The 115343-nt window shown below is 52.4% G+C and carries 117 protein-coding genes (2 of these 117 running past the window's edge); 5 read left to right on the forward strand and 112 right to left on the reverse strand.

Annotated elements, in window-relative coordinates; translation table 11 throughout:
- The 5 genes from EVJ26_RS00305 to recU form a co-directional block, all read right to left on the reverse strand.
- Positions 1–219 carry the start of a ribonuclease H-like domain-containing protein gene (locus EVJ26_RS00305; RefSeq protein ID WP_131469597.1) on the reverse strand. 939 nt of this gene lie to the left of the window's left edge, so 219 of the gene's 1158 nt are visible here — the first part of the coding sequence; its start codon is at positions 217–219; its stop codon lies beyond the left edge, outside the window.
- A complete protein-coding gene (locus tag EVJ26_RS00310) occupies positions 216–2465 on the reverse strand; it encodes a DEAD/DEAH box helicase (protein WP_070327406.1) in 2250 nt (749 codons plus the stop codon). Before EVJ26_RS00310 ends, EVJ26_RS00305 begins: the two co-directional genes overlap by 4 nt.
- A gap of 18 nt (positions 2466–2483) precedes the next feature.
- Positions 2484–3044, reverse strand: a complete 561-nt coding sequence (locus EVJ26_RS00315) for a hypothetical protein (RefSeq protein ID WP_236634005.1) — start codon at positions 3042–3044, stop codon at positions 2484–2486.
- Between the two features lie 89 nt (positions 3045–3133).
- Entirely contained in the window at positions 3134–5719 is a 2586-nt protein-coding gene (locus tag EVJ26_RS00320; RefSeq protein ID WP_131469598.1) for a transglycosylase domain-containing protein, read from the reverse strand.
- Between the two features lie 20 nt (positions 5720–5739).
- A complete protein-coding gene (recU, locus tag EVJ26_RS00325; RefSeq protein ID WP_131469599.1) occupies positions 5740–6336 on the reverse strand; it encodes a Holliday junction resolvase RecU in 597 nt (198 codons plus the stop codon).
- Positions 6337–6687: 351 nt separating this feature from the next.
- On the opposite strand from recU, the gene EVJ26_RS00330 reads away from it, so the two are divergent.
- A complete protein-coding gene (locus EVJ26_RS00330; RefSeq protein WP_083273962.1) occupies positions 6688–7539 on the forward strand; it encodes a DUF3800 domain-containing protein in 852 nt (283 codons plus the stop codon).
- Between the two features lie 41 nt (positions 7540–7580).
- On the opposite strand, the gene EVJ26_RS00335 is transcribed toward EVJ26_RS00330, so the two are convergent.
- From EVJ26_RS00335 to bshB1, 15 genes are all read right to left on the reverse strand, one after another.
- Positions 7581–8813 carry an MFS transporter gene (locus tag EVJ26_RS00335; RefSeq protein WP_131469600.1) on the reverse strand — a complete coding sequence of 411 codons (1233 nt, stop codon included), beginning with the start codon at positions 8811–8813 and terminating at the stop codon, positions 7581–7583.
- Positions 8814–8964: 151 nt separating this feature from the next.
- Positions 8965–9624, reverse strand: coding sequence for an endonuclease III (gene nth, locus EVJ26_RS00340; RefSeq protein WP_131456097.1), 660 nt, complete (start codon positions 9622–9624; stop codon positions 8965–8967).
- Positions 9624–10211 (reverse strand): DnaD domain-containing protein, encoded by a 588-nt coding sequence (locus EVJ26_RS00345; protein ID WP_070327409.1) that lies wholly within the window; start codon positions 10209–10211, stop codon positions 9624–9626. The genes nth and EVJ26_RS00345 overlap by 1 nt, the downstream gene beginning before the upstream one ends.
- Positions 10212–10272: 61 nt before the next feature.
- Complete coding sequence (asnS, locus tag EVJ26_RS00350; RefSeq protein WP_131467743.1) at positions 10273–11574, reverse strand: asparagine--tRNA ligase; 1302 nt, start codon at positions 11572–11574, stop codon at positions 10273–10275.
- A gap of 20 nt (positions 11575–11594) precedes the next feature.
- On the reverse strand, positions 11595–12782 hold the full coding sequence (locus tag EVJ26_RS00355) for a pyridoxal phosphate-dependent aminotransferase (protein WP_131467745.1): 1188 nt from the start codon (positions 12780–12782) through the stop codon (positions 11595–11597).
- A 22-nt stretch (positions 12783–12804) separates the two neighbouring features.
- Positions 12805–13251, reverse strand: a complete 447-nt coding sequence (locus EVJ26_RS00360; protein ID WP_236635467.1) for a hypothetical protein — start codon at positions 13249–13251, stop codon at positions 12805–12807.
- Positions 13252–13280: 29 nt separating this feature from the next.
- A complete protein-coding gene (locus tag EVJ26_RS00365) occupies positions 13281–13466 on the reverse strand; it encodes a YpmA family protein (protein WP_016509977.1) in 186 nt (61 codons plus the stop codon).
- A 64-nt stretch (positions 13467–13530) separates the two neighbouring features.
- Positions 13531–16341, reverse strand: coding sequence for an ATP-dependent DNA helicase DinG (gene dinG / locus EVJ26_RS00370; protein ID WP_131456105.1), 2811 nt, complete (start codon positions 16339–16341; stop codon positions 13531–13533).
- A gap of 116 nt (positions 16342–16457) precedes the next feature.
- Positions 16458–16841: an aspartate 1-decarboxylase gene (gene panD, locus EVJ26_RS00375; protein ID WP_070327414.1), complete on the reverse strand. Its 384-nt coding sequence runs from the start codon at positions 16839–16841 to the stop codon at positions 16458–16460.
- A gap of 5 nt (positions 16842–16846) precedes the next feature.
- Positions 16847–17677 carry a pantoate--beta-alanine ligase gene (panC, locus tag EVJ26_RS00380; RefSeq protein ID WP_131456109.1) on the reverse strand — a complete coding sequence of 277 codons (831 nt, stop codon included), beginning with the start codon at positions 17675–17677 and terminating at the stop codon, positions 16847–16849.
- Positions 17674–18510 carry a 3-methyl-2-oxobutanoate hydroxymethyltransferase gene (gene panB / locus EVJ26_RS00385; RefSeq protein WP_070327416.1) on the reverse strand — a complete coding sequence of 279 codons (837 nt, stop codon included), beginning with the start codon at positions 18508–18510 and terminating at the stop codon, positions 17674–17676. The genes panC and panB overlap by 4 nt, the downstream gene beginning before the upstream one ends.
- A 214-nt stretch (positions 18511–18724) precedes the next feature.
- Positions 18725–19687, reverse strand: a complete 963-nt coding sequence (locus tag EVJ26_RS00390) for a biotin--[acetyl-CoA-carboxylase] ligase (protein ID WP_131456111.1) — start codon at positions 19685–19687, stop codon at positions 18725–18727.
- Entirely contained in the window at positions 19660–20799 is a 1140-nt protein-coding gene (locus EVJ26_RS00395; RefSeq protein ID WP_131469601.1) for a CCA tRNA nucleotidyltransferase, read from the reverse strand. The genes EVJ26_RS00390 and EVJ26_RS00395 overlap by 28 nt, the downstream gene beginning before the upstream one ends.
- Positions 20796–21917: an N-acetyl-alpha-D-glucosaminyl L-malate synthase BshA gene (gene bshA / locus EVJ26_RS00400; RefSeq protein WP_131456115.1), complete on the reverse strand. Its 1122-nt coding sequence runs from the start codon at positions 21915–21917 to the stop codon at positions 20796–20798. The genes EVJ26_RS00395 and bshA overlap by 4 nt, the downstream gene beginning before the upstream one ends.
- Positions 21914–22597 (reverse strand): bacillithiol biosynthesis deacetylase BshB1, encoded by a 684-nt coding sequence (bshB1, locus tag EVJ26_RS00405; protein WP_131456117.1) that lies wholly within the window; start codon positions 22595–22597, stop codon positions 21914–21916. The genes bshA and bshB1 overlap by 4 nt, the downstream gene beginning before the upstream one ends.
- Positions 22598–22710: 113 nt before the next feature.
- Here bshB1 and EVJ26_RS00410 point away from each other — a divergent pair, with 113 nt between their 5' ends.
- Positions 22711–23586 (forward strand): YitT family protein, encoded by an 876-nt coding sequence (locus tag EVJ26_RS00410; protein WP_016509982.1) that lies wholly within the window; start codon positions 22711–22713, stop codon positions 23584–23586.
- A 663-nt stretch (positions 23587–24249) separates the two neighbouring features.
- On the opposite strand, the gene EVJ26_RS00415 is transcribed toward EVJ26_RS00410, so the two are convergent.
- The 27 genes from EVJ26_RS00415 to prsW form a co-directional block, all read right to left on the reverse strand.
- Positions 24250–24714 (reverse strand): GreA/GreB family elongation factor, encoded by a 465-nt coding sequence (locus EVJ26_RS00415; protein WP_131467751.1) that lies wholly within the window; start codon positions 24712–24714, stop codon positions 24250–24252.
- A 50-nt stretch (positions 24715–24764) separates the two neighbouring features.
- Complete coding sequence (locus EVJ26_RS00420; protein WP_131456121.1) at positions 24765–25448, reverse strand: zinc metallopeptidase; 684 nt, start codon at positions 25446–25448, stop codon at positions 24765–24767.
- Between the two features lie 38 nt (positions 25449–25486).
- Positions 25487–26104 carry a DUF1405 domain-containing protein gene (locus EVJ26_RS00425; RefSeq protein WP_070327423.1) on the reverse strand — a complete coding sequence of 206 codons (618 nt, stop codon included), beginning with the start codon at positions 26102–26104 and terminating at the stop codon, positions 25487–25489.
- 88 nt (positions 26105–26192) lie between these two features.
- Positions 26193–26987, reverse strand: coding sequence for a menaquinol-cytochrome c reductase cytochrome b/c subunit (locus EVJ26_RS00430; RefSeq protein ID WP_070327424.1), 795 nt, complete (start codon positions 26985–26987; stop codon positions 26193–26195).
- 33 nt (positions 26988–27020) lie between these two features.
- Positions 27021–27692 carry a menaquinol-cytochrome c reductase cytochrome b subunit gene (qcrB, locus tag EVJ26_RS00435; protein ID WP_016509980.1) on the reverse strand — a complete coding sequence of 224 codons (672 nt, stop codon included), beginning with the start codon at positions 27690–27692 and terminating at the stop codon, positions 27021–27023.
- Between the two features lie 16 nt (positions 27693–27708).
- Positions 27709–28212 carry a QcrA and Rieske domain-containing protein gene (locus tag EVJ26_RS00440; RefSeq protein WP_131456123.1) on the reverse strand — a complete coding sequence of 168 codons (504 nt, stop codon included), beginning with the start codon at positions 28210–28212 and terminating at the stop codon, positions 27709–27711.
- Between the two features lie 110 nt (positions 28213–28322).
- A complete protein-coding gene (locus EVJ26_RS00445) occupies positions 28323–28763 on the reverse strand; it encodes a DUF2487 family protein (protein ID WP_236635468.1) in 441 nt (146 codons plus the stop codon).
- 166 nt (positions 28764–28929) lie between these two features.
- Positions 28930–29463: a ReoY family proteolytic degradation factor gene (locus EVJ26_RS00450; RefSeq protein ID WP_016509965.1), complete on the reverse strand. Its 534-nt coding sequence runs from the start codon at positions 29461–29463 to the stop codon at positions 28930–28932.
- Between the two features lie 24 nt (positions 29464–29487).
- Complete coding sequence (locus tag EVJ26_RS00455; RefSeq protein ID WP_131469602.1) at positions 29488–30759, reverse strand: tetratricopeptide repeat protein; 1272 nt, start codon at positions 30757–30759, stop codon at positions 29488–29490.
- Positions 30760–30794: 35 nt separating this feature from the next.
- Positions 30795–32045, reverse strand: a complete 1251-nt coding sequence (aroA, locus tag EVJ26_RS00460) for a 3-phosphoshikimate 1-carboxyvinyltransferase (protein WP_131456125.1) — start codon at positions 32043–32045, stop codon at positions 30795–30797.
- The gene (locus tag EVJ26_RS00465; RefSeq protein WP_131456128.1) at positions 32045–33094 is read right to left on the reverse strand and encodes a 3-dehydroquinate synthase; all 1050 of its coding nucleotides are present in this window, start codon (positions 33092–33094) and stop codon (positions 32045–32047) included. The genes aroA and EVJ26_RS00465 overlap by 1 nt, the downstream gene beginning before the upstream one ends.
- Positions 33088–34251, reverse strand: coding sequence for a chorismate synthase (aroC, locus tag EVJ26_RS00470; protein WP_131465238.1), 1164 nt, complete (start codon positions 34249–34251; stop codon positions 33088–33090). The genes EVJ26_RS00465 and aroC overlap by 7 nt, the downstream gene beginning before the upstream one ends.
- 10 nt (positions 34252–34261) lie before the next feature.
- Entirely contained in the window at positions 34262–35041 is a 780-nt protein-coding gene (locus EVJ26_RS00475; RefSeq protein ID WP_070327943.1) for a CheR family methyltransferase, read from the reverse strand.
- Between the two features lie 117 nt (positions 35042–35158).
- Positions 35159–35575, reverse strand: a complete 417-nt coding sequence (ndk, locus tag EVJ26_RS00480; protein WP_131456130.1) for a nucleoside-diphosphate kinase — start codon at positions 35573–35575, stop codon at positions 35159–35161.
- Between the two features lie 91 nt (positions 35576–35666).
- Positions 35667–36629, reverse strand: a complete 963-nt coding sequence (locus EVJ26_RS00485) for a polyprenyl synthetase family protein (RefSeq protein ID WP_131456132.1) — start codon at positions 36627–36629, stop codon at positions 35667–35669.
- A 3-nt stretch (positions 36630–36632) separates the two neighbouring features.
- Positions 36633–37334, reverse strand: a complete 702-nt coding sequence (locus EVJ26_RS00490) for a demethylmenaquinone methyltransferase (protein WP_131469603.1) — start codon at positions 37332–37334, stop codon at positions 36633–36635.
- 20 nt (positions 37335–37354) lie between these two features.
- A complete protein-coding gene (locus EVJ26_RS00495; protein WP_131456134.1) occupies positions 37355–37927 on the reverse strand; it encodes a heptaprenyl diphosphate synthase component 1 in 573 nt (190 codons plus the stop codon).
- A 127-nt stretch (positions 37928–38054) separates the two neighbouring features.
- Entirely contained in the window at positions 38055–38330 is a 276-nt protein-coding gene (locus EVJ26_RS00500; protein WP_198010937.1) for an HU family DNA-binding protein, read from the reverse strand.
- 107 nt (positions 38331–38437) lie between these two features.
- Positions 38438–39139, reverse strand: coding sequence for a hypothetical protein (locus EVJ26_RS00505; protein ID WP_201738317.1), 702 nt, complete (start codon positions 39137–39139; stop codon positions 38438–38440).
- A 12-nt stretch (positions 39140–39151) separates the two neighbouring features.
- A complete protein-coding gene (locus tag EVJ26_RS00510) occupies positions 39152–39352 on the reverse strand; it encodes a DUF2768 domain-containing protein (RefSeq protein WP_070327435.1) in 201 nt (66 codons plus the stop codon).
- 80 nt (positions 39353–39432) lie between these two features.
- Positions 39433–40476 (reverse strand): NAD(P)H-dependent glycerol-3-phosphate dehydrogenase, encoded by a 1044-nt coding sequence (locus tag EVJ26_RS00515; RefSeq protein WP_131456138.1) that lies wholly within the window; start codon positions 40474–40476, stop codon positions 39433–39435.
- Positions 40477–40493: 17 nt separating this feature from the next.
- Positions 40494–41804 (reverse strand): ribosome biogenesis GTPase Der, encoded by a 1311-nt coding sequence (gene der / locus EVJ26_RS00520; RefSeq protein WP_035386714.1) that lies wholly within the window; start codon positions 41802–41804, stop codon positions 40494–40496.
- A gap of 129 nt (positions 41805–41933) precedes the next feature.
- A complete protein-coding gene (gene rpsA / locus EVJ26_RS00525; RefSeq protein WP_070327437.1) occupies positions 41934–43082 on the reverse strand; it encodes a 30S ribosomal protein S1 in 1149 nt (382 codons plus the stop codon).
- A gap of 141 nt (positions 43083–43223) precedes the next feature.
- Positions 43224–43847 (reverse strand): lysophospholipid acyltransferase family protein, encoded by a 624-nt coding sequence (locus EVJ26_RS00530; protein ID WP_131456140.1) that lies wholly within the window; start codon positions 43845–43847, stop codon positions 43224–43226.
- Positions 43844–44521, reverse strand: coding sequence for a (d)CMP kinase (gene cmk, locus EVJ26_RS00535; RefSeq protein WP_070327439.1), 678 nt, complete (start codon positions 44519–44521; stop codon positions 43844–43846). Before cmk ends, EVJ26_RS00530 begins: the two co-directional genes overlap by 4 nt.
- A gap of 74 nt (positions 44522–44595) precedes the next feature.
- On the reverse strand, positions 44596–45261 hold the full coding sequence (locus EVJ26_RS00540) for a flagellar brake protein (protein ID WP_070327440.1): 666 nt from the start codon (positions 45259–45261) through the stop codon (positions 44596–44598).
- Between the two features lie 19 nt (positions 45262–45280).
- Positions 45281–45937, reverse strand: coding sequence for a glutamic-type intramembrane protease PrsW (prsW, locus tag EVJ26_RS00545; protein WP_131456142.1), 657 nt, complete (start codon positions 45935–45937; stop codon positions 45281–45283).
- Between the two features lie 108 nt (positions 45938–46045).
- On the opposite strand from prsW, the gene EVJ26_RS00550 reads away from it, so the two are divergent.
- Positions 46046–47017, forward strand: coding sequence for an asparaginase (locus EVJ26_RS00550; RefSeq protein ID WP_070327442.1), 972 nt, complete (start codon positions 46046–46048; stop codon positions 47015–47017).
- Between the two features lie 28 nt (positions 47018–47045).
- Positions 47046–48056 (forward strand): YpdA family putative bacillithiol disulfide reductase, encoded by a 1011-nt coding sequence (locus EVJ26_RS00555; protein ID WP_131469604.1) that lies wholly within the window; start codon positions 47046–47048, stop codon positions 48054–48056.
- A 76-nt stretch (positions 48057–48132) separates the two neighbouring features.
- Here the strand turns inward: EVJ26_RS00555 and EVJ26_RS00560 are convergent, their stop codons facing one another.
- The 6 genes from EVJ26_RS00560 to EVJ26_RS00590 all read right to left on the reverse strand — a co-directional run bounded on the left by EVJ26_RS00560 (position 48133) and on the right by EVJ26_RS00590 (position 54911).
- Positions 48133–49401 (reverse strand): Glu/Leu/Phe/Val family dehydrogenase, encoded by a 1269-nt coding sequence (locus EVJ26_RS00560; protein ID WP_131456144.1) that lies wholly within the window; start codon positions 49399–49401, stop codon positions 48133–48135.
- 147 nt (positions 49402–49548) lie between these two features.
- Entirely contained in the window at positions 49549–50466 is a 918-nt protein-coding gene (locus EVJ26_RS00565) for a D-alanine--D-alanine ligase (RefSeq protein ID WP_131456146.1), read from the reverse strand.
- Between the two features lie 96 nt (positions 50467–50562).
- Positions 50563–51144: an adaptor protein MecA gene (locus EVJ26_RS00570; protein ID WP_071399645.1), complete on the reverse strand. Its 582-nt coding sequence runs from the start codon at positions 51142–51144 to the stop codon at positions 50563–50565.
- Between the two features lie 60 nt (positions 51145–51204).
- The gene (locus EVJ26_RS00575; protein WP_131467753.1) at positions 51205–52062 is read right to left on the reverse strand and encodes a MerR family transcriptional regulator; all 858 of its coding nucleotides are present in this window, start codon (positions 52060–52062) and stop codon (positions 51205–51207) included.
- A gap of 415 nt (positions 52063–52477) precedes the next feature.
- On the reverse strand, positions 52478–53905 hold the full coding sequence (locus tag EVJ26_RS00585) for a RecQ family ATP-dependent DNA helicase (RefSeq protein WP_131456150.1): 1428 nt from the start codon (positions 53903–53905) through the stop codon (positions 52478–52480).
- Positions 53889–54911, reverse strand: coding sequence for a YpbB family protein (locus tag EVJ26_RS00590; protein WP_070327450.1), 1023 nt, complete (start codon positions 54909–54911; stop codon positions 53889–53891). Before EVJ26_RS00590 ends, EVJ26_RS00585 begins: the two co-directional genes overlap by 17 nt.
- A 144-nt stretch (positions 54912–55055) precedes the next feature.
- On the opposite strand from EVJ26_RS00590, the gene EVJ26_RS00595 reads away from it, so the two are divergent.
- On the forward strand, positions 55056–55304 hold the full coding sequence (locus tag EVJ26_RS00595) for a ferredoxin (RefSeq protein ID WP_016510114.1): 249 nt from the start codon (positions 55056–55058) through the stop codon (positions 55302–55304).
- 38 nt (positions 55305–55342) lie between these two features.
- Here EVJ26_RS00595 and EVJ26_RS00600 read toward each other — a convergent pair whose 3' ends face one another.
- From EVJ26_RS00600 to fliG, 59 genes are all read right to left on the reverse strand, one after another.
- Entirely contained in the window at positions 55343–56152 is an 810-nt protein-coding gene (locus tag EVJ26_RS00600) for a thermonuclease family protein (RefSeq protein WP_131469605.1), read from the reverse strand.
- 83 nt (positions 56153–56235) lie between these two features.
- Positions 56236–57195 (reverse strand): ABC transporter permease, encoded by a 960-nt coding sequence (locus tag EVJ26_RS00605; RefSeq protein ID WP_070327452.1) that lies wholly within the window; start codon positions 57193–57195, stop codon positions 56236–56238.
- Positions 57192–58256: an ABC transporter permease gene (locus EVJ26_RS00610; RefSeq protein WP_131456154.1), complete on the reverse strand. Its 1065-nt coding sequence runs from the start codon at positions 58254–58256 to the stop codon at positions 57192–57194. The genes EVJ26_RS00605 and EVJ26_RS00610 overlap by 4 nt, the downstream gene beginning before the upstream one ends.
- Positions 58253–59779 carry an ABC transporter ATP-binding protein gene (locus tag EVJ26_RS00615; RefSeq protein WP_131456156.1) on the reverse strand — a complete coding sequence of 509 codons (1527 nt, stop codon included), beginning with the start codon at positions 59777–59779 and terminating at the stop codon, positions 58253–58255. Before EVJ26_RS00615 ends, EVJ26_RS00610 begins: the two co-directional genes overlap by 4 nt.
- 61 nt (positions 59780–59840) lie before the next feature.
- On the reverse strand, positions 59841–60926 hold the full coding sequence (locus tag EVJ26_RS00620) for a BMP family lipoprotein (protein ID WP_131456329.1): 1086 nt from the start codon (positions 60924–60926) through the stop codon (positions 59841–59843).
- Positions 60927–61057: 131 nt separating this feature from the next.
- Positions 61058–61777 carry a GntR family transcriptional regulator gene (locus EVJ26_RS00625; RefSeq protein ID WP_016510124.1) on the reverse strand — a complete coding sequence of 240 codons (720 nt, stop codon included), beginning with the start codon at positions 61775–61777 and terminating at the stop codon, positions 61058–61060.
- Positions 61778–62181: 404 nt separating this feature from the next.
- Positions 62182–64371, reverse strand: coding sequence for an FtsK/SpoIIIE family DNA translocase (locus tag EVJ26_RS00630; protein ID WP_236635469.1), 2190 nt, complete (start codon positions 64369–64371; stop codon positions 62182–62184).
- A gap of 61 nt (positions 64372–64432) precedes the next feature.
- Positions 64433–66100: a ribonuclease J gene (locus tag EVJ26_RS00635; protein ID WP_070327456.1), complete on the reverse strand. Its 1668-nt coding sequence runs from the start codon at positions 66098–66100 to the stop codon at positions 64433–64435.
- A gap of 96 nt (positions 66101–66196) precedes the next feature.
- Positions 66197–66850, reverse strand: a complete 654-nt coding sequence (locus tag EVJ26_RS00640) for a M15 family metallopeptidase (RefSeq protein ID WP_131456158.1) — start codon at positions 66848–66850, stop codon at positions 66197–66199.
- A complete protein-coding gene (locus tag EVJ26_RS00645) occupies positions 66847–68100 on the reverse strand; it encodes a lipid II:glycine glycyltransferase FemX (RefSeq protein ID WP_070327458.1) in 1254 nt (417 codons plus the stop codon). The genes EVJ26_RS00640 and EVJ26_RS00645 overlap by 4 nt, the downstream gene beginning before the upstream one ends.
- A gap of 3 nt (positions 68101–68103) precedes the next feature.
- Positions 68104–69564, reverse strand: a complete 1461-nt coding sequence (locus tag EVJ26_RS00650; protein ID WP_236635470.1) for a UDP-N-acetylmuramoyl-L-alanyl-D-glutamate--2,6-diaminopimelate ligase — start codon at positions 69562–69564, stop codon at positions 68104–68106.
- Positions 69565–69648: 84 nt separating this feature from the next.
- Positions 69649–70866 carry a M16 family metallopeptidase gene (locus EVJ26_RS00655; protein ID WP_131456160.1) on the reverse strand — a complete coding sequence of 406 codons (1218 nt, stop codon included), beginning with the start codon at positions 70864–70866 and terminating at the stop codon, positions 69649–69651.
- A 50-nt stretch (positions 70867–70916) separates the two neighbouring features.
- A complete protein-coding gene (gene pnp, locus EVJ26_RS00660; RefSeq protein ID WP_131469606.1) occupies positions 70917–73133 on the reverse strand; it encodes a polyribonucleotide nucleotidyltransferase in 2217 nt (738 codons plus the stop codon).
- A gap of 132 nt (positions 73134–73265) precedes the next feature.
- Positions 73266–73535, reverse strand: a complete 270-nt coding sequence (rpsO, locus tag EVJ26_RS00665; RefSeq protein WP_015881433.1) for a 30S ribosomal protein S15 — start codon at positions 73533–73535, stop codon at positions 73266–73268.
- 124 nt (positions 73536–73659) lie between these two features.
- On the reverse strand, positions 73660–74586 hold the full coding sequence (locus EVJ26_RS00670; RefSeq protein ID WP_070327461.1) for a bifunctional riboflavin kinase/FAD synthetase: 927 nt from the start codon (positions 74584–74586) through the stop codon (positions 73660–73662).
- Positions 74587–74601: 15 nt separating this feature from the next.
- The gene (gene truB, locus EVJ26_RS00675) at positions 74602–75510 is read right to left on the reverse strand and encodes a tRNA pseudouridine(55) synthase TruB (protein WP_131456164.1); all 909 of its coding nucleotides are present in this window, start codon (positions 75508–75510) and stop codon (positions 74602–74604) included.
- Positions 75511–75561: 51 nt separating this feature from the next.
- Positions 75562–75906 (reverse strand): 30S ribosome-binding factor RbfA, encoded by a 345-nt coding sequence (rbfA, locus tag EVJ26_RS00680; protein WP_016508272.1) that lies wholly within the window; start codon positions 75904–75906, stop codon positions 75562–75564.
- Positions 75907–75924: 18 nt separating this feature from the next.
- Positions 75925–78144, reverse strand: coding sequence for a translation initiation factor IF-2 (gene infB / locus EVJ26_RS00685; RefSeq protein ID WP_131456166.1), 2220 nt, complete (start codon positions 78142–78144; stop codon positions 75925–75927).
- Positions 78145–78165: 21 nt separating this feature from the next.
- Complete coding sequence (locus tag EVJ26_RS00690) at positions 78166–78462, reverse strand: YlxQ family RNA-binding protein (protein WP_070327464.1); 297 nt, start codon at positions 78460–78462, stop codon at positions 78166–78168.
- Positions 78459–78737, reverse strand: coding sequence for an RNase P modulator RnpM (gene rnpM / locus EVJ26_RS00695; RefSeq protein WP_233589595.1), 279 nt, complete (start codon positions 78735–78737; stop codon positions 78459–78461). Before rnpM ends, EVJ26_RS00690 begins: the two co-directional genes overlap by 4 nt.
- Positions 78734–79900: a transcription termination factor NusA gene (nusA, locus tag EVJ26_RS00700; protein WP_070327466.1), complete on the reverse strand. Its 1167-nt coding sequence runs from the start codon at positions 79898–79900 to the stop codon at positions 78734–78736. Before nusA ends, rnpM begins: the two co-directional genes overlap by 4 nt.
- Positions 79901–79912: 12 nt before the next feature.
- Complete coding sequence (gene rimP / locus EVJ26_RS00705; protein WP_070327467.1) at positions 79913–80383, reverse strand: ribosome maturation factor RimP; 471 nt, start codon at positions 80381–80383, stop codon at positions 79913–79915.
- Between the two features lie 119 nt (positions 80384–80502).
- Complete coding sequence (locus EVJ26_RS00710) at positions 80503–84795, reverse strand: PolC-type DNA polymerase III (RefSeq protein ID WP_131467761.1); 4293 nt, start codon at positions 84793–84795, stop codon at positions 80503–80505.
- A 75-nt stretch (positions 84796–84870) separates the two neighbouring features.
- On the reverse strand, positions 84871–86571 hold the full coding sequence (locus EVJ26_RS00715) for a proline--tRNA ligase (RefSeq protein WP_131467763.1): 1701 nt from the start codon (positions 86569–86571) through the stop codon (positions 84871–84873).
- A 31-nt stretch (positions 86572–86602) separates the two neighbouring features.
- Entirely contained in the window at positions 86603–87853 is a 1251-nt protein-coding gene (gene rseP, locus EVJ26_RS00720; RefSeq protein ID WP_131456172.1) for an RIP metalloprotease RseP, read from the reverse strand.
- A gap of 16 nt (positions 87854–87869) precedes the next feature.
- Positions 87870–89015 carry a 1-deoxy-D-xylulose-5-phosphate reductoisomerase gene (gene dxr / locus EVJ26_RS00725; RefSeq protein ID WP_131456174.1) on the reverse strand — a complete coding sequence of 382 codons (1146 nt, stop codon included), beginning with the start codon at positions 89013–89015 and terminating at the stop codon, positions 87870–87872.
- A 13-nt stretch (positions 89016–89028) separates the two neighbouring features.
- Complete coding sequence (locus EVJ26_RS00730) at positions 89029–89826, reverse strand: phosphatidate cytidylyltransferase (protein ID WP_070327472.1); 798 nt, start codon at positions 89824–89826, stop codon at positions 89029–89031.
- A 1-nt stretch (position 89827) separates the two neighbouring features.
- Positions 89828–90565 carry an undecaprenyl pyrophosphate synthase gene (locus tag EVJ26_RS00735; RefSeq protein ID WP_070327473.1) on the reverse strand — a complete coding sequence of 246 codons (738 nt, stop codon included), beginning with the start codon at positions 90563–90565 and terminating at the stop codon, positions 89828–89830.
- 83 nt (positions 90566–90648) lie between these two features.
- Positions 90649–91209, reverse strand: coding sequence for a ribosome recycling factor (gene frr / locus EVJ26_RS00740; protein ID WP_035385902.1), 561 nt, complete (start codon positions 91207–91209; stop codon positions 90649–90651).
- On the reverse strand, positions 91206–91931 hold the full coding sequence (gene pyrH, locus EVJ26_RS00745) for a UMP kinase (RefSeq protein WP_071399619.1): 726 nt from the start codon (positions 91929–91931) through the stop codon (positions 91206–91208). Before pyrH ends, frr begins: the two co-directional genes overlap by 4 nt.
- Positions 91932–92040: 109 nt before the next feature.
- Complete coding sequence (gene tsf / locus EVJ26_RS00750) at positions 92041–92922, reverse strand: translation elongation factor Ts (protein ID WP_131456176.1); 882 nt, start codon at positions 92920–92922, stop codon at positions 92041–92043.
- Positions 92923–93042: 120 nt separating this feature from the next.
- Complete coding sequence (rpsB, locus tag EVJ26_RS00755; protein WP_021067146.1) at positions 93043–93783, reverse strand: 30S ribosomal protein S2; 741 nt, start codon at positions 93781–93783, stop codon at positions 93043–93045.
- A gap of 152 nt (positions 93784–93935) precedes the next feature.
- Positions 93936–94295 (reverse strand): hypothetical protein, encoded by a 360-nt coding sequence (locus tag EVJ26_RS00760; protein ID WP_131456178.1) that lies wholly within the window; start codon positions 94293–94295, stop codon positions 93936–93938.
- A 12-nt stretch (positions 94296–94307) separates the two neighbouring features.
- On the reverse strand, positions 94308–95078 hold the full coding sequence (locus tag EVJ26_RS00765; RefSeq protein ID WP_131456180.1) for a FliA/WhiG family RNA polymerase sigma factor: 771 nt from the start codon (positions 95076–95078) through the stop codon (positions 94308–94310).
- A gap of 13 nt (positions 95079–95091) precedes the next feature.
- The gene (locus EVJ26_RS00770; protein ID WP_131456182.1) at positions 95092–95577 is read right to left on the reverse strand and encodes a chemotaxis protein CheD; all 486 of its coding nucleotides are present in this window, start codon (positions 95575–95577) and stop codon (positions 95092–95094) included.
- The gene (locus EVJ26_RS00775) at positions 95570–96169 is read right to left on the reverse strand and encodes a chemotaxis protein CheC (RefSeq protein WP_070327478.1); all 600 of its coding nucleotides are present in this window, start codon (positions 96167–96169) and stop codon (positions 95570–95572) included. The genes EVJ26_RS00770 and EVJ26_RS00775 overlap by 8 nt, the downstream gene beginning before the upstream one ends.
- Positions 96159–96590 carry a chemotaxis protein CheW gene (locus EVJ26_RS00780; RefSeq protein WP_070327479.1) on the reverse strand — a complete coding sequence of 144 codons (432 nt, stop codon included), beginning with the start codon at positions 96588–96590 and terminating at the stop codon, positions 96159–96161. Before EVJ26_RS00780 ends, EVJ26_RS00775 begins: the two co-directional genes overlap by 11 nt.
- A gap of 12 nt (positions 96591–96602) precedes the next feature.
- A complete protein-coding gene (locus EVJ26_RS00785) occupies positions 96603–98585 on the reverse strand; it encodes a chemotaxis protein CheA (RefSeq protein ID WP_131456183.1) in 1983 nt (660 codons plus the stop codon).
- 19 nt (positions 98586–98604) lie between these two features.
- Positions 98605–99444: a MinD/ParA family protein gene (locus EVJ26_RS00790; RefSeq protein WP_070327481.1), complete on the reverse strand. Its 840-nt coding sequence runs from the start codon at positions 99442–99444 to the stop codon at positions 98605–98607.
- Positions 99423–100493 carry a flagellar biosynthesis protein FlhF gene (locus EVJ26_RS00795; RefSeq protein ID WP_131456185.1) on the reverse strand — a complete coding sequence of 357 codons (1071 nt, stop codon included), beginning with the start codon at positions 100491–100493 and terminating at the stop codon, positions 99423–99425. The genes EVJ26_RS00790 and EVJ26_RS00795 overlap by 22 nt, the downstream gene beginning before the upstream one ends.
- Position 100494: 1 nt before the next feature.
- Complete coding sequence (flhA, locus tag EVJ26_RS00800) at positions 100495–102513, reverse strand: flagellar biosynthesis protein FlhA (protein ID WP_255417540.1); 2019 nt, start codon at positions 102511–102513, stop codon at positions 100495–100497.
- A gap of 13 nt (positions 102514–102526) precedes the next feature.
- The gene (flhB, locus tag EVJ26_RS00805; protein ID WP_071399611.1) at positions 102527–103618 is read right to left on the reverse strand and encodes a flagellar biosynthesis protein FlhB; all 1092 of its coding nucleotides are present in this window, start codon (positions 103616–103618) and stop codon (positions 102527–102529) included.
- The gene (gene fliR, locus EVJ26_RS00810; protein ID WP_131456187.1) at positions 103615–104385 is read right to left on the reverse strand and encodes a flagellar biosynthetic protein FliR; all 771 of its coding nucleotides are present in this window, start codon (positions 104383–104385) and stop codon (positions 103615–103617) included. The genes flhB and fliR overlap by 4 nt, the downstream gene beginning before the upstream one ends.
- On the reverse strand, positions 104382–104654 hold the full coding sequence (fliQ, locus tag EVJ26_RS00815; RefSeq protein WP_035385907.1) for a flagellar biosynthesis protein FliQ: 273 nt from the start codon (positions 104652–104654) through the stop codon (positions 104382–104384). Before fliQ ends, fliR begins: the two co-directional genes overlap by 4 nt.
- An 11-nt stretch (positions 104655–104665) precedes the next feature.
- Positions 104666–105331, reverse strand: coding sequence for a flagellar type III secretion system pore protein FliP (fliP, locus tag EVJ26_RS00820; RefSeq protein ID WP_016508219.1), 666 nt, complete (start codon positions 105329–105331; stop codon positions 104666–104668).
- Positions 105328–105822, reverse strand: a complete 495-nt coding sequence (locus EVJ26_RS00825; protein ID WP_236634000.1) for a flagellar biosynthetic protein FliO — start codon at positions 105820–105822, stop codon at positions 105328–105330. The genes fliP and EVJ26_RS00825 overlap by 4 nt, the downstream gene beginning before the upstream one ends.
- A complete protein-coding gene (locus tag EVJ26_RS00830) occupies positions 105819–106184 on the reverse strand; it encodes a response regulator (RefSeq protein WP_035385909.1) in 366 nt (121 codons plus the stop codon). Before EVJ26_RS00830 ends, EVJ26_RS00825 begins: the two co-directional genes overlap by 4 nt.
- Positions 106185–106196: 12 nt before the next feature.
- Positions 106197–107306, reverse strand: a complete 1110-nt coding sequence (gene fliY / locus EVJ26_RS00835) for a flagellar motor switch phosphatase FliY (RefSeq protein WP_131469607.1) — start codon at positions 107304–107306, stop codon at positions 106197–106199.
- Positions 107303–108292: a flagellar motor switch protein FliM gene (gene fliM / locus EVJ26_RS00840; protein ID WP_070327489.1), complete on the reverse strand. Its 990-nt coding sequence runs from the start codon at positions 108290–108292 to the stop codon at positions 107303–107305. The genes fliY and fliM overlap by 4 nt, the downstream gene beginning before the upstream one ends.
- A gap of 9 nt (positions 108293–108301) precedes the next feature.
- On the reverse strand, positions 108302–108751 hold the full coding sequence (locus EVJ26_RS00845) for a flagellar basal body-associated FliL family protein (protein WP_131456191.1): 450 nt from the start codon (positions 108749–108751) through the stop codon (positions 108302–108304).
- On the reverse strand, positions 108744–108962 hold the full coding sequence (locus EVJ26_RS00850; protein WP_016508262.1) for a flagellar FlbD family protein: 219 nt from the start codon (positions 108960–108962) through the stop codon (positions 108744–108746). Before EVJ26_RS00850 ends, EVJ26_RS00845 begins: the two co-directional genes overlap by 8 nt.
- Positions 108962–109831, reverse strand: coding sequence for a flagellar basal body rod protein FlgG (flgG, locus tag EVJ26_RS00855; protein ID WP_131456193.1), 870 nt, complete (start codon positions 109829–109831; stop codon positions 108962–108964). Before flgG ends, EVJ26_RS00850 begins: the two co-directional genes overlap by 1 nt.
- A gap of 12 nt (positions 109832–109843) precedes the next feature.
- Positions 109844–110278, reverse strand: coding sequence for a flagellar hook capping FlgD N-terminal domain-containing protein (locus EVJ26_RS00860; RefSeq protein WP_070327492.1), 435 nt, complete (start codon positions 110276–110278; stop codon positions 109844–109846).
- The gene (locus tag EVJ26_RS00865) at positions 110250–111332 is read right to left on the reverse strand and encodes a flagellar hook-length control protein FliK (RefSeq protein WP_236633999.1); all 1083 of its coding nucleotides are present in this window, start codon (positions 111330–111332) and stop codon (positions 110250–110252) included. The genes EVJ26_RS00860 and EVJ26_RS00865 overlap by 29 nt, the downstream gene beginning before the upstream one ends.
- A 22-nt stretch (positions 111333–111354) precedes the next feature.
- The gene (locus EVJ26_RS00870; RefSeq protein ID WP_131456197.1) at positions 111355–111921 is read right to left on the reverse strand and encodes a MotE family protein; all 567 of its coding nucleotides are present in this window, start codon (positions 111919–111921) and stop codon (positions 111355–111357) included.
- A 4-nt stretch (positions 111922–111925) separates the two neighbouring features.
- A complete protein-coding gene (locus EVJ26_RS00875) occupies positions 111926–112360 on the reverse strand; it encodes a flagellar FliJ family protein (protein WP_016508248.1) in 435 nt (144 codons plus the stop codon).
- Complete coding sequence (gene fliI, locus EVJ26_RS00880; RefSeq protein ID WP_131456199.1) at positions 112357–113676, reverse strand: flagellar protein export ATPase FliI; 1320 nt, start codon at positions 113674–113676, stop codon at positions 112357–112359. The genes EVJ26_RS00875 and fliI overlap by 4 nt, the downstream gene beginning before the upstream one ends.
- On the reverse strand, positions 113663–114388 hold the full coding sequence (locus EVJ26_RS00885; protein ID WP_236633998.1) for a FliH/SctL family protein: 726 nt from the start codon (positions 114386–114388) through the stop codon (positions 113663–113665). The genes fliI and EVJ26_RS00885 overlap by 14 nt, the downstream gene beginning before the upstream one ends.
- Positions 114372–115343 carry the 3' portion of a flagellar motor switch protein FliG gene (gene fliG / locus EVJ26_RS00890; protein ID WP_083273965.1) on the reverse strand. It continues 36 nt past the right edge of the window, so 972 of the gene's 1008 nt are visible here — the last part of the coding sequence; its start codon lies off the right edge, out of view — the gene reads right to left on this strand; it ends in the stop codon at positions 114372–114374. The genes EVJ26_RS00885 and fliG overlap by 17 nt, the downstream gene beginning before the upstream one ends.

Raw genomic sequence — 115343 nt, forward strand, 5'->3', positions numbered from 1 at the left:
GTCTGCCGTCCCGAGGGCCCGTTTCGCCGCGTCGAACGTAAAGTCGTGATACGTCGCTTCAAGCGGGTAAATCTCTTTCAAGCGCACGCACCACTCGCTTTCAAACGTCAGGATCTCGCCACCTCGCGCAATCCACTTGGCTTGCTCCGCGTCATCTGGTGTGACCGTCGCTTGTTTCGGTTCATTTGTTTTGATGAGTCGTGATAGCTTCGCTTTCATATCGTTCCTTTCAATGCGGTCAACTGATTGACAACTTGGTCTTTAAAGTCACCGTAGCCGATCATCCCGACGCAACGTGGGCATCCGCTCACACACGGACAATCCTCGACCGTGCGGATTGCTGCGTCTAAAATTTCAGCGGCGTCTCGGAAGAGCGCTTCACTCAAGCCGATACCGCCCGGATAGCGGTCGTACAAGTAGACGGTCGGTTTATTCGTATGGGTCGCTTTCATTTGAATCGTCGTGAACAAGTCGAGCGTGTCGCACATCAAGTAGAGCGGGGCGAGCCGGCGCAACAAGTCGCTGACGGCCTCGAGCTGATCTTCCATATCGGCTTCCGAGTAAGCGAACCGGTCATCGAGCGTGAACCAAGTCGACGTCGTATGCAGCTCCCGTTCCGGCAAGTGGATCGGACCAGATCCGATATTCTCATGCGTCCCGAACTTGATCTTCTTGAACAGCGTCGCCATCGCGATGACCGACACTTCACCGAACGTCTTGGCACCGCTCGTCTTATTTTCTTCTAGCACCTTTAACTCCACGGCCAAGTTCGCGTCTGTGTAGTAATCGACATCGACGCGCCGCACGTACGCTTTCTTTTCTTCAAAATCGAGTTTCTCGACTTGATATTGCTCGGCCCCGTGCAAATAGATCGCCTCGTCGTGAAGCAGCGTCATCGCGCTGAACGTGTCCATCTCGCCGATGACTTGATGTTTCGCCGTCTGGTCGACGATGACGACGTTCTCTTGATCGCTCGTCCGCAGCGAGATATCGTGGGCCGGGAAGGCGTCCGTCATCCAATAGTATTTATTGGCGCGCTCATGCAATATTTGCGCGTCCGTCAAGAAATCAAGGATATCCTCGGTCTCGACCGTACCGAAGCGCTCCCCTTTTTGGAACGGGAGCTCGAAGGCGGCGCACTTCATATGATCGACTAAAATGATCAAGTTGTTCGGGTCAAGACGGGCCGCCTCAGGCGAACGCTCTAAAATCAGGTCTGGTTGCTCGACGACGAGTTGGTCGAGTGATGACGACGAGGCGACGAAGATGACGAGTGATTCCGACTGGCGACGGCCGGCTCTTCCTGCTTGCTGCCAGAGCGAGGCGACGGTGCCGGGATATCCGTTCAATACGCACGCCTCGAGTTGACCGATGTCAACACCGAGTTCGAGCGCGTTCGTCGAAACGACGGCTTTGATTTCACCGTTCCGGAGCCTGCGTTCAATCTCACGCCGCTCTGACGGAAGATAACCGCCCCGATAACCGACGATCGACTTCGGTCCGAGTTCACGTCTCGTCAATTCTTGCAAATACGTCAATAGCACCTCGACACGGACCCGTGACCGAGCGAAGACGATCGTTTGAATATCGGCCTCGACAAGTTTTGACGCGATCCGCTTCGTTTCGAGCGTGGCGCTCCGACGAATCCCGAGTGCTTCATTGACGACCGGAGGGTTATAGAAAATGAGGTGTTTCCTCCCTTGCGGGGCTCCATTATTGTTGACGAGCGTCACTTCTTCCTCGGTCAACAGCTCGGCCAGCTCGACCGGGTTCGCGATCGTCGCGGACGTCATGATCCATTTCGGATAACTTCCATAGTAGGCACAGATTCGTTTGAGCCGCCGAAAGACGTTGGCGACATGGCTCCCGAATACGCCGCGATACGTATGCAGTTCATCGACAACGATATATTCGAGGTTTTCAAACAACCGGATCCATTTCGTGTGATGCGGCAAGATCCCTGAGTGAAGCATATCCGGGTTCGTGATGACGATGTTGCCGGCGTCCCGCACTTTCGTCCGCGCTGCCGGCGACGTGTCCCCATCATACGTGAAGCATCGGAGGTCGCCTTCGAGCGCCTCGACCATCTCCATCAAATCGCTGTTCTGGTCTTGCGCGAGCGCTTTCGTCGGATACAGATAGAGGGCTCGTGCCGTCGGTTTCTCAATCATTCTAGACAGCACGGGCAAGTTATAGCAGAGCGTTTTACCAGAAGCTGTCGGCGTCACGATGACAGTCGAGTTCCCACGTGACGTCTGTTCGACCGCTTCGGCCTGATGCGTGTACAATTGCTCGATGCCGCGACTGTTTAACACCCGGACAAGATCGTCTGGGACGCTCGACGGGATCGCCGCGTATCTTGCAGGTTGTGCCTCGACCGTATGCCAGTGTGTGACATTGGCGGAAAAACTCGGGTCGGTCTTTAATGTCTTAATCATCTCTTCGACGGAACGTTTTTTCCGCATAGTGCTCACCAACTTATTTCATGATTTTGAAGGTGCAAGTCGCTCCACGATCGTCTTCACTTGACTGATTCGTTCGTCACGCAAGAGACGATGAACCGCAGGCAAGTGTAGCACCTCCATCGCTTTGAACGCCTCGGCGACATGCTCATTTTCTTCTTCAAGCCGCTCCATCGCATCCTTGTATAACAGGTGCGTCGAACGGCCGAACAAGACGATGGTATGTAACTTCGTGCATTTCGAATGGACTGCTTGCAAATGTTTCGTGTAACGTTGCACCGCTTTATGATAATCCTCGTGCGTCGTCAGCGCTTGGCGCTTACCGCGAAGAAGTTCTGGATAAAAAGATTCATCGCCGAGAAACATCGTCTCGACGCCGATCCGTTTCAAATAAGGATGGCCGATCGCCTCTGCCACGGCCGAATCATCGATCAATCGTCCGAACGGGATCGATTCTTCTAACAGAATGCGTCCCATCTTCAATCCATTGACGCCGTGAAGGGGTAGGCCAAGATCATCGTCTTGCAGTCGATCGATTACAAACAACACTTTCATCTTTCGCTTAAGAGAGAGTTGAACCATATGTCACCATCCTATTCGCTTTTTTTTCATTATAACAAACCACACAGAAAAACAGGGCGTTGATGTCGCCCTGTTTGAAGTAAGTCAATTTATTCGCGATTGTCATTTTCACGGTCTTGGTTTGATTCAGACGTGTCTGAGTTGGACTGTGATTCGAGCTCGGTCGAAGATTCTTCTTCAGCCGGAGGCGTCTCTTCTGTCGCCGGCTCTTCCGTCGTCTCTCCTTCACCGCCTTCATTGTTCCCATTTCCATTTTCGTTGTTACCATTACCGTTATTGTTGTCAGTCTCATTCGGTGGCGTTTCTTCAGCCGGCTCTTCTTCTGGAGGCGTCTCTTCCGTTGCCGGTTCTTCCTCTTCTTCAGCCGGTTCTTGACTGCGTTCGACCGTGTATTGCGTTTGGGCCGGACTCGACTGTTGCTCCCCTACGAGTTGGTTCGAAGCGGTCGCGACGATGGTGAACGTCGTCGTCCCGTTCCGGAGACCCGAAATAGCGATGCTCGTGTCTTCCGTCGTTCCGACGACACGTTCGCTTCCGTCCGGACGTTTCTCCGTCACGGTGAACGAGAGACCTTGATAACCGTCCGCTTCGACCGCTTGACGATTATATGACCACGTCAACGTCCCGCTGTCGGACGGAATGTCATAATTGATCGACGCGCCGGTCGGTGCCGGAAGATTTTTTGGTTCTAAGTCTTTTGGTTTCGTCCCTTTGACGTATAGTTCATTGCCGAGCGATAGCACCGAATCTGGTTGCTGGAAGCGATCCGGACTTCCCGTCGCCTTCGTCACTTCTTGCATCATATAGTCGAAGTAGTACTGGGCGTGGTTCGGTTTGCTCACTTTTTCATCAGCCCCGCTTACTCTTCCGGTCCAGACCGAGATCGCATAATCGGTCGTGTAACCCGTGAACCATTTGTCTTTCTCATCGTTCGTCGTCCCGGTCTTCCCGGCGACGTCGTATTGGAAGGGATCAGGCGCATACGTACCAGTTGGTGTGTTGACCACGTCACGGAGCATATCGGTCAACATATAGGCCGTGTAGTCTTCCATCGCCTGCTTCGCTTTGATCGGCGAGTTGATCGTCGATCCATCGTTGAACTCGATCTTTTGGATCAAGTGCGGCTTCGTGTACATCCCGTTCGCACCGAGCGCGGCATAGGCGGCCGCCATTTGCGTTGTATTCGCCTCGGCTGTACCGAGACTGTTCGACAACACCATCTCGTCACCTGAACGGGCCGGTTCGATGCCGACGTTCTCGACGAATGATTCGATCGCCTCAGGACCGAACTCGTCCTGTACTTCTTGGAAAGCACGGACGGCCGGCGTGTTCCCGGAAATCGTCAAGTAGTAGCGCATCGTGTTGGCGCCTCGATACCCTTCATAATAGTTTCTGATGTCAATGTCATCAAACTCCTTATCGATGAGAACCTTCCCGGTCGACCATTGGGCGTTCTCGATCCCTGGACCGTAATCGAAGAACGGCTTCGCCGTCGAACCGATTTGGCGTTTCTCCCGCGAGTAGTCGCGGTAGTTCTTATCGCCTTGTTCCGCCTGTTGGCTATCGATGACGGCGATGATCTCACCCGTCTTCGTGTTCAACACGGTCGCACCCATCCGGAGATCTTCCGGGAACTCACCGTTTGGAATGTTCACGTTATCTGTCTTAATATCTTTATTGAATTTCGCGTGCAGTTCTTTATTGATCGACGTATAAACTTTCAAACCAGTCCCGTAAATATCAGACTGCTCTAAGCCGTAGTCTTCTTCGAGTTCCGCTTGGACACGGGCGTAGATCGAACGGGTATACGATTCTTCTTCTGTCTGTGCACCCGGCGAGATAACGTCGGCAATCTCGACGTCGAGCGCCTCGTTATACTGTTGTTCTGTGATGTGACCGTCCCGCTTCATCGCTGAGAGCACTTGCTCTTGACGGTAACGCGTGAGTTCTTGGTCGCCAGCGATCGGATCATAAGCGCTCGGTCGTTGCGGGAGCCCCGCTAAGATAGCCGCTTCTTGATAGTTCACTTCTGACACCGGCTTATTGAAGTACGTCTTCGAGGCCGCTTGCACACCCCACGCCCCTGAACCGTAGTAGTTCTTGTTCAAGTACATCTCAAGAATCTGTTCTTTCGTGTACTCGCGCTCAAGTTTCACGGCGAGCCACTGCTCTTGCAATTTACGTTTTAATTTCTTGTCGGTCGACAAGAACGACTGTTTGACGAGCTGTTGCGTGATCGTCGAACCACCTTCAGACCCGAAACCGTCGGTCACGTTCGCGAGCACGGCACCGCCGATGCGGCGCACGTCGATTCCGTTATGCTCATAGAAGCGACGGTCCTCGATCGAGATGACCGCTTGCTGCATCACTTCTGAAATATCATCGATGGACACGTACTCACGGATTTGGCCGCTTTCTTCAAGCGGTTCGCCTTCAGCCGACAACAGCTGAATCGGGTACGTATCGACTAATTTCTCCTCATCGAGCGGCGGTGCCGTCGCAATCGCGTAGGCTGTATAAGCTCCCCCGACGACCACTCCGACGATCAACAACAATCCTAATATGAACAGGATGCGTCTCCACATCGGTTTCTTTGTTTGTTGCTTTGGTTTTTTCGTTTGTTGCTTTGGCTTTTTCGTCGTATCTTGTCGACGCGCCATCCGACTTCGTTCCATTCACGCTTCACTCCTTCTATTCAATCGAGCCACGCTTCAATCGCCGTCAAATAATCGATGGCTGGAAGGGCTCGTGTTGGAACTTCGATTGCCTCTTGTTCAATATATGCGAGTGGGATCGACTTCCGTCCCGTCTCTCGCTGCTCCCACCAGTGTAATAATTGCTCCGTTGATAACACATATTGCGTATTATAGCGGCTAAACCGGATGATGACAAAACAAATCCCTCCGTGACGCTCACACTCGCGCATGTGATTGATTTGATGATCATGAAAGTTTCCGAGCGGGAACGACGTTTTATTGTTCGTCTCTTTCGCTTCAAAATCAATGTATTTCCCGCGATAGACCCCATTATAGTCGGTCGTCGAGGCTTGCTTAAAATACGCCTCGGTCACTTTGGCCGCGCTCCGTTTCGGATAATCGACTTTGACGATTTGAAGCGGAGTCGGCTTTTTATGGATGACCGCTTTTCCGTGGAGCCGATAAAACTCGTTCGTATCGTTCAGAAGCGTCTCTAAATTCATGCCTCGATTCGCATACGTTGGCGGATTGGACTTTCTCGGCATCTCGGCCGCTCTCGGTTTCTTCCCGTTCGGATAATGGAACAATGTCGTCACCCCTAGTTTCTAGTTTAACAGGTTGATCCACTCGTTCCTTCCGTCTGAAGTCTGATTGTCGAGTTCTGTCGCTCGACTCCTCCGTGGATTTTCCGCAATCCATATCGTACCAAACTCCCGTATGTTAAACTAGTGTGTAGTACATTGTGTATTCAAATTGACACGACCTTGTTACGGTGTCACTGAATACTTTTCTACAATAAGTCCTCTACTTATTAACCGAAATGTGAACAGGCTAAACGCTGATTGACGAGACTTTAAAAAAGTAAGCGATCGAGAGCGTTTCGCGAGGACTGGAAATAAACTAGGCGGCTTGGAATCCACATCCCTAAGCCCTGTTGGAGGAGTAAGATGGAGACACAAAAGAAGTATGTCATGTTCGTCGATGAGACAGGTACACCAAAAGGCAACACCCAGTTCAACTTGACCGGGGTATTGATGGAATACAAGTATGCGATTGACGCTGATGAGGCTGGAATGCCGTGCGAATTGAAGCGACGCTTACAAGCGTTCAAACGAGATGTCTTCAAAACGGAAAATATCCCACTGCATTTAAAAGAAATTTTAAAGGCCGAGCATCCATATGGAAAAGACGATGGGATCACAATCGATATGCTCCGTGATTTTTGGAACAAACTCCCAGACTTCTTGCGCGATATCAATTGCACGATCGTCAGTGTCGAGGTCGATAAACAGAAGCTTCACGATTTCTACTCGACGCCGAAAGACCCTTATGTCGTCGCTTTCGCCCATTTAATGAAATCGTTTTATGCATTTTTGGAAGAGACGGAAGCTGTCAGCGCCCGTGTCGTCCTCGAGTCGCGCGACGATTATCAGAACCTGCTCATTCAAAAAGCATTTTTCGATATCTTCAACTCCGGGACGGTCCATCTCGACGTCGAGAAGAGCCGACAAAAAATCAAAGGGTTCATCTTCTCAGAGAAACAAAGCACGATCTATCAATCTGGTCTTGAAATCGCTGACCTCGTCTGCCTGCCGCTCTCGCGCGTGCGCCGCGGCGTGATCGAAGTGAAACCACGGTTCGTCCATTATGGGGATGAAAACCGAATCTTCAAAGCCATCAAGGACAAGATTTACATTCGTAAAGACAGTCCAGACCAAGATTTCCGCAACTGGGGCTTCAAAAAAGTCCCAATCACGAAAAAACGTCGCGAATGGAGCGACCATCCCTGGAACCATTAAAAATCGCCTCGTAGCCATCTACGAGGCGATTTTTATGTTGCTCAATCTTGCGGACGAAGCCCCGGTAATGTCTCACGCAGTCTTTTGAGCGCAATCAGTCCAGCCATGAACGGGAGCAGTGCCACAATCCCGATTGCCCAATCAATTGACAGCACGTCGGTCAATAAACCAGCCAACAACGCCCCAAACGCATAGCCACTGTCTCGCCAAAACCGATAGACGCCCATCGCTGACGCTCGCCAGCTCGGCTCGGCCACGTCACTGATTGAAGCTTGGAGCGTCGGATAAACCATCGCCGTCCCGATGCCAAGCAAAACGGCGGCAAACATCCAGAGCGAATAGTCGTTGACGAGCAGGATCAGCCAAAGCGATCCCGCCTGGACCCACATCCCTCCGACAATCAACCCTTTTCGTCCGATGCGGTCACTCAACCCACCTGTGAACAGTTGGACCAACCCCCATGCGGCCGGATAGATGGCGACTAGTAGACCAATCTCCGATAGATTCAGCCCTTTATAGGCGAAGTAGATCGGGAACAACCCCCACGCCATGCCGTCCTTTAGATTCGTTGAAAGTCCTGCCAGCGTCAGGCTCGAGAGCGAACGGTCTTGCCAAGTCGTCGTCAAGAACACGTCTTTGGCCGAGAGTTTCTGTCCCGTTCCCACACCTGTTGACTGCAAGTGCAACTGTTGTCGCGTATCTTTGACAAAGATTGATAACGTGAACCCGATGACGACGATCAAAATCCCCACGTAAAACGGTTCCGGCCGGTTGCCGTACGTACTGGCGATGAATCCTGAGACCGCGGCCATGGTAGCGACCCCGACATAACCGGCAAATTCGTTCAAGCCGACGGCAAGCCCTCGTTCCATCGGTTTAGCCAAATCAATCTTCATGTTGACTGTCATCGACCACGTCAAACCTTGATTGATCCCTAGTAACACGTTGGCGACGATGATCATCCACCAAGACGTCGCAAAGATGACGAGTAACGGGACGAACAAACCAAGTCCCCAACCAACTAATAAGACTTTCTTGCGACCGAACCGGTCTGCGATCGCCCCGGCAAAATAGTTGACGATTGCTTTTGAGAAACCAAAACTGATAATGAATGACAGCGCCGCGCTCGTCGACACTAATCCAAAATCTTCTTCCCCGATTACAGGCAGGATGGTCCGTTCAAGACCGACCATCGATCCGACGAAGAAGTTCGTTACGACGAGCATGATAAAGTTCATCCGATTTTCATGTATGCCGATTCGTGTTTGAGTCATTAAACGTGCCCCCCTTGCCTTTCAGTCGATCTGTAGAATTGAACGATTGTATCGTTTCGATGTTGACTAGATCGAGTATAGCAAAAAATACCCCCATACGTATAAAAAGCGTCTTCCCGATTCAAAAATCAGGAAGACGCTTGCGTCATCATTATCCAGTCGCTTGCTGCGACTTCATCCGCTTCTTGCCTTCGCGGCACATATGCAAGAGCGGACACGTCTCGCAGCCGGGCCGTTGTGCCTTGCAGTGATACCGTCCGAAAAAGATAAACTGGTGGTGGAGCTGTGACCAGTCTTCACGGGGAAACTTCTTCATGAGCGTGTCTTCGACTTGACGGACGTTGTCTTTCCAACGGCAGATGCCGAGCCGTTTGGACACACGCTCGACGTGGGTATCGACCGCGAACGCCGGTTCATGAAAGGCGACCGACAAGACGACGTTCGCCGTCTTGCGCCCGACTCCAGGCAGCGCCTCGAGTGATTCCCGGTCGTCCGGGACGATGCCTCCGTGCAGATCAAGAATTCGCATCGACAGCGCTTTGACGTTTTTGGCCTTGTTTCGAAACAGACCGATTCGTTTAATGAGCGACTCGATTTCCGCTACGTCAGCCGCAGCCATCGCCTCGACCGTCGGGAACGCCTCGAACAGTCCAGGCGTCACTTGGTTGACGAGCGCGTCCGTCGCCTGCGCGGACAGCGCCACGGCGACGACGAGTTCGAACGGGTTGCGGTGGGTCAGCTCACAATGGGCGTCCGGGAACATTTGCCGCATCGTCTCCGAGATTTCGTTCAATTGAGCTCTCGTCAACATCACTTTTTCCTCCGTTGATACTCGACCAAGTCTTCGAGTGACTCGACTTTATGGTCTTGCCAAACGCTCAAGATTTTATCCATGTACTTGAAGTTGCGGACGTTACGCAGTTTCGCCTCGCGGAGCGCGGCCAAAATGAGTTCTTCACTGAAACCGTCTTCGGTCAACCAGCCGACGATTTGCTCGATCTCAAACGGCGTGATCGTCCCGAACTCCCGCTCGAACGTATGGATGAGGTTCTCGTTTAGCGACTGCGTATTTTTTTCAGGGGCGCCGTCTTCTTCGAGTGCTTGGAAAAGAGGGAGCAGACTGTATCGCTCCACTTCCGCCGACGCATCGATGGCGACGAGCTCTTTTTGCAGCAGCCCGAGCAGAACAGAGCGTGCCTCGCTCTCGGGAACGTTCATCCGGTCGCCGAGCTCGCTCGGAAGCGGCATCTCGATGCCTTCTCCCGTCAACTCCAACAAGTGGACGACGAGACAAAACTCGACCGGGTTGAGATTGAGACGACGTGCATCGGTGAACAGCTTCCTCGGAACGACGACCGGACTTTGTTCAAACAGCTTGATCAGATTATGTGCATCCATGTCGCACATCCTTTCTAGACAAATCAATCGGGGAAGACAATTAGTCATCCCCGATTGGCGATTATGGGTGAATTCGGTTCAATAGACGTGGGAACGGAATCGCTTCACGGATGTGTTCGATTCCGCTGATCCAAGCGACGGTCCGTTCAAGACCGAGCCCGAAGCCCGAGTGTGGGACCGAGCCGTACTTACGCAACTCAAGATACCAGTCATACGCATCAGTCTCATCAAGTCCTTCTTTGGCGATCTCTTCTTTCAAGCGGACATAGTCGTCTTCACGCTGCGAGCCGCCGATGATCTCGCCGTAACCTTCAGGTGCGATCAAATCGGCACAAAGGACGAGTTCAGGGTTCTCTGGGTCGACTTTCATGTAGAACGGCTTGATTTCTTTCGGCCAATGGGTGATGAACACCGGCAAATCATGCGCGTTGGCGATCGCCGTCTCATGCGGCGCCCCAAAGTCATCCCCGTACTCGATGTCATCGAAGCCTTCTTCTTTCAAGAACGTGATCGCGTCCGTATAACGAATACGTGGGAACGGCGCTTGAACTTTTTCAAGCTTCTCCAAGTCGCGTCCGAGCAACTCAAGCTCGTTCCGGCAATGGTCAAGCGCTGACTTCGCGATGTATGACACATAACGCTCTTGCAGATCAAGACTCATATCATGGTCGAAGAATGCCATCTCCGGCTCGATCATCCAAAACTCGATCAAGTGACGACGTGTCTTCGATTTTTCAGCGCGGAACGTCGGACCGAACGAGAACACTTTGCCGAGCGCCATCGCTGCGGCTTCCATATATAACTGACCTGTTTGCGACAAGTAGGCCGGCTGACCGAAGTAGTCCGTCTCGAACAACTCGGTCGTCCCTTCCGGCGCGCTCGACGTGATGATCGGCGGATCGATCTTGACGAATCCTTCTTGGTTATAGAACTCGTATGTGGCCCGGATCAATTCGTTCCGGACTTTCATGATCGCGTGCTGGCGACGCGACCGGAGCCAGAGGTGACGGTTGTCCATCAAGAACTCCGTCCCGTGTTCTTTCGGTGTGATCGGATAGTCGATCGATTCCGAGATGATTTCCATCGCTGTCACTTCGAGTTCGAAGCCGAGCGGCGTCCGGCCGCCGTCCGATTTGACGTTCCCCGTCACCCAGACTGACGTCTCTTGCGTCACGCCTTTTGCGAGGGCGAACAGTTCTTCCGCGACTTCTGCTTTGACGACGACGGCTTGGGCGAACCCGCTCCCGTCCCGGAGTTGAAGGAAGGCGATTTTACCACTCGAACGTTTGTTGGCGATCCAGGCACCGACCCGGACCGATTGTCCTTCATAATCTTTAAATTGGCTAATTGAAATAGTTGTCATGTTCATATCCATCCTTTCGCTTATCGAGCGCTACTCTTGATAAAGTTTTCCACTCGATCGAGCGCTTCTAGTACTCGCTTCAATTCTGTTGCATAAGACAAGCGGACGTAATCGTCCTGCCCAAAGCCCGATCCCGGCACGAGCGCGACGAATGCTTCACCGAGCACTGCTTCGCACCATGCGTCGACCGAGTCGTAGCCGCTCATCGACGCGGCTTGTTTGGCGTTGGCGTATAAGTAGAATGCCCCTTGCGGTTTTAGGCACGTGATGCCTGGTATGTTGATCAATCGCTCATAGACGATTTCAAGGCGCTCTTCAAATGAGACCCGCATCATCTCGACGTCATCTTGCGAGCCGTTGTACGCCTCGACGGCCGCCGCTTGGGCGATCGACGTCGGATTCGACGTCGAGTGCGATGCGAGGTTCGTCATCGCTTCGATGATCGTCTTGTCTCCGATCGCGTACCCGATGCGCCACCCGGTCATCGCATGTGACTTCGAGACCCCGTTGATGATGATCGTCCGCTCACGCATGTCAGGAAGCGTGGCGATCGAGACGAACTTGCTATCGCCATAGATGAGCTTCTCATAGATCTCGTCACTGACGACGAGCAGGTCGTGGCGCTTGACGACTTCGGCGAGTGCGACCAACTCTGACTCCGTATAGATCATACCGGTCGGGTTGGACGGGCTGTTCAAGATGACCGCTTTCGTCCGGTCTGTGATGGCGGTTTCAAGTGACTCTGGCGTCAGCTTGAACGTCGTCGCCTCGGTCGTCTCCACATAGACCGGGACACCGTCGGCAAGTTTCACTTGTTCCGGATAACTCACCCAATACGGGACCGGGATGATGACTTCATCACCTTCGTCGAGAATCGCTTGGAACAAGGCGTATAACGCATGTTTCGCCCCTGAGGCGACCATGACCTCGTTACGCTCGAACGTGAGGTCGCTGTCGCGTTTCGTCTTCTCGATGATGGCATCTTTTAAAGCGACCGTTCCGCCTGAAGGCGTATACTTCGTATCGCCGTCACGTGCAGCCTTGCATGCGGCCTCAATAATTCGTTCAGGCGTATTGAAGTCCGGCTCACCGGCCCCGAGCCCGATCACGTCTTGTCCCGAGGCTTTCAGCGCTTTCGCTTTCGCCGTGATCGCGAGCGTCGTCGAAGGTGTTAACTGTTTTACACGTCTTGCCAATAGATGTTCCATCGATATCCTCCTCTAATCTCGTTCAGTTCGAATCCGCCAGTTGGACCCGTCTTACAAAGTCTCCGGTTTGAAGCGTGTAATAGGAATACGTATACGTCGCCCCTGATTTCGTCACGACTTCGATGAGCGCACGCTCATCGAACCCGTACTTACAACTGACGAGCATACCACCGGTCTCCTCGAGCGAATCGGCACAGACTTGATCTAAGTCGACCGACGCGATCTCACGTGTCTCGATCGGTTGCTTGCTGTCGACCGGCACGAACAGGACACGGTCCGTCTCCTCGAAGACGACGTACGGTTCCGTCCCGTTAAAGAGCTCAGCCCGTTCGATCCGGACCGTCGGCTGTTCGGCCTCAAGACGATTGCGCGCTTCCGCGATCATGTTTTGTTTTGTCCGTTCCGTATGACCGACCGTGAACCAATAAATCCCACTAAACACGATGACGACACCGATGAGTGCCGTCATAAGAGCAACCACTACTTTTTTCTTCCGCGTCATTCTGTCCGATAGATGGTGAACACCATCTCTTCTTTCTTCGGATCATTCACTTTTTTCTCTAATGCAAGACCGAACATCAAATCTTGGCTCTTCAGTGTACGATTCAATAGGTCGACGATTTTGTACACGTCTGCCGTCGGCTCGATCCGAACGGTCGCGAGCGTCTCAATATTCGAATTCATGTTTACTCCTCCTTCAAAACACTATACCCATCATTATAAAGCGATAATTTCACGCTGCCTAGCGTTATCTCTGATTTCCTAGAGTCGTCTCTTCTTTCTCATCTAAAAACAGTTCGAGCTCGGCCAGTGACGTCTCGAGCGATCCTTCGATCCGGTCGACGGCCGGGAGACTATTGAGAAACTGTTTCCCGTAACGCGTCGTCTCGACACGGCGGTCGAAGACGAAGATGGCGCCGTAATCCTCTTTCGAGCGAATGAGGCGACCGACGCCTTGTTTGAAGCGGATGACCGCTTGCGGAAGTGACAGTTCAAAAAACGACGACTTCCCGGTCGCTTCAATTTTTTCGGACCGCGCCTGAATGACCGGTTGGTCGGGCGGGGCGAACGGGAGACGCACGATGACGAGGCAGGTGAGCGCCTCTCCCGGGATATCGACCCCTTCCCAGAAGCTGGCCGTCCCGAACAAAATCGACTGATCGATTCGTTTGAACTGCTTCGTCAAACGGCTGCGCGAGCCGCCGCTGACGCCTTGGGCAAGCAACGTATACGCGTCGTCTAGCTGATGTCTCACCGCCTCGTGCGTCAAACGTAACAGCTCGTTCGACGTGAACAAGACGAGCATGCGTCCTTTCGTCACGTTGGCAATCCGGGCAATCGAAGCGGCGATTTGATCGACGAAATGCGGCAACGGCACTTCGTTGATCAACGGGATGTCTGACGGGACGAACAATTTCGCCTGTTTCTTGAAGTCAAACGGCGAAGCGAGGACGACTCGTCTCACGTCCTGCCCGTCGAGACCGAGCCTGCGCTCGATAAAGCCGAAGCGACCGGACACGGTCATCGTCGCCGACGTCAAAATCGTCGGTCGTTTCGCAAACAAGCGCTCATGGAGTAACGGTCCGATTTCGACCGGTTGCGTATAGACCGAGGTCAATTTGCGGTTGGCCAAGTTCAACTCGACCCAACTGACAGCGTCGTCGTCGCGGGTGAGCATCGTTTCATACAGCACGCTCTCAATCTCTCGCACGTCACCGATGAACGCCTTCAAGTCACCGATCACGGCGCGTTGCTTGAACGTCATATGCTCTTTATGCTCATCGAGAAGACGAAGCATCTGCCGGAGCGACATCCGAAGCGTCCGTAAACGGTTCTCAAGCCGCTTCGCCACTTCACGGATCGGTCGGAACACGTCACCTTCCCGTTCGAAGCGAACGGTTTGCCGTTGATCTTTTTTCTTGCCGAGCGACTGGAGCGCCGTCAACAGGTCGTCTAGTTCGACATCGACTTGGGCTAACGCCTGGTCGGTCTCTTTACTGAACGCTTCCGTCTCTTCGGACACGGACGTCAAGTCGGCAAGTTGCAGCAGCCGGGAATGGAACTTTCCGTCGGCCCCGTAGCCGAACCATTTGAATAAGCGATCGAACTGGATCGCGTCGAACGTGACGCCGAAATGATGCGAGGCGACCTCTTCGACTTGATGCGCCTCGTCCAAGATGAGCGGCGTGTCGGTCGGGAGAATCCCGGCCTGATGCTGCAGATCCGAGAAGAGCAACGCATGATTCGTGACGATGATATCCGCCTCTTTCGAACGCAGGACGGCCCGCGTGAAGAAGTCACGGCTATACCATGGGTCAAAGCGGCCGAAGTCCGTTGCCGCGTCGGCTTGAATGAGCCGTTTGAACGAAGCCGGCCCTTGTGTCGCCGCTCCAGGGAGTGACAACTCTTCCAAGTCCCCTGTCTCCGTCTCGGTCAACCAGACGAGCACCATCGCCTTGCACATCGCCGAGAGCATCCCGTCATTCGTCTCCTCGAGCACCATCTCAAACTTCCGGAGATCAATATAGTTGCGTCTTCCTTTCAGAAGCGTGAACTCGATTTCCGGGAAGATAGCTTTTAAGATCGGCAAGTCCCGGTTGAGCAGCTGTTCTTGTAATTGGATCGTATGCGTGCTGACGACGACCGGTCGTTTCGTCTCAAGGGCGTGATGCGCGCTCGGGATCAAGTAGGCTAACGTCTTGCCTGTGCCGGTCCCGGCCTCGATGAGAAGCGTCGCCTCATCGTCGAGCGCCTTATAGACGTGCCGCATCATCTCGAATTGACTTTGTCTCGGTTCGAATTGGTCGAACAGTGACGGAAGCGTCTCTTCGATCGTCCGATGAAGGAACGGTTCGAACGGTTCGCGCTCGACCGCCGGCTCAAACGAATCAGTCAGGCGACGGAGTGCGATTTTCCGGTGGATATCGTACGTCGTCTCGTCATCTGGCCGAATACCAATCTCGACGATGAGATCATCGAGCAACGGCTCGATGTTGCTCGTCCACGACTCGGACAGACGGCGCAACTGTTTTAGCGTCACGACCGGTAGCGTCCGCAGGCGATTGAGTTGTTGAATAAACAACTCCGCGGTCGCCTCGGCATCGCTGAGGGCGCGGTGCGCGTCCGTGTGCACCAAGCCGAACGTGTCGGCGAGCGACTCGAGCGCATGGCTTTCAAGTGTCGGATACAAGATGCGCGCGAGTTCGACCGTATCGATGGCCCGCCCTTGGAAAGGTAAATATCCTGCCAGTTCTAAACTCTCATTTAAAAAATTCAAATCAAACGAAACGTTGTGGGCAACGAACACTCGCCCATCTAACATCTTCCAAATATCAGGGATGACGTCTTCAAACGCCGGAGCGGACGCCACATCCTGATCTGTTATCGTCGTCAACTGCGTGATAAAAGGAGGGATTGGACGACTCGGTCGAATCAACGTACTGTAGCGCTCAATCACTTCACTACCTTGTACGACCACCGCCGCGAATTCAATCAGTTCATCGCCGGATTTGACGGAATGACCGGTCGTCTCTAAATCCACTATCACATAAGTGTCCATAACATCCATCCCATCTTCGGCACGCTCGTGCTTTCTGTCTCTTTCTGTCTGTCTCATCTTACCATAGAACGATGCACGAAAAAACGGGGTTGCCTCTAAGGGCATCCCCGCTCTGTTCATAGAATCGTATGTGCGATTTCTTCATATAACAGTTGATCGACTTCGTTGCGATCGTTCAACACCGCAACTTTCGGACGATGCGATCTCGCCTCTTCAGCCGTCATCTGACCGTAGGCCATGATGATGACGACATCGCCGACTTGGAAATGGCGGGCCGCCGCCCCGTTTAGGCAGATGACGCCTGAACCGCGCTCACCCTTGATGACGTATGTCTCAATGCGGGCGCCGTTATGGTTGTTCGTGATGTGGACGTGCTCATTTTCCATAATCCCGACCGCGTCCATCAAATCCTCATCAATCGTAATCGAGCCGACGTAGTGTAAATTCGCCTCGGTCACGGTCGCCTTGTGTAGCTTGGCGTGCATAAATGTTCGAATCATTTGATTCACCCTCTCTTCCAAATCGTATTATCAATCAAGCGGGCGCGTTCAAACTGCACCGCCACTGCAATCAACAGTTCTGTCGACGAGTCTGTCACGTGCGAAAGCGTCGGATAGTCGACCAGTTCGACATAGTCGATCGTACTGTTCGGGATTGCCGACAGCCGTTCGACGAGCCGTTCTTGTACCGACGTGATCGCGTCCCCTTCAGTCAACGCGTCACGCGCCTCGATGAGTGCTCGATTGATGTCGCTCGCGTCAATCCGTTCCGTTTCAGACAAGTAGACGTTACGCGACGACTTGGCGAGTCCCGAGTCCTCACGAATGATCGGACAGCGGATAATCTCGACCGGCACGAAATAGTCCCGAACGTATCCCTCGATCAGTGCGACTTGTTGGGCGTCCTTCAAGCCGAAGTAAGCACGCGTCGGCCGCACCAAGTTGAACAGTTTTGAGACGACCGTCAACACACCGTCAAAATGACCGGGCCGGCTGGCGCCGCATAAGACGTCGGCTCCGGTACGCACCGTCACGCGCGCCATATCGAGCGGATACATCGTCGCGGTATCCGGATAAAATAGTACGTCTACCCCCGCTTCTCGCGCCAACTGTTCGTCCCGTTCAAAATCTCTCGGATAACGATCAAGGTCTTCATTCGGCCCAAATTGGGTCGGATTAACGAAGATGCTCATGACGACGCGATCGTTTTCGCGTTTGGCCGCCTCGACGAGACTCAAGTGTCCTTCATGCAGGTAACCCATCGTCGGCACAAAGCCGACGGTCAACCCGTCGGACAGAGTTTCACGTAACGACATCGGATCGGTGACGATCCTCATGCTTTGCCACCGTACAACGTGTCGAGCAGCGTCTCATCCATCGTGAACGTGTGGCGTTCGAGCGGGAACGAGCCGTCTTTCGTCGCTTGAACGTAAGAGCCGATGGCACTCGTCGCGACCGCGTTCACATCGGCGTAAGCCTCGACGAATTTCGGGAGACGGTCGACCCCATACTTCAAGACGTCGTGATAGACGAGTACTTGGCCGTCGACGTCGGCACCGGCACCAATCCCGATGACCGGGATGTGAAGCGCTTCGGCGATTTTTTTGGCGAGTTGATGCGGCACGCACTCGAGGACGAGCATTTTGGCCCCGACCCGTTCGGCCTCGAGGCTGTCGTTGATCAGTTGCTCGGCATCCTCAAGTGACTTCCCTTGGACCTTATAGCCTTCGAGCACACCGACCGATTGTGGTGTGAGCCCGAGGTGGGCGACACAAGGCATGCCGACTTTCGTCAATCGTTCGATCGTCTCGAGCACTTCGCCCGCCCCTTCAAGTTTGATGGCGTCGGCATGTCCGTCTTGGAACAATGTCGCCGCCGCTTGAAGCGTTCGGTCGAAATCACCGTGATACGTCGCGAACGGCATATCGACGACGACGAACGTGTCCTTCGCCCCGCGGCGCACCGCTTTGGCATGGTGGACCATATCATGAATCGTCACCGGGATCGTCGAGTCGTAACCGAGCACGACCATTCCTAGTGAGTCTCCGACGAGGATGATGTCCACTCCCGCCGCTTCGGCCAGTTTCGCCGACGGATAATCGTAAGCGGTCAACATGACCAACTTCTCTTCTTGCTTCATCTTTTTCAATAATGAAGTCATCGTATGCATATGTTCTCCTCCTAAATGTGGAGACAGGAAAGGAAAAACGCCTTCTTACACGATTGGCAAGAAGGCGCACGAAAACAAACTCAAGGTTGAGTGTCCTTCTGTCCCTGTCAAAATGATCAAGGCAGACAATTAACTAAAACGACGGTCTGCAATTCCGGTACACTTCTTGCGATAGCGTCCGACACGTTCATTATAGACCACGAATACGTTTCCATCAATCATTCCAGACTGCGATTTCAGCGGAATAGATGGCTTCGATGGCACCATGACGCTCGAGCAGGAGCGCCCCCTGTTCTGAGATGCCGCGCATGATACCGCGTTTAGACTCCCCCGAGGCGGTCAACGTCACTTCTTCATTCAAATAAGCGGCGTGCTCTAGCCAGTTGTCGCGGACCGGGCCGAACCCGGATTCGAGCAACGCGTCATATTCGGTCTCGAGCTCGGCCAATAGATCGGCGAGCACTTCACTGCGTCGTAATGCGACGCCCGTCTCCAATTTGATCGACGTCGCCCGGTGAACCAGGTCAGTCGGGATCGACTCCGTATTGACGTTCAATCCGAAGCCGAGGATGACGGCTTGGATGCGGTCGCCTTCAGTTTGCATCTCGGTCAAAATCCCGCCGATCTTCTTCCCGTTCACGAGAAGGTCGTTCGGCCATTTGATAAATGCCGGGACGCCTTGTTGCCTTAGCGACCGGGCGAAGGCGCTCGCCGCCATGAGCGTCAGCTTCGACGCTTCCCGAATCGGCAGCGCCGGACGAAGGATGATACTAGCCGCGATATTGACGTGGCTCGGGTTGTGCCAACTGCGCCCGAGTTGGCCGCGCCCTGCCGTCTGTTCTTCGCTGATGACGAGCGTCCCTTCAAGCGCCCCTTTTTGGGCGAGTTCGTGGGCGATGCGCTGGGTCGTGTCGACTTGGTCGTAGGCGTAGACGTGTTGCCCGAACCGGCCGTGCCGGAACGAGACGAACGCCGGTTCATCGAGCCGGTCCGTCCGTCCGAACAGTTGATACCCTTTACGCGGGATCGTTTCGATGTCGTAACCGTCTTGTTTTAACGTCTCGATGTGTTTCCAAATGGCGGTACGTGAAATATTTAATTGGCGGGCCAATTCCTGTCCGCTCCACACCGCCCCGTCTTGGAGCAAGTTTAAGACCTTTCCTCTCGTTGAAGCCACATGACCGCCTCCTCTCGTAACGTTTGTTCCTCATTGGCTAACTCGCCGAGGACGACGCGCCGTTCGAGGTCGGCGAGCAAGTGCTTGATCCGTGCGCCGCTCGCCCCGACCTGTAGCGCATCGCGACCGTCGAACCGGAGCTCCCGCCGTGACTGGATCGGGAGCATACGTTTCAAGGCGTCGGACGATTCCGTGCTCCCGGTCATCCGCAAATACGTCTCGAGCGTCGCTTGATCCGTCTCATACACGGTGAACGTATCGAGCCCGGAGTCGAACAAGTTGGCCAATACGCCCGCTTCCCGCTTCAAGGCGTTCGAACGCTTCCATGGCGAGAGCCAACGGATGTCCCCGGCGTGATAGACGAATAGCGCCCAGCCTCCGACCGCGTTGATCGGTGCCCGCCTGTCGGCGATGACACGACGGACGAGCTGTTTGGACACGTCCGGTAAGTACTGATGGATGCCGAGCTCGACAAGGTCGGTCAGCGCCCTGCGGTAAGCAGGTCCCGTCATCAACTTCTCGAACTCGATGGCGATGCGTTCCATCGCGATGTCTTGCAATTTGTGGCCGAGCGTCCGCGCCGCGCTCCGCACATCATCAGCGAGCGTGAAGTCGAGCTGGGACATGAACCGAAACGCGCGCATGATCCGGAGCGCGTCTTCCCCGAACCGTTCGTACGGGCTCCCGACGGTCCGGATGATCTGCGCCTCGAGGTCGAGCCGGCCGCCGAACAAGTCGACGACGTTGCCGTCATGGAACGCCATCGCGTTCATCGTGAAGTCGCGGCGCAACATGTCCTCTTCGAGCGTGACGCCGAGCGAGACGTGGTCCGGGCGTCGCGAGTCCGAATACGTCCCTTCCGAACGGAACGTCGTCACCTCGAACGGATGATGGTCGAGGATGACCGTGACCGTCCCGTGATCGATTCCGGTCGGGACCGATTTCGGGAACAGTTTCATGACGTCTTCCGGCAACAACGACGTCGCGATATCGATGTCGTCGGGAAGCGTGCCGCGCACGTAGTCACGAACGGCACCGCCGACGATGTACGCCTCGCCCCCGTGGTCGTTGATTTTTTTTATGATTTGTTTTGCATATTCCCATTCTGTCATCGGCGCACCACCTGTTCGTATAGTCGTTCATATTGCGTGACGATGTCTTTAGACGCGAACTGTCTCGCTTTCACGAGACCGCCGGCACGCAGTTTCGCATGGAGCGCATCGTCGAGCAAGATCGCTTCGAGCGCGGTCGTGGCCGCTGTGACGTCGCCGCGCGCGACGACAAAACCGTCCGCTCCGTCCGTGATCACTTCCGGCAAGCCCCCGGCATCGCTGACGACCGATGGGACGCCTGTCGCTAACGCCTCTAGAGCGACGAGACCGAACGCCTCTTTATCCGACAACAGAAGATGGACGTCACTGATCGACAACAACGCCGCGACTTGTTCTTGTTTACCGGCGAAGATGACACTGTCTTCGAGCGCCATCTCGCTCACGAGTCGACGCATCGCCCCCATGAGCGGTCCGTCACCGACGAGGAGCAACTTCTTGCCCGGGACGCTCATCCGCTGGAACGCCTCGAGCACGAGGTCGATCCGCTTCACTTGCCGGAAGTTCGAGATATGGATGACGACGCGGTCGGCTGCTGACAAGCCGTAACGTTCACGGAGCGACGGCTCGGCTTGCGGCTGATAAACCGATTCGTCGATAAAGTTATGGATGACATCGATCTCAAGGTTGGCATCGATCCGCTCAAGCGTCTCGCGCTTCAAACTGTCGGACACGGCCGTGATCGCGTCCGACTGGCGTAAACCGTACAGGATCGCCGGTTTCAACTCTTCATCTTCCCCGAGCACCGTAATGTCGGTGCCGTGGAGCGTCGAGACGATCGGCGTCTTGCTCTCGGCCATCTCGCGCCCGAGCGCGGCACAAACCGCATGGGGCACCGCATAGTGCGCGTGGATGACGTCGAGGCCGAACGCACGGATGACGCTCGCGATCTTCGAGGCGAGCGTGATATCGTACGGCGGATAGCGGAACACCGAGTACTGGTTGATCTCGACTTGGTGGAACGTGATGTTCGGATGATACGCGTTCAACCGGAACGGGATGCTCGACGTGATGAAATGGACGTCGTGGCCCCGGTCGGCGAGTTTCATCCCGAGCTCGGTCGCGAGGATGCCTGAACCTCCGACCGACGGATAACAGAGTACTCCGATACGTAGCTTCATGCGAGCTCACCCGCCCGCGTGACGACGTACGGTTTGACGGTCATGAGCCCTTCGGCGTAGTCCGTGCCGATCAAGCTACCGAAGTGACGGTCGCGCGCGACGACGCGGTCGACGTACGCATCGGTCAACGGTGTGTCGACGCCGTCAACAGGTGTGAACTGACTCGCGTATGACGTCAACGCGTCCACTTTTTTATCGATCGTCGCCGTGATGTCGATGCAGACGTCCGGTCGCACGTGGGCGTTGATCATGTATTGATAGACGCTGTCCGGACGGTAAGCCGGGACGTCGGGCATATATTTGCGAATCCCGGCGTTGAACAGCGCCTCTTCGACGAGACGGGCGCACGCCCCGTGGTCGGGATGGCGGTCGACGCCGTACGGATAGAGCAGATGCGTCGGTCGTTCGGTCCGGATCAAGCGGACGAGCGCTTCAATTTGGTCGGCTGTCCCGAGCAGGCCACGGTCAGGGAAACCGAGATTGATGCGACGGACGCCGAGAATTCTATCGGCTGTTGCCGCTTCCTGTGCCCGCGTGACGACATCGCCGTTCGACGACAGTTCGGCCCGCGTCAAATCGACGTACAGGACTGGGATGTGATCACCCGTCCACTGGGCCGTCATGCCAGCGATGCCGATTTCGATATCGTCCGGATGGGCCCCGATTGCTACTATTTTCATAAAAAATCACCTCTTCTGTGAAAAGTATATCGGACTCACTGTCGAATGTCATATGTTCAGGGTAGGCAATCCACAGGTTTTTCGAGTACGCTTATGGATGGGAGGTGAACCACATGACGGTACAATTACCGATTCGGTTTCGCAATATATTCTTTATTCTCATCGGTTCATTCATTTTTGCGTTCGGCGTGTTTCATTTTAACGTCCAAAACAACTTGGCCGAAGGCGGTTTCACCGGGATCACGTTGATTCTGCGCGGCTTGTTCGGTTGGTCGCCATCGATCACGAACTTGGCACTCAATCTGCCGCTCTTCTTCGTCAGCTACAAGCTGCTCGGGCGGACGACGTTCATCTATACGCTCGTCGGGACGTTCAGCTTTTCGCTCTGGTATGGGCTGATCGCCAAGTACTCGAACCTCGTCATCGATTTGACCGATGACATGGTGCTCGCGAGTTTATTCGCCGGTCTGTTCATCGGCGTCGGTCTCGGCATCATTTTCAACAACGGCGGGACGACCGGGGGCATCGATATTATCGCTCGCCTCGTCCAACGTTACGTCGGTTGGTCGATCGGCAAGACGTTCCTCGTGTTCGACTTTTTCGTCATCGTCCTCAGTTTGACGTATCTCGACATCCGCGAGGCGATGTATACGCTCCTTGCCGTCTATATCGGCGCCCGCGTCATCGATTCGATGCAGGAAGGCACATATGCCGGTAAGGCCGCGATGATCATCAGCGACCACCGGACCGCCATCGCCGACGGCATCCACGCGACGATGAACCGCGGGACGACCCGCCTGCTCGCGAAAGGCGGCTATTCGAATAAAGAGCTCGAAGTGATTTACGTCGTCGTCGGACGCAACGAGGTCAACCGCCTCAAGACGATCGTCAAACAGATCGACCCGCACGCTTTCGTCACGTTCCATCACGTATACGAAGTCGGCGGCGAAGGATTCACGTTCGACGAGAATCGCGTTCCTTTGAAATAAATCACACCAAATTTGAAGCTAAGTTGTGTTTCTCTTCTCCTTATTGGACGAGATATAGTTCATCCATAGTTCTCCATATAGCGCACACCAATTGCTGCGCGGTAGGATAGTATGGTGGTCTACACATTTCAGAGGGAGGTTATATTTTGAAAAGACACGCTCGTTGTATGAAGTCGTATATTTCTAATATGATCTTTGGTAATCCAGTATGATGAAAAAAGCGATCTTTATCTCCTCACTATTTGTAATATTGGTCTTAGTGTTTACGACTTATGTATTTATGGATAGCTCGGTGATCTCCGTGACTGAGAAAGTAAAGGTTACTACGAAAGACCAGTCTGAGACAGAGCAATGGATCATACTCGCAAACGAGAAGAAAGTTTACATTGCTGACGTTAGTATATGGGCTTTACTGAACGAGGATGAAGAGTATATTATCTCTTACGAGTCTAAGAAAAACTCAGATAAGAAAATATTAACCTCAGTTGTTCCACGCGACTTCAATGGACAATTTTAGTTTTCAAAGACATGTTAAACTTGAAATAAGATTGAGTCATCACCTAATAGATTGATAAGAAAGAGGCCACCTAGAGCGACTTGTTTGCTCTAGGTGGCCTCTTCTCATTGGAAAAAACCGGCTCGTTCTGTCTCCACTTCGTTTTATCATCGTTCGATCCGTTTGATTTCAAAGTAAAGGGCACCGCCCGGCGAATCGATACTAGCCGTCTCCCCGACTCGTTTTCCGATCAAGCCGCTTCCGAGTGGGGACGAGACCGAGATCGTCCCGTTCGCCAAATCAGCCTCGAGCTCACCGACGATCCGATACGTCTCGTCCTCACCGTCCGGCAGTTCCCGGATCCATACCTCCACTCCGAAACCGACGCGATCCGTTGGCGCATCTTCCTCGATCATCGCGTCGGCAAGCACGCGCTCGAGTTCAACAATTTTCGCCTCGATGCGCTCCTGTTCCCGGATCGCCTCAAAGTACGTCACGTCTTCTCTAAAGTCACAAAATTTGCGCGCCGTCTTCACTCGTTCGAGCGCCTCGCTCCGACCGCTTCCGCGGAGCGACTCGAGCTGTTCGATGAGACGGAGACGGCCTGACTTCGTCAACTGTGGTTTTGCCATACAATTACCCTCCTCATACAAAAAAATCCCGTCAGTCGACGGGATCGATTCTATTCATCACGTGGCATAAAGACGATCAGTGCGAGACGGATCAGTTCGGCAACCGCGACAAGTGTCGCTGCGACATAAGTCCAAGCAGCCGCGTTCAACACTTTACGGGCACCTGACTCTTCCGTCGCCGTCACGATCCCGTGGCTCGTCAGTTCGGTCATGGCGCGTTTCGAGGCGTCAAATTCGACCGGGAGCGTGACGAGTTGGAACAAGACCGCCCCGAGCATCATGACGACACCGAGCTGGGCGAGTCCCATCGCACCTAAGAGGAAACCTCCTATGAGCAGCGGGAACGACAAGTTTGACGTGATGTTCACGACCGGCACGAGCCGATGGCGGACACGCATCATCTTATAGTCCGTCGCGTCTTGGACGACGTGGCCGATCTCATGGGCCGCGATCGCTGCCGACGAAATCGTTGATCCTTGATACACTTCGCGCGACAAGCGGACGACTTTATGTGTCGGGTCGTAATGGTCACTCATCAAACCGTCGACCATCTCGATGCGGACATCGTGTACACCGTTTTGTTTCATGATGAAGTCAGCGACTTGAGCGCCGGTGACACCGCTTTGAAGTGGTTGTTGTAAAAACTTTTTGTACGTACTTTTCACTCGCATCTGGGCCCATAACGGGATGAGCATGATCAGCGCGAGATAGAAAATATAGCCACCTAATGACATTTTCTATATCACCTCTGCGTATATTTGATATCTAGATTTTACATTCTTATGAACTTATTATCAAGCGAAGCGCGCAGGATGAGTCGGTATCCCACAAAAAAACATATTCCCGTCAACCAGAACGACCCGTAGCCGATCCACATAATATGCTCGGCGAGCGACGGATAACGCGGCCATTGTCCGAGTACGTAGTCGACGACGTCGTTATGGATGACCCAGATGAGCGTCAAGACGAACGACGACACGGTCCAACGCATGAACGGGGCGTATAGAAACGCCTGGACCGCCATCGCACCGTGAGACAGCATGAGCATGACGGCCATGAGCACGATGAACGTATCCGCGTCGTCTCCTAGCTTCATGAGGAACAAGACGTTCATGACGACGGCCCAGACCCCGTATTTGACGAGTGTGATGAAGGCGAGTGTCTCGATGAGCGGTGAGCTTTTCTTGAGCAGCCACAGCGCCAGGACGATTGTGAAAAATAGTGACGCCGTCGGGCTGTCCGGTACGAACGGCCAATAGATGAGCGGCGTGTCGCGAAGCTGCGGTTCATACCAGACGTATCCGTAAATCGTGCCGAGCAGATTGACGATGAAGAGGAATGTTAACACGGCTTTATGTTTTAGAAAGGGAAGCAACAGCGTATAGTTCATGAAATCATTCCGTCCTTTTTTTCTTTATTGTAGCTTGCGTGACCGATAAGTAAAAGAGTGTAGCCCATAGGGGACTACACTCGATTGCTTACTGGTTATTTTCGCCGCCTTCACCGTATGAGGCGAGGAACTCGGACATGGCTTGGAGGTCTTCATCCGAACCGTCCCACTGACCGGCCGGCATCGTGCCGACACCGTTGACCGCGATCTCCGCGATCTCTTCAGCCGTGTAGGCCGTTCCGATGAGTCCTGGAGCTGCCGCCCCGCCCTCGAGGTTTTGACCGTGGCAGTTCACACAAGACTGGGCTGCATAAATCTCATAGCCAGGTGCGGCTGTGTCGATTTCCGGACCTTCACCCGGTACGACTAAGATTCCTTGCTCATGAACTTGATCCCAATGCGTCGTTTGAACAGATTCCCACGTCAAGTACATGATCGAGAGAATCCCGAGCAGCATGAAGCTGATCGCGACCGGTCGTTTGGCCGGCCTGCGCTCGATTCCTTGGTCGAGCCACGGTGCGATCAAGAGCGCCGTGAACGCGACCCCAGGCAAGATGACCGTTCCAAGAAGGATCCAGTCCCCCGCCGCGAATTGATACTTGAGCAATTGATACAAGAACAAGAAATACCAGTCCGGTAACGGAATGTATGACGTGTTCGTTGGATCGGCGATGTTTTGGAGCGGTGCTGCCTCGACGATCGTCAAGGCGATGAATCCGATCAAGAAGACCGAACCGACCATCCACTCTTTAAGCAAGAAGTTCGGCCAGAACGCTTCTGTGCGTCCTGGATATTCAGAATAGTCTTTTGCAATATTTTGTTTCCGATTCCCGATTCCTACTCGAGAGTCGGTTACAAATTTCATCCCTTTACCGCGATGCATATCGTTTCTCCTCCTTTTTGTCTTCGAATCGGCTTATAGCGGTCCAGATATTCCTTGTTTACGAATCATCAGGAAGTGGGCTCCGAGGAGTCCGAACAAGGCCGCCGGTAAGAAGAAGACGTGAATGGCGAAGAAGTTCGTGAGCGTCCGTGCCCCGACGATCTCACCACCGGCGAGAAGGGTCTTGGCGATTCCACCAATGACAGGAACACTTTCGGCAATTTGAAGCGTAACTTTCGTTGCGAACAACGCTTTCATATCCCAAGGTAACAAGTAACCTGTAAGACCGAGCGCCAAGACGACGAAGAACAAGAGGACTCCGACGACCCAGTTGAGTTCGCGTGGTTTCTTATACGACCCGGTGAAGAACACGCGGAGCGTGTGTAAGAACAACATGACGATCGCGACCGATGCGCCCCAATGGTGCATCCCACGAACGATTTGTCCGTGTGCGATTTCGTTTTGTAAATAATACACCGATGCGTGGGCATTGATGATATCTGGAACGTAGTACATCGTCAAGAACATCCCTGACAGAATTTGAATCACGACCGTGAAAAATGTCAGACCGCCGAAGCAATAAACAAATGCTGAAAAGTGATGGGCAGGGTTGACGTGTTCCGGTACTTCATGGTCAGCGATGTCGCGCCATAACGGCGTGATGTCGACGCGTTCATCGACCCAATCATAAATTTTTTGTAACATCGACTATTTCCCCCTCTCACAACTGTGCGACTGGACTGCCTAAGTATAGGAAGCCGTCTTTTTCTTCTTTTTCATAGCGTGCCAGCGGTGATGTCGGAGGTGTACCCGGAATGTTCGTTCCGTCTTTTTCGTAACGTCCGAAGTGACACGGACAGAAAAATTCTGACGGTCTTGTCGGATCTCCACCATAAGCTACTTGACAGCCAAGATGCGTACAGATTGGAGAGAGTGCAACTACTTCACCGTTCTCGTCTTTGAACACCCATGCTGAAAGTGTTTCTTCAAATTCATACCAAGCGTCTTGCGTTTGTTTTTTAAAGTCGACACGTTGCGGCTCAGTCGTGATGTCGTCAAGACTCATGACCTTCACTTTGTCGCCCGCACCCGATTTTTTCAAGACCGGATCGATCGCAAAGTTGACCATCGGACTGATCAATGTTGCCGCCATAAAGCCACCTACACCAGTTAACGTATACGTTAAGAACTGACGGCGTGTGACTTTTGACCCATTTTGAGCCATTTCGTTCCCCCCTCATTCGTGTGCATAACCCCATAATTCTTTATGCATTCTTCACAAAAATTTCTCACTCACCAAAATAGTATATCAATAAAACCTCTACGTCAACCGCTTCATGTCGCCATCCAACGGCCCGAAAGCTCTGTAATGACTTGTGTCGCAAAATTTTGGACCATCGTGTGCGACTGCTCCCCCGACATGCCTTTCAAGGCAAGCGGCGGAACGAATATGACCGGTAACTCGAACGCTTTGAAGCGAACGTCTGAAGAGATGAACAACACGTGGGTAAACCCGGCCGTCGTTGCTTTTGTCATGACTGCGCGTGCAAGTTCATACCCGGCCTCGACATCGAGATAGCTAAGCGTCGGATTCAGCATCGTCCGTCCAGACAGCTGTCGTTCGGTTTCAAGCGCCACCGCTTGGACGACCTCGTAGCTTTCGGCTTTACGCACCATCTCCTCATCAAACGCCAGTTCGACGAGTGGGACGATGAGCGTATCGACGTATTGGCGTTCGGTCAGCGATTTCAACGCATCCATGCCATCGAACCTCATCTTCCTCCTCCTCTCTTTAGAAGACATACATCATCATGTCCATTGTAGCGTACCTACATTCGCTTCCTCTCGAAAGTTATGAACGAAATGTGAAATTATTGTGTATTCCTACGTCATTAATATACCAAAAAACAAGCGCTTCCCATAACGGAAGCGCTTGTTTTTTCTAAAATAATTTCGATGCTCTCACTTGATGAAGTTTGCTCGTCAAATTACGAAACAGCTTCTCGTCCCGGCGATCAAGCGCCTCGTCGATCTCGACGAGCAGACGCTCTTCCTCGAACTGGGCGACCGATGCTCGAATGACCGTCTGGGCCGAGTTCGTCACTTCGTCTTTAATCTCGGCGACAGGCTCAAACGGATTGAGCTCGACGATGTCGATCCAACTCTCATCAATCATCATCCCTTGAAAGTTTAGTTCGACATAAATCGTCCCGTCGTGGAGCCGAATGTCATGGTACGCCTTTTCCGGATTGACCGTGATGAGGTCACCTCGTCGGTAACGGAACGGTTCCCCTTCGAAGCCGTACGCCGTCATGACGAGGCTGCGCGGTGAAACCGAGGCGTTCGTCACGAAATGAACGTTCCCAAGTTTTTCAGGATGTCTAAGCCAATAATCAATGATCCATTTGGCCTCTCGCTTACGAAGCGTATGATGAGCGAGGAATCGCTTTAAAAAATTCTTTTTCCGCTCGACCATATGACCCCATCTCCTTTATATTGATTAATCGCGATCCGTCAACAAGTCGATCCGCTCTTCGAGAATTTGGCGGTCGATCATATCCACGGTGAGCGCAAGCGTTTGCTCGAGCACACGCTGCGCCTTGTCACGCTGTCCTTCTTCTACCAATAGTGTAGCCCATTCAGTCGAAAATGACACGTCCTCTTTATAAACTTGTTCGATCGAGGTGTATAGATTGACGGCCTGCTCATAGTCCTCGAGTTCATAGGCGGCTTTCGCCTTGTACCACGTCATGAGCGTCGACGTCGAGTGCTCCTCGAGCGCATCGATCGTCTCGAGTACGGCTTCCATGTCTCCCGCTTCGAACAAGATTGACAACAGCAGTTCGGTCGCTTGAAGCGATTCCGGGTTCAAGGCGAGCGCTTCGCGAAGTTCATTGACCGCTTCGTCTGTGCGGCCTTGCTTCAAGAACAGCTTCGCTTTGACGGTGCGCAGCTCATCGTTATAGTCGTCACGGTCGATCCCTTGATCGATCACTTCGAGCGCTTCATCGATGCGACCGAGTTCCTCGAGCGCTTCCGTATACGGCAAGTAAAGCGATGTAAAGTCAGGGTCCATCAAGCGGAGCTCTTCGAACTGTTTGATGGCGACCTCATCACGCCCGATACGGCGGGCCGTCATCGCATGTCCGAACACGGTGTTCAGATTGCGGTTCTCTGTCTTCTCGAATTCATCGAGCGCTTCTTCGAACGAGCCGATCATCGTCAGTGCTTCGGCGTAATCGGCTTGATAGTCGAGCTCTTCGGGCAATCGCAAGTGCGGTAAGCGCGCATAGAGCGGTACCGCCTGTTCAAACGAACCGATCGAGGCGTATAGTTCGGCCAGCCCATAGACGAGCAGCGGCTCGTCCGGATTCGCCTGTAACGCTTCCATCAATTTTTTGACCGCGACTTCGTCAAGTCCTTGTGATTGATACAAATCAGCTAACAAGACGAGACTTCTCATGTGCGCCTCTTTGTCGCTCGCATCGATCGTTTCAAGGACGGCAATCGCTTCTTCTTCCCGGTCGCTGTCGAGATACGCTTCAGCGAGCGACAGCGCCACGTGCGGGTTGCCCGCGTAGTCGACATACAGTGCTGCTAGTAAATTCACAGCCCGGTCGGCGAGGCCAAGTTCGAGATACAAGTCGGCAATCGCCAACCGATCTTCGTCCGAGCCTTCTGTCTCAAGCGCTTCAAGGTGCGCCAAGGCGTGCTCGGTCTCGCCTTTTTCGAGCATCTCGATTATATGGTTTAACACTGATTCGTCTAACATAATTAATTTCCTCCTACCACTTTCAGGTATTGCCGTTATTCTATCTCACGACCGAGCCGTTGTAAATCGTCACGAAAATGAGGGTAACTGATTTCAGAGGCTTCGATCCCGTCAATGATGACGGGTTCGTCGATCAGTAAAGCTGCCACTTGTAGCATCATCGATAGACGATGGTCCGAATGCGAGGACACATGACCAGCCTGAAGCCGGCTCGGGAAAACGCTGAACCCGTCTTCGGTCTCGCGGATATCGACACCGAGCGCCGCGAGCTCGCTCGCGACCGTCTTGATCCGATCGGTCTCTTTCACACGCAGTTCACCCGCATCCTTTACGACTGACGGGCTCGACGCCTGCGACGCGACGAGAGCGAAGAGCGGGAGTTCATCAATTTGTCGTGGGATGGCCTCGCCTTCGAGCGTCACCCCTTGAAGTTCGCTCGTCGTCACCGTCACATCTCCGACCGTCTCTTCCCCGAGTGGTCGCAGCCGAGTGATTTCGACGTTCGCCCCCATGCGCTCAAGTGTTCGTAAAAAGCCGATTCTCGTCTCGTTCAAACAGACGTCGGTCGTCGTCACACGGCTGTTTGGGACGATGGCGGCCCCAGCCCAGAAGAAAGCAGCCGACGACGGGTCGGCTGGCACGTCGACCGTCGCCCCGTCGAGGTGACTTGGCGATAGCCGGATCGTCCGCACGCCATCTTCGTTCGTGATCTCGACGCGTCCACCAAACAGTGGCAACATCCGTTCCGTATGGTCGCGTGACAGCATCGGTTCACGGACAATCGTCGTCCCGTCAGCGCGAAGACCGGCCAATAGGACAGCCGACTTCACTTGCGCGCTCGCGACCGGTAACGTGTAATCGATCCCGCTCAAGCGCCGACCCTTGATCCGAACAGGCGCGAATTCGCCGTCGATGTCGGCCCCCATCTGTCGAAGCGGTTCGGTGATGCGACGCATCGGCCGTTTCGAGAGCGAGTCGTCTCCGACGAGCGTGAACTCACCCGAGTACCCGGAGACGAGACCAGAGAGCAGGCGCATCGTCGTCCCCGAATTCCCGCAGTCAAGCGTGGCCGGAACGACTGACGCGACGCCTTCGATCCGGAGCCGCTCGTCGAGTTCTTCGACGCTTGCCCCGAGACTACGGACCGCATCGATCGTCGAACGGCAATCTGCCCCAAGGAGCGGATTCATGACGACCGTCTCCCCGCTCGCTATCGCACCGAATAAGATCGCGCGGTGCGTGATCGACTTATCACTCGGTACGCGAATCAATCCATTCAACCCCATCAGAACCACCCTTTCAACTGTATGTATGCTTCAGCAAGCCGCTCGGACGGCACCGCCTCAACGGTAGCCGCTTCACCGAGCAACACGAAACGGACTTGTCCATCCCGATTTTTCTTATCGAGCCCCATCACCGTCAAATACGTCTCGAACGGTTTCCATTCAACCGGGCTGACGCGGCGCGCCCGCATCCAAGCGGCGAGCTTACTGGCCCGATCCGTATCCCCTCCGACGAGAAAGGCGTATACCATGCCGTACAGCACCGCCTCCCCGTGCGACAGCCGATACCGTTCGACCGACTCTAAAGCGTGCCCGAACGTATGACCAAAATTGAGCCACGCCCGGACACCGTGTTCCCGTTCGTCTGCCTCGACGACGACACGTTTCACTTCAATCCCGCGCGCAAGCCACATTTCCCAGTCTAGCGCACCACCGGACAACGCCTGAAACAGTTCGTCCTCGAATGAAGCAGCGAGGACGTAACGTGACAAGTAAGCATGTTTAATCAACTCACCGAGCCCGCTCAAGACGTCACGATTGCTCAGCGTCTCGAGACGGGACACGTTATAATGCACACCGATCGGTTGATAAAACGCACCGATCGCATTTTTAGACAACGGGTGGTTGACGGCGACTTTGCCGCCGATCGCTGAATCATGGGCGAGCACCGTCGTCGGTACTTGGATGTAACGGACCCCTCTCATATACACACTCGCGAGAAAACCGGCCAAATCCCCAATCATGCCCCCGCCAAAAGCGACGACGAGCGTGTCGCGGTCACAACGTGCGGTCAACCCGTCTGTCACGAGTTTTTCAACGGTCTCGAGTGATTTCGAGCCGTCACCCGGCGTGACGACCGACCAAACGATCTGCGGATGGATGCCGGCTAGGCGTTGTTTGAACACCTTACCGTGTAGCGCATCCACCGTCCGGTCTGTAATGACCCATACCGTCGAGCAGGCCGTGAAATAATCCACGCGGTCCAACCAGGCGTCGCTGTGTTCAATCGACACGTCATAAGGGACTGATGCGTCAACATGAATCGTCACCACGACCGGATTTCCTCACGATACGACTCGACCCGCGACTGAATTCGTTTGACGGTGTCGTGTCCGAACGTCTCACACAACTCACGCGCGAGTTCGAACGCGACGACCGCCTCGACGACGAGTGACGCAGCCGGGACGGCACAAGCGTCACTTCGTTCGATTTGAGCGAGGAACGGCTGTTTCGTATCGATATCGACCGATTGCAGCGGTTTGTAGAGCGTCGGAATCGGCTTCATCACGGCACTGCAGACGATCGGCATCCCGGTCGTCATCCCTCCTTCAAAACCGCCTAAATGGTTGCTCAGTCTCGTATACCCGGACTCGTCATAGGCGATCGGGTCCATTACTTCCGATCCTGGACGATACGCCATGTCAAATCCATCGCCAAAGGCAACCCCTTTGATGGCGTTGACGCTCATGACGGCGCGGGCGATGGCCGCATCGAGCTTGCGATCATATTGAACGTAAGAACCTAACCCTGGGATGACGCCATGCACTTCGGTGCAGACGACGCCACCGAGCGAATCCCCGGCCGCTTTCGCTTCATCAATCAAACGCATCATCGCTTCACCGGACGTTTCGTCAGTCGTGCGTACAGGTGACGCTTCGATGACGGTCCGAAGTTCTTCGAGTGCTGCGTAGTGCTTCGGCGCGGACTCGATGCCGCCGATCACTTTCACATAGCTGACGAGCGACATGCCGACTGCGTCGAGCAACTGCTTGCTGAGCGCACCGACAGCGACGCGGGCCGCCGTCTCCCGGGCACTCGAACGTTCGAGCACGTCCCGAAGGTCTCGGTGGTCATACTTGAGACCGCCGACAAGGTCAGCATGTCCCGGACGAGGCCGCACGACCCGGCGCTTGATTTCAAACTCGTCGTCGACCGGCTCTGCCTGCATGACGTTCCGCCAATGCGCATGGTCTTTGTTTTCAATCCAAAACGAAACAGGGGCTCCGGTCGTCATCCCATGACGAACCCCAGCCCTCACCTCGATTTTGTCTGATTCAATTTGCATTCGGCGTCCACGGCCGTAGCCCGACTGACGTTTCGCCAACTCGCCGTTGATTGCCTCGACGTCGACGCTTAAGCCGGCCGGGACTCCTTCGATGATGACGGTCAATCCCGGTCCGTGTGACTCTCCCGCTGTCAAATAACGCATATGCGCCACCTCACTCCTCAAATTTTTCGTAGAAGAAACTTTGTTTCATCTTGTATCCGTAACGCTTCGGCTGGAAGATTTGTTCAGTCCCTCCGACGAAGAGGACCCCGCCCGGACGAAGCGAGCGGTGGAACGACTTGTACACTTTCTCTTTCGCCTCTTCCGTAAAGTAAATCAAAACGTTTCGACAGACGATCAAGTCAAAGTTACGTTCGTAGACGTCAGCGAGCAAGTTATGCTTTTTGAACGTCACGAGTTTTTTAATCTCGTCCGAGACAAAATAGTCGTCATCTCGACGGGTGAAATAACGATCTCGAAACTCAGGCGGCAAATCGACGAGCGCCCGTTCATGATACTTGCCTTGTTTCGCTTTTTCGATCACCAAGTCATCTAGGTCAGTTGCTGTGATCGTGAACTGGGCGGGTGACAAATGCTTCGACAATAACATCGCAAGTGAATACGGTTCTTCTCCCGTCGAACAAGCCGCGCTCCAGACCCGGAGTTTCCCTTGGCTTCTGCGAATGAGCTCAGGCAACACGTCCGTCTCGAGCTGTTGCCAGCGGACCGGGTTTCGATAAAACTCGCTGACGTTGATCGTCATCCGGTCTAAAAATTCGTCGTACAAACCTCGGTCTGACTCCATCGCTTTAAAATACTCGATAAATGTGGCGTAGCCCTTCTTCTCGCGGAGCGCGACCATTCGTCTTTTCATTTGTGCTTCTTTGTATAAATTCAAGTCGATTCCAGACTTTAAATAAAACTTTTTTACGAAGATCGCATAATCATTTATCACCAGTTCTAACCTCAATTCTTTCTCTTATCCTAGATCAGGTCGTGCCCGAACATACGAAAGCGCTTTAATGCAAATAGAAAAAGGGACAGGAGGCCCCCGTCCCTTTTATCGTCATCAAACGTGTGATGTTTCAGTGGCGAACCAGAGCGATAATTCTCTCTCGGCACTTTCCACGCTGTCTGAACCATGGATGACGTTTTGTGACATTGTCGAGGCCAGGTCGCCACGAATCGTTCCCGGTTGCGCATCGAGTGGGTTCGTCTTGCCAATCATCAACCGAGACACGGCGACGACGTTCTCGCCTTCCCACTCCATCGCGACGACCGGACCTGACGTCAAAAAGGCGACGAGCTCTCCAAAGAACGGTTTTTCCTTATGTTCCGCATAGTGTGATTCTGCAACCTCAACTGACGGCGTCAGCATTTCGAGACGGTTCAACGTGTACCCTTTTTGCTCAAAACGTGTGATGATTTCCCCAATCAAACCACGTTTCACCCCGTCAGGTTTTACCATTAAAAATGTCTTTTCCATACCCCTAGTCCCCCTAAATCAATGTGTGTACCATGTACTTTATCAGTTTACACGGTCACCTTCATTTTTGAAAGGGGTTACAAGGCGTGAATCACCATTTTCGCTTGCCGATATATTCGGCAATCTCAATCAACGACCGTTTGTCCTGAATGTCCGGCAGTGAATCGAGACGCTGAATCGCCCGGCTCACGTAACGATCGATCGTGCGTTGACTTCGCTCAAGCGTCCCGTTCCGTTGCACTTCGCGGACGAGCGTCCGGGTCATCTCATCGTTCGAGGCGTTCGTGACTTGCTGTAACCGCTCATAAAACACAGGATCTTCTGATGAATAGAAGAGCGGCAATGTTTTATGCCCATGCTTCAAATCCTCACCGACGGGCTTACCGAGTTGAAAACTCTTCGCCGTGAAGTCGAGCAAATCATCCGTCATCTGAAACGCCATCCCGATATCGTAGCCGAACAACCGAAGTTGTTTGACGACGTCAGGTGACGCCCCGGAGACGACGGCCCCGGCCGCGCAACTCGTCTCGATCAAGAGTGCCGTCTTCCGGGCGATCCGGTCCAAGTACCGCTTCGGGGATTGCGCCCAGTCATATTGGTCTTGAATTTGATTGATCTCGCCGATACAGATCAGTTCCATCGTCTCCGCCATGATTTGCATCACTTCCGGGGAATCGACTTCGGACACGAGCCGAATCGCTTCCCCGAACAACGTATTACCGGTATACATGGCGACGCTCTCGTTATAACGTTCCATCACGGTCGGTTTTCCGCGGCGCAGCGTCGCGTCATCGATCACATCATCGTGAACGAGCGACGCCATATGAATCAGCTCGAGGCTGGCCGCAACTTTCGTCAGACGAATATCATTCCCAGTCCCAAATCCGGCACTGAGCAATACGAACGCCGGACGGATCCGCTTCCCCCCGGCATCTAGCAATTGTTTCGATGCGGCTTCGATCACCGGATGTTCCGTGTGGACCCGCGTCGACAAAAACCGATCAATCTGTTCGATTTCTCGGTTCATGTGGCGATAAAGTCGCTTTAAAGACATCGTTCACCACTTCTTTCCTAGGTGCATGGCGCACGCACCACCGGAAAACGCCTTGACTTCGACTTGCTCGAACCCGGCTTCTTCAAACATGCGCTTTAACGTCAACCGGTCGGGGAACTGATCCGTCGATTCTTGCAGCCACTTGTATTGATCATACGACCCGGCAAACACTTTGCCGAATAGCGGCATGACTGAACCAAAGTAAAATTTATAGAGCCCGCTGAATAGTGGTGCCGTCGGTTGGCTCGTCTCGAGACAGACCACGGTCCCGCCCGGTTTTAAGACGCGGTGCATCTCCCGGAGGACCGTCATATAATCAGGTACGTTCCGAAGGCCAAATCCGATCGTCACATAGTCGAATGAATGATCTCCGAACGGCAACTCCATCGCGTTCCCGTGAATGAGTTCGATCATCGGATAATCAGCCACTTTCTCGTGTCCGACAGCAAGCATATTTTCAGAAAAATCGAGTCCTTTGACGACCCCGGTGTTTCCGGCCGCCTCGGCGAGTTGAATCGTCCAATCGGCCGTCCCGCAGCAAACGTCCAAACATTTCGCGCCCGGGAACACTTGCATGCGCCGCATTGTCGCTCTGCGCCACCATTTATGCAGACGGAAACTGATGATCGAGTTCATCGTATCGTAGCTTGGCGAGATCGTTTGAAATACTTCATATACTTTTTGCTCTTTCTCTTTCTGTTGCAACACGTAACACCCTTTCCGTTCTAAGCGACAGCATGCTCGAGTAGTGTCGATAGCTGTTCTCTTTTTTCTTGGCGCAGTTCTGTTGCCTTCTGTCCGATGATTTCTTTCCCGTACGATGTCAAATAAGATTGACCTAGCAGTTCGGAAAACGTTTTGATTAATCCGAAGTTCGCTTCCATCCACGTCACAACAGCGACGTCCGTCCCCAAGGCGAGTGTGCACTTCGCGCCATTCACAAGCTGCACGGTTCGACCGAAACGGTTGCTATAGTCCGCTGGAAACATCGCCAATATTTTATAAAATTGAGCCGAGGCGTAATCTCCGGCGAGCACTTTAAGTTGCCGTTCAAGGGACCCGTTCGGGCACTCCTTCACTTGATCGTGCAGCTCGAGTGCTTGATGGGCAAAATAAGTCGCAAGCACGAGCTGTCGATGTTGATGCGATTCGAGTTCAATCATGTCGATCATCCAACGAAGTAAAGGCATGTCGACTGCGGGTACAATCTCGTGTCTCGTCAAATACGGATGAGTCATACGTTGTTCGATTTGACGAGCAAGGTCGGTGACAACGCTTTCGTTTGTCAACTGTTCCATGCTATCCCCCCTCGTCCTCTTCGTTGTCATTCTGACATAGTATAGCACATTTTTGTCACATTCACGCCATGTGAACTTGCTTTCAACTACAAAAAAAGCCGCCTCTCGGCGACTTATGTATTGCTCATTATTTGACCGCATCTTTAAGCGCTTTACCTGCTTTGAAGGCAGGAACTTTGCTTGCAGGGATTTCGATATCTTCTTTCGTACGTGGGTTGCGACCTTTACGGGCAGCACGTTCACGAACTTCAAAAGTACCAAAACCGATCAATTGAATTTTCTCACCGCTTTGGAGTGCTTCAGTGATTGATTCAAACGTTGCTTCTACGATTTTCGTTGCGTCTTTTTTAGACACATCTGCTTTCTCGACAACTGCGTTGATCAATTCAGTTTTGTTCATCACGATTCACCTCCTCTCACAGAGAGTTTACGGGATTAATCATATCGTACAAACGTTGATATGACAACATTTTTTAAGCGAAAAGGTCAGAAGCGGACACCTTGCTCGACTCAATTGTTTAAAAACTCGACCTCACCTTGATCATTAATCGTATACCCTTGCGAATAAGCCGGGGCGAACGGTGCGTCATCGTAGAGCAAATAACGAATATCCTCTCCTACTTTCGGCTCTGCATCCGTATTCTCAAGCGCGGCTTCGATATCAGCCCGGTAATCGACGAACAATTGACCAGTCCCATCCACATAGATCGGCAACTCGTTTTCTGTGTATGGGCTCGGGATGAACGGTTCTTCGGAGACGAAAACGAGGTCGTAATCGATCGTAAACTGATTCTTGCCGAGCGATCCTTTGAACGGATATTTCCCTTCTTTGACTCGGAACGAGTTGATATTCGTCTGCAGTTGTTGGAGGCGCTCGGTCACCCGCAAGTCAATCAGTTTGACCGTCGGCTCTGTCTCGGCGTCGACAAGGACGTATAAGAACAAGCCGCCCCCTTCGAAGCTGTTTGCCGGCGGGTCTGCCAAATAACCAGGGACGAGGCGGCTAAACTCGATCGGGTAACGTTCCATCAGCGGCGTCTCGGCCGGCTTTGTTTTGATCGGTAAGACACCGGTCGTCTCTTTGAACGAGTCGACCGCCGTCTGGACCGATTGCAACTGGTCCTCATACGGCACGTTGTCGACTCGGTTTGTTTCCGGGAACATGCAGCCGGCGAGCAGCGTCGCCGCTGCCAAACTGACGACTAAAAACATTCGTTTCACGGTTTACCCTCCTGTCGGTCCAGAAGCGACCACATAAATCATAATGATCGTTCCGAATAGAAAAATCACGAATGCGACGACTCGAATGAGCACCGCAAACCAGCCTGAAAGTTTCGTGTGGCTGACTGCCACCATGAGCGCAGCGACGGCAAATGCCCCAATCCCCGCAAATGAAATCCACATCTTGATGAGTGACGGTGTCACGTCTATCCCCTCGACTTTCTCTATAAATCTTACTCCGTAATTTAGTGTAGCAAAAAAAACAAAGGAACTGAACGAAAACGTCAGTTCCTTTGTTCTTCATCGCCCTCAAAATGGAAAACTTCTTCCATTTCATGTTTTTGCGGGCGTCTCATCAACTTTTTCACTTCATCGTGCGGACTTTTTCCTTCGAACAGCACGTTGTAGAGCGCTTCCGTGATCGGCATGTCGACGCCGGCTTCGCGGGCAAGTGTATGCGCCGCTTCACAGGCACGCACACCTTCGACGACCATACCCATCTGATCGAGTACGTCTTCAAGCTTCTCTCCACGTCCGATGGCGTTACCAGCTCGCCAGTTTCGGCTGTGCTGTGACGTCGCGGTCACGATCAGATCACCGATCCCGGTCAAGCCCGAGAACGATGCCGGGTTGGCGCCGAGTTTGACACCGAGCCGGGCGATCTCGACGATGCCACGCGTCATGAGGGCAGCTTTCGCATTGTCGCCGTATCCGAGCCCGTCCGTCATCCCGGCGGCGAGGGCGATAATGTTTTTAAGCGCGCCCCCGTATTCCGCTCCGATGACGTCAGAGTTCAAATAGACTCGGAACTGATCGTTTGTGAGCAGTTCTTGAATCTCATCAGCGACAAATAAATCCTCACACGCGATCGTGATCGTCGTCGGTTTGCGGACGGCCACTTCCTCGGCGTGGGTCGGGCCCGTCAAAACACCGATGGCTCGACGTTTTGACGGATCGATCTCTTCAGCGATGATCTCAGACAACCGCTTATGCGTCTTCGGTTCGATCCCTTTTGCGGCATGAACGATCGTGACCGGTTCCGTGAGCAGATCGTTCACTTCACGGGAAACCGGACGAATCGCCGAGCTCGGGACGACGAGGAAAATAATCGAGCGACCGAGAACCGCCTCTTTCAAATCGGTCGTTGCCCGGATCGACGCCGGAAGCGGCACATCTTTCAAGTAAGTCGAATTCGTATGCGACGTGTTGATCTCATGGACGTGATCTTCCTCACGTCCGTAGAGCATGACGTCGTGTCCATTGTCAGCGAGGACGAGCGATAATGCCGTTCCCCAGCTTCCTGCACCAATGACAGCTACTTTTGCCATATGAGGCACCCCCATTACTAGTTTTTCTGACGAGCCACGATGTGAATCGGTGTACCAGTAAAGTCAAACGCGCGGCGAATCTGGTTATCTAGATAACGTTTGTACGAGAAGTGAAGCAACTCGGGATCGTTGACGAACAACACGAACGTCGGTGGCTCGATCGCCACTTGCGTCGCATAGTTGATCTTGAGTCGTTGTCCTTTGTCCGTTGGTGTCGGGTTCATCGCGACCGCGTCGACGATGACATCGTTCAACACGCTCGTCGAAATACGCTGACGGTGTGATTCGGCAACTTGATTGATGACAGGCAGAAGCGTCTGCAACCGTTTCGACGTGAGTGCCGATAAGAATACGATTGGCGCATAGTCGAGGAACAGGAATTCCTTGCGGATCTTCTCTTCCATCTTCTTCATCGTCTTGTCGTCTTTCTCGACAGCGTCCCATTTGTTGACGACGAGCACGATCGCTTTCCCTGCTTCGTGGGCAAGTCCTGCGACGCGTTTGTCTTGCTCGATGATGCCTTCTTCACCGTCGATGACGACAAGGACGACGTTCGAGCGTTCAATCGCCTTTTGGGCACGCATGACACTATAACGTTCTGTCGATTCATATACTTTGCCGCGCTTACGCATACCGGCCGTGTCGATGATGACGTACTCTTGACCGTCACGTGTGAACGGTGTATCGATCGCATCGCGCGTCGTTCCGGCGATCGCCGAGACGATGACACGCTCTTCACCGAGAATCGCGTTCGTCAAACTCGATTTCCCGACGTTCGGGCGACCGATGAGCGAGAACTGAATGACATCTTCGTTGTATTCGTAATCGTCTTTGTCCGGCGCGAGTTCGAGGACACGATCTAACAGATCGCCAAGACCGAGCCCGTGTGTTCCCGAGATCGGGAACGGGTCGCCAAACCCGAGCGAGTAGAACTCATACATGAGCTCACGCATCTCGAAGTTATCGACTTTGTTGACGGCTAGCACGATCGGCTTGTTCGAACGGAACAACAAGTTCGCGACTTCTTCATCCGCTGCCGTGATCCCTTCACGACCGTTTACCATGAAGACGATGACGTCCGCCTCATCGATTGCGAGTTCGGCTTGATGACGCATCTGAACGAGAAGCGGCTCATCGCCGACCTCGATCCCGCCTGTGTCGATCAAATGAAACTTTCGGTTCAACCACTCACCCGTACCGTAAATACGGTCGCGTGTAACTCCCGGTTTGTCATCGACGATCGATACGCGATCACCGATGATCCGGTTGAAAATCGTGGATTTCCCAATATTCGGGCGGCCTACGATGGCCACTGCTGGAATTCCCATATAAACACCTCTTTAACTTTCATTCAAAAAATTATCGTTCTTATTTGCAACTGTACAATTATAGCACAGTCGAATATTAGTGACTATACAAAAAGAAGCGGGAGTATGACTCCCGCTTGAAGGACCGTCTTATTTAGAATCGTCCGAGGCGTTTTCACCTGTCAGTTCAGATACAGAGAATCCGCCTTGATCGCTATATTCGTCAAGCAGCGACTGCTCTTCATCATCGCGTGAACCGTCTTCTGATTCGAGTGCACGCATCGACAATGAGATTTTCTTCTCATCGAGATGGACGTCGAGCACTTTCACTTTCACTTCTTGTCCTTCAGACAAGACTTCAGATGGCGTCGCGATGTGTCGGTTCGCAATCTGAGAAATATGGAGCAACCCTTCGACTTGCGGCGCGACTTCGACGAACGCACCAAACGTGACGATGCGTTTGACTTTCCCCGCGATCACGTCCCCAGGTTGAATCTTGCCTTCAACCGATTCCCACGGTCCCGGTTGCGTCTCTTTGATCGACAATTTCACTTTTTCATTGTCGAGGTCAAGACCAAGTACTTTCACTTTCACTTTGTCACCTTCTGTGACGACATCACTCGGTTTTTCAACACGACTATGAGCCATCTCAGAAATATGGACGAGACCGTCGACGCCGCCGATATCGACGAACGCACCAAAGTCAGTTAGACGTTGGACGGTTCCTTCGATAATTTGACCGACTTCGAGCGATTCAAGCGTTTCCGCCTTCTTCGCACTCATCTCTGCCTCTGCCACTGCTTTATGCGACAAGATGACGCGGTTTTTTTCACGATCCATCTCGACGACTTTAACTGTAATCGGCTTGTGCAAGTATGATGAGAAATCTTCGACGAAGTGGTTTTCTACGAGTGAAGCCGGGATAAAGCCGCGGATGCCGATATCGACGACAAGACCGCCTTTGACCTTATCTTTCACCATGACTTCAAATACTTCGCCCGATTCGAATTTTTCAACGATTTGATCCCAAGCTGCCTCGGCATCTACGTCTTTCTTCGATACGACAACCTCTTCATCCGTGACCTTTTTCACTTTGACACGGATTTCGTCGTTGACATGGAGTGATTCGTTTAAATCGTCTAAATGCATGCTTGATACTTCGCTGATTGGCAAAATCGCCTCGGTTTTGTAACCGATATCAATTAACGCTTGCTTGTCCTCGATTTTGACGACGATACCGGTCACGATTTGACCTCGATTAATTTCAAAATCAGGCATATCTTTCATTTCTTCGACCATTCCAACACTACCCCCTCACGATGAGTACAAAAAGGAGCGCCCTAAGGCGCTTAACACCTAGTATAAACTTCTTATAATTCGACAGATTTGTCAAGGTGTTATCAGGTTTGTTCCTCTCATTGCAACAGATTAAACCTGAAATTAGCGAACGTTCTGTGAATGGGTCATGTACAGTTCGGCGATTGTCGCCATGATCAAATCGGCGGCATCTTGGGCACTCGCTTTGTCCGCTTTCAGTTGCGAGAAGTCGACCGGTTTGCCGATGACGACCTTCAACTTCGAACGGAACTTGTATTTACCGATGATCGCGATCGGAAGGACGGCAGCGTTTGAACGGAGGGCGAAAAAACCGACACCAGCCTGCGCCTTACCGAGCGATCCGTCTTTCGAACGGGTCCCTTCCGGAAAGATCGAGATGACCTCGTCCTCTTTCAACTTCTGAAGAACAGTACGTAGCGCTTGACGGTCTCCTTCCCCGCGTGACACCGGGATTTGCCCGGAGCGTGTCAAAATCCGTTTTAAAACCGGGACATCGAACAGCTCTTTTTTTGCAAAAAAACGAATTGGCCGTTGCTTCGGCACGGCACTGGCCAACAAGACGGGGTCCCAGTTCGACTGGTGGTTCGAACAGACGATGATCGAGCCGTCCTCAGGTACATTCTCACGACCGACATACTCGACGCGGAAGCTGAGCAGACGCATGATTCGAACGACGCCGACCGTTAACCGATACATCCCGAACGGGCCGTTATTGAGCGGCTTCATCGTCCGACCACCTGTTCCATGAGCTGTTCAACAGCCGTGACGACACCATCGATCGACAAATGGGTCGTGTCGAGGAAGTGGGCGTCATCCGCTTGACGGAGTGGAGCGACGACGCGCTCCGAGTCCCGCTTATCACGCAAGGCGATCTCTTGTTTCAATTGTTCGAAATCGCTCGGAAGACCTTTTGACACGTTCTCCTCGTGGCGACGACGGGCACGTTCCTCGACGGTCGCGGTCATGAACACTTTCAAGTCTGCCTCAGGCAATACGTGCGTCCCGATGTCGCGGCCGTCCATGACGATGCCGCCGTCCCGAGCCAAGTCACGTTGTAAATCCATAAGTGCGTCCCGGACCTCAGGCTGCCTTGCGACGAAACTGACGTTGTTCGTCACTTCACTCGTCCGAATGACTTCGGTCACTTCCTCGTCGCCGTCAAACACGCGTTGCCCGCTCTCGCTCGGGACGAGACGTAACTCCATCTTGCCGATCATCTCAGCGAGGGCAGGGCCGTCTTCTAATCCGACGTGCTGCTCGAGCGCGCGATATGTGACAGCCCGGTAGATTGCCCCGGTATCGATGTACACGTAACCTAACTTTTTAGCGAGCGTTTTAGCGATCGTGCTCTTGCCGGCTCCTGCCGGCCCATCTAATGCGATTTGTAGCGGTTTAGTCATAAAAATTGGGTATCGGCTCATTCCGATACCCACCTCCTCTCGGTCGTTTGTTCCGAGAACATCATACCAGTTTTTTAACGTGAAGAAAATACGGAGCCGGTCCGTTTTCTGGCTTCGAGCTGGGCCCGGAAACAATAACGTAAAATCGTCTCCTGGTCACGAGGCGTCAAGTCCTCAAAACAAAGTGACAGCTCGTGCTTTACGGCCTGCTCTTGAACCCGGACGAGACGGCTCTTGACGCGGAACGTCTGGGGCGTTCCTCGCTCGTCCTCGATCCGGAATACGACGATGACCGACTCATCGACGTCGACCGGCGAACGGTTCGCCACGACACGCATCCCGCCGGCCGACACGTCAAGTGACGTCGTCTCGAATGACGGAAACGCTTCGCCGTCTGCCGCGAGCACCGTCACGTTGATCATCTCCGGCACGCGCAAGTACTCGCGACGTTGGACCCGCTTGATTTTTTTCTCATCCGGCAAGTTAAACGCATAGCGAAGCGTCAGCTGGGCGTCACTGATCCGTTTCGTGACGACTGAATCGAAAGCGTACAGTTGATCTTCGCCTTTGAAAAAGTACAATCGCATCGGTTCATCCTCATGCAAAAAAAACGTCTTTAACGTCGCAATCTCGCTCGGAGATTCGATCCAGACGACACCACCGTTAATGGCAGCGATTTTCGTCTTCCCTTCGTTTCTCCCTTCAACTTCAACTCGTAACTCTTGACCAACTTTTAACATGAACCCGTTCCCCTTTTATCTATTTGTATTGACGACGATTTGATCGATTTGCAGTGCGGACGAGCAAGAGCGCGACCATCCATAGAATGACGATATAGAGGACGGCCGGCATCTTATCCGTCGATTCAACGAGTAAGATATAGTCAAACATTCCGTGCAGCAACGTTGCCGACATGACAGCGGTGAACAGCCAAAACCGTTCATGCGCGGAGTGTTTGGCCCGACCGAGACAAAAGCCCATCGCCACGGCGAAGAGCGCATGGCCGCTCACCGGCAAGACAGCTCGCCAAATCGCAATCTCGAGCGAGTCATAAACCCACAAGTATAGAAAATTCTCCAACGTGGCAAAGCCGAGTGAACAGGCGACCGCATAGAGAATCCCGTCGTAGTAATCATCAAAAACTTTATGTATGTATATTGTATAATAGATCATGAACCATTTAAAAAATTCTTCTAATAGAGCGGTGGCGACGAACGCTTGCCAAAACGGGCCGACAAGGACCCCTTCTTCCACAAACGCATATTGGACGAACATGATCGGAAAGACAAGAATGGCACCGGCGACAAACGAACGAATCACATAGCCGAGCGGTTCCGCTTCCAACTCATGCCGTAAATAGAAGTAGGAAAGAAGGGCGAATCCTGGCGCAACCGCAGACAAGGCGATTGCTATCATGATGCATCTCTCCTTTCTATCGTTAAGCATACACTGAATAAGCCGAAAGAAAAAGTAGCTAACGCCTAGAAAATGGAAGAAAAGGACAAAAAAAGTTGGAGGTCGACTATGAATCATCTATTACTCATCCATACCGGCGGCACGATCGCGATGTCGCAGACCGGTTCGGGCCACGTCTCACCAAGTGAGGTCAATCCGATTGACGCGACGTTGCCGAAAGCGACCGACATCGCAAAAATTACGACGAAGCACTTCTCAAACATTCCGTCTCCTCATATGACGCCCGAGAAGATGCTCGAGCTCGCCCAGTTCATCGCGCAGCAGTTGACGCAAGACACGTACGACGGCGTCGTCATCACCCACGGGACTGACACGCTCGAGGAGACAGCGTACTTCCTGCAGATCACGCTCGGTGCCCCCGTGCCGATCGTCTTGACGGGAGCGATGCGCTCGTCGAACGAGATCGGATCGGACGGCGAGTTCAATCTTATAACGGCGCTCCGGGTCGCAAGGAGCGAAGCCGCACGGGGCAAAGGGGTGCTCGTCGTCTTCAACGGCGAGATCCACTCGGCGTTCAACGTCACGAAGACGCACACCTCTTCCGTCGACACGTTCAAATCGGTCCACTTCGGAAACGTCGGGATGGTGACGAAGGACCACGTCCTCATCTACAGCCAACCGACAACGAGACAGCCGAAGATGATTCCAGCGATCACGAAACGGGTCGCCGTGTTGAAAGTTGTCGCCGGCATGGAACCCGACTTGCTAGAAGCCGTGCTCGACCTCGGCTACGACGGGCTCGTCCTCGAAGTGCTCGGTCAAGGAAACGTTCCACCGTCAATCGTCCCGGCACTCGAACGACTCGTCGACCACATCCCGGTCGTCATCGTCAGCCGCTGTTTTAACGGTATCGTTCAAGACGTGTACGGATATGAGGGCGGCGGTAAACAACTGAAAGAGATGGGTATCATCTTCTCGAACGGTCTCAATTCGCAAAAAGCACGGCTCCGTCTTCTCGTCGAGCTCGAATCAGGCTCGTCGCAACCGGTCATGGAACACAGCTTCAGCTTCCAGCAGTGACTTGCCATCTCAGCCTTCGTTCCATACAATGAGGGATGAGGTGATTTCATTGGACAAACACGCGATCATTGTCGGTGCCGGCCCGTGCGGCCTGTCGGCGGCAATCGAATTAGAACGGGTCGGTATCTCGTGCACAATCATCGAACGAGGCAACATCGTCGATGCGATTTACCGCTATCCGACCCATCAGACGTTTTTCTCATCAGCCACTTTGCTTGAAATCGGGGACATCCCGTTCATCTGTAAAGACTTAAAACCACATCGCCAAGACGCGCTCGTCTATTATCGTGAAGTCGTGAGCCGGACCGGGCTTGTCGTCAAACCGTTCGAGACGGTCGAATCGGTCGACCGTCGTGCCGACAAATTCATCGTCCGGTCCCGTCACGACCGCCACGGCGTCACAGAACGCCTTGCCGACTTCGTCGTTCTCGCGACCGGGTATTACGGACGACCCCGCAAGTTAGACGTCCCGGGAGAAGAACTCCCGCACGTGACCCATTATTTCAAAGAAGCACATCCGTTTTATCGGCAACACGTCACCGTCATCGGCGGAAAGAACTCGGCGGTCGATGCGGCCATCGAACTCGAGAAAGCCGGGGCATACGTCACGGTGCTCTACCGCGGTGACGGCTATAGCCCATCGGTCAAACCGTGGGTACTACCCGCTTTCGACTCCCTCGTTCGTCATGAAAAAGTACGTCTTGAGCTCGAGGCCGAAATCATTCGCATCGAACAGGACCATGTCGTCTATCGACAACACGGCGAAGAGAAACGGGTCGCAACGGACCACGTCCTCGCCATGACCGGTTACTTGCCTGACCACGGGCTGTTATCGGCAGCCGGTGTGCTCGTCGACGACGAGACCGGCGTCCCGCAGTTTGACGAGGCGACGTATGAGACGAACGTCGATAACCTGTTCATCGCCGGCGTCGTCGCGGCCGGAAACGATGCCAACAAAATCTTCATCGAAAACGGCCGTTTCCACGGCCAAGCGATCGCCGAAGCGCTTCGGGAGCGCATCGGTGTGACATCGTCATAAACTTGTTCAACTAAAATGAGGAAGGACCCGCAGCCGGGTCCTTCCTCATTTTGCGATGTTCATCGGCAAGTCGCTATCATACCCAGCCACGGAAGCGCGAGGCCTCCGCCATTTTACGGACACCGACCATATAGGCAGCGAGACGCATGTCGACTTTCCGGGCTGATGACGTGTTGTATACCGTATTGAACGAATGGACGAGCACTTTTTCAAGCTTCGTTTCGACTTCTTCTTCCGTCCAATAGTAGCCTTGGTTGTTTTGGACCCATTCGAAGTAAGAGACTGTCACGCCGCCGCTTGAAGCGAGAACGTCAGGGACGAGCAAGATGCCGCGTTCTGTCAAAATACGCGTCGCTTCGTTCGTCGTCGGTCCGTTCGCCGCCTCGACGATGATCGACGCTTTGATGTTATCGGCGTTATCTTCAGTGATCTGGTTCTCGATTGCGGCCGGGACTAAAATATCACAGTCGAGCTCGAGCATCTCTTTGTTCGAAATCGTGTTCTTGAACAGTGTCGAGATCGTCCCGAACGAGTCGCGTCGATCGAGCAAGTATGGGATGTCGAGTCCGTTCTCATCATGGATCGCGCCATATGCGTCACTTACAGCGATGACTTTCGCTCCCACATCGTGCATGAACTTCGATAAGAAGCTGCCGGCGTTACCAAATCCTTGGACGACGACGCGCGCGCCTTTCAACTCGATCCCCCGGCGAAGCGCTGCCTCCCGGATCATGATGGCGACACCTTTTGCCGTCGCCGTCTCGCGACCGTGTGAACCACCGAGTACGAGCGGCTTACCGGTGATGAAGCCCGGTGAGTTGAATTCATCGATACGGCTGTACTCATCCATCATCCATGCCATGATCTGCGAGTTCGTAAACACATCAGGCGCCGGGATATCTTTGGTCGGACCTACGATTTGGCTGATCGCCCGGACGTAGCCGCGGCTCAACCGTTCGATTTCACGGAAACTCATCTCACGCGGATCGCAAACGATGCCCCCTTTACCGCCACCGTAAGGAAGATCGACGATCCCAGCCTTCAAGCTCATCCATATCGACAGCGCCTTGACTTCTACTTCCGTCACGCTCGGGTGGAAGCGAATCCCACCTTTCGTCGGGCCGACGGCATCGTTATGTTGCGCCCGATAGCCAGTGAAGATCTTCGTCGAACCGTCGTCCATGCGGACAGGGATACGCACGGTCAACATCCGAAGCGGCTCTTTCAACAGCTCGTACATCTCTTCTGGATAACCGAGTTTCTCGAGCGCCTCGTGGACAACTTCCTGTGTCGATTCAAGGATGTTTTTTCGTTTTTGATGACCTTTTTCTTGATCCGTAATCATGAAGGTTTCCTCCCCTAAATTGTCAATTCTCCCCCAAGAATCAACCTCGTATTCGTTTAAAAGTATAGCCGATAAGCAAGCATTTTGAAAGGGTTTTACAAAAATAATGAAAGCGTTTTCCAAAAAGCGGAGAAGGGGAATCCCTTCTTATTTCTCTAAGGCGAGCGCGATGAAACGCTCTAGCAATTCACCGTAAGAAATACCGGCGACGTTCGCACTGTCCGGGAACAGACTGAGCGGCGTCATCCCCGGGAGCGTGTTCGTCTCGAGGATGTAGGCCAATCCTTGCTCCGACACTAAGAAGTCAGAGCGTGAATAGCCGCTGCAGCCAAGGGCACGGTGCGCCTCAATCGCGGCCGCTTGCACTTCTTTCGTCAACGCCTCCGGCAATTCCGCCGGACAGACGTGAATTGACCCGCCTTCCGAATACTTAGACTCGTAGTCGTAAAATTCATTCTTCGGGATGATCTCGATGACCGGGAGGGCGTGCTCGTTCCCACGGTTGCCGAGCACCGGAACGGTCAGCTCACGACCTTTGATGTACTGTTCGACCAACACGGCCGTATCACATTGGAACGCCTTATCGATGCCCGCGCGTAGCATCGACTCGTCGGTCGCAATCGTCAGTCCGTTCGAAGATCCCTCTTGCGCCGGTTTGACGACACAAGGAAACTCGCCGCCCCATTCAGCCACTTTCAAATCGAGGTCATCCCCTGCTTGGACGAGGACGTCACGGGCGACACGAATACCTGAAGCGGCGAAAATGATTTTCGCGCGTGCCTTGTCCATCGCGAGAGCCGAAGCCAAGACGCCCGACCCTGTATAAGGGAGCTGCGCCATCTCGAGGAGCGACTGGACGCGACCGTCTTCTCCATACTTGCCGTGCAGGGCACTGACGACGACGTCTGCTTGAAGCGTCAATAACTCTTCAGCCCGATCCGGGTGAAAATCGATAGCCACGACTTCATGACCCCGTGTCTCTAACGCTTCGATCATACCTTTACCACTCGTAAGCGACACTTCACGCTCACCCGATACTCCACCATATAAAACAGCGACTTTCATTATATCTCTCCTTCAGCTAACTTCTCAAAAATTCAAGTTTTATCATACCATGTGTCAGCTGAAAACAATAGAAACAGAATAGTAAAAAAGCCGTACTTACGCGAACGTATCGTACAGCTGTTTCACTGCTTGTTCAGTTTGGATGGTCTTCCCGTACTCCATCATGAGATACGGGCTGACGGTCGTCGTTTTGCCATATTCAGACAGGATGGCGGCGAGCCGCTCCTCGACTTGCGGTTTGAGAACTTCCACAAAATGTAAGTAGTAGCGGCCGTCATAATGATAGAGTGCCCCACCTTGGTCGGTATCTTGCATATGCGGAAACGCGCGAATCGACGCATTGATCACGTCTTCAATATCGTCAAACTGATAAATCAAATGGTGGATCACATCGATCGTCAACCGAATCTCGACTTGTTCTTGATCCGACTCCGCGACGACCGCATCGACTTTTTGAACATCGATGACGAGTCCATCGCGTGGAAACATCGTCACATTCAAGTCGACAGCACCTTGCGGCATGAACCCATATTCGGCCTCGGCCGTTTCAAGCAATTCCCGCCATAGTTCTTGACCGCTCTCTCCGACAATCGTATCGATGGCGATCCCTCGAATCGATAAGTCGCTCGCAGTCAAGTATACCCTCAAATGTTCTTTTGTCTGTTTTTCAAATCTCAAACGAAAACCTCCAAAGAAAAATCATTCTACTTAATAAGCTACTCCCGTTTTGTCGACCTGTCAAATGGTTGACAACCACTCGTTCCAAGCGTCAGGCGTATCTCCTAGAAACGCTCCTTCAAATTGCGACGCTTGTTGACTGACGGCGTATCCACCCGCACCGATGACGAGGTCCGGGTGCTCCGCTTGAATGTAACGCATCGCTTCTTGAAGATTGGCAATGTGCTCAGTCAACGTACACGAAAAGATTAAACATTTCGCATCGATATCATGGAGCGCTGTGCTCAAATCCTCTTTCGGGAACCCCGATCCGAGGAAAATGACGTCAAAGCCGTATTGTCTTAAATAGAGCGTCACGAACAAAAGGCCAATTTCATGCATCTCACCTGGGGCACAGACGCAAATGATCCGGGGCAAAAATGGATTCATCGGCATTTGAAGAGACAGCGTCGACAAGCGGGCTCGGAAAAAGGACGTCGCAAAGTGTTCGTGCGCGATCGTGATCGTCCCATTTTCCCAGCGTGTGCCGATATCCATCAGCAAAGGGCTAATGATATCTTTCGTCACTTTTTCAAAACTGAACGTGTTGAAGGCACGATTAATCAAATCGTGCGCTTTCCGTTCATCAAATTTGAGCAGCGCGTCCATTAATCCATCCTTCAATTCTTCGTCGTAGAGACGAGCAGGCTTTGGCTTCGGTGCCTCATGAAGTTGCTGAATCGCTTGCGAGACGGTCAACCCTTCGCGTTGTTTTTCAACGACCCATTTGATTTTTTCGACGTCTTGGTCGGAATACAATCGGTGACCTGAATCGGTCCGGCTCGGCTCGATAAACTGATAACGACGCTCCCAAGCCCGAATCGTCGTCGGGTTCACACCGGTCAATGACGCGACCGTCTTGATGGAGTACTTCGGCATAGCAGCCCTCCTCTCCTACAGGTTCTTCCCTTTCAGTATAGACCCATCATTTCAGCTTTACCTGTTTTATTGTGCAAATCTGTGAGAAACAGGTGTGACTTTTCCAATTCAAGTAAACCTCGCGAACATGTTGAAACAAAATAAAAAAATACGGCGTCTCCACCGTATCATCAGAAAAATAATGTATGACGTCCTATATATAAAAATGCGAGGATAATCGCAAACATCGTCAAAGTCAGCATCATAGCCAGCGGTCGTTTCAACCAATTATCATTTAATTTTTCTTTCCGCTCGTGCTCTTGCCGTTCCGACCGAGACGGCAACGTGTCCACGACTTTTTCACGAAGAGAATCTGCTTGGTTTCGATGTCGCAACGTGTGCCCTCCTTTACCTTTTTTATCATTTTACTATGATATCAATCAAAGGAAAAGATGCGCGCCAACCGATGTTTCCAATCTGTCACATTTTTAGACACAACTTGAACCGACGGCGGGAATGAAATCTCACCACAGACGTCACAGCAATCGGCTTGTTTGACCGGTTGCTCCGAAAAGTAATTCAGCAAGTAATCGCGCCGGCACTTCTTGATGAGCGCGTAGTCAATCATTTGGCCGAGCTGGCGGTACCGGGCCCGCTTTCTCTCTTTTACCCAATCGACCGCATCGGCAAGCGTGCGTTCGGCGAGCATTTGGTTTAGCAAGCCCCATACCGGATCTTCCTCGTTCATCTTCAACAGCCGCGGTAATTGCGACAAGCTCGTTCCGTTGTCCCGTTCTAGATAAGCCACGCGGATGTCTTTATCTTTCGGGTACTGTTGATCGATTAAAAACTGTTGGATCCGTTCATCCCCTTCGGCATACAGTAAGACGGCAAACGCCGGTTCGCCGTCCCGGCCGGCCCGGCCGATTTCTTGCATGTACGCCTCGAGCGTCGCCGGCAGTTGGAAATGGATGACAGAGCGCACGTTATCTTTGTTGACGCCCATCCCGAACGCACTCGTACATACCATGATCGCAACTTCATCGCGTAAAAATTGCGATTGAACGAGGCGCCGATCCTCGGTCGACATCCCGCCATGATAAAACAAGGCGTCATCGAGTTGAAGCGCGAGCGCTTCAGCTTCCCGTCGTGTCGCCGTATAGATGACGGCCGGTGTCGGCATTTCTCGAACGAGTTCGATCAGTCGCGGCATCTTTTGTTCCGTCTCGAGCCGTTCGACGATGAGACGGATCTCAGGTCGATTGGCCGAATGGACGAACTGGGACGGCGAGAATAAAGCTAATTTCTCGATAATATCCCGTTTCACGTTTTCCGGGGCCGTCGCCGTGACGGCCATGCATTGCGGGCTTCCGAGTTGTTTACGGAGCTCCCCGAGCCGTGCGTATTCCGGCCTGAATTCGTGACCCCATTGCGAGATACAGTGCGCTTCATCGATGACGAGCATTTGAATCGGAGTCCTTGCGAGCGCCCGGGTCACGTGCGGCACAGCGAGCTGTTCGGGAGATAGGTATAAGAACCGATAGCGCTTCAAATGATTCAGTATGTCTTGCTTCTCTTCTAACGTCTCCATCGACGTCAGTCTCGCCACGCCACGCTCGCCGCGCTCCCGAATATGGAGCATTTGGTCTTCGATCAACGACAAGAGCGGTGAGACGATAATCGTCAAGCCTTCATTCTTTAAATACGACGGGAGTTGGAACGTCAATGATTTCCCGGCACCCGTCGGCATGATCGCCAACACGTCCTGCCCTTCGGCGACCGCTTCGATGACGTCACGCTGTCCGGGACGAAACGTCTCGTGACCGAACACACGCTTCAACGTTTTTTCATACAAATGTCTCACCTCGTTTCAATCTCGCGAACACTAACCGAATTTGGAAGTAACTGAGATTGTCGGTTTTCTCGAAGATCGGCTTTAGCGCCCAGCTGTCTTCTTCCCGTAACCGTTCGACTTCGGCAATCGCGTCGGCTGGCACGAATTGATCGAGCGGGAAGTCGTCCAAATACATCGCCATCTCGACGACGTGGTCTTCGATCGTGCTCGTGCGCAGGCGCCTGATCGATTGTACTTGCGCGAACGTGCGACCGGCCGAAAACAAATCGAACGATTCACGCGCCGATAACGTCATCCGCTCATCCGACAATCCGTGGGCAAACCCTAGTATTTTAGCATCTCGCGGCACAGTCCGTAACAGCGCGTTCCATCCGGCCAAGAAATAAAGCCGTGCCGTCCGAGCATCGACGTCAAGGAGCGTCGCGATCTGTTCATACGTGTATCCCGTCTCGAACGCCCCGGTGAAACGATAGACGACTGCCGTCGCATATGGATCACCGACCGTTTCAAGCGCTGTTTCGAGTTCTTGATGAAACGAGGCGATCAGTTCTTTCCACTCTCGTTCCGTTCGCACGATTTGCTTGACCCACCGCTCGGCCATCCGATCGGCTTGAACCGGATAAAACGTGCGCTCGTGTTCGAGTGACATGAACGTCTGGATAAATAAACTGAGACGTTTCCATGTCATCGTCGTATAGTCCCGGTACTCGCCACCGAGCCGGTCAAACAACTGGCTGACCGCGTCCGGACTAGCGAGCATACTTCCGGCTTCGGTTAACGTGAACGTCGCCCGATTGAGCCAGCCTCTTTTCTCAAACGAGACTAACAGCTTCTCATAATCATATTTCGTATAAGGGAACAGTCCGAAAATCGGTTCAAGGTCATAAAAAAAAGCATCTTGGAGCGTCGTCGCCGAACGTTTTCCGTTTAAAACGTGAAACAGGCTACGTTCGCTGCGCTCCCCTTTTAAGCGTTGAATCGATAGGAGCAACACTCCGTCGGCTAAATGAACCATCCTTCCACCCTCTCTCATTATCACTATCCCTCCAAAACGTTATTCGTTTCCTCATTGAAATATTAGGGTATGTAGACTACAATTACTCATAGTCAGTAGAAAGTCATTTCTATGCAGAGAGACGAAACGTTTGGAGGGTTACAAATGGCAAAATTTACTATCGTTGACAAAGATACATGTATCGCATGTGGTGCTTGTGGAGCAGCTGCTCCCGACATCTTCGACTATGATGACGAAGGTCTCGCCTTCAACTTGATGGACGACAACACAGGCACAGTCGAAGTACCTGACGAACTGTCGGAAGATTTGATGGACGCGTTCGAAGGATGTCCGACCGACTCAATCAAAGTCGCTGACGAATCGTTCGATGGCGACGCACTCAAATACGAATAAGAGAGACATGTGTGTCAAGTTGACACACATGTCTTTTTTTAACGGGCCGCTCTTCTAAACCCTGCCGCCTCGGCCTCTCCTTCCGTACAGAACATTTCCTCCGGGTTCGTGCGTTCATAGCTCGCACCGCCCGGCACGTGATAAATTTTCTCGCCGTCCCGATTAATGTTCCCTTTAATGTCACACGCTTCGCTCGGCTCCGATCGAGGTTTCGCAGGTCGCGCCGCTTCATGGTCGAAACCGTTGCCGGTCACGTAGTCCTCGATGCTCCAAATGCCGAGCAGCTCGCGCCGGGCCGCGCGTTCGACATCGCGGAACGCATCGATATGCTGGGTGTTCGGGGCGTAAACGTACGCGACGCGTGCGAGACCGCGACGCAGCAGCTCTTCATTGAGCATCGCATCATCATACCATACGTAAGCGAGCGTCCGCTGATAGCGGTCGTAGCGCCCGACGTCGTACTCGAGGACGATCGTCTCACCTTCCGGTAACCAACGCGCGACGAACGCCTTCGCGTCCTCACCGAACGGTTGGACCGGCAACGTCGGATGACTCGTCTCAGGCGTGTCGACGAGCAGGAGTCGAACCGACTCGGTCGCACCGCTCTCAAACTCGACTTTAAGCGTATCGCCATCGATGACGCGGTCTAACGTGACCGTCTCCGTCTTGCCGATCGGCGCTCGGACTTTTGTCCCGACGTCCGCTGCCGGGTAATCCGACTCGAGTTCGACGAGCGATTCCGGCGGCTCGATTTGCTCGGCGAACCAGTCATCGACCGAGCAACCGGCTAACGAAACGCTCAGCACGAGAACGATCAGTAGTTGCCACCATTGTTTCAATTGTCTCACCTCTACACCAGTATAACAAAAAAGGTTGTTTGACTTAAGCGTCAAACAACCTTGGCAAAACGAGACATATGTCCTTTCCCTCGTCAGCGCTTCCCTTTAATATACGGGATACCAACTGATCTCGGAGCGTCCGCTCGTCCGACGACACCTGCTAGGGCGAGGATCGTCAACGCGTACGGCGCGATCAAGAGCAATACTTGCGGTACGTTATTGATGACCGGCAAGTTACTGCCGATGATCGATAGCGCTTGGGCGAACCCGAAGAATAGACCAGCGCCCAGGGCACCGAGCGGGTTCCATTTTCCGAAGATCATCGCAGCAATGGCGAGGAAGCCTTGTCCGACGATCGTCGTCCCACTGAAGTTGGTCGTAACCGTGACGGCATAGACCGCACCAGCCAAACCACCGAACGCACCTGAGAGCATGACGCCCATGAAGCGCATCTTCGTGACGTTGATTCCCATCGTGTCCGCCGCCATCGGATGTTCACCGACTGAACGAAGACGAAGACCGAACGGCGTCTTAAAGATGACGAACCAGACGACGAACGCGAGGATGATCGCGATGAACGACGTGTATTGGACGTTGATGAAGAACATGCGGAGCACCGGGATGTCTGACAGAATCGGCACGTTCTCTTTGGCGATCCGATACTCGATGAAATCGGTCTGTCCTTTATTGTAAAGAACCCGAACGACGAAGATGGCGAGCCCGACGGCGAGCATGTTGATCGCGACACCGAGAACGGTTTGGTCAGCCCGCCAGAGGATGGCAGGAACGGCCAAGAACAGCGAGAACAGCGCGCCGACGACCATGGCGATCAACAGTGAGAGCCACGGGCTGAGCCCGCCAAATCCCATATCGGTCAGTGTGAGCGTGACGATGATCCCCGTCGCCGCACCGATGACCATGATGCCTTCTAGAGCGATGTTGACGACACCCGAACGTTCACTGAAAATGCCGCCGAGCGCCGCGATGATGAGTGGAGTCGCATAGGCTAACGCAACCGGAACGACGATGTAGAGTACTTCTAAGAAGCTCATTTTTTCTCCACTCCTTTCTTACGGTTTCCTTTAAGTTTTTCAATCACATAGTTTAAAGCATACCCTGACGCCACGAAGATGACGATGGCGGCAATGATGACTTTGACGAGTTCAGACGGGATGTTGGCCCCGAGTTGCATCGCAAGTCCGCCGATGTTGAGACCGGCGAACAAGATGGCTGCCAGGAAGACACCGACCGCCGTGTTCGCACCGAGCAGGGCGACAGCGATCCCGTCGAATCCGACGCCGGTGAACGACGCGCTGAGCGTCATTCCGTTGAACGTCCCGAGACCTTCCATCGCGCCGGCAAGTCCGGCGAACATTCCAGAGATGACGAACGAGAGAATGATGTTCCGGTTAACGCTCATCCCCGCATACTGCGAGGCGTGTTTGTTAAATCCGACGGCACGAAGCTCATACCCGAGCGTTGTCCGTTGCAAGATGTAGTAGTAGACGATCGCTGCGAGCACGGCGATGAGAATACCCCAGTGCAGACGCGAGAACGTCGTCAATTCTTGCAGCAACGGCGAGGCGAGCGAGGCCGAGTCTTTAATATCATCGGTCCGTTCGTTCGTCACACCGATGACGCCACGCAAAATCGCGTTCGTCGTGTAGAGGGCGATATAGTTCATCATGATTGACGTGATAACTTCATGGACGTGGAACTTGGCTTTCAAGAAACCAGGCACGAACGCCCATAGCGCTGCCGCGAACATGGCCGCGAGAAGCGCGAGCGGCAAGTGAATGAACATCGGTAAGTCAAAATTGATCCCGACATAAACCGCTGCCACCCACCCGATCAAGACTTGACCTTCGACACCGATGTTGAACAGTCCGGTCCGGAAAGCGAACGCGACGGCCAAACCTGAGAAAATGAGCGGTGCTGCCGCACGGAGCGTCTCACCGATCGCATACGGGCTGCCGACCATGCCGCTGAACAGTGATGAGAACCCTTGGACCGGGTTGTAACCACCGATGAGCATGACGATCGCACCGACAAGTAGTCCCATCAAGATCGACAAAAGCGGGATAAGAAGTCGATTAAATTGTAGCTTGTTCATACTGTTTCTTCCCCTCTCTTACCGCCGGCCATCAAGAAGCCAAGCTCTTGCTCGGTCGTTTCTTTCGGGTCGCGAATTCCGACGATCTTTCCTTCGTATAAAACGGCGATCCGGTCGGAGACGTGAAGGATTTCTTCAAGCTCGAACGAGATGAGCAGGACGGCGCGTCCTTTCTCCCGTTCTTTAATGAGTTGCTCGTGAATGAATTCGATGGCACCGACATCGAGCCCCCGCGTCGGTTGCGCGGCGATCAACAAGTCTGGTGACCGGTCGACCTCTCGGGCGATGATCGCTTTTTGTTGGTTACCGCCAGATAACGCGCGGGCCGGCACGTCGATTGATGGAGTTCGGACGTCAAACTTCTCAATCAACGCTTTCGCTTTCTCAGCGACGGCTTTATAGTTCATCAAGCCACGCTTTGAGAACGGCTCTTTATAGTACGTTTGGAGCACCATATTGTCACGGATCGAGTAGTCGAGGACGAGTCCGTGCTTGTGACGGTCTTGCGGGATGTGCCCGACACCGGACTCTGTCACTTTACGCGGCGTGAAGCCGGTCACGTCTTTCCCGTTCAATAAGATTTTACCTGCTTCAGGCTTTTTCAGACCTGAAAGCGCTTCAATTAATTCAGTCTGACCGTTCCCGTCAATCCCGGCGATACCGAGAATCTCCCCAGAACGAATTTGTAAATCCAAGCCTTCGACGACTTTCAGTCCGCGGCTGTCTTTGACGACGAGCTGTTGAACGTCGAGCACGACTTGCTGTGGATCTGCCTTGGAATATTCCGCATCAAAGTTTACTTCACGCCCGACCATCATCTCGGCTAAGCTATCTTCATTCACGGTCTCGTCGACTTCGACGGTACCGATATAGCGTCCGCGACGAATGACCGTACAACGGTCGGCGACTTGCATGATTTCTTTTAATTTATGCGTGATCAAGATGATCGATTTGCCTTCTTCAATGAGACGCTTCATGATTTGAATGAGTTCTTGGATTTCTTGCGGCGTCAAAACAGCGGTTGGCTCATCAAAAATCAAGATTTCAGCCCCGCGGTAGAGCGTTTTCAAAATTTCGACACGCTGTTGCATCCCGACCGAAATATCTTCGATTTTGGCATCAGGATCGATGCGAAGACCGTATTGCTCCGAGATGTCCATTACTTTTTTACGAGCCGTCGCCCGGTCGACTGTCAATCCACTTCTCGGTTCAGACCCGAGGATGATGTTCTCGGTCACCGTGAACTTCTCGACGAGCATGAAGTGTTGGTGTACCATGCCGATTCCAAGTTCGTTGGCGATGTTCGGATTTTCAATATTCACTTTCTCCCCGCGCACTCGAATCTCTCCACCTTCTGGTTGGTAGAGACCGAACAAGACGTTCATAAGCGTTGATTTCCCGGCACCGTTCTCGCCGAGCAGCGCATGAATCTCGCCTTTGCGAAGTTGGAGGGTGATGTTGTCGTTGGCTACGAACGTTCCGAACTCTTTGCGAATATTGAGCATTTCAATTACATATTCCAAGAAAGTCCACCCCTAACTTTAAGTAAAGGGAGACCGCATGGGTCCCCCCTAACTCAATGAATTATTTTACTGTCTTCATGAACTCTTCGAACTCAGCGTCAGTCGCTGGCGCCGTGAGTTCTCCGTCGATCAACTGTTGACGGTACTCTTCTACTTTGTCAAGAATCTCAGCAGATACATGCTTGTCAGATGTTTCAGCGATACCGACGCCGTCATCTTTCAAACCAAATTCGATGATCTCGCCACCTGGGAAGTTTCCATCCATCGTCTGTTTCGATACTTCGTAAGTCGCCGTATCAACACGTTTGACCATTGAAGTAAGGGTTACATCTTCAGGAAGTCCTTCTTCGTACTGGTCACGGTCAACTCCGATGACCCATACTTTTTCACCGTTCTTCTTACGGTTTTTCGCTTCTGTGAAGACACCGACACCCGTTCCGCCTGCTGCGTGATAGATGATGTCAGAGCCTGCTCCATACATACCTGAAGAGATTGCCGTTCCTTTTTCAGCTGAGTTGAAGTCTTCAGCGTACTTGACGTCAATTGTCGCGTCTGGGTTGACGGCCATGACACCCGCTTTATATCCGTTCTCGAACTTCTTGATCAAGTCTGACTCGACGCCGCCGATGAAGCCGACTTTGTCCGTTGTCGTTGTGAGACCTGCGACGACACCGACGAGGAACGAACCTTCTTGTTCTTTAAACGTGATTGACGCGACGTTCGGTGCGTCAACGACCATGTCGACGAGCGCAAAGTTGTTGTCCGGGAACTGCTCGGCCACTTTCTTGATGTCTTCACCCATCAAGAAACCGATACCGTAGATCAAGTTGAAGTTATCGCGTGCCAATTGCTGCAAGTTTGGCTGATAGTCCGCTTGTTTCGAAGATTGAAGATATTTGTAGCCTTCGTTTTCAGTCAAGTTGTTGTCCGCTCCGAACTTTTGAAGACCTTCCCAAGCTGATTGGTTGAACGATTTGTCGTCAACGCCGCCAGTATCGGTTACCATCGCGACTTTGAAGTCGCTGCCTTCGCCGCCTTCGCCGTTTGAAGTAGTACCCTCGTTGTCATCCCCACCGCATGCTGCGAGTACTGTTGAGAGCGTGAGACCTGCTGCTAAAGCTGAAAGAATCGTTTTTTTCTTGTTCATCATCGTCGTGTTTCCCCTTTCGGATCATAACAATTAAGGTTGTCATGTCATCAGTCGTCTTTACACCGGTATAAGAAAGCGCTTTCACGCCATTCCCCAAAAATAACCATTTCCGCCTTACAAGAACTTGCTTAGACGCGTTTGCGAACGACGTGGAAGTCGAAGCGGTCCGCTCGGAAAAAGTTTGCCGAATCGAGCAACGGTAAATCGCTCTCATCGTAATGCAGTTGTTTTAAAGCGAGTAACGGTTGGTCCGTTTGAAGTTGGGTCGAGATCTCTGAACTGACACTCGGTTCGATGTGCGTGATCGCGTATGCGACCCGACGTCCTACCTCTTTTTCAAGCGCATCGAATAACGACTTTCCTTCTGTCAATGCTTCAGGATTAGAAACGAGATGGGCTGGAATTTTATCCACGCAGTATACGACCGGTGTTTCATCTGCGTAACGAATCCGGACAATCCGATAAATCGGTGAGTTCGGTTCAATTTTCAGACGCTCAGCTTCTCTCTCTGTCGCTAACACTTTTTCGGCCACCAATACTTTTGTTCCTGGTGTCATCTTGGCGCGCATAATCATGTCCGTCACACTGAACAGTTCCTCGATCCCAGAAGTGAATGGGGGTTTTGAACTGATGAATGTCCCGACACCATGTTTCCGCACGACAAATTTCTCGTCTTCGAGAATGCGAAGCGCTTCTCGGAGCGTCGCTCGACTGACTCCTAGTTGCTTCGACAACTCGAATTCTGAAGGAAGTTTCTCTCCTTCACGATAGACACCATCGTCGATATCCTGCTTGATTTTCTCAATCACGCGAAGATAGAGCAAGCGATGATCGAGCTTGATCGACATGGGCCTCACCACCTTTACCTATTTCTTACCAGTGCTCAGACATCTGACGTATGAATGTCCTTGCCAATTCTAAGTATAGGGATTCCGCAAAAAGAACGCAATACTTTTTTGTTCGGAATCAAGGAAATGTTTTAAAGCCAAGGGATTATGTATACCACTTAGTCTATATTACCTGTTCTACGAGTTTTTGAAAAGAAATCGTAAAATGAAAACGGTATTAAAAAATGAAAGCGTTTCAACGTTTTCAGTAGTATGTCTCAATAGGTCATATAGTCCAGATGTGCTATATAACTTCTACTGTACATGTTTATCCGACGCGAGGTAACTGAATTGACGATACTTTTAAAAACAAACAAAAAACGAACTATTTCGAACGCATTCGTTCTTATAGTTCGTTTTTAGTATTATGCATCTTGTTGGTTAACGAGTACTTTCCGTGGCTTCGATCCTTCCGAAGGACCGACGTACCCTGCTTGTTCGAGCGAATCAATCAAGCGGGCCGCCCGGTTATAACCGATTCGGAATCTTCGTTGAATCATCGAAGTCGACGCCGTTTCTTGCGTCAAGATGAATTGGACGACTTCTTCGAACAACGAGTCGTCCGAGTCGATCGTCGTCACTTCTTCTTCTTTTGGCATCATCGCCTCGACGTACTGGGCCCGCTGCTGGGCGATGACATGGTTGACGACCGTCTCGACTTCCTGATCAGAGACGAACGCCCCTTGGACGCGTACCGGCTTGTTCATTCCGTTCGCGAGCATGAGCATATCACCTCGACCAAGTAGCTTCTCAGCTCCCCCGCCGTCGAGGATCGTTCTTGAATCGGTCGCTGACGAGACCGCGAACGCGATCCGGGACGGGATGTTCGCTTTAATGACACCCGTGATGACGTCGACGGATGGACGTTGCGTCGCCAGTACCATATGGATACCGGCCGCTCGCGCCATCTGGGCGAGCCGCATAATCGCGTCCTCGACATCGTTTGAGGCGACCATCATCAAGTCGGCCAACTCGTCCACGATGACGACGATGAACGGGAGCCGTTTAGCGTCTTCGTCCTCTGACTTGTCGACGAGGTCGTTGTAGCCCTCGATGTTACGGACACCGTAGCGGCTAAACAGCTCGTAGCGGCGCTCCATCTCGGCAACGACTTGCTTGAGCGCTTGAGCCGCTTTTTTCGGATCCGTCACGACCGGCGTCAATAAATGTGGGACGCCGTTATAGACGTTCAACTCGACCATCTTCGGGTCGATCATCATGAGGCGGACTTGATCTGGCCGCGTCCGCATCAAAATAGACACGATCATCCCATTGATACAGACCGACTTCCCGGAGCCGGTCGACCCTGCGACGAGTAGATGAGGCATCTTGTTCAACGCGATCGTGACCGTCTCACCGCTAATACTGCGACCGAGCGCGACGAGGAGCGGTGCCTCATCGCGTTTGACAGGCTCCGCTTCTAACACTTCACGCAGACAGACCGGCGCGACTTCTTGGTTCGGGACTTCGATGCCGATGGCCGCCTTCCCTGGGATCGGTGCTTCGATGCGAATGTCTTTGGCGGCAAGTGCGAGTGCGAGATCATCACTCAATGAAGTGATCCGGCTCACTTTGACGCCGATGTCCGGTTGCAGCTCGTACTTCGTGACAGTCGGACCGAGATGGATTTTGAGCACTTTCACCCCGACGCCGAACGACTTGAGCGTTTGGACGAGTTTCGTCGCGTTCGCCTTCAATCGTGCGTTCTCCCCTGACAAGTCGGTCACGACCGGTTCACTTAAAATCGTGAACTTCGGCAATTCGTATGTCGCAGACACGTCCTGAGCCGCTGTCATCATCATGTCCTCGGTCGGAAGATCTGATACGACCTCGCTCTTCACGGTCTCGTCAGACGCTTTCTGACGCTTCTCGGCGTCGACGGTCTCACTAAACCCGACAATCGGGATATCATGCATGACGATGGCGTCCGCCTCGGCCTCCACTTCTTGAGGCTTGGCTGTTGACTCGGACGCGCGTGCGTCGACCCGCTTCTTCTCAGTCGGTTTCGGTTTGGCGGGTGTACGTTCCCGGTCACGCCATTCTTGTTTAACCGCAACGAAACTTTCGAGCAACCGGTTCCCGATCGTCCGCCAAATCGCCGGAGACAGAAGCGAGATACCGACGACGAGGCTGCTGATGCCAAGGAAGATAATCCCGAAGTCCGATAGTAAGTATTGGTTCAATCCGTAGAGCGCCCCGTTCACCACTCCCCGTTCCGTTCCCCACACCATGTCCCCGAACAATAGGAAGGACACGAACAGCAAGAAGATGCCGGCTCGTTGGATCGGACGGAAATCGTTCAAGAATACGAGCAAGATGAATGCGACGATCAAATATGTGAGTGCACCCCAGCCCCCAAACAGCGTCGTCGCAAACGTCGCTGTCTGAGTCCCGACCCAGCCGAACTCGAACAGCGAAAAGATGAACGCGATCATCGACAAGATAAAGCCGGCCCAACCATATGTACGAAGTGGGATTGGCTGTTTCCGCTTACGATTCCTCGTCGTCGGTCGCGGCTTACGCTTCACCGGGGTCTTTCTCGTTTTTTGTGCCAACTTCTATTCCTCCTAAAAAAAGAGGCAAAAGTCAGATGACTTTTGCCTCGATCTCAATTCTTTAAATTTCCATGATGATCGGCAAGATCATCGGACGACGTTTCGTCTGTTCAAACAAGAAGACGCTGAGCCGCTCGCGGATATTTGATTTCAATTCGGTCCAATCACTTCCAGCTTCGAGACTCTTCTCAATCTGTTTCGTGACAATCCGGTTTGCTTCTGAGATCATCACTTCTGATTCGCGCATATAGACAAATCCACGCGAGATGAGTTCAGGGCCTGAAATCAACTTCTTCTGTTTACGGTTCAACGTGACGACACAGAGGACGACACCGTCTTGCGACAAGAGGCGACGGTCGCGGAGAACGATATTCCCGACGTCCCCGACACCGATTCCATCGATCAAGACGTTGCCGGCAGGAACTTTACGGCTCATCCGGGCTTTGCGGCCCGTGAACTCGACGACGTCACCTTTCTCGACGATAAAGATGTTACTTGAATTGATCCCGACCTGTTGGGCGAGTTTCGAGTGGGCCATCTGCATCCGGTACTCCCCGTGAATCGGGAGGAAGTATTTCGGCTTGACGAGGTTGAGCATGAGCTTGAGCTCTTCAGCCGAACCGTGACCGGATACGTGCACTTTACGCTGGTTATAGATGACGTTCGCACCAGAACGGAATAAGAGATCGATCGTTTTCGAGACCGATTTTTCGTTACCCGGAATTGGCGTCGCCGCGATCACCACGGTATCATTCAAGCGAATATTCACTTGTTTGTGGGCGTTACGCGCCATGCGCGTCAAAGCCGCCATCGGCTCACCTTGTGAACCGGTCGTCAAGATGACGACTTTATCGTCCGGCAAACGGTTCACTTGCGAGAGCTCGACGAGCGTCTTCGGCTTGAAACGAAGGTAGTTCAGACGTTGTGCGACTTCGACGATGTTGACCATGCTGCGTCCGACGACTGCGACTTTACGGTCGTTCGCCTCGGCTGCAGCAAATACTTGTTGCAAACGATGGACGTTCGAAGCGAACGACGCGACGATCACACGCCCCTCGGCTTGATAGATCACATCGTTTAATTCAGCACCGACTAACGATTCAGACCCTGTTTGGCCTGGTCGTTCCGCGTTTGTTGAATCTGACAATAAACAGAGCACACCGCGCTGACCGATGGCTGCTAACTTGTTAAAGTCAGACTGCTTCCCATCGACCGGCGTGTAGTCGAATTTAAAGTCGCCGGTATGAACGATCGCGCCTTGTGACGTTTGAATGCAGACACCGACACAGTCAGGGATTGAATGGTTGACGCGGAAGAAAGTGATGAAATGATCAGCGATAGTCAATTTCGTTTTAGCGTCAATCAATCTAAGGTCGACTTCTTTCAATAAGCCTGCCTCTTTTAACTTGAGCTCGATTAAACCGAGCGTCAATTTCGTCCCGTAGACCGGGACATGCTTCAAGTCACGGAGTACGTAGCTGAGTCCACCGATATGGTCTTCGTGACCATGGGTGATGAAAATAGCGCGTACCCGATCTTTGTTTTCTTTTAAATACGTAATGTCCGGGATGACGATATCAATCCCGAGCATCTCATCGCCTGGAAACATAAGGCCGGCATCGATGACGAAGATGTCGTCGTCTAGTTCCACGACGTACATGTTCTTCCCGATTTCGCCTACGCCACCAAGCGCAAAGACGCTAACGTTCTCTGTCTTCTTCTTTGACACTAACAAAAACCTCCTAGATGATTCATATTCTGTTTCGTCCACTTATCGCTACTGAATATTGTATCGGAAAAAACGCTTATATGCCACCATTTCCGTTCAATCGACTAGAGGTTTCATCACATCAGCGAGCGGCATCGTCGCTTTAGTGTCCGGCCGCTTGCCGGCTGCGAGCTGTCGAACCGATAAGCCGAAGTCCATCTGCAAGTGTGGATAGTCCGGAAAACTTCTCCAATCCCCACCCCATTCGAAGCCGAGTGCCTTTCCGAGTTCACCGAGTTCTTGCCAGTCGGGTTCCCCCGACTTATTGTGATCTGCGCTCAAATCGTAGTCGGCCCGGTTATCGTGGATGATGACAAAATCGACCGCGAGTCCATAGTTATGATAACTTTGTCCCGCCTTGGCGTTCGTCACGACTTGCCCTGGTTTTGAGCGTCCTTGCGCGTAGAGCGCATTCTGCTCATCGGCCGAACGATAGCCTGACGTCAAGCGGACCTCAAGCCCGAGACATGAATACGCCAGTCTTACGAACGATTCGCCACGATCTCGCACATGAGGATGCAAGTTGGCAAACGCCTTGTCACTACGGTCGACAATCGTTTGTTCCGAGCGCGGGCTCCGTTCGCACATCCCGGCTTCGAACGTCGGTTCATCGACCCAAGGCATTGGCCCGGGCCGCGAGAACGTATACGCCAAGAAGATCCCAATCAAAAACGCCGTCATCGCAAACGTCAAAACGCCTGACCATTTCATCTTCTTAACCGTTTACGGAGTCCTTTGACGAGCGGTAACCCTGTCTCGAGGGCAAAGTAGAGCGGCCGGTTCAAGACGAGGTCGAACTCGCCGACTTTCTCGATTTGATCGCTGCCCCAGCCCGATTTAAACGCATACAGGCCCGCATATTCATCGTCCGGCTCCGTGCTGCCCGATACACCACCGAAATCATAGCGCTCGGCACCGCTTGCCTTGGCAGATTGCATCATCGTCCATTGCATCAAGTGGTTCGGCATGAACTCCCGAAACTCGTTCGAGGAAGCACCGTATAAGTAATACGAGCGGCGGCCGGCGAGCGTCAACAAGCCGCCCGATAACACGAGACCGTCCGGATAGCTGGCATGAAGCTGTTCGAGTTCCGGCAAGGCCGCTTCAGCTTTCACGAGTTGATCGCGCGTCTGTTTCTGACGATTCGACAAACTGATCCGTTTTTTCTCGACCGTTTCTTTTTCCAAAGACCGTTCGATCTTGTCAAGGTCCCGTTTTGCCTTGTCGAGCGTCGCCATTTGTTGATCGAGCGCGAGTTTCGGTTCAAGTTTCGTCAAAAACAAACGAGCGTCATTCGGCTGCAGGCAATCGTACAAGTTCTCGAAGTAATCGAGCCCGCGAATGGCGAAGCCGTCACGCTCACCCGTGACTTTCATCAGTTCGGCGAACGTTTTCAAGCCGTCCCGACCGACTTCGGTACAGACAATCCCTTTACGCTCGGCAAGACGGACGTTATAGCGAAACTTATGATGGAACTTGGCGAAAATATCTTTCTCGCTCGGACGGAGGTCCGTCTCCATCGTGAAACGGGGTTGGGCATAGTCAAAGCCGCCGCCGTACCCTTTATGTGTAAAACCGAGGCTAGACATTTCCGTAAGTAAGCCCGGTACTTCGTCCCGGTCGATGTTCGGATCGATTTTGATGACGATCGCCTTTTTCAGTTTGGCGACGCGTTTCGCTTCCTCGGTCAAGGCACGCAATGATGCCACGTCATCGTAATCGACGACGAAACCGCGCGGTGCGTAACAAAGCGTGAACGGTAGCTTTGGCACTTGTTTGAATAAAAGAAGCGCCACTCCTGTCGTCTCACTATTTGTAGCGACGGCAATCCGCTCAGCGGACCAACCGTTTTGTTTTTTGACGTCTGCCCAACTCGAAAGTTGGAGCAAGTCGCCGCGGTCGTGTGCTTTGACGAAATCGTCATGCTCTGTCTCTGTCAAGGTAATCGGTTGTACTGCCATAAATCAAGATTCCTCCGTATTTAAAATTGTCGCCCGGACGATCGCTTCCTCATCGAGCGGGATTTTCTCGTTACCGATGATTTGGTACTTCTCATGTCCTTTACCCGCCAACACGACGATATTATCCGCTTTGGCTAGACGCGCGGCGTAAGACACCGCTTCTTCGCGGTCGCCGATTTCAACAAAGTTGTCATGGGTCATCCCGGCGGCAATGCCGCTCGTGATCGAATCATACGCCTCAAAACGTGGATCATCCGTCGTGATGATGACGGTACCGGCATATTTTGAGGCCATCTCGCCCATTGTCGGGCGTTTCGTCACATCGCGATTCCCGCCCGTCCCAATCAAGAAGACGATGTTCTCTTTAGGGACACCGACAAGCGACTTCAAGCATTGCTCAATCCCGTCCGGTGTATGGGCATAGTCCGCATAGACGTTATACCCAGGCACGTCGAGTCGTTGCATCCGTCCTTTGGCTGGATGAATCGACTCGAGTGCTTGGATGATCTCAGGTAAGCTGTACCCAGCCGCGAGCAGGCAACCCGTCGCGAGCAACAGGTTGTATACGTTGAAACGTCCGATGAACTGGACCGTCACCGGCAGACTCGCTCCCTGATAGTTGAGACGGAAACTCGTGTCTGACAGTGTCTGAACGATGTCTGACGCTGTCACGTCCGCCATTTCGTCGATGGCGTACGTGATGACACGAGCACCCGTCATCGTCTCGTAAAGCTTGCTGTACGGATCGTCCGCATTCAAGACAGCAACTTTGTCGCGCGACGCCATCTGTCCGAGTTGAGCGAACAGCAAACCTTTGGCCCGCGCATAGTTTTCAAACGTCCCGTGAAAATCGAGATGGTCGTGCGTCAAGTTCGTGAAACCGACGATGTCGAAGTCCGTTCCGATGACACGACCTAGTTCAAGTCCGTGTGATGACACTTCCATCATCACATCGGTCACCCCTTCACCGCGCATGCGAGCGAGTAGCTGCTGAAGCTCAGAACTTTGCGGCGTCGTGTTCTTGCTCGGGACGACCGTATCGTTAATCCGGACCTCGACCGTACCGATCAATCCGGTGCTATGTCCAAGCTTTGATAAAACGTCACGTAAAATCGTCGTCGTCGTCGTTTTTCCGTTCGTCCCCGTGATGCCGAACAGACGCATCTGTTCAGACGGATAGTTATAAAATGCCGACGCTAATAAGCCGACCGTACGCGAACTATCGCGCACGAGCAGGTTTGGGACGCTGATGTCGAGCGGACGCTCACTGACGACCGCGACCGCTCCTTTACTCACCGCTAAGTCCGCATAGTCGTGGCCGTCGACGGTGTAGCCTTTAATCGCGACAAACAGCGTTCCGGGTACGACTTCCCGTGAATCGGTCGTGACATGGGTCACGTTGATGCCTTCTATAGTTGGTTGATTAATCAATTGTATCTTGGTTACTAAATCCGTTAAGTTCAAGTCTTTCCCTTCTTTCACCTGTATCCTGTCCAATGTAAAGAATACCTCTTAATCAGTGTAGAGAACTTACAATCTGGTTTCAAGTCAGTCTTCGGACGGAAGAACATATGATTTTGCTGGGACGTGCCCAAGCAGCTCCCGAATCAAGGCGTTGACTTCATCGGTTTCGATGCGGTCGATTTTATTGAGCACTTCGTCCAAATCCTCGACTTCGTCAAGTAAGACGAGGTTACGCCCGTTCCGGTTCATTCGGGCGCTCGTACTTTCGTTGCCGAGGACGAGCGAACCTTTCAACTGGCGTTTGCCTTTAGCGACTTCTTCTTCGGTTAACCCCTGCGCCTTGAGCGCTTCAAGTTCACGCTCCATGATCGTCTCGACTTGAGTGAGCGTTTCCGGTGACGTCCCGATATAAATCGTGAACGTGCCATGGTCAACGAACGTCGTATAGTACGAATAAATCGAGTAAGCTAACCCTTGTTCTTCACGAATCGATTGAAACAGCCGTGACGACATCGTCGCACCGATCGCGTTGTTTGCCAGCGCGAGGTGTGGGAGCCGGTCGTTCGTTGCCGAAATCGCCTCAAAATTCCAACAGAGGTGCGCCTGCTCCGTCTCTTTATGCTTTTTCAACACATCACTGTATAGAACCGGAATTGTCGATTCTTTCGGTGATTCCCCTGATGGGAGTTCCGCAAACCTCGACGTGACCGCTTCGACCAGCTCGTCGGTCACATGACCGGCGATCGAGACGACGACACGGTTGCCTGTATACATCGATTCGACATACCGCAACAATTGATTGCGAGAGAAGCTGAGCACGCTCGCTTCCGTCCCGAGGATCGGCTTCGCTAATATGTCTTCACGGTAGACGGCATAGGCGAGCAACTCATGCACGAGGTCTTCCGGTGTGTCTTCGTACATTTTAATCTCTTCTAACACGACCCGCTTCTCTTTTTCAAGCTCAGTCTCATCAAAGACTGAATGGAACAACATGTCGGCCAGTGCGTCGAAGGCGATGACAGCATGTTCATCGAGCGTCTTGACGTAGTAGCATGTATGGTCTTTTGAAGTGAAGGCGTTCACACTGCCGCCAAGTTCATCAAAAAACGAAGCGATTTCTTTCGCCGTTTTTGTTGTTGTGCCTTTGAACAACATATGTTCGATCAAGTGGCTGATCCCGATCTCATTGTCTTCTTCGGTCCGTGTCCCGGCTTTGATGAATACACCGGTCGATGTACTGCGGACGTCTGCCATTGGTTCGACCACGATGCGGACGCCATTCTTTAAGGTAATCCATTCCATTTTATCACTCCTATGAAAAAGGCCATCGCACCAGACGATGGCCAAAATAATTAGTTTGTTGGTCTTGACGGACGACGGTCTCCGTCACGACGCGGAGGACGGCTGTCACGTGGCGGACGGCTCTCGCGTTGTGCTTTACGTTTCGCTTCATACGCTTCTCGCTCTTCCGGAGAAAGCCCTTCGACGATCAACGTTTTGTGCGAGGCGTTGACGCGACCTTTATCGTCAATTTCTGTGACTTTGACTTTGATCGTGTCACCGAGCTTGACGACGTCTTCCACGTTGGCGACGCGGTCGAGGCTGAACTCAGAGACGTGGACGAGCGCGTCTTTGCCTTTGAACAACTCGACGAACGCGCCGAACTTCTCGATCCGACGGACTGTCGCGTCGAACACTTCGCCGACTTCGACTTCACGGACGATGTCACCGATGAGTGCCATCGCCATATCGATGCCATCTTGATCGGTCGAGGCGATGAACACCGTACCATCTTGCTCGATATCAACCTTGACACCGGTTTGGTCGATGATGCTGTTGATCATCTTACCACCAGGCCCGATGACGTCGCGAATCTTATCTGGATTGATTTTCATCGTGACGATCTTCGGAGCATACTTCGACAACTGTGGACGCGATGAGTCAAGCGTTTCGAGCATATGGTTGAGAATGTGGAGGCGGCCTGAACGAGCTTGTTCGAGCGCTTCTTCTAAAATCTCACGCGTGATGCCGGCGATTTTAATGTCCATCTGCAACGCCGTGATCCCGTCTTTCGTTCCAGCGACTTTGAAGTCCATGTCGCCGAGATGGTCTTCGAGACCTTGAATGTCAGTGAGTACTGTATAGTGTTCGCCTTCCATGATGAGACCCATCGCGATTCCCGCGACCGGTGCCTTGATTGGAACTCCGGCGTCCATGAGGGCGAGTGTCGAGCCACAGATTGAAGCCTGTGAACTCGAACCGTTCGACTCGAGCACTTCTGAGACGAGACGGATCGTATACGGGAAGTCTGCTTCTTTCGGGATGACCGGAAGAAGCGCACGTTCACCGAGCGCACCGTGACCGATCTCGCGGCGACCTGGCGCGCGAACCGGACGAGCTTCACCGACCGAGAACGGCGGGAAGTTATAATGGTGCATGAAACGTTTGTTATCTTCTAGACCGATGCCGTCGATGATTTGAGCGTCACCGATGACACCGAGTGTCGCGATCGACATGACTTGCGTCTGCCCCCGTGTGAACAAACCGACACCGTGCGCACGCGGCAGCACGCCGACTTCTGACGCGAGTGGACGGATGACTTCCGGGCGACGGCCGTCTGGACGTACTTTATCGACCGTGATTAAACGGCGGACCTCGTCTTTGACGAACTTGTTCAAAATACCAGATACTTCTTTCAACTTGGCCGGCTCGTCAGCGAGACGCGCTTCGTACGACGCGACATACTTCGCGATGACTTCGTTAATTGCTTCGTCACGCGCATGTTTCTCTTCAACTTGGACGGCAGCGTTAATTTCTGGACGAGCCGCTTCAAGCTCTTGTGACAACGTGTCGTCAAATTTAGAGACCGTGTATTCAAACTTCGGTTTCCCGACCGCTTCGACGATTTCCGTTTGGAACGCGACAAGCTTTTTGATTTCTTCGTGACCGAACAAGATCGACTCGAGCATGACGTCTTCCGGCACTTCGTTCGCGCCTGCTTCGACCATGTTGATCGCAGTTGCCGTTCCGGCGACTTGAAGTTCAAGATCTGTCTTCTCGAGTTGTGCGACCGTCGGGTTGACGACGAACTGTCCGTCCACACGTCCGACCGTCGCTCCAGCGATCGGTCCGTCAAACGGGATGTCCGAGATCGACAAGGCGATCGACGTTCCGAGCATACCGGCCATCTCAGCCGAGCAGTCCGGATCGTTCGACATGACGTAAATCATGACTTGGATATCGTGACGGAATCCGTCTGGGAATAATGGACGGATTGGACGGTCGATGAGACGTGACGTTAAAATCGCATTCTCACCAGGACGACCTTCCCGACGAAGGAAACCTCCTGGGATTTTACCGACCGAGTATAATTTTTCTTCATAGTTGACCGTTAGCGGGAAGAAATCTAAATCCTTTGGTCCTTTTGAAGCTGTGACCGCGGCGAGCACGACCGTGTCTCCGTACCGGACGAGTGCAGAACCGTTCGCTTGCTTCGCGAGTTGACCTACTTCTACAGACAGCGGACGACCGCCCCATTCTGTAGAAAAAACTTGTTTCGTACCTAACATATACATTCTCCTCTCAAACCTTATCTAGTTTATTATGTAACTCATTCATATGTTTGTCTAATGATTTTCCTCCAAAAAAAGAAGAAACGGACTAGGAACGAGTGTCCCAGTCCGTCATTTGGTCCGTTCGGATTAACGACGGAGACCAAGGCGTTGAATCAATTCACGGTAACGTGTTACGTCCTTGTTACGAAGGTACGTGAGCAAGTTACGGCGACGTCCAACCATTTTCAAAAGACCGCGACGTGAGTGGTGGTCTTTCTTATGTGTGCGAAGATGATCGTTCAAAGTGTTGATTTGTTCAGTCAAAACAGCAACTTGAACTTCCGGTGAACCAGTGTCACCTTGTTTTGTCGCGTATTCCGCGATGATTTCGTTTTTACGTTCTTTTGAGAGTGCCATTGCCTCTCCACCTCCATTTAATAGAAAATTGCCGCGTTGCCGAGCCGTCGTTGGTGAATCGTCCAGCCAAGCGAAGCGGTGTACTTTGCGTACCAAACTAGAATACATGACCCCTGCTCCAAAGTCAAGATAGGATTGCCCGAGCCGCCGTCTCATCTCGTTTCAACTGCGCGATCAGCGAATCGAGTCCGTCGAACGCCCGTTCATCGCGCAAATAGTGAACCCATTCGATTTCGAGCAATTGTCCGTACAAGTCCTCCGAAAAATCAAATAAATGACTTTCAATTGAGACGTCTCCGGTGTCATAAAACGTCGGCCGTCGACCAACGTTCGTCATCGCATCAAACGTCCGGCCGTCTTCTAGGCGGACGCGGGTCGCATAAACGCCGAGCCGTGGCATGACATAAGACGCATCCATCACCATGTTCGCGGTCGGATAGCCAATCGTCCGCCCTCTGGCGTCACCATGGATGACTTCGCCACAGATGACGTAAGGCGCCCCTAACAGCTCACTCGCCAGGTCGACACTGCCTGCGCCAAGAAGTTTGCGGATCCGGGTCGAAGAGACTTTGTCACCGTCACTCGTCTGTTCGGCGACGACGGACGTTGTGAAGCGTCCTCGGGCGTGGTAGGGCATCGTCTCCATCGTCCCTTCCCCGAACTTCCCGTACGAATAGTCAAATCCGGCCGTCACGTGCACGGCGCCCGCGCCGATCAAATAATCGTCGACGAACTGTTGCGGCGACAGTGATGCCAACTGTTTTGTGAACGTCAAGACGAGACAACGTTCGACACCGAGCGCGGCGATTCGCTGTAATTTCCGTTTGAGTGGCGTGATGTAACGGACAGCATCCGCATTGTTCGACAGCACTTGTTTCGGGTGCGGATCGAACGTGACGACGGTCACGGGCACGTCAAGCTGCTCCGCGCGCTGTTTGGCGTGCTCGATCACAGCTTGATGTCCGATGTGAACGCCGTCGAAGAATCCGAGTACGATGACCGAAGGGACAAACTCTGGCGTCTCGGGATGTGTGAGATGTATCGTTTCCATACTTCAAATTCCCCCTTAGTCGATTGTCAACATGACCTCGACTGTTGCGTCTGTCGTTCCGTCAAGCCGTCTATAGAGGGCGAGCGGAATTCCTTCTTCATTATAGACAGTAAACAGTTCAAATTCGAGTGAGACGTCGTTTAAGCGCCCACCGTTCCGAATATACCGTTCCCGATTGGCCGGAATGGTGATGGCTGGCCAACGTTTGATCACGTCCTCGAGCGGGATGAGCCGTTCAGCGCGTGCTTCGACCGTCTCTAACGCCGTAAGCTCCGCGAGCGTCACGGCGTCCCTTTCATCGAACGTGCCTGACCGCGTCCGACGCAGATCGCTCATATGGGCCGGATAACCGAGTCCTTCCCCGATTTGGACGGCAAGTGTCCGAATAAACGTGCCTTTTCCGCACTCGACATCAATGCGAAACCGGCAGACGCCGTCCTCGAAGACAGGTTCGTTCGTCCGTTCTAACCGGTGAATCTCGACGATGCGGCGCGGCCGTTCAACCGTCTGTCCTTTGCGGGCGTATTCGTATAGCTTCTTCCCGTTCACTTTGACGGCCGAGAAGTACGGTGGCACCTGCTCGATGCTTCCGGTCAACGTGCCGAGAACGCGGTCGATAGCTTCACCCGTGAACGCATCCGGCGCGACATCAGTTTGCGCGACGACTTCGCCGTGTGCGTCTTCCGTCATCGTTGCCGTCCCGATCGTGACTTCGGCGACGTAGCGCTTGCCCTCATCGGTCAAAAACCGGGACAGCTTCGTCGCGCGGCCGAAACAGATCGGCAACACACCGGTCACTTCCGGATCGAGCGTGCCCGTATGGCCAACTTTTTTCGTTTGAAACAGTTTACGCAGCTTGAAGACGCAATCGTGGCTCGTCATCCCGCTGTCTTTATCTAGTATTAAAATCCCTGTCGGTTCCACGTTCATTCCTCCATATCAAAAAAGGGGAGACACGAGTCCCCCCTCAATTTATTAGTCTTTATTCAAATCACGGATCAACGAATCGATATGGCTACCATATGCGACCGAAGAATCGTATTCGAACGACAATTCCGGCGTCTTACGGAGACGGATCCGGCTGCCGATTTCACGGCGGATGAAGGCGCTCGCCTTATCAAGACCTGCCTGCGTCTCAGCCTTCACGTCGGCGTCGTCTCCGAGCACCGTGTAATAGGCCGTCGCTTGTTGCAAATCTCCTGTCACGTCTACGCTCGTGATGGTCGCGTTCTTTGTACGTGGGTCGTTGACTTCGCGTAAGAGGATATCGGTGATCTCTTTACGCATCTGTTCAGCAACACGTTGGGCACGAATATTCATACGTGTTCACTCCTCGCTTTATTTACGTTCGACTTCTTTCATGATGAACGCTTCGATGACGTCCTCCACTTTGATGTCGTCGAACTTCTCTACTTTAATCCCACACTCGTAGCCTGTCGCAACTTCTTTGACATCGTCTTTGAAGCGGCGGAGCGTATCGAGTTTACCTTCGTACACAACGATCCCGTTACGGATGATGCGTACCCCGGCATCACGTGAGATTTTACCTTCAGTGACGTAACAGCCGGCAATCGTACCGACTTTTGAAACTTTGAAGACGTCACGGACTTCGACTTGTCCTGTCACTTCTTCAACGAACTCAGGGTCAAGCATCCCTTTCATCGCGCTTTCGATTTCATCGATCGCATTGTAGATGATCCGGTGCAGACGCATTTCAACGTGTTCTTGTTCGGCCATTGATCGGGCGTTACCGTCCGGACGAACGTTGAATCCGATGATGATCGCGTTCGCTGCTGAAGCGAGGATGACATCACCTTCTGTGATCGCACCGACACCTTGGTGAACGATGTTGATCTTGACGCCTGCGACGTCGATTTTGCGGAGTGATCCAGCGAGCGCTTCAGCCGATCCTTGAACGTCTGCTTTGATGATGACGTTCAAGTCTTTGACTTCGCCTTCTTGAATCCGGCTGAACAAGTCTTCAAGACTGACTTTAGCCGATTCACGGCGCTGCGACTCGAGGTAACGTTGGTAACGTTTCTCTCCGATTGCACGTGCCTTTTTCTCGTCTTCGAAGACGATGAACTGGTCACCAGCTTGTGGGACATCGTTCAATCCTGTAATTTCGATTGGCGTCGATGGGCCAACTTCTTTCACACGACGACCGATATCGTTGACCATGGCCCGGACGCGTCCGAACGTGCTGCCGACGACGATCGAGTCACCGATACGAAGTGTCCCGTGTTGAACGAGAAGCGTGGCGACAGGACCGCGACCTTTATCGAGCTTCGCTTCGATGACCGAACCGCGAGCTGGCATTTCAGGCGTCGACTTGTACTCTTCGACTTCTGAAACGAGCAAGATCATCTCGAGCAACTCATCAATTCCCTCATCTTTCAAAGCAGAGATCGGTACGAAAATTGTTTCGCCGCCCCACTCTTCCGGTACGAGTCCGAATTCAGTCAACTCTTGTTTGACGCGGTCAGGGTTAGCCCCTTCTTTGTCCATTTTGTTGACGGCAACGATGATTGGGACGTTTGCCGCCTTCGCGTGAGAAATCGCTTCTTCTGTCTGTGGCATGACACCATCATCTGCTGCGACAACGATAATCGCGATATCCGTCACTTCAGCTCCACGGGCACGCATCGTCGTAAAGGCGGCGTGACCTGGTGTGTCGAGGAATGTGATTTTTTTACCGTTGATATCAACTTGGTACGCACCGATATGCTGCGTGATTCCACCAGCTTCGCCAGCGACGACTTTCGTGTTCCGGATCGAGTCGAGCAACGTCGTTTTACCATGGTCGACGTGACCCATGATCGTGACGACGGCAGGACGCTCAATGAGGTCGTACTCAGAGAAGTCGATTTCCACTTCTTCGAAGTCCGTCTCATCGATGATGACTTCTTTTTCGACTTCGAAACCGAATTCAGTCGCAAGCAATTCGATCGTCTCGTCATCGAGTGTTTGGTTGATCGTCGCCATGACGCCAAGACCCATCAATTTCATGATGATCTCGTTTGGCTTTTTATCCATCTTCGCCGCGAGATCCGATACGCTAAGGACATCCTCGTACTTGATGACGTTGCCCATTTCAGACTCTTGCGCTAAACGAGATGCTTTACGCTGGCTCGTTTTCGAATTTGGATCCGCTTCTAACGGGATTGCCGCTTTTGCAGGCTTCCCTTTAAATTTACCGCCGCGCTTTTTGTTGCGGTTATCGTTACGGTTGTTGCCGAAACGGTTGCCACCACGGTTGCCCGCTTGATTGCTCGGGGCGCTAGAAGTTTGTGGACGGGCTTTCGGTGCTTCTTTTTTCTCTGCTTCTTGTTTCGCAGCAGGCTTCGCTTCAGCCGGCTTCGACTCAGCAGGTTTTTCTTGCTTCTCAGCCGAACGATATTTCTCAGGGTTGAAGACACGGTCGAGTTGCTTGACCGACTCATCATCCAATACAGCCATGTGATTTTTCACTGACTTGTTCATCTTCTCGAGCTGAGTAATGACTTGTTTACTTGTTACATTCTGTTCTTTTGCAAATTCATAGACGCGTTTTCCCAAAGCATCCACCTCCGTTAATAGTTAAGAGAGAAGTTGCTTAAGCTTGTTCGCAAATCCGGATTCTGTCACAGACACGACGACTCGCATGTCTTTACCTAAAGCAGCTCCGATTGTATGTCGGTCGCTCACTTCGATTAATGGAACACCATACGATGTACATTTGTCGGTAATCCGTTTTCTCGTCGACGCTCCCGCGTCTCCGGCAAGAATGACGAGCTTGGCTCGGCCAGCCCGTACATCCTTCAAGACAAACTCTTCTCCCATCGTTACCTTCCTCGCACGTGAGGCGAGGCCTAACAATGATTCCCACTGACTCATGATTCGGCACCTGTGACAGCTTGTTCTAGCTGTTCATAAAGTGTCTCGCTCGTCTTTACTTTCAGATGATGATCAAGCGTTCGTTTTTTCTCTGCTAAACGAATCACATCGACATCTCTTGACAAATACGCGCCACGACCGTTCAGTTTGCCGGTCGTGTCGATGACGACGTCGCCTTCCGGCGTCCGTACGACACGAATCAAATCGTTCTTTGGTAACATCTCTTGAGTGATCACACATTTACGCAAAGGAAGTTTCTTTTGCTTCATGGTCATTCCTCTTCTTTTACCGCGGTTGGTTCGAGCGTCACATCAACCGAGTCAGTCTGTTCAACTTCATTGTGAACAATTTCTGGCGTTGATTCAACTTTTTCGGCATACGTATCGAACAAGTTCATGCTCTCTGCATCCGTCTCGCTCTTAATATCAATTTTCCAACCTGTCAACTTGGCGGCGAGACGCGCGTTTTGACCGCGCTTCCCGATCGCGAGCGACAATTGGTAGTCCGGCACGACGACTGTCGTCGACTTGTTCGGTTCATTGACATATACATCAACGACTTGAGCCGGGCTGAGTGCGTTTTTAACGAACTCTTTTGGATCGTTCGACCAACGGACGATGTCGATCTTCTCACCGTTCAATTCATCGACGATCGTCTGGACACGTTGCCCTTTTGGACCGACACATGCGCCGACTGGATCGACGATGTCTGAGTGGACCGCGATTTTCGAACGGTCTCCCGCTTCACGCGACACCGACATGACGTCGACCGTCCCGCTCGCGATTTCTGGAACTTCGAGTTCGAACAAACGACGAAGTAGGCCAGGATGCGTCCGCGACACTTGAATCGCCGCGCCAGAACCTTTCGTCGTCGAGTCAACTTTCGTCACGTATACTTTGATGCGTTCATGAATCTTATACGACTCGTTCGGCATCTGTTCATTCGGCGTCAACACCGCCTCGATGTTGTTCTCTAAACCGATGTACAAGTTGCGCGGGTCAAACCGCTCGACGATCCCTGTCATGATCTCGTCTTCTTTATCGACGAAGTGGTTGTAGATGCGTTCGCGCTCGGCTTCACGCATCTTTTGCGTGACGACTTGTTTGGCCGTCATCGCTGCGACACGACCGAAGTCGCTCGGTGTCACTTCTTCTTTATGGAAGTCCCCTAACTCAAAGTTCGGGTCGATCTCGTGCGCTTCTTCAAGCGAAAGCTGTTGGTCCGGATGCGTCAGGCGTTCAACGACTTCGAGAAGCGCGAACACGCGAATGTCACCTGTCACTTGGTCAAACTCAACTTTGACGTGCTCGTTCGGGTTGGCGACGTTTCGGCGATATGCCGAAATGAGCGCCTGTTCAAGCGCGTCGATGATGATTTCTTTCTCGATCCCTTTTTCTTGTGCAATCTGTTCGATTGTTGTGAGTAATTGTGGCCCCATCTTTACCTCTCCTTAACTAAACGTGACCGCTAGGCGGGCTTGTGCAATTTTATCAACCGGTAGCGATATCGCTTTTTTTCTAGTCTTGATGCGCGTTTCGACAACTGCGGTCTCGCCGTCGTACTCCGTCAAAATGCCCTCGAACTCTTTGGCACCTTCAATCGGGGCAAACGTTTTAATGTAGACGTTTTTCCCGATCGCCCGCTCAAAGTCAGTCGGCTTTTTAAGTGGTCGTTCGGCACCGGGACTCGAGACGTCAAGATAATAGGCTTGTTCGATTGGGTCGGTAGCGTTTAATTTCTCCGAGAGTTGCTCGTTGATGTTGACGCAATCATCTAAATCGACGCCCCCCGGTTTATCGATATAGACGCGCAAGAACCAGTCTGGCCCTTCTTTCACGAATTCAACATCGACCAATTCCATGTTCGCTTGCTCGACAATCGGCAACGCGATTGTTTCGACGACTTCTGTTATTTTGGACACTCTCATCCCTCCTTCTGGCTTTTACATACAAGAAAGGAGTAGGGTTCCCTACTCCTTTCCGTCGTAGTATCCAACATTGTTCGATACCAATATATCATATTTTCCCGCTTTTTCGCAACTTACACCCCAAAATCAAAGAACGAAAGTTGGTTCTCGTCAGGCAGGCCTTCGAGACATTTCATCGTATCGAGCGTCTCGATAATCGTCTTCGACAATTTCGCCCGTTTCCGGAGATCCTCTTTTGACAAGAACTGACCTTCGGCACGCGCCTCGACAATCGCTTTCGCCGCGTTCGTCCCGAGTCCATCGACAGCGTTGAACGGTGGAATGAGCGTGTTGCCTTCAATCAAGAACTCGGTCGCATTCGAACGATAAAGATCGATGTTTTGGAATTTCATGCCGCGTTCGAGCATCTCAAGCGCGAGTTCGAGCACGGTGTGAAGCCCTTTATCTTTCGCCGTGGCGTCGAAGCCTTTCTCCCGGATATCAGACATCGCCTTGCGGACGGCCTGAGACCCTTTGATCATCGCCGACAAATCAAAATCGCCGGCGCGGACCGTAAAGTATGTCGCGTAATACAGAATCGGGTGGTGCACTTTGAAGTAAGCGATCCGTACGGCCATGAGCACGTACGCGGTCGCGTGTGCTTTCGGGAACATGTATTTGATCTTCTTACAAGAAGAGATGTACCATTCCGGGACGCTGTTCTCCCGCATCTCTGACTCCATGTCGTCAGACAAACCTTTCCCTTTACGGACCGACTCCATGATCTTAAAGGCGAACGATGGCTCCAGTCCGGCGTAGATCAAGTAGACCATAATGTCGTCACGACACCCGATGACGTCTTTCAGTTCACACGTCCCGTTATAGATCAACTCGTTCGCATTCCCGATCCAAACGTCCGTCCCGTGAGACAGACCTGAAATTTGGACGAGCTCTGAGAACGTGGACGGTTTCGTCTCTTCAAGCATTTGCCGGACGAACTTCGTCCCAAACTCAGGAATACCGAGCGTCCCTGTTTTTGACTCGATTTGCTCCGGTGTGACACCGAGCACTTCCGGTGACGAAAAGATTTTCATGACGGTCGGATCATCCGTCGGGATCGTCAACGGGTCGATGCCTGATAAGTCTTGGAGCATCCGGATGACGGTCGGGTCATCGTGTCCGAGAATATCGAGCTTGAGCAAGTTGTCGTGAATCGAATGGAAGTCGAAGTGTGTCGTCTTCCATTCAGACGTTCGGTCGTCGGCCGGATACTGGATCGGCGAGATTTCGGCGATGTCCATATAGTCCGGGACGACGATAATCCCGCCTGGATGCTGCCCGGTCGTCCGCTTGACACCGGTGACACCCGAGACGAGACGATCGACTTCGGCGTTCCGGTAAATCTTATCGTTTTCGGTCGCATAGCCTTTCACATATCCGTACGCCGTCTTGTCGGCAATCGTCCCGATCGTCCCGGCACGATAGACGTACTCTTCTCCGAACAACACTTTCGTGTACGCGTGAGCGTGAGGCTGGTACTCACCTGAGAAGTTCAAATCGATATCCGGTACTTTGTCCCCTTTAAAGCCAAGGAACGTCTCGAACGGGATATCGTGTCCATCTTTCGTATACCACGTCCCACACTCCGGACATTGCTTGTCCGGAAGATCGTAACCGGAACCGATCGACCCGTCATTAAAGAAGTGAGAGTGTTGACACTTCGGACAGACATAATGCGGTGGTAGTGGATTGACCTCGGTGATCTCGGTCATCGTCGCGACGAGACTCGACCCGACCGATCCTCGTGAACCGACGAGGTAACCGTCGTCGAGTGACTTCTTGACGAGTTTATGTGAGATCAAATAAATGACGGCGAAGCCGTGGCCGATGATTGATTTCAGTTCCTTCTCGAGCCGGGCCTCGACGATCTCCGGAAGCTCGTCCCCGTAAATCGAGCGGGCCATGTCATAACTCATATTACGGACCTCGTCATCCGCCCCTTCGATTTTCGGCGTATACAGTTCATCCGGGATGATTTGAATCGCTTCAATCTGGTCGGCGATCGCGTTCGGATTCGTGATGACGATCTCCCGTGCGAGCTCGTCACCTAAAAAATTAAACTCTTCCATCATTTCTTTCGTCGTCCGGAAATGGGCATGGGGCAACTCTTTTCTCGTGTTAATGAAGTTGGCCCCGCCTTGCGTCCGGATCAGGATTTCGCGATACGACCGATCCGTCCGGTCCAAGTAATGGACGTTCCCGGTCGCACAGACCGGAAGTCCGGCTTGACCTGCCACGCGAATGATCCGTTTGATGATGTCACGAAGTTCAAGCTCGTTCGCGACGATCTCTTTATCGATCAGATGCATATAAAGTGCCGGCGGATGAATCTCGATGAAGTCATAAAATGCCATCATCTTCTCGAGCTCTTCGTCCGACTTGTTCAAGGCGGCGTCAAAGATCTCGCCGTTGTCGCACGCCGAGCCGATGAGCAGCCCTTCTCGGCGCTTCTCGATCTCTGAGCGCGGCATCCGAGCCATCCGGAACAAATAGTCGATGTGCGACAACGAGATCAACTCATACAAGTGGCGCAATCCTGGTTTTTTCGTCTTCGCGTAAACCGTCGCATGAAACGGACGGATCTTCGAGACGTCACTGCCGACTTTCGCGTTCAGTGACCGATGCGTCTGCATCTCGAACATCTGTTTCGCCAAATCGAGCAACTTCATGAGCAGGTACGCCGTCGCCTCGGCATCATAGATGGCCCGGTGATGCTGCGTCAATTCGATATCAAACCGTTTGGCGAGCGTGTTGAGACGGTGGTTTTTGAGCGTCGGTAAAATCGTCCGGGCCAGTTCAAGCGTATCGATGACCGGATAATCGTCCGGCTCATGTCCTCCGCTTCGGAGCGTCGCCTCGAGAAAGCCCATATCGAACGAGGCGTTATGAGCGACGAGAATCCCGTCCCCGCACCAGTCGACGAACTGTTTCGCGATCACTTCCGGGTCGGGCTGTCCGTGGACCATGTCATCCGTGATCCCGGTCAGTTCAATCGTCGTCGCCGAAAGTTGATGTTTCGGGTCGGCGAACGCTTCGAACCGGTCGATGATCTCACCGTCTTTAATCTTGACGCCGGCGAGTTCGATGATTTTGTTGTAGACGGCCGACAGACCGGTCGTCTCGACGTCGAACACGACGTACGTCGCCTCGTCGAGCGAGACGTCGGTCGGATGATACGCGACAGGCACGCCGTCATTGACGACGTTCGCCTCAACACCGTACAAGATTTTAATGTCGTTCTTTTTCCCGGCATAATATGCTTCCGGGAACGACTGCACACCGGCATGGTCGGTGATGGCGATGGCGCGATGACCCCACTTGGCGGCCCGGGCGACGAGCGCCGACACGTTCGTGACCGCATCCATCTGGCTCATCTGCGTATGGGCGTGCAGTTCGACGCGCTTCTCCCCGGCCCATTCGTCCCGCTTCGGTTCGACTTTCACTTCTTGGAGCTGCGACGCCATCATGCACAGTTCGCGCATGAAGCTATCGTCTTCGACTCGTCCGGCCGCTTGGATCCACATGCCTTTTTTGACGGCACTGAGCATACGGTCGTCATCATCGTCACGTGCGAACACTTTGACGATGAGCGAATCGGTATAATCGGTCATCTTGATCGTGAATAGCTTCTTCCCGCTCTTCAACTCTTTCCGTTCGGCTGAAAACACGAGTCCACGGATGGCGACACGGCGTTCTTCTTCGATAATCGTCTTGATCGGGACGATCTCGTCTTTGATCAAGGCGCCCATCCGCACTTCCGTGATCGGCTCATCGTTCGTCTCGGTCGCTTTGGCGAACTGGGCCGCGAGTGCGAGTTTCGCCTGTTCGATATCTTCTTGGACGACTTGTTCACGCAACGCCTGATTCGCTTCCGCGTCTTCTGAGAAACTGGCTTGGCACGGCTTTTTCATAAACCCGTAAGCACTGTAGAGCGCTTGAACTTCTTGGCACAGCTCTTTATCGACATAGCTCGCCTCAGGTGCGGAGCGGACGGGAATGAGCAACTTGTTTTGCTCGAAGCGCGGTTTGACAGTTGCGAAATAGCTTCGCATCGCCCCCGACACTTGACTGAGCTCACTGACGATGCGCGGCCAGTAGTCGATATAATCCTGCTCGCTTCCACCTGTCTCTGTCGTAAAACGAGCATACACTTCATCGGCAAACGTCGCGTACCGATTCTCGACCCGACTCATGAACAATTGATAAACCTCATATGGCAACACTTGGCGCATCTTAAAGTAAAACGTCCACGTCCGTCGCTGTTTATTGACGACAAGACGCGATAGTTCCGCTCCGTCGAACTGATCACTCTCTGTCGTGATCCCGAGATCCGTCAACAGTAATTGCATCTTTTGATTTGCTTCCACGGGTAAGTCGTCCCCCCCTTTATATGACAATGTCGAAAAATGAAGGTGACGGCAAGAAACCGTCACCTTCATCGATCAATGCGTCTCGTTGAGTTGCGCGACAATCACTTGCGGCAACTCCTCTACCGTCGTTTCAATCACTTCGCCCGTCGCACGGACTTTCACTTCGACGATGCCTTCGCCGGCTTTCTTCCCGACGTTGATACGAATCGGCAAGCCGATCAAGTCAGCGTCGGCAAATTTAACGCCGGCCCGTTCTTTGCGGTCGTCGTACAATACATCATACTTCGATGATAGTTCACCGTAAAGTCGATTCGAAAGTTCGAGTTGCGTCTCGTCTTTCGCGTTGATCGCAATCAAGTGCAGATCAAACGGTGCGACACTCTTCGGCCAAACGATACCGCGGTCGTCGTGATGCTGTTCGACGATTGCCGAAAGCGTCCGCGAGACACCGATGCCGTAACAACCCATGATGAGTGGTTCCGCCCGGCCTTCTTCGTTCAAGAACGTCGCGCCCATCGCCTCTGAGTAGCGCGTACCGAGTTTGAACACTTGACCGACCTCGATCCCACGTGCGAACCGGACTGGACCAGATTCGTCCGGTGCCAAGTCGCCTTCGACGACGAAGCGGAGGTCGTGATACGTCAAGTGCGACAAGTCGCGTTCTGCATTGACGTGCATGAAGTGCGTGTTCGCAACGTTGGCGCCACATACCGCATCGACTAAATATTTAACGGCGTAATCGGCGACGACTTTGACCGGTGCGTTGATCGGTCCGAGCGTCCCTGGTTCACAGCCGAACAATTCAATAATCTTCGACTCGTCTTCCATTTGGATATCGAGTCCGCCGAGGGCGTTCTTCACTTTGACATCGTTCGCTTCGTGATCGCCGCGAACGATCGCCATGACCGTCTCGCCGTCGACGTTGAACAACACCGACTTGATCGTCGTGTTCGTCTCCACGCCCAAGAATCGCGCCACGTCTTCGATCGTCTTATGATCTTTCGTATCGACTTGCTCGAGCTCGAGCACAACACCCGCTTGCATGTCGTAACGGTCAAGCGTTTCCGCCATCTCGATGTTCGCCGCGTATGACGACGAGTCCGTGTAGACGATCGTATCCTCACCGATTTCGGCGAGCGCCTGGAATTCGTGCGTGTCTTTCCCGCCAATCGCGCCTGAATCGGCCACGACCGGACGATACTTCAAACCGGTGCGGTCAAAGATGCGCGAATAAGCGTTGTACATATTGTCGTACTCTTCGTCCAAATCAGCCTGTGTGGCGTGGAACGAGTAGGCATCTTTCATCAAAAACTCACGTCCGCGTAATAATCCGAACCGCGGACGACGCTCATCGCGATACTTCGTCTGAATCTGGTACAAGTTGACCGGTAACTTCTTATACGAGTTCAACTCGTCACGGACGATCGACGTGATCAACTCTTCGTGGGTCGCTCCAAGTGCGAAACGGCGGTCATGACGGTCCGTCAAACGCATCAGTTCAGGTCCGTAGATGTCCCAACGTCCCGTCTCTTCCCATAGCTCCGCTGGTTGGATCGCCGGCATGAGCAGTTCTTGCGCCCCGGCCCGGTTCATCTCTTCACGGATGATCGTTTGAATATTTTGTAACACACGATGACCGAGTGGTAAATAAGAGTAGATCCCCGCTGCATTTTGTCGAATAAATCCACCGCGCACGAGAAGTTGATGGCTGACAGCTTCAGCGTCAGCAGGAACCTCTCTCAAAGTAGGCATAAGCAATCTCGATTGTTTCATAAATATCAACGTTTCCCTTCTCTAACACAGTCTATTTAAAAAATGATTGGATATCGTTCCAAGTGACGATGAGCATGAGCAGCATAAGCAGGGCAAATCCGATAAAGTGGACGAACCCTTCTTTTTTTGGATCGATCGGTCGACCACGCACTGCCTCGAACAACAAGAAGATGAGTCGTCCCCCGTCAAGCGCCGGAAGTGGCAACAAGTTGAAGATCGCCAAGTTGACGGATAACAGTGCCGTCCAGTTGAGCAACATGACGAAACCGCTCGCCGCCACTTCGTCGGTCATGCGGACAATCCCGACCGGACCTGCGAGTTGATCGACTCCGACTTGGCCGGTCACTAAATCACCGACCGCAGAGAAAATCAATGTCGACATCGTCCACGTCGTCTCAGCTCCTGTTGTGAACGCTTTTGTCGGTGATCGCTCGAGCGCATTTGTCACGCCAAGGATACCGACCGTCTCGCCATTTTGTTCGACTGCTTGAGGTGTGAGCGTTACCGTTTGTTCCTCACCCGCCCGAATATAGGTCACCTCGGTCGGTGTATCGGCACGATCGGCCAAGACCGTTCGAAGATCGAGCCAGTTATCAATCGTCTCACCCTCGATCGAGACGATTTCGTCTCCGGTGACGAGCCCGGCTTGATCAGCCGCCGAATCCGGTTGTACTGTCCCGATTTGTCCGTCGTCTGTCGGTGTGCCTTGCACGAGACCGACAATAACGAGCAAGACGAAGGCAAGGACGAAGTTCATGGCCGGACCGGCTGCGATCGCGAGCACCCGTTTCCAAACTGATTGCGCTCCGAACGTGCGGTCGTACGGTGCGATTTGAATCTCCATACCTTGATCGACGAGAAGCGTATCGCGCTCGAGTGTGTACACCCGCACTTCTTCGTCGACGAGCAATTGAATCTTCAATTCACGGATCGAATCGAACTTGTCGACCGTTCCGACGACGTGTACATCCGTCGCTTGGTCCGGTTGGAAATAGACGCGGTCGACTGTGCCCGCGCTCGTTAACCGGAGCCCGACTTGTTGACCGGCCTTCACTTCGATCGGCTCGAAATCCTCACCCGCCATCTTGACGTAACCACCGATCGGCAATAAGCGAATTGTATAGAGCGTCTCATTCTTTCTGAACGAAAAGATTTTCGGTCCAAACCCGATTGCAAATTCGTGACAGAGAATCCCTGCCCGTTTCGCCATGACGAGGTGTCCCCATTCATGAACTGAAATGAGCACCCCAAACATCAAAACGATGGCGATAAAAGTTTGCATGATCTATTCCCCACCTTCACTTTCGTTGCTGAATTTGTTCACGAACCGATTGATCGACTTGAAGGATCTGCTCAAGCGTCGGTTCTACAATGACTGTATGTGCATCCATCGCTTGCGCGACGATCGATTCAATCTCGACGAACGCAATCTTTCCGTTCAAGAACAAATCGACAGCCGTTTCGTTAGCCGCATTCAACACGGTCGGCATTGAACCTCCTTGACGACCTGCTTCATACGCTAGTCGAAGAGCCGGATAGCGATCGAAATCGGCTTCCGCAAAATGGAGCGTCCCGATTTCTCTCAAGTTTAACCGCTTGTTCCCTTCGATTTCAAGCCGTTTCGGGGTAGAGAGCGCATAGAGGATCGGTCCCCGCATATCGGGGTTTCCGAGTTGCGCCATGACTGCGGCGTCTTTAAACTCGACCATCGAGTGAATGATCGACTCCCGATGGAGCACCACTTCAATATCATTATAATCGATATCGAACAACCAGTGCGCTTCGATGACTTCGAGCCCTTTGTTGAACATCGTCGCCGAATCGATCGTGATTTTTGCACCCATCGACCAGTTCGGATGATTGAGCGCTTCTTCGACGGTCACGTTCGCTAATTCAGCGCGTGTCCGATCGCGGAAACTTCCGCCTGAGGCCGTCAAAATGATTTTTGAAACGTCCTCACGACGCTCTCCGTTCAGGCATTGGTAGATGGCCGAGTGTTCACTGTCGACCGGAAGCAAACTGACGCCGTGCTCTTTGACGGCGGCCATGACGAGATGTCCGGCTGTGACGAGCGTTTCTTTGTTCGCCAAGGCGATATCTTTACCGGCTTTAATAGCGGCAAGCGTCGGCTCTAAGCCGACTGCCCCGACGACGGCCGTCACGACCACATTGGCCCGCTCAGCGGTCGCACATTCGATCAACCCTTCGAGTCCGATAAAAAAGAGTGGTTCGTATGTAAGGCGTGGCTTGAGCTGTTCGAGTACCTCGATCGTTTTGGCTGATACGTATTTCGGGCGAAGGCGGTTGATCCATTCCTCGGCTACCTCGACGTTCGTTCCGAACGCGTACGCCTCAAGTTCAAACAAGTCGGGGTGCTGCTCGATCACATCGCACGTCTGTACGCCGATCGAACCAGTCGCCCCGATTAAGCTGATTCGCTTCATCTTGACACTCCTTTTACAACAAATTGAAAATCCAAATGACGGTGAATACCGCGATCATACTATCAAATCGGTCTAAAATGCCACCATGTCCCGGTAATAGATGTCCAGAATCTTTTACGCCAAACTGACGTTTGTACGCTGATTGTACCAAATCACCGAGCTGGCCGACGACAGAAACGACAACCGCTAAGACGAGCACTTCGACGAGCGGTAGGACCGGTTCAATCAAGACATAGACGACACCGACGACGACAGCTGAAACAATACCGCCGACAGCTCCTTCGATCGTCTTGTTCGGACTGATCGAGGGCCATAGTTTCGTCTTGCCGATCGCTTTCCCCGTGAAATACGCACCCGAATCGGTCGCCCAAATGATAAATAAGACGAGCAATACTTTCGCCAGCCCGTCTTCAGACAGACGGACGAGGGCAAAGCTTGAAAACCCGATGACGAGATAAACAGCCGAGACGAAATAAAAACTCGCATCTTCATATGTGAAACGGTTTTTCGTGACGACCGTCCAAAAGAGAAGCAGCATTAACCCGAGCACCATCCATTGACTCGTCGAAATCGGAAGTTCACTCGTCAACAACTGCCGTTCTAAGAGCATCATGACGAACGGGAACGCTACGAGCAACGATGTCACGAGGAACGGGAACGCTGTCAGCTTATGCTCACGCATCATCGTAAACTCGCTCAAACCGATCAAAGCGAGCACGCCCATCAAGATGACGAACGGGCTGCCGCCAAGGGCGATCAAGCTGACAAAGATGGCGCCGGCCCAAAGTCCGGTAATAATTCGTGTTTTCATATTACACTCCACCAAACCGACGCGTACGTGTATTGTACGCTTCGATTGCTTCGACGAAGTGCTCACGTTTGAACTCGGGCCACAATACGTCTGTGAAGTGGAGTTCGGCATACGCCCCTTGCCAGAGCAGGAAGTTCGATAACCGTTGTTCACCGCTCGTCCGAATGATCAAATCGACATCTTGCATATTCGTCATGAGCCGCTCTCCGATCATCGACTCGTCGATCTCATCTGGATTGATGTGTCCGGCCGACACGTCGCGCGCAATGTCACGCATCGCTTGGATGAGTTCGTCACGGCCGCCATAGTTCAACGCGAAGACGAGGTCTAACCCCGTGTTTGTCGCGGTACGCGTCCGCGCTTCCTCGACCGCCTCGCGTGTTCCGCGCGGCAGTTTCGACACGTCACCGGCAACGAGCACTCTGACGTTTTGTTCGTCGAGTTCTTTTAAGTCGGTCTCTAAAAATTGCTTCGGCAACTTCATCAAAAAATTGACTTCTTCTTCTGGACGCGTCCAGTTTTCGGTCGAGAACGCGTAAAGCGTCAGCGACTTGATGCCGAGCTCTTGAGCCGTCCGGACTGATTCACGGACCGATTTCATCCCTTCCCGGTGACCCATGATGCGCGGGAGCCCGCGTTTCTTCGCCCAACGGCCGTTTCCGTCCATGATGATGGCGACATGTTCGGGGATGCTCAATTCCGCCTCAGTCTTCGTTTTAGGATTCACCCATTTAAACATAGTCTATCCTCCTGATTGTATGAAAGAGGGACCCTTTCAGTAAAAGGGTCCCCACACAGCTTTTTGGTATACCACTTCCGTGATTATACTTCCATGATCTCTTTTTCTTTGACCGCTGCAGACTCATCAATCTTTTTGATGTAAGAATCCGTTAACGTTTGAACGTCGTCCGCGTAACCACGGAGGTCGTCTTCTGTCAAATCTCCATCTTTTTCAAGCTTCTTCAAGTTCTCGTTCGCGTCACGACGAACGTTACGAACCGCAACTTTCGCTTCTTCCGCATACTTCTTCGTGATTTTAACGAGTTCTTTCCGGCGCTCTTCCGTCAAGGCAGGGATTGCTAAACGGATGACTGTCCCGTCCGAAGATGGCGACAGACCGAGATCCGCTCTTTGAATCGCTTTCTCGACTTCCGTTACGAGCGACTTGTCCCAAGGTTGGATCAACAAAAGACGAGCTTCTGGCGTGTTGATGTTCGCTACTTGGTTGAGCGGTGTTGGCACACCGTAGTAGTCGACTTGGACCGGGTCCAAAATCGATGCACTGGCGCGTCCGGTGCGGAGCGTCCCAAAATCACGTTTTAATGATGTATGGGCTTTAACCATCTTTTCTTCAGCCGTTTTCATAACTTCGTTTGCACTCATGAATTGATTCCTCCCACTACCGTCCCGATATGTTCCCCGAGAACGACACGTTTGATATTTCCTTCTTCAAGCAATGAGAATACAATCAGCGGAATATGGTTGTCCATGCATAGTGACGTCGCTGTCGAGTCCATGACTTGGAGACCGTCTTTTAAGACGTCCAAGTATGTGAGTGACTCGTATTTGACCGCATCCGGGACAAGTTTCGGGTCTGCCGAGTAGACGCCGTCGACGTTGTTTTTCCCCATTAAGATGACATCAGCTTCGATCTCGGCTGCCCGGAGCGCTGCTGTCGTATCTGTCGAGAAGTATGGGTTACCCGTCCCTGCTGCAAAGATGACGACCCGGCCTTTTTCAAGGTGGCGCATCGCCCGGCGGCGGATATACGGTTCAGCAACTTGACGCATTTCGATTGATGTTTGGACGCGGGTTTGGACACCGTGTGTTTCGAGGCTGTCTTGAAGTGCAAGCGAGTTAAGTACAGTTGCGAGCATGCCCATGTAATCGGCATTGGCCCGGTCCATACCGAGTTCGCTTCCCGTCTTTCCGCGCCAGATGTTTCCGGCACCTACGACGACCGCTACTTCGACGCCCATGGCGACTAACTCTTTAATCTGTCCAGAAATCGAGTTGACGATTGCCGGATCGATTCCGTATCCTTGATCTCCTGCGAGCGCTTCTCCACTCAATTTTAACACAATTCTCTTATATTTCGGTTCCATACTTTGCCTCCTCATGCTTGAAAAAAGGGAACACGCTCCCTTAACGAACTAACTCAAGGTTATACAGACGTGTTCCCAATTTTAATTGCATCATCATATATGACGCAGATTATTTTTTAAGTTGGTTCATTACTTCTTCAGCAAAGTTTTCTTCGCGTTTTTCCATACCTTCTCCAACTTCGAAACGTACGAACGAGTTGATACGGCCGCCTTTAGACTCTACGTATTTTCCAACTTTGAAGTCAGCGTCTTTGACGAACGTTTGGTCGACGAGGCAGATTTCTTCGAAGTACTTGTTCATGCGTCCCGCGATCATCTTCTCGACGATGTTAGCAGGTTTGCCTTCGTTGATCGCTTGTTCAGTCAAGACTTTCTTCTCGCGCTCTGCTTCTTCAGCCGAAACTTCGTCACGTGTCGCGTAAAGTGGGTTAGCTGCTGCTACGTGCATCGCTACGTCTTTCGCTACTGACTCATCTGTCGTGCCGTCGATGACGACGACCGAACCGATGCGTCCGCCCATGTGAAGGTAAGTGCCGAATACAGCGTCGTCCGCTTTTTCAAGAACAGCGATGCGACGGAGCGAGATTTTCTCTCCGATTGTCGATGCTTCTTCTTGAATGTGTGTTTCGAGTGTTTTACCAGCCACGAATTCAGAAGCGTGAGCTGCTTCGACTGTCGTCGCGCCTGAAGCGAGAACCGCTTTCGCCACGTCGCTGACGAGTGTTTGGAACTTCTCGTTTTTAGAAACGAAGTCCGTCTCTGAGTTGACTTCGACGAGAGCAGCTTTGTTGCCTTCAACCGCTACTGCTGTCAAGCCTTCAGCTGCGATACGATCGCCTTTAGCTGCTGCTTTAGCAATCCCTTTTTCACGTAGGAAGTCGATTGCCGCTTGCATGTCACCGTCTGTTTCCACGAGTGCTTTTTTGCAATCGAGCATACCTGCTCCTGTTTTTTCACGAAGTTCTTTTACCATTGCTGCTGTAACTGCCATCGGAAATTCCTCCTTGTAAAACTTACATTTTTTTAAAATAAAAGCACTAGGCTTCGAATAGACTATGTCCTAAAAAAAGGTGATAAAAGGCTTTCCCTTTATCACCTGTTGTCTAACTGATTACTCAGCTTCTGTAGCTTCAGCTTCTGGAGCTACAGCTTCTTCAGCAACTTCTTCTTCGCCTTGCTTCGCTTCGATGATCGCATCAGCCATCTTAGAAGTGAGCAATTTAACCGCACGAATTGCATCGTCGTTCGCTGGGATAACGTAGTCGATTTCATCTGGGTCACAGTTTGTATCGACAATCGCAACGATTGGGATGTTCAATTTGTGAGCTTCTGCAATCGCGATCCGCTCTTTGCGTGGGTCAACGATGAAGAGAGCGTCAGGAACGCCTGGCATATCTTTGATTCCGCCGAGGAACTTCTCAAGACGTGTCATTTCTTTTTTCAAGATGATGACTTCTTTTTTAGGAAGTACTTCGAACGTGCCGTCAGCTTCCATTTTCTCAAGTTGCTTCAAGCGGTTAATACGCTTTTTGATTGTTGAGAAGTTTGTGAGTGTTCCACCCAACCAACGCTCATTGATGAAGTACATACCTGAACGGAGTGCTTCTTCTTTGATTGTATCTTGAGCTTGTTTTTTCGTACCTACGAAGAGGACGTTTCCGCCTTCTGCCGCGAGTTCACGAACGAAGTTGTAAGCTTCGTCTACTTTTTTAACCGTCTTTTGAAGGTCGATGATGTAGATTCCGTTACGCTCCGTGAAGATGTATTTCGCCATTTTTGGGTTCCAACGACGTGTCTGGTGACCGAAGTGTACACCAGCTTCGAGCAATTGCTTCATTGAGATTACTGCCATGATAAATTTCCTCCTTGTGGTTTAAAAAAGTCCTCCGCCTCGTTCATCGTTGTACTCCGACCTTTCGGCACCGAGGAATACCATCCCGAGACGTGTGTGATGTGTTTAACACCGAAAATTACTATAGCATAAGTCTTCAAATCCGGCAACTCTCACTTTTGTCGAAGTTTCGCATAAAGCGCCACTTCGCCTTCCCCTTTTCCGAGGAGACGTGCCGTGTCGCGGACTGAATGACGGAGCAACACCTCTTCGACGCTCGGGTTAACCGCACCGTCTTCAGACGTTTCAGTTTCTATCTCGGCGATTTCAGTCGAGGTCGGTTTTGGCGATTCGGCCGCATCGTTTTTCACAACATCGCCCATCGATTCCATGAATGACAAGAGCAACGCCTCTGTCTCGCGTTTCTCGCTTTCGAGCCGATTGACGCGTTCGTTCAATGTTTGGATCTGCCGGAACCCGATCAACAGACCATAGGCAATCACGATCCCCGCGATCAGCAACACAAAAGTCATCCCTTCACCTCCTCACGATGTCTTTTCTTCTAGATACGAGCGGCCTAGTGCCTGTTTGAGTGTCTTTAACGCTTTCGAATGAATCTGTGAGATGCGGGAAGTCGATAATTCTAACACTTCCCCAATCTCCGTCAACGTCAACTCGTCAAAATAAAATAGCGAGACGACAAGACGTTCTTTTTCAGACAGTTGATCGATCTCGGTCGTCAGCACGTCGACTAACTCGCGTTGCAACAACGTGTCTTCCGGTTTTTCCGAATCGGGGTCAAAATACGTGACCGACATGACTTTCCCTTCTTCTTGGAGCGTCACCGCCTCGTCAATCGACAACATGTTCGCGAAATACCCTTCCGCCATCGCCTTTTCGATATCAGCGATCGGAAGCGCGCACGCGTCGGCCAATTCTTCTTTCGTCGGGGCACGGTGCAGCTTTTGCTCGAGTTGTTCGGCGACATGGTCAATCTTCTTCACGCGCTCCCGTACCGAGCGCGGCAGCCAATCGATTTTTCGAAGTCCGTCGATAATCGCGCCCCGAATCCGAAACGCCGCATACGTATCGAATTTATTATTATGTTCCGGATCATATTTCATGAGGGCATCGTACAATCCCATGTAACCCAAACTTTTCAATTCGTCGCGTTCGACGCTCTTTGGGAGCGTCACGATCATTCGTTGCACGTGATAATGGATCAGAAATTCATAATGTGATAATAATTCATTTGCCGTATCCATATCGCGGTCAGTATTCCAACGATCCCACAACTGGGTAAGCTGAGTCGTCATGTCGATCCCCCCCTTATAGTTCTTTTGTTCCGATACTCACTGTCCGAATCGATAAGACGCATGTTGCCACGTCAAATTCAATCGTTCGTCCGTTATGCCCACCACAATCCTCGGCGATTAGCGGGATGTGATGTGCTTTTAAAGCGACGCGGATTGCTTCGGCATTTCGTTCCCCGATGCGCATCGCCGCGTTCTCATATTTGAATTGAAACATTTGAGCCCCACCGGCCATCTTGGCTTGCAGACGTCCTGCCCCGGCCCGTTTGAGCGACTCGACGAGCGCGTCAATTGCCGTATCCGCATATTTCCCGACTTCGATCGTCTGGTGTTTCCTTGCGATCGCCGAATCTGGAAGCATGACGTGCGCCATCGCCGCCACTTGCAGCCGGGCATCATACAAGATGACACCGACGCATGAGCCGAGTCCCGCCGTGCGGAGCCGGTTCGGTGCTGTCGTTTGCTTCCACTCGGCAATCCCGATTTTAAGAACTTCAGCCATGGCCAAGCAACCTTCGTTGAATCCGATCTAGCGAGCCGTGCGTCGGTAAGAAGAGCACATGCCCGGCACTCACCTTCTCGTCAATCATGAACGTCGTGTCGATATAGAGCGCGGCATCTTCTTCCGGTTGAACGGACGTGACGACAAATTCGACGATCGATCCGGCCATATCAATCGCGGTCGCCGGCACTTGAATCATGATCGGCGTATTGAGCCAGTCGCCTAACGCTCGCGCGTAGGCCCCGCTCATAATGTTACCGATCTCTTCCCACGCCGATTGACCGAGCTCGTTGTTCGATTGGAACGTGAACGGTGAGCCGATCAGCGAAGCCACCATACTCTCCGCATCATCCACCGGGAACATGATCAGGATCATGCCACTGATCTCGCCTCCAAGCTCTAACAGGACAGAGGCCACATGGCGCTCCGGACCGCCGACGCGGTCCGGTAAATACGTGATCGGTTCCATTTCGGCAGACGATACCGTGATGTTGACCGGCTTGGCGAGCAGTGTCGAGAGCGCGGTCGCCGCATGACCAGACCCGATATTCCCGAGTTCTTTTAACAAATCTTGTTCAAATTCACTCAGCATGTTGGTCCTCGAACAACGCGTTCGCATCGAGAAGCGAGAACAGCTTGTCCTCACCTTTGGCAATCGCCGTCAAGTGTGCCGAGTGCATCTCGTGGCTCGAATCCGGAATCGGTTCGATCCGGACTTCATCGCTCTCGACGACTTCGTTGGCACGATCGACGATAAAACCAGCATCGCCTTGATTCAAAGAAGCGATCAAAATCCGTGTCTCGTCTGTCGGTGCGATTTCTTCATAACCGAGGCGAAGCCTGAGGTCGATGACCGGCGTGACCACACCACGGAGGTTGATGACGCCCTTCACGTGTGCTGGTGCGTTCGGCACCCGGGTGACAGGTTGTAACCGTTCAATCGAACGGACTGATTGGACATCGATTCCGTACGTGTTCGATGCGAGTGAAAACACTACCCATTTTTGTTCCATCTTTCTTCCTCCTTAAAAGAGATCGTTGCTGTCTACGATGAGAGCGACCCGTCCATCTCCGAGAATCGTTGCCCCCGAAATAGCCGGAATACCTTCGAGATACGTCCCGAGCGGCTTCATGACAATCTCTTGTTGACCAATCAAGTCGTTCACGACGACTCCGACGAGTTTATTTCCTTTACGCACGACGACGACCGGGAACTGTGATTTTGTTTCCGAATCGATTCCGAAAATTTCTTTTAAATAAACGAGCGGGACGAGTTGTCCGCGGAAATCGAAGACACGTTCACGATGGGCCGTCAGGATGTTGGCTTCATCGAGCAATGTCGTCTCGAGAATCGATGACAATGGGATGGCATACGTCTCATCGCCCGCTTGGACGAGCATCGCCGAGATGATTGATAACGTGAGCGGTAGGCTGACTTGGAACTTGGTCCCTTGTCCGACCACTGTCTCGAGCGTGACCACACCACCGAGTGACTCGATTTTATTTTTGACGACGTCGAGTCCGACGCCACGACCTGACAAGTCTGTGACAACGTCTGCCGTTGAGAAGCCCGGTGCAAAGATGAGCATCGCGAGCTCGTTGTCCGTCATCGCCGCCGCTTCTTCAGTCGTGATGACACCACGTTCGAGCGCTTTCGACCGGACTTTATCGACATTGATTCCCGCTCCATCATCTTCGATCTCGATGAAGACACGGTTACCGCCATGGTAAGCACGGAGGGCGAGTCGCCCTTGTTGCGGTTTGCCGGCTTGGACGCGTTTGTCAGGAAGCTCGATGCCATGATCGATCGCGTTGCGAATCAAGTGGACGAGCGGATCGCCGATCTCATCGATTACGGTCCGGTCGAGTTCCGTGTCAGCTCCTGAGATATCGAGTTGAACTTTTTTATGAATGTCTTTCGCGACCGAGCGGACCATCCGTGGGAACCGGTTGAACACTTGCTCGATTGGCATCATCCGTAACGTCAACACGAGTGATTGCAGTTCGTTCGTGCCCCGTTTGATTTTCTCGACCGTCTCGTTTAGTTCAGGCTGTCCAACCTCGTCGGCAAGGCGTTCGAGTCGGCCGCGGTCGATGATGAATTCTTCAAACAAGTTCATGAGACGATCGATCCGTTCTAAATTGACACGAATCGTCTTCGCTTGAGCGACAGCTTGTTCTTTCGGTTCTTCTGCTTCTTGCGCTTTCGGTTTTATTTCTTGCACCGCTACCGTTTCTGCACTCACAGCAATTTCCGGCTCGCTCTCGCTCTCGCTCACGCCCGTAAATACCGAGACGTGGACTGTTTCAACTTCCGACACTTGCGAGACGGCGTGTTCGATGACTGCAGCCGTCTCTTGTGACAAGAACAAGACGTCAAACGACAAGTCGAACTGTTCTTGCTCAATCGCTTCCGTCTCCGGATGGGTCCGAACGACTTCACCGAGCTCTTGGAGACGATCAAACACCATGTAAGCCCGGGCTGCTTTTAAGACGACGGCATCCGATAACTTCACATGGAGTTGGAACGCCTCAAAACCGGTCTGTTTCGCTTGTTCGATGACCGAATCCGCATACAAGTCGACAGTAAACACCGACGATTCTTCCGCCGCAGCGACCGTTTGTTCTTTACTCCCGATAAACGACTGGAATGCCGAAACCGTCGCTTTGACGTCGACGTTCGTGCCGGTTCCACCCGTCTCGATGTCGGCAATCATCGCTTCAATTTGTTCCATTGCGGTAAACATCGTATCAAGCAACAATTGGTTGCTCTCTTTTTTGCCTGACCGGACAAGGTCAAGGGCGCTCTCCATTTCGTGTGTCAAGTTGGCCACGCTTTCGTACCCCATCGTCGCCGACATCCCTTTGAGCGTATGGGCCGAACGGAAAATCTCTTGAACCGCTTCAGCGCTAGCCGTCTGCTCAAATTTCATCAACTGTGTGTTGACCGATTGGATATGCTCTTGCGACTCGTCCAAAAACAACCCTAAGTATTCGTTCACGTCCATCTATATTGCCTCCCTGTCGTTAGACTCGCTTCCACTGTTGCCGCAAATTCCCAATCAACCGATCCATGAAGTGCCGTGGCTTCGGTGGTGTACCGGTAAGCGTTGTCAAAATACGCTCAAGCCGCCAGCTAATATCACTCTTTCGGTCAAATTGGTAAAACGGGACTTGGGCGATGACCGCTTTCCTTACAGAAGCGTCATCTGGTAAAAAACCAAGGAACCGAATCGGTTTATTCAAAAACTGTCGGCATGCGACTTCCATACGTTCGTAACACTGGAGCGCTTCTTCCCCCGACTGCGCCCGATTGACAATGACCCCGATCGGTAAATCCGGACTTTGACGATGCACGAGTTTCGTGTACGCGTAACCATCCATCAGCGATGTCGGTTCTGGGGTCAGGATGAGAAACATCTCGTCACATCCTTCAATGAATCGTAACGATGTGTCCGTTGCTCCTGCTCCCATGTCAAACAGTACGTAATCATAAGTCGTCAGCACTTCAAGTTCACGCATTAAAAACTGCATGTCTGCTTCTGAGAATTGAACTAATGTGTCAAGTCCACTTCCCCCATGTAATATATCGACACCGTGCACGTCTTTCTGAACCGAAGACGCAAGCGGAGTCCGAGTTTTCACAGAATCGACCATCGTTTTAGACTGCGCCGCATTCAAAAGAATGTGCACGTTCGCCATCCCGATGTCGAGATCGACGATCAAGACACGCTTTCCGAGTTCGACGAGCCCGATTGCGGTATTCACGCAGACGTTCGTCTTGCCGACGCCGCCTTTTCCGCTCGCGAACGCGATTGTCGTTGGCGCGACATCCGTCTTCGCTCTTAAACGCCTTGCTTGGTCCATCGTGTCCACCCTTCCTTCTCAAGCATCTTTTGCGTCAAGATGTCTGGGTCGCCGGCGACCATATCGTCCGGCACTTCCTGGCCGTCTGTCAGCCAAGCGACGGGGAGTCCGCTCTCGCGCACCATCCGATACATCGCGTGGATATCACTCGTCTCATCCGATTTCGTGAAGATGAGCGACCGGAGCGGCAATTTTTCAAACTGTCGGTAAATCAAATCCATGTCTTTCATCTTCGACGTCAGACTGAGCACGAGTGACAAGCTCGTCTCCGAGAAGTCGTGATGGTTATGAAACTGTTCGACGTACGCCTCATCGCGGAAATTGCGTCCGGCCGTATCGATCAAGACGATATCTTTTCTTGCAAACAGTTGTTTCGCCCGTTTAAAGTCGTCAAAGTCATAGGCGACCTCGACGGGGATATTTAAAATCTCGGCGTATGTCTTCAGCTGTTCGATCGCTGCGATCCGGTACGTGTCGGTCGTAATCAAACCGACCGACATCCCTTGGTCGAGCTTATAGTGAGCGGCAAGCTTCGCGAGCGTCGTCGTCTTGCCGACACCGGTCGGACCGACGAGCATGATGTAGCGCAACGCATCCGGGACTGGTAAAAAGGAACTGCGGATCTGGTCATAGACGTATTGCTCGACGACCTCTAGCGATTTAGTCGTATAGTACAGTTCGTTGATTCTCTCTTCCCACGATTCATTCGTGAACGACTCAGACGCTAAGAGCGACTCGATATGGGTCAGCCCCGCCGGCAAACGCCTCTTTTCAGGAACAGGCGTCACCAGTTGTGGAGTGGGTGTAGGTGCAGGAACCGGCTTCGCCTTTGCTTGTTTCGGCTGCAGTTTCGGCTCGGTTCGAGGCTTGACCGTTAGCGGCGCTTTCTCGAGTGCGGCAATCACTTCAACTTCTTGTGAAGCGAACAACCCAAACCATCCTTTCTTGACTTGGCGAGAATTTAAGATGACAGCCTCGTCGCCGAGCTCTTGTTTCACTTTCGCCATCACTTCGGACATCGTCTTGCCTGTATATTTTTTAATTTGCATATTAAATCACCCCAATACTTTTCACTTCGAGCGAGCTGAGCAATTCGTTATACGCAAGGACCGGAACGTCAGGATAGTACCGTTCGAGCAGTTGTCTCACGAATATCCGAATCGTCGGCGAGCAAAGAATGACGGCCGAAGCCCCGTAGCGTTCAAACATCGACAGTTGTTCGCCAGAGCGCTCGATGATTTCGCGCGCTTGCTCCGGATCGAGCGCCAAATAGTTGCCGAACTCGGTTTTTTGGACAGCGTCTTGAATCAGTTGCTCGGTCTGCCCACCGAGTGTGACAACGTAGAGTGGACCGTCCGGCGGGCTGACTTGGTCAGTCAACTGACGGGCGAGTCCTTGACGACAGTATTCGCCTAATATATCAGCGTCTTTCGTCACTTTCCCATAATCGGCCATCGTCTCAAACAGGAGCGGCAAGTTGCGAATCGAGACGTGCTCTTTCAATAGATGACGAAGTACTTTTTGGATATCTCCGATTGAGAGCACGGATGGGGTCACATCTTCGACGAGCACCGGATGTGTCTCTTTCAAATGCTCGACGAGCTGTTTCGTCTCTTCCCGTCCGAGTAAGTCGGACGCATGTTTCTTGAGCGTCTCCGTTAAATGCGTGGCGACGACTGAAGGTGGGTCGACGACGGTGTAACCGCTCATCTCAGCCCGCGTCCGCGTCTCTTCATCGATCCAGAGAGCGGGCAATCCGAAAGCCGGTTCCGTCGTTTCGATCCCGTACACTTCAGGGTCTTCAATTCCAGGACTCATCGCCAAGTAGTGATCGAGTAATAACTCACCTTCTGCAACAACATTGCCTTTCACTTTGATCCGGTAAGCGTTCGGTGACAGTTGCAGGTGGTCACGAATCCGGACCGTCGGTAAGATGAACCCGAGTTCGAGTGCGAGTTGACGGCGGATCATGACGACACGGTCGAGCAGATCGCCGCCTTGCGATTCATCCGCGAGTGGGATCAGCCCGTAGCCGAACTCGAACTCGATCGCATCGATTTGCAGGAGCGAGACGACGGTCTCGGTCGGTGCCGCTGGTTCCTCATCCGGTAGCGGTTCAGCAATCGCTTGCTTCAGGCTGCGGCGCATCGAGTACGCCCCGAAGAATGTCGCACCCGCGATGAGCGTCGTCACCGGAAGTAAACTTGGTGACACGAAACCGAGCAAGAAGATGACCGTGCCCGCGATATAGAGCAACGTCGGATTTTGACCGAGCTGGTCGACCACGTCTTCCCCGAGATTGCCGTCCGAGACGGCACGGGTGACGATGATCCCGGTCGCCGTCGAAATGAGGAGGGCCGGAATCTGACTGACGAGCCCATCCCCGATTGTCATAAGCGAGAACGTCGTAAACGACTCACCGACAGGTAATCCCATTTGGACAACGCCGATGATGATACCGAAAATCAAGTTGATGACGACGATAATGATTCCGGCAATGGCGTCACCTTTTACGAATTTCGAGGCCCCGTCCATCGAACCATAAAAATCAGCCTCGCTTTGAATCTTTTTACGACGGATTTGGGCGTCTTTGTCATCGATCAACCCGGAGTTCAAATCGGCATCGATTGCCATTTGTTTCCCCGGCATCGCGTCGAGTGTGAATCGAGCCGAGACTTCAGATACCCGTTCGGCACCTTTCGTGATGACGACGAATTGGATGATGACGAGAATGAGGAATACGACAAATCCGACGAGAACGTTTCCGCCGATGACGAAGTTCCCGAACGTCGCAATGACTTCCCCACCATATCCGGTCGAGAGGATCGAACGGGTCGTTGACACGTTCAACCCTAGCCGGAACAGCGTGATGATCAGCAAGAGGGACGGAAAGACAGAGAAATCAAGCGCTTCCCGGGCGTTCATCGCCACGAGTAAAATCATGAGGGCGATCAATATATTTATAATGATAAGAAAATCTAGTAAGAACCCCGGTAACGGGATGACCAGCATGACGACGATCATAAGAACGCCAATCAATACTGCGAAATCTTTAGCTTTTACAGCCAACGCATACTCCTCCTCAAGACGGTTGTTTCAGTTGATAGACGAACGCCAGCACTTCGGCGATCGCCTGATAAAACGACTCGTCGACGACTTCTCCGATGTCTAGCTGCGCATAGAGCGCACGGGCCAGTGGTTTATTTTCCACGATCGGGATATCGTGCTCTTTTGCGACGTCACGAATATTGAAAGCGACTTGGTCGACCCCTTTGGCGACGACGAGCGGCGCAAAGTCTTTCGTATCGTCATAACGGATGACGACAGCGAAATGGGTCGGGTTAGTGATGACGACGTCCGCGTTCGGAATCTCTTGCATCATGCGCCGCATCGCCATCTCCCGTTGTTGTTGTTTGATTTTCGACTTGATGAGCGGGTCGCCTTCACTGTTCTTATACTCGTCTTTAATGTCTTGTTTCGACATGCGGATCGACTTTTCAAAGTCGAACCGTTGATAAAAGAAGTCGAGCAGTGCGAGCGCGAGCAACGCGACGCTGACCCAAAGCCCGAGTTCGATCGTGATTGCAGCGAGTGCGACGACCGATTCACGAACATGTTCGACGGCCATGCGTGACAATTCTTTTTGGTTTTGCCAAAGTATAGCGACCGCAGTCGTCAGGATAATCAATAATTTGAATAAGGACTTTAAAAATTCGACGACTGCTTTCATGCTGATGATGCGCTTGACCCCTTTGAGCGGGTCAATCCGCTCTAACTTTGGTTGAATCGCCTCTGTTGAGAACAGTGAACCGATTTGGAAATAGTTGATTAAAATACCGAACACGACCGCAACGATCAAGAACGGTGCTAAAATGATCCCGGCGCGAATGACCAAATCAATCATCATCCCGGACATGCCTTCTGATAAGTCGTACAGCAAATACGTTGGACCGAGCAGCTCTTTCGTCAGGCCAAACAACTGCTGACCGACATAAGGTCCGAGAAAAGATAACATGAGGAACATCGCGAACAAGGCGAACGCTCCGGTCAGATCGGCTGATTTCGCAACTTGTCCTTTTTTACGCGAGTCTTCTCGTTTTCGAGGTGTTGCTTTTTCCGTTTTTTCTCCTGCAAAAAACTGAAGATCGACCGATAAAGAGTATAGAGGCTTCATTGAGCGTCTCCTAACAACGTCATAAAATCACGTAATATTTCTTGCAACACCGGGATGAATTGGCTGATCCCATTCAACGTCAACCCCATCATCATGACCATCACGGAAAACCCGGCGATCAATTTGAACGAGAACCCGATGGCAAAAATGTTGAACTGCGGGGCCGATTTTGCTAAGAAGCCTAGCGCCAAGTCGACGAGAAGCAACGATGCCATGAGTGGGAACGCGAGTTGCAACGCGACCATCATCGTCATCGTGACGACCTTCACGGCCATCATGAGCGATGCTTCGCTAAAGTTGATCATCGGCTGACCAGGCGGATAAATTTGAAAGCTGTAATAGATACCGTCGATCAACAGTAAGTGCAAATTACTTGATAGCATGATGAACAGCGTAAAGATGTAATAAAATCGTCCGATCAACGGCGACTGTCCGCCAAACATCGGGTCATACGCTGACGCCATCGCCAGACCGAGCTGCAAATCGATGATTCCCCCGGCAATCTGTGGGGCAAAAAATAAGATGTTGATCAAAATGCCGAGCAGAAGTCCAATCAGCACTTCGTACAGCACTTGAACGATGAATGCTTGTCCGAGTTCAAGCGGCTCCGTTACCGTGAACATCGCATAATAAGCTAAAAAGGCGCTAAACGCGACACGGTGCATGACCGGAAGCTGCTTTGAAGAAAATAAAGGCACACTTACGAAAAATCCGGACAGACGAGCAAACGTCAATCCATATAAACTAATGAAATCGACCGCATTCATTTCGAGGCGACCTCGACCATCAGTTCAAAGATCATCCGCGTAAATCCTTCCATCTGTTGCAGCATCCACGGGGCGAAAACGACGAGCCCGATAAAGACCGCGACTAGCTTTGGAACGAACGATAATGTTTGTTCTTGAATTTGAGTCGTCGCCTGTAAAATCGAGATGACGAGTCCGACGACGAGGGCGATCAAAAGAAGTGGCATCGCAATCTTTAATAACGTCCATACACTCTCTGTCGCCAAATAGATGACCATTTCATGCGTCATAATCGTTCCTCCTACATACTTCTAAGCAATGATTCCACGATTAAGTGCCATCCATCCACTAATACAAACAACAACAATTTGAACGGCAGAGCGATCATGACCGGTGGAAGCATCATCATCCCCATCGACATGAGCACACTCGCCACGACCATATCAATGATCAAAAAAGGCAAGAAAATCATAAAGCCGATTTGAAACGCCGTCTTGAGCTCACTGATGGCGTAAGCTGGTACCATCGCGAGCAAAGGAACGTCTTCGACCGACTCCGGTTGCTCATAATTCCCGTATTTGATAAACAGTTGCAAATCTTCCTGTCGCGTATACTTTGCCATGAATCGTTTCATCGTGTTACCGGCTTCCTCGAACGCCTCATCTTGACTGATCTCGTCGTCCATATATGGAGACAACGCCTTGTCGTTTAAATCAGATAAGACCGGAGACATGACGAACAGCGTGATGAACAAGGCGAGTCCGATGATCAATTGGTTCGGCGGTGTCTGTTGTGTCCCTAAGGCTGGCCGAATGAACGACAGGACGACGACGACACGTGTAAAACAAGTCATCAAAATCAAGAATGACGGCGCCAGCGTGAGCAGTGTCAATACGACCAACAATTTAATCGAAGTCGACGTGCTGTCCGGCGTTTCTAAATTGATCAGTTGTTCAATCGTCGTCATTGCTTCTTCCTCACTTCTTCAATCTGTGACAGTTGTTGCTTGAACGTATCTAAGAACGTTGATGTATTCGAAGCGTTCAGTGAAGGTGCGTCATACGCTGCTTCATCGATCGATTCCGCGTCGATTCGATCAATCAATTGAATCGATTCACCGACACCGAGCACGTATACTTGCTCCCCTAGCTTGACGAGCTGCACCGAGCGGTCTTTCCCAAGCGGTACTCCGCCGAGATGTTTCATATGTTGCGCCGTCTTCACACCTTGCGTCCGTGCGTTTAACCAACGCATCAAGACGAGGAATCCTCCAATTACGACAACTAAACTCAAGACGACCTTGACCAACGTCCCGACCGTCGAGACGGTCGTAGGGACAGATTGATCTTTGGCTTCAGGCTGCTGTTGTTCGAACTGTTTATCCACGGTGGCGGCCTCGACCGTGGCCGGCATAGACAGCCCGACCACGAGCAGGAAAATCAACCACCACTTGTTCATTGCGCGACCGTTTTCGAAACTGCCTCGACGACACGTTCCGCGTTGAACGGTTTCACGATGAAGTCTTTCGCTCCCGCTTGGATCGCATCGATGACCATCGCCTGTTGTCCCATCGCCGAACACATGATGACTTTGGCGTTCGAATCGAACCCGCGAATTTCTTTCAATGCCGCCAGGCCGTCCATTTCTGGCATCGTGATGTCGAGAGTGACGAGATCTGGCGTGAGTTCACGGTATTTTGCGACCGCGTCAATACCGTTCTCTGCCTCGCCGACCACTTCAAACCCGTTCTTCGTTAAAATGTCTTTAATCATCATGCGCATGAACGCCGCATCATCTACCACCAAAATTTTTGCACTCATTATTCTTCCTCCTTAAACGATTCCAATCCGCTCATGCGGTTGGATGATTTCTGTTACACGTACCCCGAAGTTCTCTTCGATGACGACGACTTCGCCGCGGGCAATGCGTTGTTGGTTCACATAAATATCGACAGGTTCCCCCGCCAATTTATCAAGTTCAATGATCGATCCTTGCGACAGTTCGAGCACTTCTCGCACTGACCGTTTCGTCCGACCGAGTTCGACCGTCACGTTGAGCGGCACATCATACAGTAAACCTAGGTTTGCCGGCACCGAATCGTTTGACGTCGGGGCGTGGAGTGGCATGAACTCGGCTTGGCTAACCGCCACTTCCGGGGCTGACGTTTTTTCAGTGCGTGCCGGAGCAGGTGCCTGCGCTTTCGCTGGTGTGACCGCCGCTTGAACTTTCGGTTGCTCTTGTTTAGGCGCGGCCGGGGCTGACGTCGTAGCTGCGATCAGTTCGTTCACCAGTTGTTTCCCGAATTGAATCGGGGCAATTTGAACAATTTTTGAATCAATCAACGTACCGACTTTCAAATTGAACTCGATCAGTACCATCGTCTCCCAAAGCTCAAGCCGGTCAATGATCGTTTGATTTTTCGTCGCATCGAACACTTCGACGAGCGGCGGCGAAATATCAATCTTTTTAGAGAACACGGTCGAGAGCGATGTGGCCGCAGCCCCCATCATTTGGTTCATCGCTTCTTGAACGGCCGACAACCGAATCTCATCGAGCCCGTCCGGATCGACACCGATTCCGGTCCCGCCGAGCATCAAATCAGAAATGATGGCCGCATCTTCACGAGTCAAGACGAGGACGTTCTCCCCTTTCAACCCTTCGGTGTAACCGACCCGAAGCGCCACGTGAGGTGTCGGATAACGCTCTCTGAGCTCATCGATCGTCACTTCACTGACGACCGGGGTCGTGATTTCTACTTTTTGTTGCAGTAACGTCGACAGCGCCGTCGCGGAATTTCCGAACGAGATATTTCCAATCTCTCCAAGGGCGTCGCTTTCCATCGAGTCGAGATGTTCTTCGCTCTCGTCTAACGGTTTTGGCGAACTGTCGCTCGTTCCTCGTAATAACGCGTCAATTTCATCTTGTGACAACATCTCACTCATTGCTCTTCCTCCTTCACCCGGTGAAGCACTTGGACCGCCATCCGCTTCCCACTCACACCGACTTGCCCTCTGAACACTTTATTTTCCCCTACTAGGACGGATAGCGGGTCTTTCACTAGTTGATCGAGCGTCAAACAGTCACCGATTTCTAAATGCAACAAGTCACCGAACGTGATTGTCGTCTCCCCGAGTAGGGACACGACCTCTACCGTCGAATTCATCAATTGGGCTTTGAGCGGTTCTTGACTGTTCCCGCTCGCATTGCGGCGGTTCGCCTCCTGCATCCAATAATGACTCGATAGTTTCGATAGCACCGGCTCGATCGTCACGAACGGCAAGCAGACGTTAATCGTCCCGCTCACTTCTCCGATCGTGACCCCGATCGAAATGAGCACGACCGTCTCGTTTGGTGACACGAGTTGAAGGAACTGTGGGTTCACTTCAACGGCCGTCATTTCGGACTTGATCTCGGCAATCGACTCCCACGCTTCCCCGTAACCGGCAAAAGCTCGTTTATATAGCTGGGTCAAGATTCGCATCTCGATTTCAGTGAAGCTTTCGACTTTTTCAATCTCGACGCCAGGTCCCCCGAGCAGTCGATCCAACATCGCGTAAGAGATGTTCGGATTGACTTCGATGATGAACCGACCGTTAAGCGGGGGCGCCTCGATCAAGTTGATCATCGTCATACTCGGAATCGAATGAATGAACTCATCGTATGGAAGCTGTTCGACTGAATTGACCGTAAACTGGACATACGTCCGAAGTTGGGCCGAGAAAAATGTCGTCAGCATCCGTGTGAAATGTTCATGGATCCGGGTCAAGCTACGAATTTGATCTTTAGAGAAACGGACGGCCCGTTTAAAGTCATACTGCCGTACTTTTCGTTCTTCTTCTTGATTCAAAAAGGAATCGGCTTCGACATCTCCACTGCTTAGCGCTGATAACAGGGCATCAATTTCTTGTTGAGACAGTACTTCTCCCATGATGCCACCTCACTGTATAATTTTCTTCGTCATATAGACGCGCTGGACCTCACCTTTTTCCAGCAGTCCGTTTAATTGCGCTCGAAGGGATTGCTCGAACTTCTGCATATCTTCCTTCGTCGTGAGCTGTGCCTTCGTCATCCCGGCCAAATCGCCGAGAATGACGTTATGGACTTGGAACTTACGAAGTTCAAGATCTTCTTTCGTCTCAGGCGCATCGGTCACAATCGTGAATTGGACGTTGATGAACCGTTCGTCTTGAATATTCGTCGTCATATCCTCGGTCGTGAAGCTGCGCTCGGCGAGTTCTTCTGCCGTCACAGGTTTCGTTTTAGCCGTCACGTTGTCGCCGAATACATATTTATAAGTCATAAACCCAGCGCCCCCCATGACGAGCAGGACGACGAGCAGGATGAGCACCATTTTCATGGCGCCTCCTTTTGGTTTTTCTTCACTCATCTTCTTCACCTCTTGTGACTGTCGTTCCCATCAACCCGATCGAGCCGTAAAACGCCGTCGTCCGATCGATGATTTGATCTTTCGTCTCTGTGACGATATACGTCTTGCCGTTATACAAATGAATGATCGTGTCAGGTTCGGCCTTGACCGTCTCGATGAACAAGGCGTTCAAGACAAATTCCTCACCCCGCAATGTCGTGACGCGTATCATCAGCGTTTCAAGTTGACGAGTTCTTGTAAAATCTCGTCTGACGTTGTGATGATCCGTGTGTTCGCTTGGAATCCACGTTGCGCGATAATCATTTCGGTGAACTCTTCAGACAAGTCGACGTTCGACATCTCGAGGGCGCCTGAGACGAGTTCACCACGTCCGTTGTCACCTGAAGCACCAATCGTCGGATCTCCTGAGTTTTGCGATTGTAGGTAGTTATTTGCCCCAACTTTTGACAGCCCGGCGTTGTTCGGGAAGTTGGCGGTGACAATATATCCAGCAGTTTGTAAAGCGCCTGCCGCGTCGACGTAGCTGACTTGGCCGTCTTTTCCGATTGAAAGTGACCGAGCATCAGTCGGAACTTTGATTTTCCCGTAAGTTGCTGCACCTGGTGTGACATCAGGGATATTTCCAACAAGGTTAGGGGCTGCTAGATTCCCATTTGCTTTATCACCTGTCCCAAGCAAGTAAGTTCCGTCACCCGTTACCAAGTTTCCTTGGTTATCCGTGTAAAAGTTACCGGCGCGCGTATACTGCGCTTGTCCGTTGACCATCGTCACGAAGAATCCTTCACCGGAGATCCCGACGTCGAGCGCTCTCCCTGAGTTTTGCATCGCGCCTTGGTTATAGACGTTGTCGACGGTCGCCATCGTGCCCCCGAGTCCGATTTCTTTCGGGTTGATCCCGCCGGCCGTGTTGCCGTTCCCGCCTGCAGCACTACCGACTTGTTGGCTGACGAGGTCTTTGAACGTGACGCGGCCTTTTTTATACCCGAACGTGTTGACGTTGGCGATGTTGTTACCGACGACATCAAGCTTTGACTGGAAGTTCTTTAATCCACTGATTCCTGAGTACATTGCTCTTAACATGATGAATCCCCCTTATGCTTGTTTGATGGACGTAATATTGTAGACGCTTACCGAGCTACCGTCTTCGAGATCGGCCATGTACCCTGACTCATCCGTTCTTGAAATCGAGACGACACGTCCCGATCCTTTGATCGTCTCCGTTTCAGTCTCCGTTTTATGGTCGACCGTCTTGCCGATCATATTGCTGAACTCGGAAATTGAAGACATGTGGCGATCGACGAGTACTGAATCAAGTTGCTTTGAAATCGTCTGCATTTGTTCGAGTGATGAAAATTGAGCCATTTGTGAGATGAACTCACGATCTTCCATCGGTGACATCGGATCTTGGTTCGCGAGCTGGGCCATCAATAGCTTTAAGAACATGTCCTTATCGTATTGGTTCTTCGCTTTAGGCAGCGATTGATCGGGTAACGTATAATCATTCGTCTTCGGTTGGATGGTCGTCATCGTCGGGTTCCCCTTTCGGTTGTTCCTGTTGTTCTGGTTCAGGTTGGTCTGACTCGCTAAACGTCGATGATTTCGCTTCGAGCGCTTGTTGCGTCAAACTCACTTCGACCCGGATATGCTGCGACAACGGTTGGAGCGTCTGTTGCAGTTGTTGCATTTGTGACTGGAGCAACTGTTTCGCTTCTTGGTTGCTCGCGAACAGCTTGACGACGAGTTCACCGTTATGGCGCTCGAGTTTGACGACGAGTTCGCCTAGCTGTTCCGGGTATAGTCGAACGGTGAACACTTTCGATCCGTCGGCCCCGCTTCGGAACGGTGCTCTTTGAAGAGCAGCCTCGATCCGGGCTTGGAGGTTCTCCGGAAGCGACCCTTTAGACGCGTACATGACCGTTTCTGAGTCGATCTGTGGTCGTGACCACGTCATGCCTTTCGGCAACCAGTCGACGTTTTCTTTTCCAGCTTGTGGTAATACATTCGCCGGCGTTTCAGTTTGATAAGGGAGGGGAATATGTTTTGAAGTCTGGGTTAAACTCCCTTTAAATTGCGAAACGATTTGCTGGATAACTTGGACGTTCTCGTTTACGGTTGGCTGGTTTTGTTTTCCGGCCAACGCCTCGCGTTCCGTCTTTCCTAACATCATCGCGCCCGGTAAAATCGTTTGGGCGGCAGCTAACGTGGTTACGACGTCTGACGAGACCGTTTCCTCGATTGTTCCTGTGCCTGCACCTGCTTGGGCGATGATGCCGATATAGGCGTCCATGAACTTACGATAGGCGTCTTGTGGCAAAGACTTTAACCACTCTAAGCTATCGGGTTGTTGTAACCATTGTTCAAGCTGGCTCGACAAGTTCTCGAGCGGAAGGGCGCTATCTGTCAGAATTGCCGCGCTCGGTGCGAGTGTCGTCGGCGCAGCTTCCAACTCAGCCAACGCTTCCGTTGAGGCGCCAAGCATCGATGAAAGCAGGTCTAAAAACTGTCCGGTCGGGGTAGATCCTGTCTCCCCGCCTTTCGCTGTCGTTCCTTGGACCGCTTGAGCAAATAAGGCGATATTCATCATCTCTTCCTCCTTTCACGTTTCATTGGAGCAATTGCGTGACGACGGCAGCCTGTTGTGCATCCATCCGTCCCAATATGTCGGCCTGTTGTTTCGGCGACAGTTCTTTTAAGATCGTCGCCACTTGCGGGCTATCGAGTTCGTTCATGATCGCGGCCGCTTGTTTGGCGGACATTTCTTCATAGACGCGAGACACGTTCGACGTGTCTTCCTCCACTTCTGCTTCCGCAGTGGCTCCGAGTTCAGACACGAGTCGGTCCCGCTCTTTGATCAAGTCCGAGACTTCTTTTTGTCTCGCTTTCACTTCATTCGTCAATTCGACGTTTTCCGTGCGCAGTTTTTCAATCTCAGCGTTCGCGACTTTTAATCGATTCGTCGTGTCCGCGTCAATGCCGGTGACATTGACTTTTGTTTCAACTGTCTCATCTTTGTCTGCCTGTTCGCGCGTTTCTATGAACGGCACCGATAATAGCGGCCGGTCCATCGCATAGTTCATGACGACGATTCCGCCGACGAGTAAAAAGATTGCCGGGACGAGGACAAGAGCGACCAAGAGCTGTCTACCTCGCTTATTGTTCTCTTTTTCCATCAGCTTACTTCCCTTTCCCGTGATGAATCACTGCCAACTCATCGATAAAATGTTGTTCGGTGAGTTTCGAGACGGCCACTTCATTTTGGCTGACCTTCTCATGCAACGTTACATATTTTTTTTCTTCGACAACTTTTCCGAGCAAACGCTCTTGAGCCAAGTTGTAACGGTTCCGTGACTGTTGCACGACGAGTTGTTGCGTCTCAATTTGACGTTTCAACTGTTCCCTCGCCTTTTCACGATATTGGAACATGAGCAGATCAATCACACCAGATTGTTCATCTTGACTCTTCATGAGCGTCTCATACGTCACGACTAATCGATACAGCGTCTCCATCTCGGCTTCGAATCGCGCCTTATGACCTCTCATCTCTGTCGCCGATTCTTCTTTTGCATGCTCGGCAATCGGCATGATGCGTTCTAACAACAGCTTGTTCATGATTCACCTCTCGCAATTCCGACAAGACGATCGAGCGTCTGCTCGAGCGATGCCTCTTCTTCAATCGACTGTTTTAAAAATGTGAGCAGTCCCGGATATTCATCGATTGCTGTATCGATCGCAGGATTCGTGCCCTTTTTATAGGCTCCGATGTTAATCAAGTCTTCCGCGTCTAGATAAGTGGCGAGCCAACTCCGAAACGTCTGCGCGGCATCGCGATGTACAGGTGAAGCAATCTGGTTCATGACACGACTGATTGATTTTAGGACATGGACCGCCGGAAACTGCCCTCGGTTGGCGAGCGAACGGTCCATCACGAAGTGACCATCTAAAATCCCACGGACGGCATCTGCGATCGGTTCGTTCATATCGTCCCCGTCAACGAGGACGGTATAAAACGCCGTGATCGAACCGGTGACGGACGTCCCGCTCCGCTCTAGCAGTTGCGGCAGCATCGCGAACACGGAAGGCGTGTATCCTTTTGATGTCGGTGGTTCTCCGGTCGCTAGCCCGATCTCTCGTTGGGCCATCGCAAATCGGGTCACTGAGTCCATCATAAGGACGACCTCTTTGCCTTGGTCCCGGAAGTACTCGGCGATCGCCGTCGCCGTGTAAGCGCCTTTCAAACGCACGAGCGGGGGTTGATCGCTTGTCGCTACGATGACGACGGATCGAGCCATGCCTTCAGGGCCAAGTTCGTTTTCGATGAACTCTTTCACTTCTCGTCCCCGTTCGCCAATCAACGCGATCACGTTTATGTCTGCCGATGAGCGTTTAGCGATCATGCCAAGCAATGTCGACTTCCCGACGCCTGATCCCGCAAACAAACCGACACGTTGGCCTTTCCCGACCGTCAATAACCCGTCGATGATCCGGACCCCGGTCGACAAAACGTCTAAAATGCGTGGACGTTCTAACGGGTTCGGCGGTTTTCGAAGAACATCGTAGCGTTTGCCCGTCGGCATCGCTGCGCCCGATAAAGGGCGCCCGAGCCCGTCAAGGACTTGACCGATCAGTTCGAAGCCGACCGGTACTTGGAGCATGTGCCCCGTCCCTTTGACGATACAACCTGGGGCGATCTGTGTCGTTTCTCCGTAAGGCATGAGCAAGACGCGCTCTTCATTGAAGCCGACGACCTCGGTTTCAACCGTTTGGCCGGACGGTAACTCGATCAGGCAGCGCTCACCGATAAACGCACTCGGTCCGTTCGATTCGATCATCAGCCCGACGACGCGACAGACACGACCGACTTTACGCACATACTCATCTTCTGGAGAAGCGGTGATTGTGGCGACTACGCGGTCAATAAGCGCCATCGGATAGAACCTCCTCAATCTTGGAACGGATTCGTTCAAAACTGTACGATACGTCGAGCTCGTTGCCATGATGTGGCGTCTCGATCCGTACGCTCGTCTCTGTCAACGAGACATCAGCCCGATATTTCAACGGTGGCATCTGTTCGGATTGCCACGTCGACTCGAAACGTTGGATTGACGCAAGCCGCGTCGGGTGGACGAAGACGGTCAACGCTTCGGCATCGATTTGGCGAAGCAGTTGTTCGCGGATCATGTCGGCGAACAACGCCTCCTCGTTTCGGACGAGATCGGTCGTGACACGTGCACTGATCTCGACGGCCAAATCAACTAACTTCATTTCGGCATCTCGCCATTTCTGTTCGAACAAGTTCTCAAGTTCGGCGCTGACCATGTTCAGCCGGGCCGTCAGCTCATCGAACTCTGACTTCCCTTCTTGACGTCCTAGGTCAAAACCTGACCCGTACCCTTCCTGATAAGCGGCTTCAAGCGTTTGTTCTCGTAACAGTTCAAGCTCATGTTCGACTGTTTCACGGTGTAACTTGATCGCTTCTTCCTCCTGGCGGAGGGAGGCGTACCTCACTTCTAACTCTTGTTCATGATTACGTTCGACCACAACCTCTGAAACCGGTTCAAGGAATGGCCGCGAATCGATTCGTTGTGGTTCGAGCGGCATCGCTCGTTGACGTTTGATTACGTTAGACAACGATGTCATCTCCTCCACCACGGCTAATCACGATCTCTCCGACATCTTCTAGCCGGCGGATGATTCCGACGATGCGGCTTTGTGCTTCTTCGACGTCACGCAGTCTGACCGGTCCCATGAACTCCATATCTTCCTTGAACGTATCGACCATTCGTTGCGACATGTTTTTGAAGATGATCTGTTTGACCTCTTCGGAAGATACTTTGAGCGCGAGCAGAAGATCGTCGTTGGCGACTTCGCGAATAATCCGTTGAATCGCTCGTGAGTCGAGTGTGACGATATCTTCGAAGACGAACATCCGTTTTTTGATTTCTTCCGCGAGTTCCGGGTCTTCGATCTCGAGCGCGTCAAGAATCGTCCGCTCCGTCGTCCGATCGACACCGTTAAGCACTTCGACGACTGCCTCGATCCCGCCGGATTGCGCGTAATCTTGCATATCGGTTTGAGACAAGTTCTTTTCAAGAATCTGTTCGATTTCGTGAATGACGTCCGGATTGAGGCGATCCATCGTCGCGATTCGTTTCGCGACCTCCGACTGAATCTCTGGCGGAAGTTCCGACAAGATTTGCCCGGACTTGACCGGTTCAAGATGAGCCAAGATTAAGGCGATCGTCTGCGGATGCTCGTTTTGTATAAAGTTGAGCAACTGCTTCGGATCGGCTTTTCGGGCAAATTCAAACGGCCGGACTTGTAGCGTCGAAGTGAGACGATGAATCAACGCCATCGCCTTCTCTTCTCCGACCGCTTTTTCTAAAACCGTTTTCGCAAACCCGATGCCACCTTGGGTAATATAACTCTGTGCCATCGCCAGGTCATGAAATTCTCCTAAAATGGCTTCTTTTTGTTCAGACGACACTTTTCGGAGTGCCGATATTTGTAGCGTCAACTGCTCCATCTCTTCTTCAGACAGGTGTTTATATACACTCGCCGCCACTTCAGGTCCAAGCGAGATCATGAGCATGGC

It is taken from the genome of Exiguobacterium sp. SH3S1 (assembly GCF_004337105.1).
Taxonomy (GTDB): domain Bacteria; phylum Bacillota; class Bacilli; order Exiguobacteriales; family Exiguobacteriaceae; genus Exiguobacterium; species Exiguobacterium aurantiacum_A.

Coding starts and splice junctions, on each gene's coding strand:
- EVJ26_RS00310 (WP_070327406.1), bottom strand. CDS start 2,465: ATGCGGAAAAAACGTTCCGTCGAAGAGATGATTAAGACATTAAAGACC.
- EVJ26_RS00315 (WP_236634005.1), bottom strand. CDS start 3,044: ATGGTTCAACTCTCTCTTAAGCGAAAGATGAAAGTGTTGTTTGTAATC.
- EVJ26_RS00320 (WP_131469598.1), bottom strand. CDS start 5,719: ATGGAACGAAGTCGGATGGCGCGTCGACAAGATACGACGAAAAAGCCA.
- EVJ26_RS00330 (WP_083273962.1), top strand. CDS start 6,688: ATGGAGACACAAAAGAAGTATGTCATGTTCGTCGATGAGACAGGTACA.
- EVJ26_RS00335 (WP_131469600.1), bottom strand. CDS start 8,813: ATGACTCAAACACGAATCGGCATACATGAAAATCGGATGAACTTTATC.
- nth (WP_131456097.1), bottom strand. CDS start 9,624: ATGTTGACGAGAGCTCAATTGAACGAAATCTCGGAGACGATGCGGCAA.
- EVJ26_RS00345 (WP_070327409.1), bottom strand. CDS start 10,211: ATGGATGCACATAATCTGATCAAGCTGTTTGAACAAAGTCCGGTCGTC.
- asnS (WP_131467743.1), bottom strand. CDS start 11,574: ATGACAACTATTTCAATTAGCCAATTTAAAGATTATGAAGGACAATCG.
- EVJ26_RS00355 (WP_131467745.1), bottom strand. CDS start 12,782: ATGGAACATCTATTGGCAAGACGTGTAAAACAGTTAACACCTTCGACG.
- EVJ26_RS00360 (WP_236635467.1), bottom strand. CDS start 13,251: ATGACGGCACTCATCGGTGTCGTCATCGTGTTTAGTGGGATTTATTGG.
- EVJ26_RS00365 (WP_016509977.1), bottom strand. CDS start 13,466: ATGAATTCGAATATTGAGACGCTCGCGACCGTTCGGATCGAGCCGACG.
- dinG (WP_131456105.1), bottom strand. CDS start 16,341: ATGGACACTTATGTGATAGTGGATTTAGAGACGACCGGTCATTCCGTC.
- panD (WP_070327414.1), bottom strand. CDS start 16,841: ATGATTCGAACATTTATGCACGCCAAGCTACACAAGGCGACCGTGACC.
- panC (WP_131456109.1), bottom strand. CDS start 17,677: ATGAGGATCGTCACCGATCCGATGTCGTTACGTGAAACTCTGTCCGAC.
- panB (WP_070327416.1), bottom strand. CDS start 18,510: ATGCATACGATGACTTCATTATTGAAAAAGATGAAGCAAGAAGAGAAG.
- EVJ26_RS00395 (WP_131469601.1), bottom strand. CDS start 20,799: ATGACAGAATGGGAATATGCAAAACAAATCATAAAAAAAATCAACGAC.
- bshA (WP_131456115.1), bottom strand. CDS start 21,917: ATGAAGCTACGTATCGGAGTACTCTGTTATCCGTCGGTCGGAGGTTCA.
- bshB1 (WP_131456117.1), bottom strand. CDS start 22,597: ATGAAAATAGTAGCAATCGGGGCCCATCCGGACGATATCGAAATCGGC.
- EVJ26_RS00410 (WP_016509982.1), top strand. CDS start 22,711: ATGACGGTACAATTACCGATTCGGTTTCGCAATATATTCTTTATTCTC.
- EVJ26_RS00415 (WP_131467751.1), bottom strand. CDS start 24,714: ATGGCAAAACCACAGTTGACGAAGTCAGGCCGTCTCCGTCTCATCGAA.
- EVJ26_RS00420 (WP_131456121.1), bottom strand. CDS start 25,448: ATGTCATTAGGTGGCTATATTTTCTATCTCGCGCTGATCATGCTCATC.
- EVJ26_RS00425 (WP_070327423.1), bottom strand. CDS start 26,104: ATGAACTATACGCTGTTGCTTCCCTTTCTAAAACATAAAGCCGTGTTA.
- EVJ26_RS00430 (WP_070327424.1), bottom strand. CDS start 26,987: ATGCATCGCGGTAAAGGGATGAAATTTGTAACCGACTCTCGAGTAGGA.
- qcrB (WP_016509980.1), bottom strand. CDS start 27,692: ATGTTACAAAAAATTTATGATTGGGTCGATGAACGCGTCGACATCACG.
- EVJ26_RS00440 (WP_131456123.1), bottom strand. CDS start 28,212: ATGGCTCAAAATGGGTCAAAAGTCACACGCCGTCAGTTCTTAACGTAT.
- EVJ26_RS00445 (WP_236635468.1), bottom strand. CDS start 28,763: ATGAGGTTCGATGGCATGGATGCGTTGAAATCGCTGACCGAACGCCAA.
- EVJ26_RS00450 (WP_016509965.1), bottom strand. CDS start 29,463: ATGGTCGAGCGGAAAAAGAATTTTTTAAAGCGATTCCTCGCTCATCAT.
- EVJ26_RS00455 (WP_131469602.1), bottom strand. CDS start 30,759: ATGTTAGACGAATCAGTGTTAAACCATATAATCGAGATGCTCGAAAAA.
- aroA (WP_131456125.1), bottom strand. CDS start 32,045: ATGGGGTTGAATGGATTGATTCGCGTACCGAGTGATAAGTCGATCACG.
- aroC (WP_131465238.1), bottom strand. CDS start 34,251: ATGCGTTATTTGACAGCGGGAGAGTCACACGGACCGGGATTGACCGTC.
- ndk (WP_131456130.1), bottom strand. CDS start 35,575: ATGGAAAAGACATTTTTAATGGTAAAACCTGACGGGGTGAAACGTGGT.
- EVJ26_RS00485 (WP_131456132.1), bottom strand. CDS start 36,629: ATGTCTTTAAAGCGACTTTATCGCCACATGAACCGAGAAATCGAACAG.
- EVJ26_RS00495 (WP_131456134.1), bottom strand. CDS start 37,927: ATGGAACAGTTGACAAACGAAAGCGTTGTCACCGACCTTGCTCGTCAA.
- EVJ26_RS00505 (WP_201738317.1), bottom strand. CDS start 39,139: ATGTTTTTAGTCGTCAGTTTGGCAGCGGCGACGCTGCTCGCCGGCTGC.
- EVJ26_RS00515 (WP_131456138.1), bottom strand. CDS start 40,476: ATGGCAAAAGTAGCTGTCATTGGTGCAGGAAGCTGGGGAACGGCATTA.
- der (WP_035386714.1), bottom strand. CDS start 41,804: ATGGGAATTCCAGCAGTGGCCATCGTAGGCCGCCCGAATATTGGGAAA.
- rpsA (WP_070327437.1), bottom strand. CDS start 43,082: ATGGTCGAAGAAATGAAAGATATGCCTGATTTTGAAATTAATCGAGGT.
- EVJ26_RS00530 (WP_131456140.1), bottom strand. CDS start 43,847: ATGAAGCCGCTCAATAACGGCCCGTTCGGGATGTATCGGTTAACGGTC.
- cmk (WP_070327439.1), bottom strand. CDS start 44,521: ATGACTAAACCGCTACAAATCGCATTAGATGGGCCGGCAGGAGCCGGC.
- EVJ26_RS00540 (WP_070327440.1), bottom strand. CDS start 45,261: ATGTTAAAAGTTGGTCAAGAGTTACGAGTTGAAGTTGAAGGGAGAAAC.
- prsW (WP_131456142.1), bottom strand. CDS start 45,937: ATGATAGCAATCGCCTTGTCTGCGGTTGCGCCAGGATTCGCCCTTCTT.
- EVJ26_RS00550 (WP_070327442.1), top strand. CDS start 46,046: ATGAATCATCTATTACTCATCCATACCGGCGGCACGATCGCGATGTCG.
- EVJ26_RS00555 (WP_131469604.1), top strand. CDS start 47,046: ATGAGGGATGAGGTGATTTCATTGGACAAACACGCGATCATTGTCGGT.
- EVJ26_RS00560 (WP_131456144.1), bottom strand. CDS start 49,401: ATGATTACGGATCAAGAAAAAGGTCATCAAAAACGAAAAAACATCCTT.
- EVJ26_RS00565 (WP_131456146.1), bottom strand. CDS start 50,466: ATGAAAGTCGCTGTTTTATATGGTGGAGTATCGGGTGAGCGTGAAGTG.
- EVJ26_RS00575 (WP_131467753.1), bottom strand. CDS start 52,062: ATGCCGAAGTACTCCATCAAGACGGTCGCGTCATTGACCGGTGTGAAC.
- EVJ26_RS00590 (WP_070327450.1), bottom strand. CDS start 54,911: ATGGTTCATTTAGCCGACGGAGTGTTGCTCCTATCGATTCAACGCTTA.
- EVJ26_RS00595 (WP_016510114.1), top strand. CDS start 55,056: ATGGCAAAATTTACTATCGTTGACAAAGATACATGTATCGCATGTGGT.
- EVJ26_RS00605 (WP_070327452.1), bottom strand. CDS start 57,195: ATGAGCTTCTTAGAAGTACTCTACATCGTCGTTCCGGTTGCGTTAGCC.
- EVJ26_RS00610 (WP_131456154.1), bottom strand. CDS start 58,256: ATGAACAAGCTACAATTTAATCGACTTCTTATCCCGCTTTTGTCGATC.
- EVJ26_RS00620 (WP_131456329.1), bottom strand. CDS start 60,926: ATGAACAAGAAAAAAACGATTCTTTCAGCTTTAGCAGCAGGTCTCACG.
- EVJ26_RS00625 (WP_016510124.1), bottom strand. CDS start 61,777: ATGTCGATCAAGCTCGATCATCGCTTGCTCTATCTTCGCGTGATTGAG.
- EVJ26_RS00640 (WP_131456158.1), bottom strand. CDS start 66,850: ATGAAATGGTCAGGCGTTTTGACGTTTGCGATGACGGCGTTTTTGATT.
- EVJ26_RS00645 (WP_070327458.1), bottom strand. CDS start 68,100: ATGGCAGTACAACCGATTACCTTGACAGAGACAGAGCATGACGATTTC.
- EVJ26_RS00655 (WP_131456160.1), bottom strand. CDS start 70,866: ATGGAATGGATTACCTTAAAGAATGGCGTCCGCATCGTGGTCGAACCA.
- pnp (WP_131469606.1), bottom strand. CDS start 73,133: ATGTTAGGTACGAAACAAGTTTTTTCTACAGAATGGGGCGGTCGTCCG.
- rpsO (WP_015881433.1), bottom strand. CDS start 73,535: ATGGCACTCTCAAAAGAACGTAAAAACGAAATCATCGCGGAATACGCG.
- EVJ26_RS00670 (WP_070327461.1), bottom strand. CDS start 74,586: ATGGAAACGATACATCTCACACATCCCGAGACGCCAGAGTTTGTCCCT.
- rbfA (WP_016508272.1), bottom strand. CDS start 75,906: ATGAATATTCGTGCCCAACGTGTTGCTGAACAGATGCGTAAAGAGATC.
- EVJ26_RS00690 (WP_070327464.1), bottom strand. CDS start 78,462: ATGAGTCAGTGGGAATCATTGTTAGGCCTCGCCTCACGTGCGAGGAAG.
- rnpM (WP_233589595.1), bottom strand. CDS start 78,737: ATGACCATGAAGCAAAAGAAACTTCCTTTGCGTAAATGTGTGATCACT.
- nusA (WP_070327466.1), bottom strand. CDS start 79,900: ATGGGGCCACAATTACTCACAACAATCGAACAGATTGCACAAGAAAAA.
- EVJ26_RS00715 (WP_131467763.1), bottom strand. CDS start 86,571: ATGAAACAATCGAGATTGCTTATGCCTACTTTGAGAGAGGTTCCTGCT.
- rseP (WP_131456172.1), bottom strand. CDS start 87,853: ATGCAAACTTTTATCGCCATCGTTTTGATGTTTGGGGTGCTCATTTCA.
- dxr (WP_131456174.1), bottom strand. CDS start 89,015: ATGAAGCGAATCAGCTTAATCGGGGCGACTGGTTCGATCGGCGTACAG.
- EVJ26_RS00730 (WP_070327472.1), bottom strand. CDS start 89,826: ATGAAAACACGAATTATTACCGGACTTTGGGCCGGCGCCATCTTTGTC.
- EVJ26_RS00735 (WP_070327473.1), bottom strand. CDS start 90,565: ATGTTTAAATGGGTGAATCCTAAAACGAAGACTGAGGCGGAATTGAGC.
- frr (WP_035385902.1), bottom strand. CDS start 91,209: ATGAGTGCAAACGAAGTTATGAAAACGGCTGAAGAAAAGATGGTTAAA.
- pyrH (WP_071399619.1), bottom strand. CDS start 91,931: ATGGAACCGAAATATAAGAGAATTGTGTTAAAATTGAGTGGAGAAGCG.
- tsf (WP_131456176.1), bottom strand. CDS start 92,922: ATGGCAGTTACAGCAGCAATGGTAAAAGAACTTCGTGAAAAAACAGGA.
- rpsB (WP_021067146.1), bottom strand. CDS start 93,783: ATGGCAGTAATCTCAATGAAGCAATTGCTCGAAGCTGGTGTACACTTC.
- EVJ26_RS00760 (WP_131456178.1), bottom strand. CDS start 94,295: ATGACTTTTGTGTTGCTGATCGCGGGGATCGTGATTGCCTATGGTCTG.
- EVJ26_RS00765 (WP_131456180.1), bottom strand. CDS start 95,078: ATGACGACTCAGCTTACCCAGTTGTGGGATCGTTGGAATACTGACCGC.
- EVJ26_RS00770 (WP_131456182.1), bottom strand. CDS start 95,577: ATGGCTGAAGTTCTTAAAATCGGGATTGCCGAGTGGAAGCAAACGACA.
- EVJ26_RS00775 (WP_070327478.1), bottom strand. CDS start 96,169: ATGCTGAGTGAATTTGAACAAGATTTGTTAAAAGAACTCGGGAATATC.
- EVJ26_RS00780 (WP_070327479.1), bottom strand. CDS start 96,590: ATGGAACAAAAATGGGTAGTGTTTTCACTCGCATCGAACACGTACGGA.
- EVJ26_RS00785 (WP_131456183.1), bottom strand. CDS start 98,585: ATGGACGTGAACGAATACTTAGGGTTGTTTTTGGACGAGTCGCAAGAG.
- EVJ26_RS00790 (WP_070327481.1), bottom strand. CDS start 99,444: ATGGACCAAGCAAGGCGTTTAAGAGCGAAGACGGATGTCGCGCCAACG.
- EVJ26_RS00795 (WP_131456185.1), bottom strand. CDS start 100,493: ATGCAAATTAAAAAATATACAGGCAAGACGATGTCCGAAGTGATGGCG.
- flhB (WP_071399611.1), bottom strand. CDS start 103,618: ATGAAGCCTCTATACTCTTTATCGGTCGATCTTCAGTTTTTTGCAGGA.
- fliR (WP_131456187.1), bottom strand. CDS start 104,385: ATGAATGCGGTCGATTTCATTAGTTTATATGGATTGACGTTTGCTCGT.
- fliQ (WP_035385907.1), bottom strand. CDS start 104,654: ATGACGCATGAAATGGTCATCTATTTGGCGACAGAGAGTGTATGGACG.
- fliP (WP_016508219.1), bottom strand. CDS start 105,331: ATGACGACGATTGAACAACTGATCAATTTAGAAACGCCGGACAGCACG.
- EVJ26_RS00825 (WP_236634000.1), bottom strand. CDS start 105,822: ATGAACAAGTGGTGGTTGATTTTCCTGCTCGTGGTCGGGCTGTCTATG.
- EVJ26_RS00830 (WP_035385909.1), bottom strand. CDS start 106,184: ATGAGTGCAAAAATTTTGGTGGTAGATGATGCGGCGTTCATGCGCATG.
- fliY (WP_131469607.1), bottom strand. CDS start 107,306: ATGAGTGAGATGTTGTCACAAGATGAAATTGACGCGTTATTACGAGGA.
- fliM (WP_070327489.1), bottom strand. CDS start 108,292: ATGGGAGAAGTACTGTCTCAACAAGAAATTGATGCCCTGTTATCAGCG.
- EVJ26_RS00845 (WP_131456191.1), bottom strand. CDS start 108,751: ATGAGTGAAGAAAAACCAAAAGGAGGCGCCATGAAAATGGTGCTCATC.
- EVJ26_RS00850 (WP_016508262.1), bottom strand. CDS start 108,962: ATGATACGCGTCACGACATTGCGGGGTGAGGAATTTGTCTTGAACGCC.
- flgG (WP_131456193.1), bottom strand. CDS start 109,831: ATGTTAAGAGCAATGTACTCAGGAATCAGTGGATTAAAGAACTTCCAG.
- EVJ26_RS00860 (WP_070327492.1), bottom strand. CDS start 110,278: ATGACGACCATCCAACCGAAGACGAATGATTATACGTTACCCGATCAA.
- EVJ26_RS00865 (WP_236633999.1), bottom strand. CDS start 111,332: ATGAATATCGCCTTATTTGCTCAAGCGGTCCAAGGAACGACAGCGAAA.
- EVJ26_RS00870 (WP_131456197.1), bottom strand. CDS start 111,921: ATGGAAAAAGAGAACAATAAGCGAGGTAGACAGCTCTTGGTCGCTCTT.
- EVJ26_RS00875 (WP_016508248.1), bottom strand. CDS start 112,360: ATGAACAAGCTGTTGTTAGAACGCATCATGCCGATTGCCGAGCATGCA.
- fliI (WP_131456199.1), bottom strand. CDS start 113,676: ATGGCGCTTATTGACCGCGTAGTCGCCACAATCACCGCTTCTCCAGAA.
- EVJ26_RS00885 (WP_236633998.1), bottom strand. CDS start 114,388: ATGACATCGTTGTCTAACGTAATCAAACGTCAACGAGCGATGCCGCTC.